General features: G+C 72.7%; 88 protein-coding genes (1 of these 88 running past the window's edge). 48 read left to right on the top strand and 40 right to left on the bottom strand.

The window, feature by feature from the left end:
- Positions 1–1,964, bottom strand: the 5' portion of a protein-coding gene (locus ACGFSC_RS09610; protein ID WP_359899713.1) for an HAD-IC family P-type ATPase. It extends 802 nt beyond the left edge of the window; 1,964 of the gene's 2,766 nt are visible here — the first part of the coding sequence; its start codon is at positions 1,962–1,964; the stop codon falls past the left edge of the window.
- A gap of 145 nt (positions 1,965–2,109) precedes the next feature.
- Positions 2,110–3,027 (bottom strand): polyphosphate kinase 2 family protein, encoded by a 918-nt coding sequence (locus tag ACGFSC_RS09605; protein WP_359899715.1) that lies wholly within the window; start codon positions 3,025–3,027, stop codon positions 2,110–2,112.
- Positions 3,028–3,345: 318 nt separating this feature from the next.
- On the opposite strand from ACGFSC_RS09605, the gene ACGFSC_RS09600 reads away from it, so the two are divergent.
- Positions 3,346–3,837, top strand: coding sequence for a DUF1269 domain-containing protein (locus ACGFSC_RS09600; protein WP_359899717.1), 492 nt, complete (start codon positions 3,346–3,348; stop codon positions 3,835–3,837).
- A gap of 81 nt (positions 3,838–3,918) precedes the next feature.
- Here the strand turns inward: ACGFSC_RS09600 and ACGFSC_RS09595 are convergent, their stop codons facing one another.
- The 6 genes from ACGFSC_RS09595 to ACGFSC_RS09570 all read right to left on the bottom strand — a co-directional run bounded on the left by ACGFSC_RS09595 (position 3,919) and on the right by ACGFSC_RS09570 (position 9,168).
- A complete protein-coding gene (locus ACGFSC_RS09595; RefSeq protein WP_359899719.1) occupies positions 3,919–4,545 on the bottom strand; it encodes a hypothetical protein in 627 nt (208 codons plus the stop codon).
- Positions 4,546–4,803: 258 nt separating this feature from the next.
- Positions 4,804–5,541, bottom strand: coding sequence for a nicotinamide mononucleotide transporter family protein (locus ACGFSC_RS09590; protein WP_359898441.1), 738 nt, complete (start codon positions 5,539–5,541; stop codon positions 4,804–4,806).
- A 214-nt stretch (positions 5,542–5,755) separates the two neighbouring features.
- A complete protein-coding gene (locus ACGFSC_RS09585; protein ID WP_359898440.1) occupies positions 5,756–6,181 on the bottom strand; it encodes a riboflavin kinase in 426 nt (141 codons plus the stop codon).
- A complete protein-coding gene (locus ACGFSC_RS09580; protein ID WP_359898439.1) occupies positions 6,174–6,749 on the bottom strand; it encodes a flavin reductase family protein in 576 nt (191 codons plus the stop codon). The genes ACGFSC_RS09585 and ACGFSC_RS09580 overlap by 8 nt, the downstream gene beginning before the upstream one ends.
- 32 nt (positions 6,750–6,781) lie before the next feature.
- A complete protein-coding gene (locus tag ACGFSC_RS09575; RefSeq protein WP_359898438.1) occupies positions 6,782–8,128 on the bottom strand; it encodes an NtaA/DmoA family FMN-dependent monooxygenase in 1,347 nt (448 codons plus the stop codon).
- Positions 8,129–8,229: 101 nt separating this feature from the next.
- A complete protein-coding gene (locus tag ACGFSC_RS09570; RefSeq protein WP_359898437.1) occupies positions 8,230–9,168 on the bottom strand; it encodes a ribokinase in 939 nt (312 codons plus the stop codon).
- A gap of 124 nt (positions 9,169–9,292) precedes the next feature.
- On the opposite strand from ACGFSC_RS09570, the gene ACGFSC_RS09565 reads away from it, so the two are divergent.
- On the top strand, positions 9,293–10,285 hold the full coding sequence (locus ACGFSC_RS09565) for a LacI family DNA-binding transcriptional regulator (RefSeq protein ID WP_359898436.1): 993 nt from the start codon (positions 9,293–9,295) through the stop codon (positions 10,283–10,285).
- A gap of 140 nt (positions 10,286–10,425) precedes the next feature.
- Here ACGFSC_RS09565 and ACGFSC_RS09560 read toward each other — a convergent pair whose 3' ends face one another.
- The 7 genes from ACGFSC_RS09560 to ACGFSC_RS09530 form a co-directional block, all read right to left on the bottom strand.
- Positions 10,426–11,457 (bottom strand): NAD-dependent epimerase/dehydratase family protein, encoded by a 1,032-nt coding sequence (locus ACGFSC_RS09560; RefSeq protein ID WP_359912749.1) that lies wholly within the window; start codon positions 11,455–11,457, stop codon positions 10,426–10,428.
- Between the two features lie 16 nt (positions 11,458–11,473).
- Positions 11,474–12,052, bottom strand: a complete 579-nt coding sequence (locus ACGFSC_RS09555; protein WP_359912752.1) for a flavin reductase family protein — start codon at positions 12,050–12,052, stop codon at positions 11,474–11,476.
- Positions 12,049–12,546, bottom strand: coding sequence for an acyl-CoA thioesterase (locus ACGFSC_RS09550; protein ID WP_359912754.1), 498 nt, complete (start codon positions 12,544–12,546; stop codon positions 12,049–12,051). Before ACGFSC_RS09550 ends, ACGFSC_RS09555 begins: the two co-directional genes overlap by 4 nt.
- Positions 12,546–18,422 (bottom strand): type I polyketide synthase, encoded by a 5,877-nt coding sequence (locus ACGFSC_RS09545; protein ID WP_359912757.1) that lies wholly within the window; start codon positions 18,420–18,422, stop codon positions 12,546–12,548. The genes ACGFSC_RS09550 and ACGFSC_RS09545 overlap by 1 nt, the downstream gene beginning before the upstream one ends.
- A 364-nt stretch (positions 18,423–18,786) precedes the next feature.
- Positions 18,787–19,848, bottom strand: a complete 1,062-nt coding sequence (locus ACGFSC_RS09540; protein WP_359912760.1) for a carboxymuconolactone decarboxylase family protein — start codon at positions 19,846–19,848, stop codon at positions 18,787–18,789.
- Positions 19,849–19,888: 40 nt separating this feature from the next.
- Positions 19,889–21,544, bottom strand: a complete 1,656-nt coding sequence (locus ACGFSC_RS09535) for a GMC family oxidoreductase (RefSeq protein ID WP_359912763.1) — start codon at positions 21,542–21,544, stop codon at positions 19,889–19,891.
- Positions 21,541–22,071 (bottom strand): DUF5987 family protein, encoded by a 531-nt coding sequence (locus ACGFSC_RS09530; RefSeq protein ID WP_359912765.1) that lies wholly within the window; start codon positions 22,069–22,071, stop codon positions 21,541–21,543. Before ACGFSC_RS09530 ends, ACGFSC_RS09535 begins: the two co-directional genes overlap by 4 nt.
- A gap of 450 nt (positions 22,072–22,521) precedes the next feature.
- Here ACGFSC_RS09530 and ACGFSC_RS09525 point away from each other — a divergent pair, with 450 nt between their 5' ends.
- A complete protein-coding gene (locus ACGFSC_RS09525) occupies positions 22,522–23,298 on the top strand; it encodes a helix-turn-helix transcriptional regulator (RefSeq protein ID WP_359912768.1) in 777 nt (258 codons plus the stop codon).
- A gap of 125 nt (positions 23,299–23,423) precedes the next feature.
- On the opposite strand, the gene ACGFSC_RS09520 is transcribed toward ACGFSC_RS09525, so the two are convergent.
- The 3 genes from ACGFSC_RS09520 to ACGFSC_RS09510 all read right to left on the bottom strand — a co-directional run bounded on the left by ACGFSC_RS09520 (position 23,424) and on the right by ACGFSC_RS09510 (position 26,855).
- Entirely contained in the window at positions 23,424–24,782 is a 1,359-nt protein-coding gene (locus tag ACGFSC_RS09520) for a cytochrome P450 (protein ID WP_359912771.1), read from the bottom strand.
- 2 nt (positions 24,783–24,784) lie between these two features.
- Positions 24,785–25,759: a DUF1702 family protein gene (locus ACGFSC_RS09515; RefSeq protein ID WP_359912774.1), complete on the bottom strand. Its 975-nt coding sequence runs from the start codon at positions 25,757–25,759 to the stop codon at positions 24,785–24,787.
- A gap of 91 nt (positions 25,760–25,850) precedes the next feature.
- On the bottom strand, positions 25,851–26,855 hold the full coding sequence (locus ACGFSC_RS09510; RefSeq protein WP_359912777.1) for a DUF1702 family protein: 1,005 nt from the start codon (positions 26,853–26,855) through the stop codon (positions 25,851–25,853).
- Positions 26,856–27,107: 252 nt separating this feature from the next.
- Between ACGFSC_RS09510 and ACGFSC_RS09505 the strand changes: the two genes are divergently transcribed.
- A complete protein-coding gene (locus ACGFSC_RS09505) occupies positions 27,108–27,836 on the top strand; it encodes a maleylpyruvate isomerase family mycothiol-dependent enzyme (protein ID WP_359912780.1) in 729 nt (242 codons plus the stop codon).
- A 114-nt stretch (positions 27,837–27,950) separates the two neighbouring features.
- Here the strand turns inward: ACGFSC_RS09505 and ACGFSC_RS09500 are convergent, their stop codons facing one another.
- The 4 genes from ACGFSC_RS09500 to ACGFSC_RS09485 form a co-directional block, all read right to left on the bottom strand.
- Positions 27,951–28,967: an enediyne biosynthesis protein gene (locus ACGFSC_RS09500; protein ID WP_359912783.1), complete on the bottom strand. Its 1,017-nt coding sequence runs from the start codon at positions 28,965–28,967 to the stop codon at positions 27,951–27,953.
- Positions 28,964–30,892 carry a CRTAC1 family protein gene (locus tag ACGFSC_RS09495; protein ID WP_359912795.1) on the bottom strand — a complete coding sequence of 643 codons (1,929 nt, stop codon included), beginning with the start codon at positions 30,890–30,892 and terminating at the stop codon, positions 28,964–28,966. Before ACGFSC_RS09495 ends, ACGFSC_RS09500 begins: the two co-directional genes overlap by 4 nt.
- A gap of 487 nt (positions 30,893–31,379) precedes the next feature.
- Complete coding sequence (locus ACGFSC_RS09490) at positions 31,380–32,756, bottom strand: FAD-dependent oxidoreductase (protein ID WP_359912786.1); 1,377 nt, start codon at positions 32,754–32,756, stop codon at positions 31,380–31,382.
- Positions 32,757–32,784: 28 nt separating this feature from the next.
- Positions 32,785–34,026: an acyl-CoA dehydrogenase family protein gene (locus tag ACGFSC_RS09485; RefSeq protein ID WP_359912789.1), complete on the bottom strand. Its 1,242-nt coding sequence runs from the start codon at positions 34,024–34,026 to the stop codon at positions 32,785–32,787.
- 192 nt (positions 34,027–34,218) lie between these two features.
- Here ACGFSC_RS09485 and ACGFSC_RS09480 point away from each other — a divergent pair, with 192 nt between their 5' ends.
- Entirely contained in the window at positions 34,219–35,607 is a 1,389-nt protein-coding gene (locus ACGFSC_RS09480) for a condensation domain-containing protein (RefSeq protein WP_359912792.1), read from the top strand.
- A gap of 54 nt (positions 35,608–35,661) precedes the next feature.
- Here the strand turns inward: ACGFSC_RS09480 and ACGFSC_RS09475 are convergent, their stop codons facing one another.
- Entirely contained in the window at positions 35,662–36,999 is a 1,338-nt protein-coding gene (locus ACGFSC_RS09475) for an extracellular solute-binding protein (protein ID WP_359915354.1), read from the bottom strand.
- Between the two features lie 213 nt (positions 37,000–37,212).
- Here ACGFSC_RS09475 and ACGFSC_RS09470 point away from each other — a divergent pair, with 213 nt between their 5' ends.
- The 10 genes from ACGFSC_RS09470 to ACGFSC_RS09425 all read left to right on the top strand — a co-directional run bounded on the left by ACGFSC_RS09470 (position 37,213) and on the right by ACGFSC_RS09425 (position 47,697).
- Positions 37,213–38,787 (top strand): 4-hydroxyphenylacetate 3-hydroxylase N-terminal domain-containing protein, encoded by a 1,575-nt coding sequence (locus ACGFSC_RS09470; RefSeq protein WP_359915352.1) that lies wholly within the window; start codon positions 37,213–37,215, stop codon positions 38,785–38,787.
- Positions 38,788–38,825: 38 nt separating this feature from the next.
- A complete protein-coding gene (locus ACGFSC_RS09465) occupies positions 38,826–40,580 on the top strand; it encodes a non-ribosomal peptide synthetase (protein WP_359915351.1) in 1,755 nt (584 codons plus the stop codon).
- Positions 40,577–40,798 (top strand): MbtH family protein, encoded by a 222-nt coding sequence (locus ACGFSC_RS09460; RefSeq protein WP_359915349.1) that lies wholly within the window; start codon positions 40,577–40,579, stop codon positions 40,796–40,798. The genes ACGFSC_RS09465 and ACGFSC_RS09460 overlap by 4 nt, the downstream gene beginning before the upstream one ends.
- 15 nt (positions 40,799–40,813) lie before the next feature.
- Positions 40,814–41,896, top strand: coding sequence for a 4-hydroxyphenylpyruvate dioxygenase (gene hppD / locus ACGFSC_RS09455; RefSeq protein WP_359915347.1), 1,083 nt, complete (start codon positions 40,814–40,816; stop codon positions 41,894–41,896).
- Positions 41,886–42,728, top strand: a complete 843-nt coding sequence (locus ACGFSC_RS09450; RefSeq protein WP_359915346.1) for a hypothetical protein — start codon at positions 41,886–41,888, stop codon at positions 42,726–42,728. Before hppD ends, ACGFSC_RS09450 begins: the two co-directional genes overlap by 11 nt.
- Before the next feature lie 107 nt (positions 42,729–42,835).
- Positions 42,836–44,002: an LLM class flavin-dependent oxidoreductase gene (locus ACGFSC_RS09445; protein WP_359915345.1), complete on the top strand. Its 1,167-nt coding sequence runs from the start codon at positions 42,836–42,838 to the stop codon at positions 44,000–44,002.
- A 122-nt stretch (positions 44,003–44,124) separates the two neighbouring features.
- Positions 44,125–45,678 carry an FAD-binding oxidoreductase gene (locus tag ACGFSC_RS09440; RefSeq protein ID WP_359915588.1) on the top strand — a complete coding sequence of 518 codons (1,554 nt, stop codon included), beginning with the start codon at positions 44,125–44,127 and terminating at the stop codon, positions 45,676–45,678.
- Positions 45,671–46,444: an SDR family oxidoreductase gene (locus ACGFSC_RS09435; RefSeq protein ID WP_359915586.1), complete on the top strand. Its 774-nt coding sequence runs from the start codon at positions 45,671–45,673 to the stop codon at positions 46,442–46,444. The genes ACGFSC_RS09440 and ACGFSC_RS09435 overlap by 8 nt, the downstream gene beginning before the upstream one ends.
- Positions 46,445–46,478: 34 nt before the next feature.
- Entirely contained in the window at positions 46,479–47,195 is a 717-nt protein-coding gene (locus ACGFSC_RS09430; RefSeq protein ID WP_359915584.1) for a DUF2306 domain-containing protein, read from the top strand.
- Positions 47,196–47,334: 139 nt separating this feature from the next.
- Positions 47,335–47,697 carry a YciI family protein gene (locus ACGFSC_RS09425; protein WP_359915582.1) on the top strand — a complete coding sequence of 121 codons (363 nt, stop codon included), beginning with the start codon at positions 47,335–47,337 and terminating at the stop codon, positions 47,695–47,697.
- A gap of 109 nt (positions 47,698–47,806) precedes the next feature.
- Here the strand turns inward: ACGFSC_RS09425 and ACGFSC_RS09420 are convergent, their stop codons facing one another.
- From ACGFSC_RS09420 to ACGFSC_RS09405, 4 genes are all read right to left on the bottom strand, one after another.
- Entirely contained in the window at positions 47,807–49,261 is a 1,455-nt protein-coding gene (locus ACGFSC_RS09420; protein WP_359912900.1) for a multicopper oxidase family protein, read from the bottom strand.
- Between the two features lie 54 nt (positions 49,262–49,315).
- Positions 49,316–50,335, bottom strand: coding sequence for an alcohol dehydrogenase catalytic domain-containing protein (locus ACGFSC_RS09415; protein ID WP_359912897.1), 1,020 nt, complete (start codon positions 50,333–50,335; stop codon positions 49,316–49,318).
- A gap of 21 nt (positions 50,336–50,356) precedes the next feature.
- A complete protein-coding gene (locus tag ACGFSC_RS09410; RefSeq protein WP_359912894.1) occupies positions 50,357–51,589 on the bottom strand; it encodes a cytochrome P450 in 1,233 nt (410 codons plus the stop codon).
- An 87-nt stretch (positions 51,590–51,676) separates the two neighbouring features.
- Positions 51,677–52,855: an acyl-CoA dehydrogenase family protein gene (locus tag ACGFSC_RS09405; RefSeq protein ID WP_359912891.1), complete on the bottom strand. Its 1,179-nt coding sequence runs from the start codon at positions 52,853–52,855 to the stop codon at positions 51,677–51,679.
- Positions 52,856–53,118: 263 nt separating this feature from the next.
- Here ACGFSC_RS09405 and ACGFSC_RS09400 point away from each other — a divergent pair, with 263 nt between their 5' ends.
- From ACGFSC_RS09400 to ACGFSC_RS09350, 11 genes are all read left to right on the top strand, one after another.
- Entirely contained in the window at positions 53,119–53,532 is a 414-nt protein-coding gene (locus ACGFSC_RS09400) for an SgcJ/EcaC family oxidoreductase (RefSeq protein WP_359912889.1), read from the top strand.
- A gap of 70 nt (positions 53,533–53,602) precedes the next feature.
- Entirely contained in the window at positions 53,603–54,760 is a 1,158-nt protein-coding gene (locus tag ACGFSC_RS09395; protein WP_359912887.1) for an epoxide hydrolase family protein, read from the top strand.
- A gap of 95 nt (positions 54,761–54,855) precedes the next feature.
- Positions 54,856–56,445, top strand: a complete 1,590-nt coding sequence (locus ACGFSC_RS09390) for a PQQ-binding-like beta-propeller repeat protein (RefSeq protein WP_359912885.1) — start codon at positions 54,856–54,858, stop codon at positions 56,443–56,445.
- A gap of 697 nt (positions 56,446–57,142) precedes the next feature.
- The gene (locus tag ACGFSC_RS09385; RefSeq protein ID WP_359912882.1) at positions 57,143–58,426 is read left to right on the top strand and encodes a hypothetical protein; all 1,284 of its coding nucleotides are present in this window, start codon (positions 57,143–57,145) and stop codon (positions 58,424–58,426) included.
- A gap of 35 nt (positions 58,427–58,461) precedes the next feature.
- The gene (locus ACGFSC_RS09380) at positions 58,462–59,628 is read left to right on the top strand and encodes an inositol-3-phosphate synthase (protein ID WP_359912879.1); all 1,167 of its coding nucleotides are present in this window, start codon (positions 58,462–58,464) and stop codon (positions 59,626–59,628) included.
- On the top strand, positions 59,625–60,551 hold the full coding sequence (locus tag ACGFSC_RS09375; RefSeq protein ID WP_359912876.1) for an SCO3242 family prenyltransferase: 927 nt from the start codon (positions 59,625–59,627) through the stop codon (positions 60,549–60,551). Before ACGFSC_RS09380 ends, ACGFSC_RS09375 begins: the two co-directional genes overlap by 4 nt.
- Complete coding sequence (locus ACGFSC_RS09370; protein WP_359912873.1) at positions 60,548–61,447, top strand: sugar phosphate isomerase/epimerase family protein; 900 nt, start codon at positions 60,548–60,550, stop codon at positions 61,445–61,447. Before ACGFSC_RS09375 ends, ACGFSC_RS09370 begins: the two co-directional genes overlap by 4 nt.
- Positions 61,444–62,157: an EboA domain-containing protein gene (locus tag ACGFSC_RS09365; protein ID WP_359912870.1), complete on the top strand. Its 714-nt coding sequence runs from the start codon at positions 61,444–61,446 to the stop codon at positions 62,155–62,157. Before ACGFSC_RS09370 ends, ACGFSC_RS09365 begins: the two co-directional genes overlap by 4 nt.
- Positions 62,154–63,014 (top strand): TatD family hydrolase, encoded by an 861-nt coding sequence (locus ACGFSC_RS09360; protein WP_359912867.1) that lies wholly within the window; start codon positions 62,154–62,156, stop codon positions 63,012–63,014. Before ACGFSC_RS09365 ends, ACGFSC_RS09360 begins: the two co-directional genes overlap by 4 nt.
- Complete coding sequence (gene eboE / locus ACGFSC_RS09355; RefSeq protein ID WP_359912864.1) at positions 63,011–64,141, top strand: metabolite traffic protein EboE; 1,131 nt, start codon at positions 63,011–63,013, stop codon at positions 64,139–64,141. The genes ACGFSC_RS09360 and eboE overlap by 4 nt, the downstream gene beginning before the upstream one ends.
- The gene (locus ACGFSC_RS09350) at positions 64,138–65,526 is read left to right on the top strand and encodes an alkaline phosphatase family protein (RefSeq protein WP_380634466.1); all 1,389 of its coding nucleotides are present in this window, start codon (positions 64,138–64,140) and stop codon (positions 65,524–65,526) included. Before eboE ends, ACGFSC_RS09350 begins: the two co-directional genes overlap by 4 nt.
- Positions 65,527–65,536: 10 nt before the next feature.
- Here the strand turns inward: ACGFSC_RS09350 and ACGFSC_RS09345 are convergent, their stop codons facing one another.
- Together ACGFSC_RS09345 and ACGFSC_RS09340 are read right to left on the bottom strand one after the other, a co-directional pair.
- Positions 65,537–66,787 carry a sigma-70 family RNA polymerase sigma factor gene (locus ACGFSC_RS09345; protein WP_359912861.1) on the bottom strand — a complete coding sequence of 417 codons (1,251 nt, stop codon included), beginning with the start codon at positions 66,785–66,787 and terminating at the stop codon, positions 65,537–65,539.
- Positions 66,788–66,791: 4 nt separating this feature from the next.
- A complete protein-coding gene (locus tag ACGFSC_RS09340) occupies positions 66,792–67,154 on the bottom strand; it encodes a YciI family protein (protein WP_359912859.1) in 363 nt (120 codons plus the stop codon).
- A gap of 210 nt (positions 67,155–67,364) precedes the next feature.
- On the opposite strand from ACGFSC_RS09340, the gene ACGFSC_RS09335 reads away from it, so the two are divergent.
- The 5 genes from ACGFSC_RS09335 to ACGFSC_RS09315 all read left to right on the top strand — a co-directional run bounded on the left by ACGFSC_RS09335 (position 67,365) and on the right by ACGFSC_RS09315 (position 72,677).
- Positions 67,365–68,957, top strand: a complete 1,593-nt coding sequence (locus ACGFSC_RS09335; protein ID WP_359912857.1) for an MFS transporter — start codon at positions 67,365–67,367, stop codon at positions 68,955–68,957.
- 142 nt (positions 68,958–69,099) lie between these two features.
- On the top strand, positions 69,100–69,744 hold the full coding sequence (locus ACGFSC_RS09330; protein ID WP_359912855.1) for a dihydrofolate reductase family protein: 645 nt from the start codon (positions 69,100–69,102) through the stop codon (positions 69,742–69,744).
- Between the two features lie 249 nt (positions 69,745–69,993).
- Positions 69,994–71,184 carry an acyltransferase gene (locus ACGFSC_RS09325; protein ID WP_359912853.1) on the top strand — a complete coding sequence of 397 codons (1,191 nt, stop codon included), beginning with the start codon at positions 69,994–69,996 and terminating at the stop codon, positions 71,182–71,184.
- Positions 71,185–71,214: 30 nt separating this feature from the next.
- Positions 71,215–72,456, top strand: coding sequence for a cytochrome P450 (locus ACGFSC_RS09320; protein WP_359912850.1), 1,242 nt, complete (start codon positions 71,215–71,217; stop codon positions 72,454–72,456).
- Between the two features lie 11 nt (positions 72,457–72,467).
- The gene (locus ACGFSC_RS09315; RefSeq protein WP_359912847.1) at positions 72,468–72,677 is read left to right on the top strand and encodes a ferredoxin; all 210 of its coding nucleotides are present in this window, start codon (positions 72,468–72,470) and stop codon (positions 72,675–72,677) included.
- A 66-nt stretch (positions 72,678–72,743) separates the two neighbouring features.
- On the opposite strand, the gene ACGFSC_RS09310 is transcribed toward ACGFSC_RS09315, so the two are convergent.
- The 6 genes from ACGFSC_RS09310 to ACGFSC_RS09285 all read right to left on the bottom strand — a co-directional run bounded on the left by ACGFSC_RS09310 (position 72,744) and on the right by ACGFSC_RS09285 (position 79,959).
- Positions 72,744–74,261 (bottom strand): MFS transporter, encoded by a 1,518-nt coding sequence (locus ACGFSC_RS09310; protein ID WP_359915482.1) that lies wholly within the window; start codon positions 74,259–74,261, stop codon positions 72,744–72,746.
- A 296-nt stretch (positions 74,262–74,557) separates the two neighbouring features.
- Complete coding sequence (locus ACGFSC_RS09305) at positions 74,558–75,331, bottom strand: SDR family oxidoreductase (RefSeq protein ID WP_359915484.1); 774 nt, start codon at positions 75,329–75,331, stop codon at positions 74,558–74,560.
- Positions 75,332–75,431: 100 nt separating this feature from the next.
- A complete protein-coding gene (locus ACGFSC_RS09300) occupies positions 75,432–75,800 on the bottom strand; it encodes a YciI family protein (RefSeq protein WP_359915486.1) in 369 nt (122 codons plus the stop codon).
- A gap of 136 nt (positions 75,801–75,936) precedes the next feature.
- Positions 75,937–77,307, bottom strand: a complete 1,371-nt coding sequence (locus tag ACGFSC_RS09295; protein ID WP_359915488.1) for an FAD-dependent oxidoreductase — start codon at positions 77,305–77,307, stop codon at positions 75,937–75,939.
- A gap of 41 nt (positions 77,308–77,348) precedes the next feature.
- Positions 77,349–78,158 (bottom strand): TIGR03084 family metal-binding protein, encoded by an 810-nt coding sequence (locus ACGFSC_RS09290; protein ID WP_359915490.1) that lies wholly within the window; start codon positions 78,156–78,158, stop codon positions 77,349–77,351.
- 310 nt (positions 78,159–78,468) lie between these two features.
- On the bottom strand, positions 78,469–79,959 hold the full coding sequence (locus ACGFSC_RS09285; protein WP_359915570.1) for an MFS transporter: 1,491 nt from the start codon (positions 79,957–79,959) through the stop codon (positions 78,469–78,471).
- 208 nt (positions 79,960–80,167) lie between these two features.
- Between ACGFSC_RS09285 and ACGFSC_RS09280 the strand changes: the two genes are divergently transcribed.
- Both ACGFSC_RS09280 and ACGFSC_RS09275 read left to right on the top strand, forming a co-directional pair.
- Complete coding sequence (locus tag ACGFSC_RS09280; RefSeq protein WP_359915568.1) at positions 80,168–80,842, top strand: TetR/AcrR family transcriptional regulator; 675 nt, start codon at positions 80,168–80,170, stop codon at positions 80,840–80,842.
- Between the two features lie 422 nt (positions 80,843–81,264).
- Positions 81,265–82,035, top strand: coding sequence for a helix-turn-helix domain-containing protein (locus tag ACGFSC_RS09275; protein ID WP_380359350.1), 771 nt, complete (start codon positions 81,265–81,267; stop codon positions 82,033–82,035).
- A gap of 190 nt (positions 82,036–82,225) precedes the next feature.
- Here the strand turns inward: ACGFSC_RS09275 and ACGFSC_RS09270 are convergent, their stop codons facing one another.
- A complete protein-coding gene (locus ACGFSC_RS09270) occupies positions 82,226–83,602 on the bottom strand; it encodes an MFS transporter (RefSeq protein WP_359906763.1) in 1,377 nt (458 codons plus the stop codon).
- A 664-nt stretch (positions 83,603–84,266) separates the two neighbouring features.
- On the opposite strand from ACGFSC_RS09270, the gene ACGFSC_RS09265 reads away from it, so the two are divergent.
- From ACGFSC_RS09265 to ACGFSC_RS09210, 12 genes are all read left to right on the top strand, one after another.
- Positions 84,267–90,305, top strand: a complete 6,039-nt coding sequence (locus ACGFSC_RS09265) for an acyltransferase domain-containing protein (protein WP_359906760.1) — start codon at positions 84,267–84,269, stop codon at positions 90,303–90,305.
- On the top strand, positions 90,302–92,128 hold the full coding sequence (locus ACGFSC_RS09260) for a non-ribosomal peptide synthetase (protein ID WP_359906757.1): 1,827 nt from the start codon (positions 90,302–90,304) through the stop codon (positions 92,126–92,128). The genes ACGFSC_RS09265 and ACGFSC_RS09260 overlap by 4 nt, the downstream gene beginning before the upstream one ends.
- 37 nt (positions 92,129–92,165) lie before the next feature.
- Positions 92,166–93,950 (top strand): type I polyketide synthase, encoded by a 1,785-nt coding sequence (locus ACGFSC_RS09255; RefSeq protein ID WP_359906755.1) that lies wholly within the window; start codon positions 92,166–92,168, stop codon positions 93,948–93,950.
- Entirely contained in the window at positions 93,947–95,188 is a 1,242-nt protein-coding gene (locus ACGFSC_RS09250) for a cytochrome P450 (protein ID WP_359906752.1), read from the top strand. Before ACGFSC_RS09255 ends, ACGFSC_RS09250 begins: the two co-directional genes overlap by 4 nt.
- Positions 95,185–95,382 (top strand): MbtH family protein, encoded by a 198-nt coding sequence (locus ACGFSC_RS09245; protein ID WP_359906749.1) that lies wholly within the window; start codon positions 95,185–95,187, stop codon positions 95,380–95,382. The genes ACGFSC_RS09250 and ACGFSC_RS09245 overlap by 4 nt, the downstream gene beginning before the upstream one ends.
- Positions 95,383–95,432: 50 nt before the next feature.
- Positions 95,433–96,128, top strand: a complete 696-nt coding sequence (locus ACGFSC_RS09240) for a formyltransferase family protein (protein ID WP_359906746.1) — start codon at positions 95,433–95,435, stop codon at positions 96,126–96,128.
- 284 nt (positions 96,129–96,412) lie between these two features.
- A complete protein-coding gene (locus tag ACGFSC_RS09235) occupies positions 96,413–96,835 on the top strand; it encodes an XRE family transcriptional regulator (protein WP_380356168.1) in 423 nt (140 codons plus the stop codon).
- Between the two features lie 114 nt (positions 96,836–96,949).
- Positions 96,950–97,465, top strand: coding sequence for a ParH-like protein (locus ACGFSC_RS09230; RefSeq protein ID WP_359906740.1), 516 nt, complete (start codon positions 96,950–96,952; stop codon positions 97,463–97,465).
- Complete coding sequence (locus ACGFSC_RS09225) at positions 97,458–98,747, top strand: MAB_1171c family putative transporter (protein WP_359906737.1); 1,290 nt, start codon at positions 97,458–97,460, stop codon at positions 98,745–98,747. Before ACGFSC_RS09230 ends, ACGFSC_RS09225 begins: the two co-directional genes overlap by 8 nt.
- Before the next feature lie 580 nt (positions 98,748–99,327).
- Complete coding sequence (locus tag ACGFSC_RS09220; RefSeq protein ID WP_359906734.1) at positions 99,328–103,764, top strand: LamG-like jellyroll fold domain-containing protein; 4,437 nt, start codon at positions 99,328–99,330, stop codon at positions 103,762–103,764.
- A gap of 91 nt (positions 103,765–103,855) precedes the next feature.
- Entirely contained in the window at positions 103,856–110,755 is a 6,900-nt protein-coding gene (locus tag ACGFSC_RS09215) for a polymorphic toxin-type HINT domain-containing protein (RefSeq protein ID WP_359906731.1), read from the top strand.
- Complete coding sequence (locus ACGFSC_RS09210) at positions 110,752–111,057, top strand: hypothetical protein (RefSeq protein WP_359906728.1); 306 nt, start codon at positions 110,752–110,754, stop codon at positions 111,055–111,057. Before ACGFSC_RS09215 ends, ACGFSC_RS09210 begins: the two co-directional genes overlap by 4 nt.
- Positions 111,058–111,335: 278 nt before the next feature.
- Here the strand turns inward: ACGFSC_RS09210 and tgmC are convergent, their stop codons facing one another.
- Positions 111,336–112,484: an ATP-grasp peptide maturase system methyltransferase gene (tgmC, locus tag ACGFSC_RS09205; RefSeq protein WP_359906725.1), complete on the bottom strand. Its 1,149-nt coding sequence runs from the start codon at positions 112,482–112,484 to the stop codon at positions 111,336–111,338.
- Between the two features lie 51 nt (positions 112,485–112,535).
- Between tgmC and ACGFSC_RS09200 the strand changes: the two genes are divergently transcribed.
- Positions 112,536–112,781, top strand: a complete 246-nt coding sequence (locus ACGFSC_RS09200) for a hypothetical protein (RefSeq protein ID WP_359906723.1) — start codon at positions 112,536–112,538, stop codon at positions 112,779–112,781.
- Positions 112,782–112,881: 100 nt separating this feature from the next.
- Positions 112,882–113,475 (top strand): DUF4291 domain-containing protein, encoded by a 594-nt coding sequence (locus ACGFSC_RS09195; protein WP_359906720.1) that lies wholly within the window; start codon positions 112,882–112,884, stop codon positions 113,473–113,475.
- A 37-nt stretch (positions 113,476–113,512) separates the two neighbouring features.
- Here the strand turns inward: ACGFSC_RS09195 and ACGFSC_RS09190 are convergent, their stop codons facing one another.
- The 3 genes from ACGFSC_RS09190 to ACGFSC_RS09180 are packed head-to-tail and all read right to left on the bottom strand — an operon-like array spanning position 113,513 to position 114,736.
- Positions 113,513–113,710 (bottom strand): DUF397 domain-containing protein, encoded by a 198-nt coding sequence (locus ACGFSC_RS09190; RefSeq protein WP_392862813.1) that lies wholly within the window; start codon positions 113,708–113,710, stop codon positions 113,513–113,515.
- Positions 113,707–113,838: a DUF397 domain-containing protein gene (locus ACGFSC_RS09185; RefSeq protein ID WP_359906717.1), complete on the bottom strand. Its 132-nt coding sequence runs from the start codon at positions 113,836–113,838 to the stop codon at positions 113,707–113,709. Before ACGFSC_RS09185 ends, ACGFSC_RS09190 begins: the two co-directional genes overlap by 4 nt.
- Complete coding sequence (locus tag ACGFSC_RS09180; RefSeq protein WP_359906714.1) at positions 113,801–114,736, bottom strand: helix-turn-helix transcriptional regulator; 936 nt, start codon at positions 114,734–114,736, stop codon at positions 113,801–113,803. Before ACGFSC_RS09180 ends, ACGFSC_RS09185 begins: the two co-directional genes overlap by 38 nt.
- Before the next feature lie 176 nt (positions 114,737–114,912).
- Between ACGFSC_RS09180 and ACGFSC_RS09175 the strand changes: the two genes are divergently transcribed.
- Positions 114,913–115,343: ATP-binding protein (locus ACGFSC_RS09175; protein WP_392862810.1), on the top strand; the 431-nt coding region annotated here is incomplete at its 3' end.

The following is a 115,343-nucleotide window of genomic DNA, read 5'->3' as shown; positions in this document are numbered from 1 at the left end:
ATGTCGGCGGCCTTGATCGCCGGCGCGTCGTTGACGCCGTCGCCGGTCATGGCGACCACGTCGCCCTTCCGCTTGAGCGTGGCGGCGAGCAGCACCTTGTGCTCGGGCGCGACCCGGCCGAGGACTCCGATGCCGTCGATCCGGGACAGCCGCTCCTGCTCCGGCAGGGCGGCGAAGTCGGCGCCGAGGACGGCCTCCCCGTCGATGCCGAGTTGACGGGCGATGGCCGCTCCGGTGGTGACGTCGTCGCCCGTCACCATGCGGACCCGGATGTGGGCGGCCTGCGCGCTGGCGATCGCGGCCCGTGACTCCTCGCGCGGCGGGTCGACCATGGCCACCAGGCTGGTCATCCGCAGGTCCTCGACGAACGCCAGCAGGTCGCCGTCCGGGTCGAAGTCCGCCGGGTCCAGGTCGCGGACGGCCCCGGCCATCACCCGCAGCCCTTCGCCGCCCATCCGCTCGGTCTGCGCCTGGGCGCGTCCGCCGAGCTCCGCGTCCCAGGGGACGACCACGCCGTTCGAGTCGGCCGAGGAGGCCCGGGCCATGACCGCGGGGGCCGCGCCCTTGACGAAGCACCGCACCACCGCCCGGCCGTCCGCGTCCTTCGCCTCGTTGAAGCTGGCCATCAGCTTGTAGGTGGGGTCGAACGGCAGGGTGGCGAGCCGGGGGAAGCGCTCCCGGGTGGCCTCGATGTCCAGCCCGGCCTTGTGGCAGAGGACGAGCAGCGCGCCCTCGGTCGGGTCGCCGACGACCTCGCCGTCGACCAGTTTCGCGTCGTTGGCGACCAGGTGGGGCAGGACGGCGTCCTCGATGCTCGGGGCGGAGCCCGCGGCGTGGTGGATCCGCCCGTCGAGGCGGTAGCCGGTGCCGGAGACGGTGTAGCGGTCGGCGGGGGTGAGCACCTCGACGACCGTCATCTGGTTCATCGTGAGGGTGCCGGTCTTGTCGGAGTTGATGGCCGAGGTGAAACCGAGGGTCTCGACGGACGGCAGTTCCTTGACGATCGCGTGCCGCTTGGCCAGGTTGAGGCTGCCGACGGAGAGGATGACCTGGCTGACCGTCGGCAGCGCCTCCGGGATCGCCGCGATGGCCAGCGAGACCGCGCTGACGAAGAGGGCGTCCCACGCCTGGTCGCGGCTGCGGCCGAGCGCGAACATCACGACCATGGTCAGGCCGGCCGCCGCCGCGATCCACAGCGTCAGCGTGTTCAGCTCCTTGGTGAGCGGCGACTGCTCCTTCTCGGTGGCCGACAGCATCCCGGAGATCTTGCCCAGTTCGGTGCCGGAGCCCGTCGCGGTGATGACGAGCAGTCCGCTGCCGTGGGTGACCGGGGTGTCCATGAAGGCCATGTTGGTCTGGTCGCCCGGGCCCAGCGCCCCGGCCGGCAGGGTGCCGGTGTCCTTGGCGGCGGGGACGCTCTCGCCGGTCAGCGCCGACTCGTCGATCTGCAGCGCGCTGGCCTCGACGATCCGTCCGTCCGCCGGGACCTCGTCGCCCGCCCTGACGAGCACCACGTCGCCCACGACCAGCTGTTCGGCCGGGATCTGCGCCTCCGTCCCGTCCCGCCGCACGCGCGCGGTGGCCTTCATCATCGACCTCAGCGCGTTCATCGCGCTCTCGGCCTTGCCCTCCTGCCGCAGGCCGACCACGGCGTTGAGCAGCGTCAGGACGATCAGCAGGATCCCGGTGGTCCACTCCTTGATCGCCAGGGAGACCACCGCCGCCGCCAGCAGGATGATCTGCATGTAGCTGCGGTACTGGTCGAGGAAGCGCAGCCAGTCGGGCCTCGACTTCTCCACGGGCAACGCGTTCGGCCCGTTCGCGGCGAGCAGTTCGGCCGCCCGGGCGGCGCTGAGCCCGGTCGCCGGGTCCACCCCGAGCGAGGACGCGACCTCGTGGGGAGGTCGCGCGTACCACGGGTCCGGGGACTCCTGCGGGCCGGACGGCCCAGCCTGCTCCGCCATTCTTCACTCCTCGGGATCCGGGAACGTCCCCCCTTGGACGTCGGTCGGTCCGACGCGTCGACACGGACGGGCCACGTCCGGACGGGCCACGTCCGGACGGGCCACGCGCGAACGGATCACGTCCGGACGGGCCGCGCCGGACGGATCACGTACGGCCGCCCCGGGGGGCCTCCGCCTCCAGCAGGCGCTTGGCCGCGCGCAGGTCCTTGCGGGTCCGCCCGTCGATCGTGGGGAACTGCGGATCGATCCCGATCAGCGTGTGCGCGAGCACCGCCGCCGCGCAGATGCGCGCGAACCACTTGCGGTCGGCCGGTACGACGTACCAGGGCGCCCACGGCGTGCTCGTGGCCGACAGCATGTCGGAGAACGCCTCCTGGTAGTCGTCCCAGTGCTCGCGCTCGCGGATGTCCGCCTCGGAGAACTTCCAGTTCTTCTCGGGCAGGTCGATCCGCGCCAGGAAGCGCTTGCGCTGCTCCTCCTTGGAGAGGTTCAGGAAGATCTTCACCACCTTGAACCCGTTGTCGGTGAGGTAGCGCTCCCAGTCGTTGATCTCCCGGTACCGGCGGTGCCAGACCCCGGGGCCCTTCGCCTCCTCCGGCAGCTTCTGCCGGTCGAGGTTCTCCGGGTGGACGCGCACCACGAGGACCTCCTCGTAGTGCGAACGGTTGAAGATCCCGATGTCCCCGCGCGCCGGGAGCCGCTGCGCGTACCGCCACAGGAAGTCGTGGTCGAGCTCCTCCGTGGAGGGCACCTTGAAGCTGCTCACGTGGACGCCCTGCGGGTTCACCCCGCTCATGACGTGACGGATCGTTCCGTCCTTGCCGCCGGCGTCGAGCGCCTGGAGGCAGAGCAGCACGCCGTAGGTGTCCTGGGCCGCCAGCCGGGCCTGGTACTCCGAGAGCAGCGACACGCCGGTGCGCAGCAGCTCGACGCCCTCGCGCTTCTTCATGCCCGCCTTGTACCGGGGGTCGAAGTCCTCCGCGAGGTCCACCCGCGACCCCGGTTTCACCCGCAGCGGCTTGATGAACTTCGCAATGCGCCTGGCCGTCCGTCCGTCCGACATCGCCTGTACCAGCTCCTCTCGGGTCCGGCGGGCATCAGGAGGCCTGCCGTGGGTCCCGTCCGCGCGGGCGTCCTCGACGCGGCGCGGACCGGGACCGACCAGCACGGAAGAGTGCTACCTGCCACGCTGTGGCCGCCGGTCGGCCGTGTCAATCCGACGGTGTCCTTCCGGGGCGGGCCCACCCGCGCCGGCCGGCCGGGGCGGCCGGCCGGGACGCTCGCGGCCGGTTCGCCCGTCCGGCGTCCGCGTGTGGCAGCGCCCGCGGCCCGTGCCGACGATGGGGCTGCCGGTGCAGTACCCCCGCGATCGGAGGCCGTGATGGCGACCCTGACGGTATGGCGCTTTCCCACCGCGAACGGAGCCGACGAGGCCCTCGCCACACTGAGGAGGCTGGGGCGCCAGGAGCTGATCAAGGTCCAGGACGGAGCGGTGGTCACCTGGCCGGAAGGGGCCAGGAAGCCGAAGACCCGCCATCTGAGCGACATGACCGGCATGGGTGCCGTGGGCGGCGCCTTCTGGGGCTTCTTCCTCGGCATGGTCTTCTTCGTGCCCGTGCTCGGCGCGGCCCTGGGCGCGGCCGGCGGCGCGCTGGGAGGCCACCTCGCCCACGTCGGCATCGACGAGGACTTCGTCAAACGGCTGCGGGAGAAGGTCACCCCCGGCACCTCGGCCCTGTTCGTGCTCAGCTCCGACGCCGTGCTCGACCCGGTCAGGTCGGCGTTCGAGGGCCTGCACGCAGAGCTCCTGGAGACGAACCTCTCCGCGGACGAGGAGGCCCGGCTGCGCGAGGCGTTCACCGAGGGCGAGTGAAACGGCTGACGCACCGTCGGGAACGGCCCTGACCACTCGGGGAATCGAGCAGACCTGTCCCCGCGGCCGTGACCGGCCCGGTCAGCCGTTCCAGGAGCCGGCCGTGGTCGTCGTCCCGGAGGTGCCGGTCGTCCGGCTCGCGCCTCCCGTGCCGGTGACCCGGCCGCCCGGGGCGGCGGCGGGCCGCAGGAACTCCGCCCCGGCGCCCGAGGTGGTCGTCCGCACGCCCGGCGACGAGTTGCCGGTGGTGCTCGTGGTGCCGCTCGCCGGTCCGGCCGAGGTGCGCGGCGCCGAGCCGGCCGGGACCGCCGGAGCGAGGTGCGCCGCGGTGGTCCGGCGCGCGGCCGGGGCGGCGGGGGCGACCGACGGGTCGTCACCGGCCGGCGCGACCCGCTCGATCCGCAGCACCAGGTTGCGGTCCTGCCGGTCGCCGGCCAGGTCGCGGTTGCGGCTGTGCACGACCTGCGTCAGCACGCCCCGGATCTCCTGCCACCGCCCTTGCACCGCACGGATGTTGGGGCACCACTCGCCCTGGTCCCGGTGCTCCAGGTCGAGCTGCCAGCGCTCCGCCTCGACGTGGTGGACGGCGCCGACCTCGCAGGGGATCTCCACCGGAGCGGCGCCCCGGACGGTCACCACCGCCCGCTGCGGAAACCTTCCCTCCACCGCCGTCACCGTGATCCGGCTCGACCCCTGGTACCAGGCCATCGCTGTCCTCCCTCGTCCGTGCTCCGGGCCGGCTGCCGACCGTCCTCACCGGTAGCACGGACGGCGCACCCTCCGGGGTTCGATCGGCCCGCGCCCGGTCTGAACCCGGCGGCCCGCGCCTTCCGTTCAGCGGGGCGATTCCCGGCCCGGCCCGGCCCGCTCCGCAGCTTCGGCCTCCGGAAGCCGGCGCGGGCCGGCCCCGGGGTGGGGCCGGCCCGCGGACGGGGCGGGGCGCGGTGCGGTGCGGTGGTCCGACGGTCAGTCGGCGGCCCCGACCCGCGGGGCGGAGCCGCCCGGGCGGGCGTCGTCCCGGCTCTCGTCCCGGCCCTCGACCAGAACGGCGGGCTCCAGCGGCGAGGCGATCTCCTGCGGCTTGCTGCGGGACGCCCAGTCGCGGATGCCGAGCAGCACCATCACGAAGAAGATCCCGTAGACGATGCCGGAGAAGTACAGCTCGGAGTGGACGGCGAGCGGCACGCCCACCAGGTCGACGGCCAGCCAGACGAACCAGAACTCCACGTAGCGGCGGGCCTGGCTGTACATGGCGAGGATCGAGCCGACGAAGATCCAGGCGTCCGCGAGGACCATCCACCACGGCGCTCCGGGGTAGAACGAGGCGTCCGTCCCCTTCAGCACCGCGCCGAACGCGGCCGTCCCCGCCACCATCGCGGCGACCAGCACGGCGCGCTCCCGCCCCGACGCCCAGCGGACGTTGATGGTGCCTTCCTGCTCGCGGCTGCGCTTCCAGGTCGCCCAGCCCCAGGACGCCGAGACGATGATCACGATCTGTCGGGCGGCGTTGCCGCCGAGGTGCACGTTCAGGCTGGCGATCAGCAGCAGCACCGAGCCGAGGATCTGCACCGGCCAGGCCACCAGGGACCGCCGCAGGGCCAGCCAGACGGTGGCGAGCGCCAGGATGTTGCCCAGGAAGTCGGACCAGTAGACGGGGAGACCGAAGAAGTCGAACTGCTCGTTCAACCAGTGGAACGCGCTCATGACTCACACCTTTGTTCGTGCGGAGCGAGGTGGGGGAAGGGGCGGTCGGCCCCGCCGAAGCGGGGGGTGCGGGGCCGACCGGGCTCGGGGCGCAGGGCGCGCGGCCGCGTGGGGAGCGGGTGTGCGCGCCGGCAGGTGAAGGCGGTGCCGGTGGATCAGGAGGGGGACGCGTGATGCCGGTGGATCGGGAAGGGGGAACGGCCGTACCGGTGGGTCAGGAGAGGGCGGCCAGGACGTGCCGTCCGTGCGCGGAGTCCAGCAGGGCCTCGGAGCGGCGGACGTCCTCCCGGGCGGCGAGCAGCAGCTCGTCGACGGAGGCGAACCTCTCGGTGTCCCGGATGCGGGCGACGAACCACAGGTCGACGCGCTCGCCGTACAGGTCGCCCGGGGCGTCGTGGCAGTACACCTCGGTGTGGATCTCGGAGGTGTCGCAGAAGGTGGGGTTGGTGCCGATGCTGATCGTCGCGCGGTGCACGGTGCCGGTCGCGCGGCGGGCCAGCCAGCCGCTGTAGATCGCGGGCGGAGGGACGGGGGTGCCGGGCTCGGCGGCGATGTTGGCGGTGGGGAAGCCCAGCCCCCGCCCCCGGCCGGCACCGTGCACCACGGTGCCGGACAGGGGGGTCGTCGGAGCGTCAGCCATGGGGGGTGAGCTCACGGAACTGGCTGGTGTGGAAAACCAGCGGCTCCACCCCGGGGAACAGCTCGACGGTGAGCAGCTCCATCAGGACGATCTCGTGGTCGCCGCCGTCGTACACCGCGCTCACCCGGGCGGTCAGCCACAGCGCCGCGTCGTGGATCAGCACCGCGCCCTCCGGCGTGGCCTGCCACCCGGTGCCGTCGAAGCGGTCGCCCTCGCGGGAGGCGAGCCGCCGGCAGAGCGCGCCCTGGCCGTGGCTGAGCACGCTCAGCCCGAGCTCCGGTGCCTGCGTCAGCCTGGGCCAGGTGGTCGAGGTGCGGGCCACGCTGACCGCGACCATCGGCGGCTCCAGCGAGATCGACACGAAGGAGCTCACCGCGAGCCCGACCGGTTCGCCGTCGCGCAGCGCGCCGAGCGCGACCACTCCGGTCGGGTAGGCCCCGAACGCCTGGCGCAGCGCCGCGGCGTTGGGCTCCGCCCCGGTCGGCTGCTCCGTGTGCGGCCGCCCCGCGGTCGGCGGCTGCGCGGACGCGGCGGCGGGCGGGTTGGGGTGGTGGGCGGGAGTGACCATGGTCGTCGCCGTCCTCTCGTCGCGAGTGTGGTTCAGTGCCGGTACTGCGCGGCCGGGTGGCTGGCCGGCAGGGCCCGGTCGGACGCGCCGGTGAGCCGCTCGCGCAGCGACTCGCCGTCCGCGTACGCGCCGCGGAAGACGCCGCGGGCGCGCAGGATCGGCAGCACCGACTCGACGAACTCCGTGGTGGAGGCCGGCTGGACGGTCGGCGAGAGCAGGAAGCCGTCCAGGTCGGCGCCCTGCGCCAGGGCGCAGATCTCGTCGGCGATCTCCTCGGCGGTGCCGACCACCGGGCGGGCGCCGACGCCGTGGGTGTGCCAGTCGGCGAGCACGTCGCCGACGGTCCGGCCGGCGAACCGGGCGACCTGGGTCTGGGACATCTCGGTGGACAGCTCCGACATCGGGGTGTCCGGCGCGTACGAGGACAGGTCGAGGCCGGTGAACATGGCGTAGCTGGCGACGGTGACCTCCGGGCGCTGGGCGTCCAGGACGCGCTGCCAGCGGCGCTCGGCGTCCGCGGTGGTGGCGCCGACCACGCAGGAGAACGCCGACATCACCTTGACCTCGTCGGCGCGGCGGCCCGCCCGTACGGCCTCCTCGCGGATCGCCGCGGTGTGCCCGGCGAGCTGCCGCACCGAGCCGCTGCCGACGAACATGCACTCGCCGTGCCGCCCGCCGACCCGCCGCCCGGCCGGGGAGGCGCCGGCCTGGAACAGCACCGGGGTGCCCTGCGGGGAGCGGGCGGTGTTGCCGTAGCCGTGCGAGCGGAAGTACGGGCCCTCGTGCTCGACCGGGTGCACCTTGGCCGGGTCGGCGAAGCGGCCGCCCTTGTCCTTCTCCAGGGCGTCCGGCTCCCAGGCGCCCTCCCAGTACTTGTAGACCAGGTCGAGGAAGTCCTCGGCCATCTTGTACCGGTCGTCGTGCGCCACCATGTCCATGCCGAAGGCCTTGACCGCGGTGTCGGCGGTGCCCGTGGTCACGATGTTCCAGCCGAGCCGGCCGCCGGACAGCTGGTCCAGGGTGGCCAGCCGGCGGGCGAAGGCGTACGGCGGCTCCACCAGCACCGAGCCGGTCACCACCAGGCCCAGGTCGGTGGTGCTCGCCAGCAGCGCCGAGGCGATCACGAACGGGTCCAGGCGCGGCAGGTCCAGGGTCTCCTCGGTGGCGATCGGCGGGCGCACCCCGTCGATCTCCGACCAGCCCCAGGCGTCGGCCAGGAACAGGAAGTCGAGCTTGGCGTCCTCGCAGACCTGCGCGATCTCGCGCCAGTACCCGAGGGTGTCGAACAGGTGCCGCCGGCTGTCGGGGTGGCGCCAGGTGGCGGTGCCGCTCGCGTTGGTCTGGGCGTTCTCGAACAGGCCGAGCTTGAGGTTGCGCATGGGGTGTTCTCCGTTGAACTGGTGATGCGGGGGGGTGGGGGGACCTGGGGTCCGTCACAGCACGGGGGAACGCGGGGGGAACAGGGGGACGGCGGGGTCCGTCAGGATGCCGCGGGGACGGTGGGGGCGTCGAGGACCGCGGCGTCCGCGTCGAGCTGCGCCGCGGACGGCATGGAGGACTGGGCGCCGAGTCCGGTCACGGCCAAGGAGGCCGCGCGGACGGCGCGTCGGGCGGCGGCGAGCAGGTCGGCGCCCCGGGCGAGGGAGTCGGCGAGGGCTCCGCAGAAGGTGTCGCCGGCGCCGACGGTGTCGACGGCGTCCACGACGGGGGCCGGCAGGTGCACGGCCGGGCGGCCGGGCTGTTTGACCAGCGCCCCGTCCGCGCCGAGCGTCACCACGACCGCCCGGCAGGGCAGCGCGGCCCGTTCCAGCAGCTCGCGCGCGCCGTCCGGGCCGGCCGGCGGCTCCGCGCCGAGCAGGGCGGCGAGTTCACCGAGGTTGGGCACCAGGACGTCGACGGCGGACAGCACCTCCGGGGCGACCGGCCGAGCCGGCGCCGGGTTGAGGACGACCGTGCCGCCCTGTTCCCGGGCCCGCAGCACGGCGGCGGCGACCACGTCGGCGGCGATCTCGTGCTGCACCAGGACCACCTCGCCGGCCGAGCGGGCCAGCCGCTGCGGCAGGTCCGCGACCGTCAGCGCGGCGTTGGCGCCCGGGTTGACCACGATGGTGTTCTCGCCGGCCCGGTCGACCACCACGGAGGCGATCCCGGTGGTGCTCTCCGGTGCCGGGCGCACCGCCCCGACGTCCACCCCTTCGGCGGCTAGCGCCCGCAGAATGGGGGCGGCGTCCGTACCGACCCGGGCGACCAGGCGCACCCGCGAGCCGAGCCGGGCGGCCGCGACGGCCTGGTTGGCGCCCTTGCCGCCGACGCCCTCCACGAAGCCCCGCGCGAGCACGGTCTCGCCGGGTCGCGGCAGGTCCCCGACGGTCAGGACGAGGTCGCGGTTGATCGAACCGACGACGGTGATGAGCGGCATCCGCACTCCTTGGGAGATCGATCTCCCACACTGTGGACCAGCCCCCGAAAACCGTCAAGTACCCTCGTGCTGCGTATTGCGCCAGCTCAGCCGAGCCCTCTCCGACCGCGAAGGACCGCCCCACGTGACTGCGCCCCGACTCCTCGACGTGGCCGCGGCCGCGGGCGTCTCCCGCGCGACCGCCTCACGCGTCCTGGCCGGCACCCCGCGCAACGTCGACCCCGAACTCGCCCGCCGCGTCGAGGAGGCCGCCCAGCGCCTCGGCTACCGCCTCAACCACTCCGCGCGGGCGCTGCGCACCGGCACCACGGGCACCATCGGCGTGGTCGTCCCCTCGCTCGCCAACCCCTACTTCGTCCAGCTCGCCGACGCGCTCGCCCAGCAAGTCCGCGCCGCCGGAGGGCAGTTGGTGGTATCCGACGCCGCCAACGACACCGCCGTCGAGGCCGAGCAGATCGAGACCCTGCTCGGCGGCCGGGTCGACGGACTGCTCGTCGTCCCCGTCTCCGCCGGCGCCTCCGGCCCCGCCGTCCGGGCCGCCGCCGAACGCACCCCCGTCGTCCTCTTCGACCGCTGGGCCACCGGCTCCGGCACGGTGGCCGTCACCCTCGACAACACCGCCGCGATGCGACTGCTCCTCGACCACCTCGAAGGCCTCGGCCGCCACCGGATCGCCCTGGTCGCCGCCGACCAGGCCTCCTCCTCCGGCGCGGAACGCCTCGCCGCCTTCACCGAGGCCCGCGGCGCCGACGCCACCACCGTCCTGCTGCCCAGCTTCACCACCGACGCGGGCCGCACCGCGGGCCGGCGCATCGCCGAGCGGCACACCGGGATCGACGCCGTCGTCTGCGGCGCGGACGTCCTCGCGGTCGGCCTCGTCAGCACGCTGCAGCGCTCGGCGGTCCCCGTCCCCGGGCGGATCGCCGTCACCGGCTTCGACGACACCGAGATGCTCGAACTCCTCGACCCGCCCATCACCTCCATCCGCCACCCGCTCACCGCCATGGCCGAGCGCGCCCTGACCCTCCTTCAGGCCCCCGCCCGCGAACGGACGGAGCGCGTGGAGCGCTTCGCCCCGCAGCTGGTGGTGCGCTCCTCCACCGACGCCGACGCCTGACACCGCTCGCCCTACCCCTGACACCCGATGCCGGGGAACCGGCGCCCGGCTCCTGATGCCCGGAGCCGGGGAGCCGGGAACGGCCGACGGCCGGCCCCGGGCGGACTCAGGTCCACCCGGGGCCGGCCGTCGGGTACGGCTCAGCGCTCCTTGTCCACGGCCGGCAGCCCGGCCTGACCGGCGGTCAGCCGGCCCTGGGCGTACAGCCAGCGCACCGTGTCCGCCATGGTCTCCGCGGTCGGCCTCGGCGTCAGCCCCCCGGTGCTCGCCGCGGGGTCGACCGGGGTCGCACAGGCGCAGGTGTAGACGGCGCCGTACTCCGCGGGGATGTGCCAGGGCCATCCGCGCTGGAGCAGGGTGGCCAGGGCGCCGACCGGCAGCATGGCCCGGGCGGGGAGGAAGGCCGCGGGCAGCCGCCGCCCGGTGACCTCCCGCAGGGTCCGCACGTACTGCCGGGTGGGCAGGTGGTGGCCGGGTCCGAAGTGCCGGTCGGATCCCGCCCTCGGCGTGGTCAGCAGCCGGGCGTGCAGCTGCGCGGTGTCCCGGACGTCGCCGACCGGGAAGCCGCCCAGCGGCCAGATCGGCATCAGTCCGCGCAGGGTGTTGCGCAGCCGGGCGTTCTGGTCGCCCAGCCCCGGGTCCTGCGGGCCGAGCAGCGCGGGCGGGTAGCTGATGACCACCGGCGCGCCGTCCCGCTGGTGGCCCCGCGCGATCCGCTCGGCCGCCGCCTTGGTCGCCATGTACGTGTCCCGGGGACGGCCGACCGGGGAGTGCTCCCCGAGCGGCCGTCCGGGGGACGGCAGCAGCGCGACGATGCTGGAGACGTGGACGACCGGGTCGGCGCCCGACCGTCGGGCGGCGGCCAGCACCAGTTCGGTTCCCCGCTCGTTGGTCCGGCGCATCTGCGCGTTGCGCCGGCTGTCGAAGGAGTACACCGCGGCCGCGTGCAGCACCGCGTCGGCGCCGCGCACCGTGCGGGCCGCGTCGCCCTCGTCGGTCACGTCCCCGACGACCAGGTCGACGGCGCCCGGGTCCACCTCCAGCAGGCCCAGGACCCGCTCCGCGGCGGCCGGGTCGCGGACCAGCATCCGCACCCGGTGGCCGCCGCGGACCAGCGCCGCGACCGAGTGGATGCCGACGAATCCGGTGCCGCCGGTCACGCTCACCAACATCGGACCATCCCCCCGCTCAGCCGATCTCTTCCGGTTTCCCGCCGATGCCCCGGTGGAAGGCGCCGCCGTAGAACAGCAGCGCCTCCCGGTGGTCCGCCCAGTCCGAGGCGAGCACCTCGCCGAGGAAGATGGAGTGGTCGCCGCCGTCGTACTGCTCGGCGAGCTTGCACTCCAGCCAGGCCAGCGAGTCCGACAGCAGCGGGGCCCCGGTGAACGGGCCGGGCTGCCAGTCGAGGCCGTCGAACTGGGCGGCTCCGCGCGGCCTGCTCTTGTTCGCGAAGTACCGTGCCAGGTGCTCCTGTTCGGCGCCGAGCACGGAGACCGCGAAGGACCTGGACGCCATGATCGCCTCGTGCATCGTCGCGGAGCGGGCCACGCAGCACAGCACCATCGGCGGTTCCAGGGAGACCGAGCTGAACGCGTTGGCGGTCATCCCGTGGACGTGCTCGCCGCCGGTGGTCAGGACCGTGATCCCGGTGGCGAAACGGGCCATCGTCTCGCGCAGGGCGCCCGGCAGGACCGCGCGGTTCGCCGCGGCCGCCGACGTCGCGCCCGGCGCCTGGGCGGGGGCCGGGGACCGGCCGTTGCCGATCACAGCGCCCGCCCCGTCCCGACCGGCCCGCCGGGCGGGACCTGCGCCGCGAGGGCCCGCGCGACGGCCGGCCCCTCGGCGTACGGCACCAGCGCCACGCGCAGTTCCTCGGGCACCCGGGCGGGGACGGTGGCCGTGTTCGGCCCGCGCATGCACGCGATCCGCTGCCGGCCGCGGGCCACCAGGTTCTCCTGCTCGCCGTCGATCCGCATGTAGTCGAAGCTGAACTGGATCTGGGTCTGGGTCAGCTCCTCCAGCCGCATCCGGACCGACAGCTCGTCGAACGAGGTGATCTCGGCGAAGAAGTCGCACTCCACCTTGAGGGTGAACAGCTTCAGGTCGTCCCGCAGCTCGGCGAGCACCCCCGGCGCCTTGTCCTTGAGGAACATCTCCCGGCAACGCCCCTGCCAGCGCAGGTAGTTCACGTAGTAGACGTTGCCGACGAGGTTGGTCTCCTCGAAGCCCACGGTGTGGCGGATCTCGTAGTAGGCCGACATCAGTTCTCCTTCCCGACGAGCACCGCGAAGAGCACCGGCTCCGTCCGGTCGTTGACGGTGGTGACCCAGGTGGCGACGGCCGCGTCGCCGGCGGACAGGACGACCCAACCGCCCGGGTGGACGCGGTCGAGCGTCAGCGCCTGGGTGGTCGCGCCGGACTTGCGCAGGCACTCCAGCGCGCTCCAGACCCTGGTGCCGGCCACCGCCGGGCTGCAGCCCGCCTCGGCCACCAGCAGGTCCCGCAGGGCGAGTTGACCGGTGCCCAGCAGGGCGTCCCAGTCCTCGGCGCTCCGCTCCAGGACGGTCTCGACGTCGCAGGCGAGCCGCCCGGGGCCGGCCACCGCCAGGGTCAGGCCGGGGCCGTGCGAGGCCGAGACCGTGATCCCGTCGAGTCCGGGCCCGCCGGCGAGTTCGGGCTTGCCGTCCGGCCGGTGGCGCAGGTCCACCGGCCGTCCCAGCGCCCGGCCGAGGGCGGTCGCGGTGCGGGCCCGGCGGTCGCCGTCGGCGGACTCCGCGGTGGATTCCGCGGCGGGCTTCGCCGCGGGCTCGACGACCACCGCGCGGCTGCCGCCCAGGACCCGTTCCAGGCCGCGTTCCAGGTACGAACCGAGCATCGCGGGCACCCACGGTCCGGCTCCGTCGCGCTTGCGGACGGCGACCAGGGTCAGCCCCTCCCAGCGCTCGACGACCTTCCCGGCCGGGGTGCGCACGTCGAGGTCGTAGACGTAGCTGTCCCCGTCCTGGGAGCGCTCCCTGGCGTCGAGCACCACGTACTCGGCGTCCTGGTCCGCCGGGTCGGCCAGCCAGAGCCGCTCGATGCTCTGCGGCAGCAGGGTGGCGTCCGGCACGCAGCACTGGATGGCGTGCATCATGGCGTCCCGGGTGCCGGGGTCGGCCAGTTGCTGGTCCTGCGGCAGGAAGGCCGCGAACCACGGCGCCGGGGCGGTGGTGGAGATCTCCGCCAGCGCGTGCCGGGCGCTCGCCCGCCGGTACTCCAGCAGGCGCTGGAACCGCTTGCCCTGGAAGAGCACGCTGCCGTACAGCTCGGTCACCGGGTCCACCGGCACCGCCGGCAGGCCGAATTCGACCGGCACCGGCGTCCCGGGCACCTCCGGCCGCGGGTAGCGCAGCCGGGCCCGGAAGTGGTCGGCCGCGAACTCGGTGCCCTCGCTGCGCAGCACCACGTCCACCGTCCCGGGCTCCCGGACCAGCGCCGCGATCCGGATGGTGGTCGAGCCGCCCGGCCGGACCACCACGGGCCGGCGGAACTCGACGTCCTCCAGCAGCGGCGGACCCTGGTGCCCGCTCACCGCGGCGGCCACCTGGGCCATCGCCTCCATGCCGAGCACGGCCGGGAAGAGCAGGTCGTCCTGGAGCCGGTGGTCGGTCAGATAGGGGTCGCCGCCCTCGGTCAGCTCGGTCTCGGTGATCAGCTCGATGTCCGGGTGGTGCACGACCACCCGCTCGACGAACCTGGTCAGCGGCAGCTCGCGCCGTTCGGTGGTGAGGGTGGGCAGGCCGCCGGCCCGCCCGCTGACCACCAGGACGGGGCCGGCCGAGGGGTCCGCGAGCACCTCGCGGAGCACCTGGATGCCGTTCTCGGTGGAGATCGGCGTGATGCCCTCCCGGATCAGCGCCTCGACGACGCCGAGCCGTTCGCCCATGCCCGCGCCCGACCAGACCGACCACTCCAGCGCGACGGCCCGGGCCCGCGGGTACCGGGCCTGGAAGCGGAGGGTCAGCTCGGTCATCCAGTCGTTGGCGGTGGCGTAGTGCGCCTCGCCGCGCAGTCCGGCCCGGCCGATGATCGAGCCGAAGGTGATCAGCAGCTTCAGGCGTTCCGGTTCGACGGCCGCCAGGACCGCCTCCAGACCGTCGGTCTTGGGTGCCAGGGTCCGGCGGAAGTCCTCGGCGCTCAGCGCCTCCAGGGCGGCCGGCTGGTTGCGGCCGGCGCCGTGCAGCACGGCGGTGACCGGGCCGAGCCCGTTCTCCAGCAGGGCCACCGCGGCGGCGGTCTCCTCGGCCGAGGTCACGTCGGCGCGGGCGTACCGGTGGCGCAGGCCCGCGGCCTCCATCCGGGCGAGGTTCCCGGCGAGTTCGGGGTCGGTGGCCGGATCGGCGCGGCCGATCAGGGCCAGGGCCGCCCCGGAGTCCTGGGCCATCGCGATGGCGCACTCGGCGGTGATGCCCTTGCCGCCGCCGGTGACCAGGAGGACGTCCCCGGCGTCGAGCGGGGACCCGCCCTCGGTCGCGGGGCGCAGCTGCAGCGGTCGGAGCACCGGGACGGTCCGGCGCCCGTCCGGCTGGTAGCGGACCTCCGCGAAGCCGGCCGTGGCGGCGGTCTCGGCGACCACGCGGGCCACCGCCTCGTCACGGGCCGCGCCCTCGGGGGCGGTGTCGGCCAGCTCGACCACCGTGACCGGGACCGACGGGTGCTCCAGGTGCAGGGTCTTCGCCAGGCCGGAGGCCCCCAGCCGGTGCTGGACCACGACCAGCCGGGTGCCCTCGGGGGCGGCCAGGACGGCCCGCCCGGCGGTCAGGAAGAGCTCCGCCTCCTGCGGTCCGCACGCGTCGGGGAGGCAGAGCAGCACGCCGTCCCCGACGCCGGCCGCGGCGAGCGCGGCGCCCAGCGGTTCGGCGAGCGGGTGGCCGGGGGTGCCGTGCACCGTCCACCGCCCGGCGGGGGCGGGGTCCTCGGCGGGCTGCGGCCGGGCCGGCAGGACGGCCTCCCGGTGCTCGACCGCGAAGGGCCGCACCCACGGGGCCACACCGGCGACCTCGCCCGCCGACTGGCCGCCGTCCTGCGCGGTGTCCGCCAGCTGGTCGATCAGTTCGGCGATCCCGCCCAGGTTGACGGTCGCGTAGTTGGGCGTCGCGGCGAGCACGGGCCGGCCGAGCGCCCGGGTGACGTCGTTGACGATCTGGCCGATGGTGATGGAGCTCAGGTGCAGGTCGTCCATCGGGTGGGTCTGCGCGGTGACGGAGTCCAGCGGCAGTTCGACCCGCTCGGCCGCGAGCCTGCGCAGCAGCTCCAGGGTGGAGTCCTGGCCGTCGCCGGTGTCCGCGGACACCGCCGCGCCGGCCCGCTCGTCCCGGCCCGGCCCGCCGTCCGCCGCCAGCTCCGCGTCGATGGCCGGGGCCGCCTCGCAGGGGTTGGCCAGGAAGGTCATCGCACCGTCCGCCGGCAGCTGCCGGATCAGGCGGTCGCCGAACAGGGCCGCGGTCCGCAGCGGTACGCCGAGCACGAACGCGGCGCCGGCGACCCTGAGCAGCGGGCCGAGCGAGGCGCTGTCGGTGTCCACCGCGAGGGTGGTGAGGTTCGGGGCGATCTCCGCCAGCAGGCCGGAGAGCACCCGGCCGGGGCCGACCTCCACGACCAGGTCGGCGTCGGCGACCGCCACGGCGGCGGCCTCCTGGAACCGGACCGGGAGCAGGACCTGTCCGCGCAGGACCTCGCGCAGGTCGGCGGACGGGTCCAGGAGCCGTCCGGTGACCGTGGAGGCGATCGGGCGGACGGGTTCCCGGAAGTCGAACCGCGCGAGCTCGGCGGCCATCGCGACCGCGGCCGGCTCGACCAGCGGCGAGTGGAAGGCGTGCGACACGTTCAGCCGGGTCGCCGTGACGCCCTCGCCCGCGGCCCGGCGGCAGACCTCGTCGACCGCCTCGGCGGGGCCGGAGAGCACGGTCTGCCGGGGCCCGTTGTAGCCCGCGATCACCACGTCCTGTCCGGCGGACAGCCGGGTGGCCTGCTCCGGGGTCGCCGCCAGTCCGGCCATCGCGCCGCCGCCGTGGCTGGCCTGGGCCATCACCCGGCCGCGGATCGTGGCGAGGCGCACCACCTGTTCCTCGGTCATCGCGCCCGCCCAGTGCAGGGCGGTGAGCTCCCCGAGGCTGTGGCCGACGGCGGTGTCGGCCCGGATGCCGACCGCGTCCAGCACCCGCAGGGCGGCCAGCGAGCCGGTGACGATGCGCGGCTGGGCGACCTGGGTGGCGACCTGGTCGTCGCCGGTGGGCAGGGCGGCGGTGCGGAACACCTCCTCCGCCGCGGCGAACCGGCGCCGGATCGCGCCGACGGCGCCGCGGCCGGAGCCCTGGCCCGGGAAGAGGTAGGCGATCCGGGGGGCGGTCCGGGCGTGGCCGAGGAAGATCCCCTCACCGGCCGAGGACACCTCCCGCGCTCCGGAGTCGAGCAGGGCGAGCAGCCGTTCGAGGCCGCGCACGGCGTCGTCCGGGCCGGTCGCCACCACGGCGGCCCGCACCGGGCCGTCGGCGAGCCGGTCGGCCAGGGTGCCGGCCAGGTCCGCGAGTTCGGCCTGCGCCAGCTTCGGCACCAGGTCGAGCAGCCGGGTCAGCTCCGCGCGCAGCGCGGCCGTGTCCGCCGCGTCCAGCAGCAGGAGTTCGGCGTCCTGGCGGCCGGCGACCAGCCGGGTGGTGCGTGCGTCGAGCGCCTCGCGCCGGGTGCTGCCGGGTGCCTCGGCGAGGGTGACGTGGGTGTTGATCCCGCCGAAGCCCATGGCCGACACCCCGGCCCGGACCGGGTGGCCGGCCGGCCAGAGTTCGGCCTGGCGCGGGACGTACATCGCCGCCTCGTCACCGAGCAGGCCGGGGTGCGGGTCGACGTGGCCGGTGGCCGGGGGGATCACCTGGTGGTGCACGGCGAGGGTCGCCTTGATCAGGCCGGCCACGCCCGCGGCGGCCTTGGTGTGCCCGAAGTTCCCCTTGACCGTCCCGAGCGCGGCCGGACGGGCCGTCGGGTCCGCGGTGCGGCGGGCGGAGGACAGCGCCTCGATCTCGGTCGCGTCGCCGAGGGCCGTGCCGGTGCCGTGGCCCTCGAAGTACGACACCGTCTCGACGCCGTAGCCGGCCCGCCGGTAGGCGCGGGTCAGTGCCAGCCGGTGGCCGCTCGCCTCCGGCCGGGTGATGCCGCCCTTGCCGTCCGAGGAGACGCCCCAGCCGCTGATGCTCGCGTAGATCCGCCGCCCCTGCGCCAGCGCGTCCCGCTCGCGCATCAGCACGAGCATGCCGGAGCCCTCGCCGGGCCAGAAGCCGTTGGAGTCCCGGTCGTAGACCTTCATCTCGCCGGTGGCCAGTGCGCCCGTCTTGGCGAAGCCGATCACCTCGAACGGGTCGATGGACAGGTCGACGCCTCCGGCGACGGCCACGTCCAGCTCGCCGTCGGCCAGTGCCTTCGCCGCCGTGACGACGGACAGCAGGGAGGAGGAGCAGGCCCCGTCGACCGTGTAGCCGCCGCCACGCAGGTCGAAGTGGTTGCAGATGCGGCCGGCGATGGTGTTGGCGAGGCCGCCGGCCAGCGAGTCCTCGTCGATGGCCGGGAAGGGCGCCTTGTACTGCGGCTCCAGCTCCTGGAGGAGCTTCGCGACGTCCTCCTCGGACCAGCCCTGGCCGGTGAGCGCGGCGGCCACCGTGCGGCGCACGTAGGGCCACCGCAGCCGCATGATGTTGGCCCGCGAGAATTCCCCGGTGAGGCTGTTTCCGACCACCACGCCGGTGCTCTGGTGGGGAAGTCCCGCGCCGTCCGGGAATCCGGCGTCGGCAAGCGCCTCGGCGGCCACGTCGAGGGCCAGCCAGTGCGTCAGGTCGGTCGCCCGGTACGTGCTCCCGGCGACGCTGTATTTGATGCGGTCGAACGCGTAGTCCCGCAGGACCGCGGCCTTTTTCGTGTAGTGCCGGTCCGGCGCACTCCGGTCCTCCGACCAGTAGTCCGCCTGGTTCATCCGCTCGTCCGGCAACCGCCGGAAGGCTCGCCGGCCGCCCAGTACGTTGTCCCACAGTTCGCTCGCCGAATTGGCGTCCGGATAACGGAGGCCAATTCCTACGATAGCGATCCGCTCACTGCTCACGTATTCACCACCCATGGAGATGAATTGACGGCGAATCTCCTCGCCGACTCGACTCGCCTGCACTGTCGTCAAGAATGCATCTGCGGCCGCCCCGATGTCTTCTCCGAGTTTGCTTTCCGCCTGGTGGGGGGCGCTGCTTTTCCATAACGGTGTGATTTCTCGGCGCCGCTATTCAATAACGCCGTCATTTCCTGGGCGGGCCGCGCCCGTCCGGACGACCGTGCCGGTGGACGTGCCGATGCCCGTGCGGACGGTCGTGCGGGCGGCTGGGCGGGCAACCGTGCCGACGCCCGTGCCGATGCCCGTGCGGGCGGGCGGGAACGCGCCGAGGCTCCCGCCGGTCGGCGGGAGCCTCGGTCGTGCGGGGCCGTGCGCGGGGTCAGCCGTCGGCGGCCTCGGGCAGGCGGGCACCGAGCCGGGCGCCCAGCTCCCGGGCCGCCGCCAGGGCGGCCCAGGAGGTGAGCTCGATCAGCGCGGTGTCACCGGGCCGGTCGCTCCGGAACTCGGCGACGAGGCCGTCGTCGACCTGGTAGGAGGCCTGGGCGGTCAGCAGGGCCAGCCGGCCCGCCGCACGCTGGTCCCCGGGCAGGGCCGACACCGCGTCCTCGACCCAGGCGCGGCTGATCCCCGGCGGCCGGCCGTCCCACCCGGCCAGCCGGTCCGCCACCAGGGCGCGGACGCCGTCCGGCACCGACCGGGCCCCCGCCGCGTCGATCGCGGCGGCCGCCCGGGCGAACGCGCCGGCGACGCTGGGGATGCCCGCCGCCCAGCTCAGGTCCCCGGGCAGCGGCGCGGAGGGCAGCAGGTCGAGGGAGGTCCCGGCCGGCGGGGCGAGGCGCGCGCTGCGGCGCATCAGCCGGCCGAGGACCGCCCTCGCCGCCGACCGCGCGGCCGGCGGGAGACCGGCCGGCAGCGGGCTCTGCGCGAGGAACAGGTTGGCCATGCGGTTCAGGTAGTGGAAGGTGACGGCCACCCCGACCAGCTCGGGCGCCGCCTGCGCGGGGAACGGCGGCCGGTCGTCCGGCGCCGGCCCCCGGTCGCCGTCCGCCCGGAACCAGTCGGCCCACCCCTCGGCCGTCGCGCGGGCCGTGCCCGGGGCGGCGGCCCCGGGCAGCAGCGCGGCCAGCGCCGTGCCGTGCACCTCCACGCAGTACGGGCAGGCGTTGGCGGCCGAGACCGCCGCGGCCACCGCCTCCTTGGTCGCGCGGTCGACCCGCCCGCCGGCCACCAGGGTCTCCCGCAGCATCACCCAGGAGGCGGCGAGCACCTCCGGCGCGGCGGCGTGCAGCCCGATCGGCGGTGCCAGCATGCCGAACTCCCGCTCGACCTCGGCGAAGACGCCGGCCACCTCCTCCCCCGCGGCTGCCGGCCGCACCGCGGCGACCCGGTGGATCTGCGCCATCGACCTCCGCAGGGCCGACCGCAGGAACGGTGTCGTCATGTGCCTCCTCCTCGACGGCTCGATCCGGTGCCGGGGCCGGCTACCGGCGCATCAGGCCGGGCAGCTGCACCTGCACGCCGCGCCGCCCGCTGGTCGCACCGTCCGGCGCGGGAGCGCCGTAGACGACGTTCACGCCGCGCTCCCGCGCGGCCCTCACGATGCCGGGGATCGCGCGTTCGGCGAGCGCGGAGATGGTCAGCGCGGGGTTGACCGTGAGCGCTCCCGGGACGGCGGAGCCGTCGGTGACGAAGATGCCCGGGTGGTTGCGGAGTTCCTGCCGGTCGTCGAGCGCCGAGGTCTGCGGGTCGTCGCCGATCCGGCAGGACGCCAGCGGGTGCACGGTGTACGCGCCCACCAGGTCGTTGGTCCACGGCATGACGCGGGCGAGTCCGTCGCGCTCCAGGATGTCCTTCACCACGGCGTCCGAATCGGCCCAGGCGCGCAGGGTGTTGGCGGTCGGCCGGTACGAGATCGACCCGCGCCCGAGCATCTGCTGGGAGATCCGGACGGCGTTGCCGGTGGGCGGCGGCGGCCCGAAGACGCCCTCGTTGTCGTCCTCGATCATGGTGAAGACGGTCAGCCAGGACTGCCACTGCCGGACCAGTTCCTTCTTCTCCACGCCGAACCAGCTGGGCCCGGTCGCGTCGGGCACCTGCGCCAGGATGGTGCCGAAGCCCGGCGGGAAGTAGAGCTGCTCCAGGGAGAACCGGGAGTGCTCCGGCAGCGACCCGTCGAGGTTGTCCCAGCTCGCCACGACCGGGCCCTTGCCGATCTGGTTGGCCTTGAACGCCCGGCCGTCGGAGCGCTTGAGCCCCAGCAGGTCGCGGGCCTTCTCCTCGTCCACGATGGCCGTGTTGAGGCGTTCGCCGTTGCCGGAGAAGTAGCGGCCCACGGCGTGCGGCATGGTGCCCAGGGTCGCCTCGGAGCGCTGGAGGATGACCGGGGTGGCGCCGGCGCCGGCGGCGAGCACGACGATCTTCGCGTCGATCGTGCCGCTGCCGACGTGCACCCGGTAGTCCACGTCGTCGACGACGTCGTAGTGCACCCGGTAGCCGCCGTCGTCCGTCCGGGACAGCTGCTGCACCTCGTGCAGCGGCCGGATCTCGGCGCCGTGCGCGAGGGCCGCCGGGAGGTAGTTCAGCAGCAGGGACCGCTTGGCGTCGAAGCGGCAACCGGACATCATCCAGTTGCAGTTGGTGCACTTCGCCCGGTCGATGGCGGCCGGGACGGGGTTGGCGGTGCGTCCCGCGTGCTCGCAGGCGGCGGCGAACAGCCCGCCCGAGTACGTGACGTCGTTCCAGTCCTGCTGGGTGATGGGCAGCGCCTCGGCCACCCGGTCGTACCAGGGGTCGAGGACGTCCCGGTCGATGGCGGCCGGCCACATCCGGCGGCCGATGCTGCCGCGGCGCTCGAAGACGAACCGCGGGGCGCGCGGCATCGCGGCGAAGTACACCACGCTGCCGCCGCCGACGCAGTTGCCGCCGAGCAGGCTCATGCCGTCGCCCACCACGAAGTCGAAGATCCGGGTGTACGAGGAGCCGAGCAGGAAGTCGTGGTCGAAGTCGTCGGCCTTCAGCCACGGGCCGCGCTCCAGGATGGTGACCTTCGCGCCGCCGGCCGCCAGGTGGTACGCCGCGATCGCGCCGCCGAAGCCGCTGCCCACGATCAGGACGTCGGTGCTCTCGGTACTCGTCATGCGGGACTCCCTGTAGGCGTGGTGTCCGGGTGGGGGTCTGCCAGCTGCTTGCCGTACGAGAAGTCGGGGAACCGCCACAGGCCGTCCTCGTCGGGCTTCATGAAGCCCATCGCCGTGAGGCCCGGGTGGCCCGCCGCGAGCGCGTCCGCGGTGTGCATGTGGGCGGCCGTGTCGAAGGCCATGTTGGCGAACAGCGCCAGCAGGACCCACAGTTCCCGTTCCTGGTGCTCCGTTCCGGTCAGCTCCTGCACCAGGCCGGTCCGGTCCGCGAACGGCAGGGCGACGAACGGCGGCACCGAGTCGTCGAGCCGCAGGCCGTGCTCGTCCGCGTACGTGCTCGCGTGGCGGTTGAGCGCCTGCACGTAGTCGTCCAGGGCGTCCGACAGTCCGGTCGCGGGGGTTTCGAGCAGTTCGACGGCTCCCGCCTGGACGGCACCGCCGCCGGTCGAGGCGCCGGCCACCGCCCGGTCGTCGGGCGAGCGTTTCTCGCCCGGGACGATCGTGTCCGCGAAGGCTTCGAGCGTCATGGTCCGGTCATGGTTTCGATCTGAGGTAGGCGATCCCACCGGCATCTCCTCAGCTGCTTGTCGAAAAGCGGGGACGGCACGCACCGGCCGATCCCGATTCGCATACGCGACTGTGGCATCGTGCGCGCAATGCGCTCCCGCCCGCATCTCTCGCGTTGCTGATGGCTCCCGGCGCCGTTCAAACCCGACTTCCGGGACGTCTCACCGCTCGGACTTGCCAACGGCACGTGCCGCCCGGCCCATTGCGGCTGTCATGTGCCTGCTGCTACGGTCGTCACTTGCTATGGCGGCGACACTTTTCAGCTTCGCCTTCCGAAGGGGGTCCTCCCTTCGCTTGCCCTGGCGCCTTCGACAGTCGGCCTGTCACCGCGGCCGTGACTTTCGTTCCCGATCATCGCAAGGGTGGAATTCTGTTCATCCGCAGGTGCGGCGGAGAAGCTGGAGTCAAAGATGACATCTGCCATCGAGCAAGCTGTTTCCCGGGCCATCGAAACCATGCACGACAACATCGGCGAGTTACTGACCATCGACGATATGGCGCAGGCGGCCATGTACAGCAAGTTCCACTTCTCCCGGGAATTCCAGCGGATGACCGGGGTGTCACCACGGCGGTTCCTCTCCGCCCTCCGGCTCGAAACGGCCAAGCGCCTCCTCATCGAAACCTCGTTCACGGTGACCGAGATCAGCCACCGCGTCGGGTACAACAGCGTCGGCACCTTCAGCTCGCGGTTCGCCAGCAGCGTCGGCGTGCCTCCCACCACCTACCGTCAGCTCGGCGGCTTCACCCCCCGGATCGAGATCGACGCGCGCGGCCTGGCCCGGAGCACGGAGCTCTCCACCTTCCGCGGCGAGATCCGGGCCCCGATCGCGGGGAACCTCGGCCTCGTCTACCTCGGGCTGTTCCCGACCCGGGTCCCCGAGGGCCGGCCCGCCGCGTGTACCGTCCTCCCCCATCCCGGCGTCTTCTTATTCGACCAGGTGCCGGCCGGCACCTGGTACCTGCTGGCACACTCCGTCCCGGCCGCCTTCGACGAGGTGCTGACGGGTGACCACCCCGTCTCGGTGGGATCGGTCGGACCGATCGAGGTGCGGCCGGACGTGCCGCTGCTGCCGATCGAACTGCGCCTGCGCCCGGCCCGCGTCCTCGACCCGCCGGTCCTGCTGGCGCTGCTGGACGCGCGGACCATCGCGCAGACCGTACGGACCCCGATCACGGACAGCGCCTGATCCGGCCCGGCCCGCGGCAGCGGGCCGGGCCCTCCGGGGCCCGCGCGACGGCGCGGGCCCTCCGCACGAAGCCCCCGCGACGTCGTCGCGGGGGCTCTGCCGTGCACGGCGGCGGGCGTCGCCGCTCAGCCGGCGGAGTGCACCGTCATCGGCAGGCCTCCGCGCACCCGCAGCGACAGCATCGGCTCGGCCACCACCCGGTACCCGGGCACCTTCCTCAGCCGCAGGTCCCGGGCGACCATGGCGATCGTGAACGTGGCCTCCAGCAGCCCGAGGTGGTTGCCGATGCAGAAGCGCGGACCCGCCCCGAACGGGATGTAGGCGTAGCGCGGCCGGTCCGTGGCCCGGTCCCGGTCGAAGCGCTCCGGGTCGAACTGCTCCGGGTCGTCCCAGAACCGGGAGTGGCGGTGCAGGGTGTACGGGCAGATCAGGACGTCGGAGCCGGCCGGGACGTGGTACCCGCCGACCTCGTCGTCCGCCTGGGCCTGCCGCGGCAGGATCCACACCGGCGGGTAGAGCCGCATGACCTCCTCGACCACCATCGAGGTGTACCGCAGGCGGTGCAGGTCCTCGAACTCGGGCAGGCGGTCGCCGAGCACCTCGACGGCCTCGGCGTGCAGCCGGTCCATCACCTCGGGGTGCCGGTCGGCCAGGTAGAAGGTCCAGCCCAGGGTGCTCGCCGTGGTCTCGTGGCCGGCCAGCAGCAGGGTCACCAGTTCGTCGCGCATCCGCTGGCGGGCGACCTTGTGGTCGGGCTCCTGCCGGGTGGCGACGATCAGGCGGGACAGCGCGTCCTCCCCCACGATCTCCCCGGCGTCGCGGGAGACCCGCTCCGCCACCAGCCGGTCGACCACCCGCTGCAGGTCCTGCCGGGCCTGCCGGAAGCGGAGCTGCTTGGACAGCGGCACCCAGCCGGGCACCATGCCCATGGTGACCATGTCGAACATCGCCTGGTCCTGCACGGCCTCGAAGTCGTGGCCGACCGCCTCGAAGGCGCTGAGGTCGACGTCGAGCAGGGTGCGGCCGAGCACCCCGAGGGTGAGGGCCGTGACCTCCTTGGTCACGTCGACCGGTGCGCCGCCCTCGTGCGCCCGCAGCCGGCCGACCAGCTTGGCCGCCTCCTCCGCGACGGCACCGGCCTGTTGGACGATCCGCTTGTGCTGGAAGGCGGGCTGGATCTGCCGGCGCTGCTTGCGCCAGAGCTCCCCCTCGCTGGTCAGCAGGCCGTTGCCGAGGGCCCGCCGGGCCTGGGCCAGGCCGATCCCCTTGTGGTAGTTGGCCGCGTTGTCCGCGAGCACGTGCTTGGCGTGGTCGGGGTGGTTGAAGAAGTAGAGCGTCTTGGGGCCCATGGAGATCCGGACCGCGTCGCCGTACTCCGCCGCGGCGGAGCGCATCATTTCGAGCCGGTCCCCCACCAGCCTGCGCAGCAGGACGGGGGCGGCCCGGCGCGGCGGGCCGGGCGGCACCCGACGGGTGGCGGCCACGGTCAGCACCCCCCGACGTTGGCGAAGCGGTCGGCGATGGCCTGGCGCCACACCTCGTACGCGGGCAGCGCGCCGGGCACCGGCCCGCTCGGCCGCGCCTCCTGGCTGACCGCGGCGGCCTGATCGGGCGTCATGCCGCAGAAGACCCGCGTGGCCAGCTCCGTGTGCGGCACCAGCAGTCCGGCCCGGATCCGGGCCTCGGCCGCGAACGCGCTGCCCTGGGCGACCATCGGCCCGTGGATGCCGGCCCGGTCGCGGAACGCGCACAGCTCCGCCTCGTCCACGCCGCCGGCGTAGGTGGCGGCCAGTCCGGCGCCGCCGTAGAGGTCGGACCGCCGGGACTCCGGGAACTTCTCGATCATGGTCGCGACGAGCTCGGCGTCGGTGCCGCCGACGAACCACAGGGCCCGGCCGATGCCCTGGTCGATCGCGCGGCCGGCGTACGACGGGGAGTCGTGCGCCGGCCAGGGGAAGGCCGGGTCCCGGTACTGCTGGTGGACGTACCGGTCGGTGCGGAAGTACGCCTGGTGGAAGCCGTATCCGTCGAGCACCAGCCAGCGCAGCAGCGGGTCGAGCTTGTCGATGTCGGGCCAGCAGAACCTCGGCAGCCGGGCCATCGCCCAGCCGATGCCGACGTAGACCATGTAGACGTGGTCGGCGCCCCGGCCCGCGAGGCAGCGGGCCACCGAGTTGCGGCCGGACAGCCGCAGCCCGTCGAGCATGGCGAAGCCCATTCCGGCGCCCTCGTAGGCGAAGCCGCGGAACCGGTCCGGGATTTCCTCCAGCGGGTATTCCGCCTCCGCCGGGTTCCGGGCCTCCACGGCGTGGGCGTAGCCCTCCAGGAACCGCGCGCCGACCGTCTCCAGGAGGTCCTGGGCGGCCGGCGACTTCCGGTGGAAACCACGCGTTTCCAATAGCGTTTCAGAGGTGCTCGGAGTGAGAACTCGACGTCGGAGCGTCCGCCATGCACTGGACACGCCATACTCCTCTCGGGTTTCCCGCGGGGCGGCCGGTCCGCCCCGCGGATGACTTCGCACCGGTCCGGCCCGGGGCTCGTCCGGAAAACGCTCAGGCCGCCGGCCGGGGCGAGGGCCCGGCCTCGCGGAAGTGCTCGCGCACGTTCGCCCGCCAGAGCTCGTACGGGGGCGGCCCGCCGGCGGCACCCGGGGTGCGGTCGTCCACCGCGCAGGTGTCGGCCACCTTCGCCGCCGCCTCCACCGACAGGCCGGTCAGGGCCGTCGAGGCGACCTCGGAGTGCGCGGGCACGAAACCCGCGTACGCACGGGCCTTGGAGGCGAACACCGACCCCTGGGCGAGCTCCGCCCGGTGCGGGCCCGCCGCGTCGCGCAGCCCGGCCAGGCCCTCGGCCGTGCCGCCCCCCGCGAAGGTCGAGGCCAGTCCCACGCCGCTCCACAGGTCGCCCTGCCGGTCCGCGCCGAACCTGCGCACCGCGGCCGCGACGTTCGCCGGCGATCCGCCGTGGATGAACCACAGCGCCCGTCCGACGCCCTGGTCGACGGCCCGCTGGAAGTACTCGGGCGCGCCCTGCCACGGGTACGGCTTGGGCCTGCGCTGCCCGTCCACCCAGCGCCGGGTGTGGAAGTAGGCGAGGTCGAAGCCGTAGCCGTCGACGGCCAGCCAGCTCATCGTCGGGTGGTAGGGCGTCCCGGTGAGGTCCGGCAGCACCTTGGGCCACAGCGACCTCGGCAGCCGCGCCATGGCGAAGCCGATGCCGATGTACGCCAGGAAGATGTGCGGCTGCCCGGACCCGGCCAGCAGGTCGCGGGTGCGGTGGCCCCGGCCCATCGCGTCCAGGACGGTGAAGGCCATGGTGGCGCCCTCGTACGCGAATCCGCGCTGTTCGGGTTCGACCAGGCCGAGTCGGCGCTCGACCTCCCACTGGCTCCGGGCGTCGATCCCCCACTCGAAGCCGCAGACCACCGCCTGGGGCACCGCCTCCAGCCGTTCGGTGCTCTCCGTCGGTGTCACCGGGAAGCCGCGTCCGGCGAAGGTCACCGAGGCCAGTGACGGTGTCAGTACCAGTCGGCGCAGCGATCCGAAGGTCGTCGGCACGATCCCTCCCAGGCTCACGTCCCGCAATTGACGGTCCTCCCCATGGTCCTGAGGCGGCGTCACGGCCCGCATCTCCACGGTTGCGTTTCTGAACCCGCCCGGCCGCCGGGCGTCTTCGGGCGTGCTCCGCCCGCCGTCCCGCCGGCCGTCGCCCGGAACCCGGGCGCCACAATGGAACCGGCCCGCGCGAGACCGGGGTTCCGGCACCGTCGGTCCGTCCCCGCAACGTCGTCCAACCGAAGGAGAGCCCGTATGAGCACGTATCAGCGGAACGCCGAGGCCACGACCGGGTCGCTCTGGGACCGCTCACCGGACCATCTCGCCTACCGCGGCTCCCGGGAGAACATCACCGGGCTGCTGGGCGGCCGGCCCGCGGTGGCCGACGTCCCCGTGCCGGCCTGTCCGGGCTGGACGGTCCTGGACCTGGTCGGCCATCTGCTGGAGGTCTGCCGCACGGTGGCCGCCGACGCGCCGGGCAACCTGTGGGAGGTGCCGCACGCCGACTCCGGCGACGGCCTCGCCGGTCTGCTCGCCGAGTGGTCACGGCTGGACGGCGGGGTGGAGCGGGTGCTCACCGAGTCCCCTCAACTGCGGCACACCATGCTGATGATGGACGCGTTCACCCATGAGATCGACCTCCGGGTCGCGCTGGGGGAACCGGTGCTCCCGGAGCACCCGTCCTACCCCTCGTCGCTGGACCTGGTCGTCCGGGGCTTCTCCGCCGCGGTGCGCACGCAGGGGCTTCCGGCGCTGCGCATCGAGACGCCGGGCGCCGAGTGGCGGGCCGGTGACGGCGAGCCGGCCGCCGTCGTCCGCGGGCACCGGCACGACCTCCTCCGCTCGCTCACCGGCCGGCGCTCGCCCGGGCAGATCGCCGGACTGGACTGGAGCGCCGCGCCCGAGACCTGGCTGCCCGCCTTCACCTGGGGCCCGTTCCGGCCGCCGGCGCAGCCCGTCGAGGCTGCGGCCGCCGGGCGGTAGGCCCCGGGCCCGACCGGTCCTCGGCGGGCCGGGAAACGGCGCTGTGGCGCTGCCCCGAGCGGGCAGCGCCACAGCGCCGTTGCGGTGTCGTGCGCGGTGTCGCACGCGGGTGCCTCAGGCCGCGACCGCCCCGACCTGCTGCGGCTGCGCGGCCGTCCCGTCCGGCGCGCCCGCCCCGGCGGAGTCCGCCTGCCGGGACCGCTTGATCAGGTGCGCGACCCACCAGCCGATCCCGCGCAGGGCGCAGACGATGGTGGTGGCGTAGAAGAGCGTGTAGACCACGTTGAACACCATCAGGACCGCGTAGACCATGGCGACCGAGGAGCCGAACATGAACTGGGCCTTGGCCTTCATCGGCGTCGTACCCGGGTCGCTGATCATGTAGTTGGTGAACAGCACGAAGGCGACGCCGGTCATCGCGCCGAGCGCGGAGTATAGCGAGACGTCCCAGATCCAGTGCCGGACGAACGCCTGGATGGCGAACGCGCCGAGCCAGCCGACGATCAGCGGCGTCCGCTTGGTGAGCAGCGCGTTGATCACCGTTCCCGCGGTGGCGATGATCAGCGGGATCATGACCCGGAAGAAGGTGTTCGCGTTCTCCGTGAACTGGTACGGCGGCGCGATGCTGAACCAGGACCCGAAGCACACCAGCGACATCGTGATCCCGAAGTTGGACGGGTTCATGTAGTGCCGCATCCGGCCGGCGATCGGCGCCTGCAGGGCGTGCTTGCCGCCGACGCCGATGACCACTCCGAAGAACATCGGCAGCAGCTGGTTGTTCCCGTAGGTCAGCATGTTGACCGCGAGCGCCGTGATGTGGGCGGGCAGCAGGAACTCGTAGACCCCGCGCACCCCGTTGCCCAGGAAGCGCGGCGGGCGCCGCTGGGCCCAGCCGCTGACCAGCTCGAAGCAGATCTCGCAGGTGTAGGCGGTGAACACCGCGATGAACGGCCACAGCCAGGGCTGTTCGAAGCCGAGCAGGGTGTAGCCGAAGGTGTTGAACACGCTGATGGAGATCGCGAAGTTGCGCAGGGCGAGGTAGCGCGGATCCTTGGGCTTCGCGGGGGCGGCGGGCGCGGGGGGCGCGGCGGCCGGGGCGCCGCCGGGGCGGGACTGCGCGGTGGCGCTCATCGGTTCGGGACCTCCTGGGCGTCGCTGGTCAGCATCAGGGTGTGCGTACCGGCGGTGAGCTGCTCGGTCTTCTTGTGCATCCCGCCGTTCGCGTCCCGCCACCGCAGCTCGACGGTGACCGGACCCTGGTGGGAGCCGAGGCCGAAGCGCGTGTCGAAGCTGCGGAAGCCGCCGTGGCCGCCGCCGCCGTCGAGCTGGGAGATCTGGGTGCCGTCCGGGGTCATCACGCACACGGTGGCGCCGTACGCCGGCGACCCGGAGTTCACCAGGCCCTCGCCCGCCCCGCCCTCGGCGGTCGGCCGGTAGAGCCGCAGGTTCAGCTGGTTGCCCAGGTTGGGCGAGGTGTTGGCGTAGAAGGCGGGCGGGCCCCACTGGCGGGCCACCGCGAAGTCCAGCCGGCCGGTCCCGGTGGTGTCGCCGGTGGCGAGGCCGCGGGTCGGGGTGGGCACGGCGATGCCCAGTTGCTCGCTGATGTTGACGTACGGGCCGTCGGGGGTCTTGGCGTAGAAGGCGATCGCCTCGTCCCCGGCGATGTCGTCACCGGGCTGGACGTTGGGCCACATCGCGGGGTTGGACAGCAGGTCGTCGTTGGTCATGGCCATCTCCTGCAGCCACGGCCAGCGGTTGATCTTGCCCTTCACGAAGCCGGTGGCCTGGAGGACGTTGAGGTCGCCGCTGTTGAGGAAGTCGCCCATCTTGGCGTCCCAGCCCCAGCCGGTCCAGGCCATGCCGTGCTCCTGGGCCTCCTGGGTGAACGGCGCGATGCCGGCGTCGAGCTTGTTCCGCATGTCGGCTTCGTCCTTGGCCTTGTTGATCCAGACGAAGTTGCTCTCCTCCAGGCCCCAGGCGACGGTGATGTTGCTGACCATCATGTCGAACTTGCCGTCGTGGCCGAGGTCGCCGAAGTCGACGCCCATGCCCTTGAAGGAACCGTTGCCGAGCACGAACGACTTGGGCGTGGTCGGGGTGCGCTCGCCCTTGGCCTCGGTGAGCTCGATGTGCCCGGGCGTCGACCGGTTGTACAGCAGGTGCCCGTGACCGAAGTCGTTGGCGACGTACAGCTCGGGCAGTCCGTCACCGGTCAGGTCGGCGCCGGAGATCGCCAGGGTCCATCCGGTCGACGCGTCGAAGGGGATGGCGCCCTTCTCCTCCACGTACGACGCCGTGGGCTCGGGCCCGGAGGTGCTCTGCTGCCAGCGCAGGACGTGGTCGCCGCCGGCGTTCTTGGCACTGGACAGCGAGTCGTTCATCACGACGTTCTTCAGACCGTTGGGGTCGAGGACGTCGGAGTCGGGGAAGTAGTTGCCGATCACGATCGACGGGTGTCCGCTGCCGTCGAGGTCGCCGACGTAGTCCGCGTCGGTGTTCCAGCGCGGGCCGTGGTACTTCCCGTCCAGCGACTCCGAGGCCACCAGCTCGCGCGGCACGTAGGAGCTCGCGGCGGGGGTCGTCGCGTCCGACTTGGCCATGAACAGGATGGGCGTGCGGCCCCAGTACGTCACCAGGAGGTCCATCCGGCCGTCGCTGTTGAAGTCGCCGGGTGTGCAGCCGGTGGGCGCCATGGTGTCGTCCATCGGCAGCGGCTTGCCGTCCAGCACGAAGGGCGTGAACCGGTCGGCCTGCCGGGCGGTCGGCGTGTACGTCACGACGACGCTGTCGGTCCTGGTGTCGACGATGCACATGCTGTTGGCCACACCGTGCCCGGTGAGGTCGTTGATCGCGATGCTGGCCCCGACCGAGGAGATCCACGAACGGATCTTCTGGTAGGCCGGGTTCACCTTCCGGACCGTCTTCATCGGCTGCTGGTCGTAGCCGGGCGGCATCGCGATGGGCATTTCCTTGAAGCCGTACTGCTTCGCGACCCCTTCCGCCCCGGCCACCGCGACCGAGCTCCGCGCCGCGAAGAACAGCGAGGCGGCCACCATGATCACCACCAGGCCCGGTACCAGTCTGCGGAATCGTTCACGGTTTGTCACCGAAATTCCCCTCTCGGCAGATCGCGTACGACCCTGCTTTCGCATCGAGTGCACTCCCGCGGCCGACTCCTGCGGGCCGAAAAGGCCCGGGGTCCTGGTGCCGCGGTCCCGAAATGCGACGGTGAATCCCACTTCACTCGCAGGTCTACTGCACGAGCATGAACGCCGGACGCCCGCAAAGGCATCTCTCACATTGCTCACCGGCCGGGAACGGCTTTTGCCAATTGTTTTCCCGCCGAAATAATCTCCGGCGGCGTGATCGGAAAAGGGTGATCCGCCGTCCGCGATCGGCGAGTGGCGGACGGCGGTCGGCGGGCAGCGGGCGCCGGCCGGCCGGGAACACGCCGAAGCGCCCTCCGAACGGACGACGGAGGGCGCTTCGACAGCAGGTGGTTCGACGGCGGGCGGGCGCGCACGGCGGCGCGCCCGGCGGCGGTCAGTAGCGGGCGGAGGCCCCCGGCGGCACGTCGTGGCGCAGCCACCCGGCGGGGTCCACCCGGCGGCGCACCCGGTCCACCCGTTCGACGTCGGCCGCGGACAGGTGCCGCTGCGGCTGCTCCAGCCGCTCGACCAGGGTCGGCGCGGTCCGGCCGGTGTCCCAGGGCGTCAGGGCGGAGCGGACCTCGGCGCAGTGCGCCCGGGCCGCCGCCGTCGCGGCCGGGTCGAGCGCCAGGCCGCCGGCGGTGAAGGCGAAGGCGGCGTCGAGGTGGCTCAGTGCCCCGCCGTCCGGATCCGGCACCGCGAGCGCGCCGCCGAGCTGCCGGAGTTCGGCGTTGACCAGTGGCGATCCCGAGCCCTCGCCGAGCACCCGGAGGAACGCCTCCGCGCCGTCCGCGCCGAGTTCGGAGAGCAGCAGGTGGTCCCCCACCACCGGCACCGGATCGGTCGGGTCCATGTGGGTGCGGACCACGGCCGGCGGGGTGGTGGTCTCCCAGGTGTCCAGCACCGGCTCGGCCACCGAGCGGAACCGGCCGAGCAGGTCGGCGGCCTGGCGTTCGGCGGTCGCCAGGCCGTCCTCGGTCGGACTGAGCACCACCCCGGCCAGGCACAGCACCGGACCGCCGGTCAGGACCGGCGGGATCTCCGGCACGGCCGGCAGGTTCATCACCCGGAACGCGGTGGTGACGGCCTCCGGGGCGTCCCGGGTCCAGCTCAGCCAGCGGGACAGCAGCTCGGGGCCGTGCGCGGCGGGCCAGAAGGCGGCGCCGGTGACCACCCGGGCCGCCGGGAAGAGCGCGATCTCGATCGCGGTGACGACGCCGAGTCCGCCGCCGCCCCCGCGCAGGGCCCAGAACAGCTCGGGGTCGGCGGTCGCCGAGACGCGGCGGAACTCGCCGTCCGGGGTGACGAGTTCGATCACCCGGACGCTGTTCACGGCGAGCCCGGCCCGGCGGCCGTAGAAGCTGATCCCGCCGCGCAGCAGGTAGCCGACCACGCCGACCGTGGGCGAGGTGCCGTGCGGCGCCGCCAGCCCGTACCCGGCGGCGGCCTCGACCACCGCGCCCCAGCGCGTTCCCGCCGGGACGCGGGCGGTGCGGGCCACCGGGTCGATCACGACCGGGCCCGCGGGCTCGGTGCGGAGGAGCAGGGATTCGTCCATCGGGCGGGCCGAGCCGGAGGCGTGCCCGGTGGTGTGCACCCGGACCCACCGGCCCGCGCGCTGGGCGTGGCGCAGCGCCGACCGGACCTGTCCGACGGTGCGGACCGTCACCGCCGCCGCGGGCCGGACCGGCGCGGCCAGGTTGAACACGGCGGTCGCGGCGGCGAAGGCACGCTCCCCGGGCAGCGCGACGGCGTCCTCGGTCTCGGTCATGGCAGGAGCTCCTCGGCTCGTTGACGGGTCACTTGACGCCGAACCGGGCACGGGCCAGCTCCCGGGTGGTCACCGCGGACAGGAAGACCCCGATCCCGGAGTGGCTGTGCAGGGTGGACAGGTCGCGCCAGACCCGCTCGATCCGCTCCCCCTGCCGCACCGCGCTCGAACCCGCCGTCGGGAACAGCTGCCCCTCCACGGCGTGCCAGCACAGCCGGATCACCTCGCGGCAGATGGTGGCCAGGCGCAGGTCGTTCTCCCGGGTGAAGGCGCCCGGTCCCCGGGCGCACAGCTCCTGCCACTGGGCGATCGCCTGCAGCACGGCCGCCTCGGCCGTGGCGATCATGCCGGCCGCCTCGCCGTACCAGAACTGGTAGTCCGGGTCCTCGGCGCGGGTGACCACCGGCGGGAACAGCGTCGTGCGGGAGAGCATCAGCTCCTCGTAGGCGTCCAGCGCGCCCTGGGCCATGCCCACGGCGAGCGAGGCCACCTCCAGGAGCATGAAGCTGAGCGAGCCGCCGCCGTACTCCGGGTTGCCGTGCAGCCGGTAGCCGGGCGTGCCCCCGTCGACGACGACCTCGCTCATGTGCGTCCGCGGGAGCGTCAGGTGCTCCGGGACCCGGCCGTCCTCGATCACGATGCTGTGCGAGCCGCTGCCCTTGAGGCCCAGCTGGCCGCCCCAGTCGTCGAGCCGGCGGAACTCGGCGCGCGGAGCGACGAAGAGCATCGGCGCGGGCGGTTCGCCGGCCTCGCCGGGCACCGGGACGTGACCCATGAAGTGCGTCGCGTACGGCGAGCCCGAGCAGTAGTTCCAGGTGCCGTCGATCCGCCAGCCGCCGTCCTCGGCGCGCTCGGCCTTCCCGTTCGGCACGATGGTGGCCGGGCAGATGAAGTCGCCGCCGGCGAAGAGCTCGGCCTGCGCCCGCTCGTCGAACAGCGAGGCCGCGGGCAGGGCGTGGGTGGCGCCGAGGCAGTACATCCACCCGGTCGACGGGCAGCCGCGGGCCAGCGTCATCGCGACCCGCAGGAAGGTGTCGATGCCGAACTCGTAGCCCCCGTAGCGCTTGGGCACGAGGATCCGGTAGAAGCCGGCCCCGGCGAACGCCTCGTGGGTGTCCTGGGCGTAGTAGGTGCGCTGTTCGGTCTCGGCTTGCCGGGGCACCAGGAGCGGCGCGATGGCCTCGGCCCTGGCGATGATCTCCCCGGGTGTCAGACCGGGCTCGGGCGGCTGCGGCGAGCCGGACCCTGCGGCGTTCATGGCGACCGTCATTGCGGCGCAGCTCCTCTACGGTTCGGGCGGGCGTTCCACCGAAGCTGGATGGACTTTCCCGGCCAGCCTGGCCCGCGGCCCGGCCGGTGCGCATCTCCCGGATTGCCAGCACGATCGAAGAACCCACGGCCGGGGGGCCGTTGCTACGGTTCCGGGGCGAATTCGCCCCGGACTCCGTGAGAGGAATTCCCCATGAGCCCCAATGGAAAGCCGCAGTCGAACGCACCGGCGAGCAGGACGCCACTCTCCTTCAACCAGGAATTCCTCTGCGGCTTCGACCGCGGGGACGACGAGGGGCCGTTCGGCCCGCGGTTCCACATCGTGCACGGCTGGCGTCTGCGCGGGAAGGTCGACGCCGCGACGCTGCAGCTGGCCCTGGACGACGTGGTGGTGCGGCACGAGGCCCTGCGCACGGCCATCGTCCGGGGCGAGGGCGAGCGGTACCAGGAGATCCATCCGCCGACCCCGGTCCGGCTGGAGCTGCGGGAGCTGACCGGGGCGGATCCGGCGGCGCGCGAGCGGGCGGTGGAGGACCTGATCACCGAGGTGGAGTCGGGCACCATCAGCGCGCGGGAACTCCCGCTGCTGAAGGCCACCCTGCTCCGCTTCGACGAGGAGGACGCGGTCCTGGCCCTCGTCGTGCACCACACGGCGGCCGACGGCTGGTCGGTGCGGCTGATCATCCGCGATCTCGCCGTCCGCTACGCCGAGCGCCGCGGGCACACCCAGCCCGAGCTGCCGGTGGCCCTGCCGTACCGCGAGTTCTCGGCGTGGCAGCGGGAGTACGCGGCGGATCCGGCGCTGGAGGAGTCGCGCGCCTTCTGGCGGGAGCAGCTGGCCGGCGCCGAGATCTACTCGGTGGCCACCGACCGGCCGAAGTCGGCCGGCCTGCCGGAGTCCACCGCCATCCACCGCTTCACCGTCGACGCCGAACTGACCGCGCGGGCGGTGGAGATCGGCCGGGCGCTGCGCAGCACGCCGTTCATGGTGCTGATGGGCGCGTTCGCGGTGATGGTCGCGCGCTCCTCCGGAACGACCCGGGTGGTGGTGCCGACCTTCTCGCCGGGCCGCGGCGAGGACCGCTTCCACCACACGGTCGGGCCGTTCTTCAACTTCCTCCCGCTGTGCACCGAGCTCGCCGGGTCGCGCGACTTCGCCGAGGTGGTCGCCCGGATCCGCACCACCAGCCTGGAGGCGTACGCCCACGACATCCCGTTCGGGCAGATCCTCGGCCAGGCACCGGAGTTGATGCTGCCGACGCTGGAGGACGGCCGGGCGGCCTGTGTCTTCCAGGTCTTCCCGTTCCCGTTCCTGCTGGACGGGGAGCTGATCGGGGACCTGGAGTACACCGAGGTGCGGCGCCGGCTCACCTCGCAGCCGGTGGGCTCGGACGTGCCCAACGGCGCGCTGTGGACGCTCAACCTCGACCCGGCCGGGGACGTGGTGGCGGGCATCCAGTACAACAGCAACCTCTACGACGAGAGCTCGGTGGCGGAGCAGGTGGACCGCTTCCGCGAGGTGCTGCGGGAGCTGGTCGGCGCGCCGGACGCGCCCCTGGACCTCCGTACCGAGCGTTCCTGAACCACTGGGGCCGACGGTCCCCGCCGCGTGCGGCGGGGACCGTCGGCCCCGTCGTCAGCCGACCCTGATCGGGCCGCGGGGGCGCAGGCCCCGGCAGGCGTCGTTGTAGTGGTCCAGCAGCAGCTGGGCCTCGGCGTTCGCCTGTGCGAAGCGGACCCGCGGTTCCACGTCGGTGACCAGCACGTCGTGCATGGCGGTGGTCAGGATGTCCTGGATCCCGGCGAACTCCCCGAGCAGCGCGCCCCGGGCGGCCGGCGAACCGGAGTTGGCGGCGAGCTGGTCCAGCGCCGTGCGGAAGTGCGGGTTGCGCTCGAACCAGCCCTCCTGCTCCAGCAGGTCGATCGCACCGCCGGTGACCGGGATGAAGCCGGTCTCCCGGTGCCGCTCGGCGGCGGTGCGCGGAGTGTTCAGGTACTGCATGAAGGCCAGGGCGCCGTCCTCGGTCTCCCGGTCCAGGCCGGCGGCCAGCCAGAGCGCGTCGCCGCCGATCACGTTGCCCGCGTAGGGCACCCGGTCGTTGTACGGCATCCGGCAGGCCCGGACGACGAAGCCGCCGTCCAGGCCGGCCTGGGCCATCCGGGCCGCCTCGACCGAGGTGGTGAGCACGAAGGCGACCTCCTGTCCGGCGAAGGCGCGGAAGTTGCCGTCCCAGTCGACCTCGGTGTTCACCCGGCTCGGGTGGTAGCGGTACAGGCCCGCCCGGTGCAGCCCCCGCCACCACTCGACGTAGGCGAGCATCGCGTCCGAGTCGAGGTACAGCGTCTCCGCGCGACCGGAGCGGCCGTTGTCGTGGTCGGCCAGCAGCGCCCCCTGCTGGGCCACCGACTGCTGGAACCACCAGCCGTGGTTGGGCCAGGTGATCGCGTGGGCCGGCCCGTCGGGGAGCGCGGCGACGGCCCGGCAGGCGGCCTCGATCCCGGCCCAGGTCTGCGGGACCTCGGTGATCCCGGCCCGCTCCAGCAGGGTGGTGTTGGCGTAGAGCAGCGTGGTCGAGGTGAGCGGCGGCATGGCCGCCACGGCGCCGTCGTGGGTGTAGTAGTGCCGCGCGGCGGGCGCCACGTCGCCGAGCACGACCGGCTCGCCGAGGATCTCGGTGCGGCCCGCGATCGCCCGCTCGACCGAGGTGAACAGCGGCGACCCGTCGGGCCGTCGGGCGTCGAGGGCGTCCCGGGTCGACGTGTAGAAGTACTGCGCGATGGTCGGCGCGCCGCCCTGCTGGACGGCGTCGTGGACCGTCTGCGGCACCGACAGCCAGTCGGCGCCGCTGACCCTGATCCGGTACTCGGGGTGGTTGGCCGTGAACTTCTCCGCCAACTCCCTGGTCCGGTCGAGAAAGTACGGCATGAACGGGTAGAGCGGCACCACGATGTCGATGTCGATTCGCTTGCTCATTCCGGAGTCCCTCCTGCGCAGGCCTGGCAAATCCAGATGCTCATGCTCCGGGGGCGGCGGACCGCGGGCATCTCCGCTCGTGCTGAGTCCGGGCCGTGCGGGCGGCGCGGGCCGCCCGGGTCCGCAAGCGGCGCACGTCGGGAGAAGCCACCGCCGCTCCCGGGCTGTCAGTCTCGATCCGTCCGGTGAACTGGCAGCAAGGAGAGGCGTCTGATGGCCGAAGCCCGGGAAACCACCGCCGGAAGTGCGCGCGGAACTCGCCCGCTGACCGGGGCGGAGTACATCGAGAGCCTGCGCGACGACCGGGAGATCTACCTCTACGGCGATCGGGTCAAGGACGTCACCGCCCACCCGGCGTTCCACAATCCGGTCCGGATGACCGCACGGCTCTACGACGCCCTGCACGACCCCCGGCACCGGCCCGTGCTGACCGCGCCGGTCGACAGCGGCGGTGAGGGCTACACCCACCGCTTCTTCACCACCCCGCGCAGCGCGGAGGACCTGGTCGGCGACCAGCAGGCGATCGCCGCCTGGGCGCGGATGAGCTACGGCTGGATGGGCCGCAGCCCCGACTACAAGGCCTCCTTCCTCGGCACCCTGGGCGCCAACGCGGACTTCTACGAGCCGTTCGCGGACAACGCCCGGCGCTGGTACGCCGAGTCGCAGGAGAAGGTGCTGTACTGGAACCACGCGATCGTGCACCCGCCGGTCGACCGGTCCCTGCCGCCGGACCAGGTGAAGGACGTCTTCATCCACGCCGAGCGGGAGACCGACGCCGGCCTGGTGGTGTCCGGCGCGAAGGTGGTCGCCACCGGCTCCGCGCTGACGCACTACAACTTCATCGCGCACTACGGCCTGCCGATCAAGGACCGCACCTTCGCGCTGGTGGCCACCGTGCCGATGAACGCGCCGGGGATGAAGCTGATCTGCCGCCCGTCCTACACCGCGACGGCCGCGGCGATGGGCAGCCCGTTCGACTACCCGCTCTCCTCCCGGCTGGACGAGAACGACACCATCCTGGTGCTCGACAAGGTGCTCATCCCGTGGGAGAACGTCTTCGTCTACGGGCAGCCGGAGAAGATCCGGATGTTCACCGGCCAGTCCGGCTTCATCGAGCGGTTCACCTTCCACGGCTGCACCCGGCTCGCGGTGAAGCTGGAGTTCATCGCCGGCCTGCTGGCCAAGGCCCTGGACATCACCGGCACCGGGGACTTCCGCGGGGTGCAGAGCCGGCTCGGCGAGGTGCTGGCCTGGCGCAACCTGTTCTGGGGGCTGTCCGACGCGGCCGCCCGCAACCCGGTCGCCTGGCGCAACGGCGCGGTGCTGCCCAACTCCCAGTACGGCCTGGCCTACCGGTGGTTCATGCAGACGGGCTATCCGCGGATCAGGGAGATCGTCCTCCAGGACGTGGCCAGCGGGCTGATCTACGTCAACTCCAGTGCCAAGGACTTCGACAATCCGGAGATCCGGCCCTACCTGGACCGGTTCCTGCGCGGCTCCGGCGGCGTGGACGCGGTCGAGCGGGTCAAGGTGATGAAACTGCTCTGGGACGCCGTCGGCAGCGAGTTCGGCGGCCGCCACGAGCTCTACGAGCGCAACTACGCGGGCAGTCACGAGAACACCCGGATCGAACTGCTCTTCGCCCAGCTCGCCAACGGCCAGCTGGACTCCTACAAGGGCCTGGTCGACGAGTGCCTGGCGGAGTACGACCTGAACGGATGGACGGTGCCCGATCTGTCCTCCTTCGCCGACCTGAGTGACTCCGTCCACGGGCTGCTCGACAGCTGATCCGGGCACCGACAACCAATCGACGATGATCGGAGGGCATGGTGGCTTCCCCTTCCCTTCAGGGGCATTTCACGCAACAGGCGCTCAGGACACCGGACGCGATCGCCGTGTCGTCCGGCGAAGTACGGCTCAGCTACCGCGAGTTGGACGAGCGGGCGAACCGGCTGGCGCACCGGCTGGGCGAACTCGGCGTGCGCGCCGAGTCGCCGGTCGCGGTGCTGATGGAGCGGTCGGCGGACCTGGTGGTGGCGATCCTGGCCGTGCTCAAGGCCGGCGGGTGCTACCTCCCGCTGCACAGCTCCTACCCGCTGCCGCGCAAGCAGTGGATCGTGGACCACTGCGCGGCGCCGGTGCTGCTGACCGACGAGGCGATGAGCCGGCAGGGCCTGCCGGAAGGCGCCGAGGTGGTCGTCGTCGAGGGCGAGAAGGGCCTCGCGGGCTACCCCGCGACGGACCCGGCCGTCCCCACCGGCCCGGACGCCCTCGCCTACGTGATCCACACCTCGGGCTCCACCGGGGTGCCGAAGGGCGTCGCGATCGCCCACCGGGACGCGCTCGGCCTGGCCCTGGACTCGATCTGGGCGGACGGCCGGCACGAGCGGGTGCTGATGGTGGCGCCGTACGCCTTCAACGTCTCCACGTACGAGTTCTGGGTGCCGCTGCTGCACGGCGGGCGGATCGTGGTGGCCCCGCCGGGCGACCTCGACGTGCACGCCCTGCGCCGGCTGATCGCCGAGGAGCGGATCACCGGCATCCACCTGACCGCCGGACTGTTCCGGGTGCTGGCCGAGGAGGACCCGGGCTGCCTCGCCGGTGTGCGCGAGGTGCTCACCGGCGGCGACGTCATCGCCCCCTCGGCCGTCCAGCGGGTGCTGGAGCACAACCCCGCCCTGGTGGTGCGGGCGATGTACGGCGCCACCGAGGCGACGCTGTTCAGCACCAGCGCGCCGATGACCGCCCCCTACCTCGCCACGGGCCCGGTGGGCGTCGGCCGGCCGATGGACGGCGTCCGGCTGCACGTCCTGGACGCCGGGCTGCGGCCCGTGCCGGTCGGCGGGGTGGGCGAGCTCCACATCGCCGGACGCGGCCTGGCCCGCGGCTACTTCAACCGGCCCGATCTGACGGCCGAGCGCTTCGTGGCCAACCCCTTCGACGCGCCGGGCGAACGGATGTACCGCACCGGGGACCTGGTCCGGGTCGACCGGGACGGCCTGCTGGAGTACCTCGGCCGGGCCAACGACCAGCTCAAGGTGATGGGCTTCCGGGTGGAGCCCGCCGAGGTGGAGGCGGCACTGGCGCGCCATCCCGGCCTGGCCCATGTCGCCGTCGTGGCACGGGAGTCGGAGTCCGGGGAGAAGCGCCTGGTGGCGTACTACGTCCCGGAGTCCGACGGGATCGAGGCGGGTGCGCTGCGGGCGCACGCGGTGGAGCAGCTGCCGGCGTACATGGTGCCGACGGCCTTCGTGAGCGTGCCGGCCCTCCCGCTGACCCCCAACGGCAAGCTGGACCGGCGGGCGCTGCCCGAGCCGGTGACCGGCTCGACCCGCCGGGCGCCGGCGACCGAGCGGCAGCGGCAGCTGTGCGCCCTGTTCGCCGAGGTGCTGGAGGTGCCGGAGATCGGGGTCGACGACAGCTTCTTCGAGCTCGGCGGCCAGTCCCTGGCCGCGATGCGGCTGGTCAGCCGGATCCGGGCCGAGCTGAAGATCCCGCTCACCGTCACCCAGTTCTTCGACGTTCCCTCGGTGGCGGCCCTGGAGGGCCTGCTGGACCGGCCGGAAGGAGAGCGGGAATGAGCAGCCCCTTCGACGCCGACGACGGCGAGTTCACGGTCCTGGTCAACGCGCGCGGCCAGTTCTCGCTCTGGCCGGCCGACGCCTCGGTACCGGCGGGCTGGACGCCCGAGCACGGGCCGTCCGACCGGACCGCCGCCCTCGCCTACGTGAACGAGCACTGGACGGATCTGGGGCCGAACGGCCTCACCGGGCGCCCCCCTGGGCAGCCCGACGACTGACGAGGAGTCCGGAACATGAGCCTCGACGCGGGTCAGGAGACCTTCGGCGGCATGCTCGTCGACCACATCACCTGCTACGTCGCCGACTTGGCGGTCACCACCGAGTGGCTGGTCCGCGGGTACGGCCTGGAAGTGTACGCGAGCTCGCCCCCGCAGGCGCGGGAGCTGAGCTCGGTGGCGCTGGGCGCCAACGGGATCCGGCTGCTGCTCAGCCGGCCGGTGGTGGGCGACCACCCGGGAGCGGCCTACGTCGAGAAGCACGGCGACGGGGTGGCCGACATCGCGCTGCGCGTCCCGGACGCCCGGGCGGCCTTCGCCACGGCGGTGCGCCGCGGCGCCCGGCCGGTGTCGGCGCCGGTCGCGCACGGCGACGTGGTCACCGCCACGATCATGGGCGTCGGCGACATCGCCCACACCTTCGTCGAGCGTCCGGCGGGCGGCGACGAGCGGCTGCTGCCCGGGCTGACGCCGGCCGACGCCGGCCCGGCCGGGCCGGACTGCGGCCTGCGGGAGGTCGACCACTTCGCGATCTGCGTCGAGCCGGGGCAGATGGACACGACGGTGGCCTTCTACCGCGAGGTCCTCGACTTCGAACCGATCTTCACGGAGCGGATCGAGGTCAACGGCCAGGTGATGATCACCAACGTGGTGCAGGGCGGCACGGTCACCTTCACCCTGATCACCCCCGACCCGTCCGAGGTCTCCGGCCACCTGGACTCCTTCCTGAAGGACCACGGCGGTCCGGGCGTGCAGCACATCGCCTTCACCACGGACGACATCGTGCGCTCGGTCGACGCGATCGCCGCCCGGGGCGTGGAGTTCCTGGGCACCCCCCCGGCGTACTACCGGCTGCTGCCGGACCGGCTCACCCCGCTGCGGCACTCGGTGGCGGAGCTGGAGCGGCTGAACCTGCTGATCGACCAGGACCACGACGGGCAGCTGTTCCAGATCTTCGCCAAGTCCGTGCACCCCCGCAACACCCTCTTCCTGGAGGTCATCGAGCGGATGGGCGCCCGCTCCTTCGGCAGCGGCAACATCAAGGCGCTCTACCAGGCCATCGAGCACCAGCAGGGCAGGGGTACCGGCGATGACGCGTGACACGATCCCCGACGAGCGCTTCCGGACCGCGGTCGAGCGGCTGCGGGTGCCGGGCATGGGAACGGAGGTGGTGGCGCCGCTGCTCTCCCAGCTGATCCACCTGGTCCGGCCCCACCGGGTGCTGGAGGTCGGCATGGGCTACACCACCCCGTTCCTGGCGAAGGCCCTGGCCGAGGCCGAGGAACTCGCCGGGGCCGAGGCCGCCGCACTGGTCCGCAAGACCCTGCCGTACCTCGCGGACGACCGGGAGCTGGACGAGGCGTGGATCGACAGCGAGCCGGCGCTGCTGCTGCCGGGCGGCTACCGCGAGCCGTACCGGCCGCGGTTCGTGGCGGTCGACGACCTCTCGGACGCCGGCTCCTCGGCCCCGCTGGTGACGGAGGTGCTGGGCGAGCTCGGCCTCGCCGAGCGCGTCACCGTCGTCAACTCCGACATGCGCGGCGCCGTCGGACGCCTCCCCGAGGAGTTCCGGCCGATCGACTTCGCCTGGGTCGACGCCTGGGACTGCCTCTACTTCTTCGAGAACTTCTGGGAGTTGATCGATCCGGACGGCGGGATCGTGGTCATGCACTACCTGATGACCTACCCCGAGGGCGAGGCGATCCTGGAGTACATCGCCGACACCCAGCGGATGGCCCCCGGCGAGTTCGAGATGCTCAACCTGCTGGAGAGCCGCAAGCTGCGGCAGAACAGCATGACCGTGCTGCGCCGCACCGGCGGCAGCCGGCCCCGGCAGTACTCCGACACCGGTCAGCGCCCCCGCCTCGGCGGCCGGGTGCGTTCCGACGCCGCCGCGCTGGCCAGGTCGTTGGAGGCCCCGGGCACGGTCTGAAACCGGCCCGGACCGCGCGCGCAATCTGGAAGATGGCGGCCTCCGGCCGCCTGGCTAGATTGATTCACATCCACTGCGAGCCTTGCGAACAGAGGGGAACCACCGGCATGAGCACACTCTCCGAGGACCCGAACAGCGTCAAGTTCGTCTACTGGGACAACCTCACCTACGCGCCGTCGGGATCGCGTTCGCCGGAGGAGTGGGACCCGGTGCTCGGGGCCCGCCTCTACGAGACCTACCTCGACCACTGCGTCGAGGCCGAGCGCCTCGGCTACGCCGGCCTCAGCCTGCCGGAGCACTTCGGCCCGTCGTCGATCTCCCCGCACCCGAACGTCATGCTGGCCGCGATCGCCGCCCGGACGACCCGGGCCCGGCTGGTCTCCGGGGTGAACCTGGCCCTGCTGCACCACCCCCTGCACCTCGCCGAGCAGTTCAACATGATCGACGTGCTCTCCGGCGGCCGGCTGGAGATCGGCCTCGGCCGGCGCGGCGACCGGGCGGCCTTCGAGCACAACGCCGACCTCATCGACGGCGCCGTCAACCGGATCGACCACCCGGTGGCGAAGGACGACCTGACCCCCGCGTACACCGCCTTCCTCCAGGACGCCGAGGTCGCGAAGGTCACCGTCTGGCCGCGGCCGGTCCAGCCGAGCGTGCCGCTGTGGGTGGCGGCGGAGACGGACGAGTCCCTCGCCATGGCGGCCCGCCGCGGCTGGAACGTCTTCACCGGGCTGAACCTCGACCCGGCGGCCGGCGGCATGTCGAAGATCAGCGTGGAGGAGATGGTCGCCCGCCTGCACCGCTACCTGGAGGTCGGCAAGGAGCACGGGCACGAGCTCTCCATGGCGAACGTCGCGGCGAGCTGCTTCACCGTGGTCGCCGACACCGACCGCGAGGCCGCGGAGCTCGTCCGCGACGGCTTCGTCTCGCACATCGAGACCGCCGGCGGGGTGCTGGCGCGGATGGCCGGTGCCGACCCCGCCGACAGCCCGCTGTCCTCGCTGGCGAAGGAGGGCGACACCGGCGTGCAGGGCGTGTTCGAGGCCCCCGCGGAGTCCTACCTCCGCAACCCCTTCGCCCTGGTCGGATCGGTCGAGACGGTCCGGGCCAAGCTGGAGGCGCTGACGTCCGCCGGCTTCCGTCGCTTCGTGCTGCTCTGCGGCGGTGTCGGCACCACGCACGAGGTCGCCTGGCAGTCGGCCAGGGCCATGGCCGAGGACGTCGCCCCCGAACTGTTCGCGGCCACGTCCGGCTCCGGCGCGGTGGCCGGCTAGCCGGACCTCCCCGCCCGGGGGCCGCGCCGCCGGGGCGGGGCGCGGCCCCCGGGCCCGCCCAGGCCCCCCGGGACCCGACCGCCGGCGCCGCGCGCGCCCGGCCCGTGGAAGGACGAACAAGTATGACCGACAGGACCGTTGATCCGACCGGGCCGGTGGTGATCAGGCCCGGGGACCCGCGGTACGAGAACCTCGTCCAGGGATACAACCACCGCTTCGTCGGACAGCCCGACCAGGTGCACGTGGTGACCGGCACCGAGGAGGTGGTGGCGGCCGTCGACGAGGCGGTGGCGACCGGCCGGCGGATCGCGGTCCGCAGCGGCGGGCACTGCTTCGAGGACTTCACCGCCTCCCCCGACGTCCGGGTCCTGGTGGACGTGTCCCAGCTGAACGGCATCTCCTACGACCCCGACCGGCGCGCGATCGAGGTCGGCTCCGGCGCCCTGCTCGGCGACGTCTACCGGACCCTCTTCAAGCGCTGGGGCGTGACGGTCCCGGCCGGCACCTGCCTGGACGTCGGCGTCGGCGGCCACTTCACGGCCGGCGGCTACGGCCACCTCTCGCGCCGCGACGGCCTGGTCGTCGACCACCTCCACGCCGTCGAGGTGGTGGTCGTCGACGAGTCCGGCCGGGCCCGCGCCGTGGTGGCGAGCGCCGACCCCGAGGACCCGCACCACGACCTCTGGTGGGCCCACACCGGCGGCGGCGGCGGCAACTTCGGCGTGGTGACCAGGTTCTGGCTGCGCACCCCGGGGGCCGACTCGGCCGACCCGGCCCTGCTGCTCCCCCGGGCTCCGGCCCGGGTCTGGAAGCGGACGGTCATGTGGCCCTGGGAGGGCATGACCGAGGAGGCCCTCGCCACCCTGCTGCGCAACTACTGCACCTGGTACGAGGAGCACGACGACGCCGACGCGCCGGCGGCCGGCCTGTGGAGCAACCTGATCGTCACCCACCGGAACTCCGGGGCCTTCGGGATGGTCGTGGTGATCGACCACGAGGGGCCGGACGCCGAGAAGGTGCTGGCCGAGCACTTCGACGCGGTCAGCGCCGGGGTCGGGGTGGAACCGTCGGTGCACGTCACCGAGGTCGTGCCCTGGCTGAGCTCCTGGCTGCCCTCGTACAGCTTCCCGAACGACCCCAAGGGGCGCTACAAGGACAAGGCCGCCTACCTGCGCAAGGGTTTCACCGACCACCAGCTCGGGGTGGTCTGGCGCTACCTGAGCGATCCGGAGCACATCAACCCGATGTCGTGCCTGGTGGTCGCCGGCTTCGGCGGCAGGGTCAACACCGTCGCCCCCGACGCCACCGCCACGGCCCAGCGGGACTCGATCCTCAAGGTCCTCTACAGCGGCGGCTTCTGGCTGTCCGCGGACCAGGACGAGGCCTGCATCTCCTGGGTCCGGGAGTTCTACCGCGAGGTCCACGCCGGGACCGGCGGCGTCCCCGTCCCCGACGGGTTCACCGACGGCGCCTACATCGGCTACCCCGACCGCGACCTGGCCGACCCCGCCCTCAACACCTCGGGGGTGCCCTGGTCGGTGCTCTACTACGGCGGCAACTACCCGCGCCTGCAGCGGGTCAAGCGGGCGTACGACCCCCGGAACGTGTTCCGCCACGCACTGTCGATCGAACCAACCGACGCACAGCCGGACTTGCTGGAGGTTCAGGATGCTTGAGAACAAGGTCGTCGTGGTCTCGGGGGTCGGCCCCGGCCTGGGCCGGGCCATCGCCCTGCGCGCCGCGCAGTCGGGGGCGGACGTGGTGCTCGCCGCCCGGACCGCCTCCCGGCTCGCCGAGATCGCCGCGGAGGTCGAGCGCACCGGGCGCCGGGCACTGGCCGTACCGACCGACATCACCGACGACGAGTCGGCCGCCGCCCTGGTCAAGACCGCGACGGAGGCCTTCGGCCGGATCGACGCCCTGGTCAACAACGCCTTCGCGGTGCCCCCGCTGGTCGACCTCGGCGAGGTCGAATTCGCGGACGTGCGCGCCGGGTTCGAGACCAACGTCTACGCCGCGCTGCGGCTCACCCGGCTGTTCGCCCCCGCCCTGGCCGAGAACCGGGGCTCGGTCGTGATGATCAACTCCGCGGTGATCCGGCACTCCAAGCGGCTGTTCGGCGCCTACAAGATGAGCAAGGCCGCCCTGCTGTCGCTGGCCCAGAGCCTGGCCACCGAGCTCGGCCCGCAGGGCATCCGGGTGAACACCGTCGCCCCCGGCTACATCTGGGCGGACGCCCTGCGCGAGGGCTTCGGCCACTGGGCCGCGCAGCGCGGCGTCACCGTGCAGGACATCTACGACGAGATCGCGGCCACCCTCGACCTCGGCCGGCTCCCCGAGCCCGACGAGATCGCCGACGCCGTGCTGTTCCTGATGTCCCCGCTCTCCCGCGCCGTCACCGGCCACTGCCTGGACGCCAACGCCGGCGAGTACCACCACTGAACCACCCGGACCCAACGGAAGTCGAGGATCAGCGGTGACACGGAACACGAAGCCGTCCGGGGCCCTGGCCGCCGGACCGGAACGCACGAGACCCGGCACCGGAGCGGGCGCGACCGCACCGAGCTGGTGGCAGAGCCCATGGGTGACGGCCCTGGCCGTCCTCGTGGTCTTCAATCTGGTGTACGCCTTCCCCCGGTACCTGAGCGGCGGCCCGGGCCAGGCCAGGATCCCCCTGGACCCGTCCTTCCCGGCGCACTACGCCGTCCTGGTGGGGCACGTCGTCTTCGGCAACATCTCGATGGTGACGGTCTTCCTCCAGGTCCTGCCCTGGATACGCCGCAACCACCCGGCGGTGCACCGGATCAGCGGCCGGGTGTACATCTTCGCCGGGGCCCTGCCCGGCGGCCTGCTGGCCCTGGTGCTGCTGCCCTACTCCACCGCCCCGAGCGGAAAGATCGGCCTGGCCATGATGGGCGGGCTCTGGCTGCTCACCACCGTGCTCGGGCTGCGGGCCGCCCTGCAGCGCCGGTTCGTCGACCACCGGCGCTGGATGGTCTACAGCTTCGCGATGGCCCTCGGCACGAGTTGGGGCCGGGTCGTGGTGGAGCTGATGGGGTACATCCCCGGCTTCAAGCTCGACCTCCCGGTACTCCTGGAGGTGGCCAACTGGGCCGGCTGGGTGGTCAATCTGCTGGTCGCCCACTGGTGGCTGGAGCGGACCGGACCCCGGGCCGCCCAGCTGGTGCGCTGACGGTTCCTCCCCGCGCGGCCGGCCGTGGATCTCCACGGCCGGCCGCGCGCTTTCGTGTCGAAAACGGGCCGTCGGCTCCGACGTCCCCTGTGAGGACCCCTGGAGAAAGCCGGGGGCCGTGGCCCAAGGAGTGAGAATCATGAAGTACCTGCTCGTGATGCACATGGACCCGGTGCTCTGGGAGGGCCTGTCCGTCGCCGAGCAGCAGGCCGTCTACGCCGGCCACGGCGACTTCATGAAGCTCATCAAGGAGTCCGGCGAGCTGGTCACCACGCAGTCGCTGGCGCTGCCCGAGCGGAGCACCACCGTACGGGTCCGCGGCGGCGGCCCGGTGCACAGCGACGGCCCGTACCTGGACACCAAGGAGTTCGTCTGCGGCTTCTACCTGGTCGACGTCGAGACCAGGGAGCGCGCGATCGAGCTCGCCGGGCTGATCCCGGACGCCCGCCACACCGGCGTGGAGGTCCGCCAGGTGATGTTCGAACAGGGACTTGAGATGTGAGCCGGGGCCCGGCTCCGCCCGCGGGGGCCGGAGCCGGGCCCCGGCTCGCCGTGCGAACGCCGACGGCGGGCCGGGCCGTGTGCCCGGCCCGGCCCGCCGTCGGGGCGGATCAGTCGACGATCTCCATCTGGCCCATCATGCCCGCCGAGGAGTGCTCCAGCATGTGGCAGTGGTACATGTAGCGGCCGAGGTAGTCGGTGAAGGTCGCCTGGACCCGGACCGAAGTACCGGGCGGAAGCGGCACGGTGTCCTTCAGGCCGGCGTCACCGGGCAGCGGCGGCCGGCCGTCCCGGTCGAGCACCCGGAACTGCGCCAGGTGCAGGTGGAAGGAGTGCTGGATCGGACCGTACTTGGTGGCGCTGTCGCCGTTGGTGACCGTCCAGATCTCGGTGGCACCGCGGCGGACCCGCTGGTCGACCCGGTCCGGGTCGAAGGGCAGGCCGTTGACCAGGCCGGTCGGCGTGCCGTTCAGGTCGAAGGAGAGCGTCAGCTCGCGGTGGACCGTGGCCGGCGGCAGCTCGGGCAGCGGCCGCAGGACGGCCGGCACACCGCTGCGGTCGCGCGCCCGGCGGTCCACCGCGAACTGCAGCACCGGCTCGATCCGGTCGTCGCCGGTGTACTGGCCCTGGTTGGTGAGCGCCGCCCTGCTGCCGACCGCCAGCCCGGAGAAGTCCACCACCAGGTCCACCCGTTCACCGGCGGCGAGCGGGAAGTCCGTCCCCGTCCGGTCGACCGGCGCGGGCAGCAGACCGCCGTCCGAGCCGATCTGGAGGACCGGCAGGGAGCCGAAGTTCAGCTTCAGGAACCGCAGGGTCGAGCTGTTCAGCAGGCGCAGGCGGTACTTGCGGGCGGCCACCGGGAAGTACGGCTTGGAACGGCCGTTGACCAGGATCACGTTCCGCTTCGCCGGATCGCCGTGGACCAACTGCCCCGCGGCGTCGAACTCGGCGTCGCGGATCGCGATCGGCACGTCGTACTCGTCCCTCGGCAGGTCGTGCCGGCGCTCGTCCTCGCCCTCGATCAGGTAGAAGGCGTGCAGGCCGCGGTAGACGTGCTCGGCCTCCGCGTGGTGGCTGTGGTCGTGGTACCAGAGGGTGGCCCCGGGCTGCCGGTTCGGGTACTCGTAGCGGCGCTCGCCGCCCGGGTCGATCAGCTGCATCGGGTGGCCGTCGCTGTCGGCCGGGACGTGGCCGCCGTGCAGGTGCACGTTGACGGCCTCGGGCAGCCGGTTGCGGTAGGTGACCAGCACCCGGCGGCCCTCCCGGGCCCGGATCGTCGGGCCGACGAAGCTGCCGCCGTAGGTCAGGCAGCTGGTCCGGACACCGGGGATCAGCTCCAGGTCGGCGGTCAGGACGTCGAGCCGGTAGACGTCGGTGTCGCCGGTCCGCGCCACCGGCCGCAGGGTCGGCGGCACCGGCATCCGCACGGAGAAAGGCCCCTTGGGCGTCCCCCGGCCGATCGGTGCGGGGGGCAGCGGGTCCCCGCCGGCCACGGCGCCCACCGGCAGGCCCACCCCGGTCACCGCCGCGAGGCCCGCGAGGCCCAGGAATCTTCGTCTGTACACAGTGTCCTCCCCACGTCGGTCCCCATGCGGTCGCATGCGGTCGCTGCCGGTGCGTCAGGCGTAGCTCACGACCGCGCGGAAGCGGACCTCACCGCGTTCCACCCGTTCGAGCGCCTCGGCGACCCGCTCCTTGGGGAAGGTCTCGATCAGCGGCGTGACGGCCCCGGACGCGACCAGGTCGAGGGCCTCGGTGAGCTGGTCGAGGCCGTTGTGGGTGGCGCCGATCACCTGCTGGCGCTGCGCCCAGAACGGGCTGGTGGGCGGGATCGTGAAGGAGTCGACCGGGTCGATGGTGGCGAGCACGAGCCGGCCGTTCGGGCGCAGTCCCTGGAGGGTCTCGGTGGCGGCCCGGTAGGAGGTGCCGGTCACCAGGACCACGTCGGCGCCGCCGGCCGCCCGCAGCTGCTCGCCGTCGGCGACCACGTGGTCCGCGCCGAGCGTGCGGGCCAGCTCGTGCTTGTCCGGCGAGCGGGTGACGGCCACCGTCTCGAAGCCGGCGGCACGGGCGAACTGCACGGCGAGGTGGCCGAGTCCGCCGATCCCGAGGACGGCGACCCGCTCGCCCGGCTCGGGGTTGGCGGCGCGCAGCGCGCTCCACGCGGTGTACCCCGCGCACAGCACGGGCGCCGCGGCCTCGTACGACAGGGCGTCCGGCAGCAGCACCGTGCTGGCGGCCGACACCGCGACGTACTGCGCGTGACCGCCCTGCACGGTGAGGCCGCTCATCACCGACTCGGGGCAGTTCATCCCGGACTGCCCGGTGAGCGGGAGGTTGAGCCGGCAGTAGTCGCACCGGCCGCAGGTCGCCTGCACCCAGGTGGTGCCGACCCGGTCCCCGACCCGGCGGGTGGTCACGCCCGGGCCGACCTCGACGACCTCCCCGGCGGCCTCGTGACCGACCACCACCGGGTCGAGCGGCGGGAAGGGGAAGACACCCTGGCTGACCCAGAGGTCGTTGTGGCAGACCCCGCAGGCGTGGACCCGGATCAGTACCTGACCCGGACCTGCCGTGGGGGTGGGGATCTCGCGCAGTTCCCAGCGCGCCTTGGCCTCGGGTACGACGGCTGCCCACATCGGACGGACCTCCCTTTCGTGTCAGCGGTTTCGCGGCGTGAGGCGGACCGGGAGGGTCTCCACGCCGTTCATGATGAAGGTGACCTGCGGTGCCAAGTCCTTGTCGGGGACGGCGAGTTCGATGTCGGGGAAGCGCCGGAACAGCGCGGCGAGCGCGATCTCGGCCTCCATCCGGGCCAGCGGCATGCCGATGCAGCGGTAGACGCCGTGGCCGAAGGAGAGGTGCTCCTTGTCCGGCCGGGCGGCGTCGAAGGCGTCCGCGCTGTCGCCGTGCACGGTGCGGTCGCGGCCCACCGCCGCGAAGTTGATCAGGACCGGGTCGCCCTTGGCGATGACGACGCCGCCGATCTCGATGTCCTCCACCGCGAAGCGGAAGGGCAGGTGGGCGACCGGCGCCTCGACGCGCAGGGTCTCCTCGATCACGTCCGACCAGCTCACCGCGCCGCTGCGCAGCAGCGCCAGCTGGTCGGGGTGGGCGAGCAGGGCCCGGGTCGCGTTGGCGAGCAGGTTCATCACCGGCTCGGTCCCGGTGGCGAGCAACAGGTGCAGGGTGCCGACCAGTTCGGAGTCGTTCAGCCGGGAGCCGTCCTCCTCCTGGGCCTGGACCAGGTCGCTGGTCAGGTCGTCCCCGGGGCTGCGGCGCTTGGCCTCGACGAACTCCTGCATCTCCCGGTGCCACTGCTCGACGTTGGCCGCCGACTCCTCGGGGGTGAGGGTGGTGTCGATGTTCGCCTCGCCGCCGCGCAGCATCTGCGCGCGGTCCTCGGCCGGCACTCCGAACAGGTCGCAGATCACCCGGGCGGGCATCGGGCGGGCGAAGCGGGCCTTGAGGTCCAGCACCTCGCCGGGTTCGCAGCGGTCCAGCTCGTCCAGCAGCTCGTCGACGGCCTTCTCGACCTCGGCCCGCATGGCCTCGACCCGGCGCGGGGTGAAGGCCCCGGCGGTCAGCCGGCGCAGCCGGGTGTGGTCGGCGCCGTACCGGGTGGTGAGGTTGTCCATCAGCACCCAGCCGATGAGCGGGAAGTCCTCGCCGATCCTGCCCTCGGCGAAGGCCGTCCAGTGCTGGCGCGGGTCCTTGGACAGCCGGTGGTCGGTGAGGGCCTGGCGGGCGGTCTCGTGGTCGGTGATCGACCAGCCGAGCACGCCGCCGGGCAGTTCGATCCGGGCGACCGGGCCGTTCGCCCGGATCCGCGCGCCCTCGGCGTGGATGTCGTGTCCGGCGGGGTCGATGACGACGGGTTCGGGGATTGCCATGGGGATCCTCCGGGCGGTCGGTGGGAACGGCGGGCAGGGCATGCCGGACAGGGCCGCTCGGTGCGGCCCTGTCCGGTGGGGCGCCGGCTACAGGTAGAGGGTGTTGGGCCCGAGGCCGCAGGCGACCCGTCCGTACAGTTCGAGGTTGGTGTTGGGGTGCAGGATGCCGTGCAGGTTGAGGGTCTGGACGTCCCGCTCGATGCGCTGGATCGGGACGGTGGTGTAGATCGAGGAGCCGCCGCTGGCGGTGTTGAGGATGTCCACCGCCTCCTTGGTGCGCGAGCAGACGGCACCGAGGTCGAGCCTGATCCGGGCCCGCTCCTCCAGGGTCCACTCCTCGCCGGTGGGGCCCTTGGTGTCGATCAGGGCGGCGGCGCGGTGGGCGTGGAACTCCACCTCGTCGATCCTGGTGATGGCATCGGCCACCTGGAGGTGGGTCACCGGGGCCTCGGCCTGGTTGGCGTACTCGGTGTAGCTGATCTTCCGGCCGGGGAGCCGCTCGAAGAACGCCTCCTTGGCGGCCTTGGCCAGCCCGAGCGCCGGCGCGGCCACCGTGGCGCACGCGGTGGGCATGAACGGGGCCCGGTAGATGGGCGATTCGGCGTTCGCCAGGGAGCGGTGCCGGCCCTGGAGCACCGGGACCATCGGCAGCACCCGCGGCTCGGGGACGAACAGGTCGGTGGCGACGGTGGTGACGCTGCCGGAGCCGCGCAGGCCGGTGGTGTGCCAGTCGTCGACGATCTCCAGGTCCGCCAGCGGGACGGCCACCATGATCGGCTGCGGCCCGTCCGGGGTCATCAGCACGGCCGCGTTGGTGTTCCAGGAGCTGTGCAGCGCGCCCGAGTTGAACGTCCACTTGCCGTTCAGCAGCACGCCGCCGTCGACCGGAACGGCGACCGCGGTCGGGCTGAGGATGCCGCTCACCCGCACGCCCGGGTCGGCGAAGATCTCGTCCTGCACCTCGTCCGGGAACAGGCCGGCCATCCAGGAGCTGATGGCGTAGACCGCCATGACCCAGGCCGTGGAGCCGTCGCCGCGGGCCAGCTCGGCGATCACGTCCACCGCGGTGCGCATGTCGGATTCGTAGCCGCCGTAGCGGACCGGCACCCGGATCTGCAGCAGTCCGGAGTCGGTCAGCGCGGCCAGCGTCTCGTCGGACAGCCGGCGGTGCTCCTCGTGCCACAGCGCGTTCTTCTGCAGCAGCGGCACCAACTCGGCTGCACGGCTCACCAGTTCTTCCCGGGACGGGGATTCCTTGGCAGTCATCGGGGGCTCCTCCGAAGTGGGCGGCCCACGCGGAACGGGTTGGCCGTCCGGGCCGCGGTCGTTGATCGGCCCTGTCGAGGCTGGCAGCCGGGCGGGATGCCCGCATCTCCCGGATTGCGGCGCGTCCGGAGCGTGTCCAGGCCACCCTGGTGTCCAACGATCCATCGCAATCGGGAAGTTGTCACCCGTCGGGGGCCGGTGTGAGGCTGGCCGTCACCCGGCCGCCGTGATCGCGGCCGGGACCACCGGAGAAGGAGAGAGCCATGTCCGCCACTCCCCCGCCCAACTCCCCCGAGGCCTCCGCGCTGCGTGCCGTTCCGGAGCGGATCGTCGCGGCCTGGGCCGCCCAGGACGCCGACGGCTTCGCCGAGGTCTTCACCGAGGACGCGACGCTGATCCTGCCCGGCGACATCTACCTGACGAGCCGTCAGGCGATCCGCGCGTTCATGACCCAGGCCTTCGCCGGCCCGTTCAAGGGAACCCGGGTCACGGGCGAGCCGGTGTCGGTCCGCCCGCTGGCCGCGGACGTCGCCGTGCTGGTCACCCAGGGCGGCGTGCTGGCCCCCGGGGACACCGAGGTGACGGCCGAGCGGGCGATCCGCGCGACCTGGGTGCTGGCCCGCCAGGGCTCCGACTGGCGGATCGCCTCGTACCAGAACACGCCCATCGCCGCCTGAGACCCGGCGGGCCGGTCCCGGCCCGCGCTGCCCGCACCTCCGATCCGAGCGTCCACTGAGAGGACCCGGCATGCGCCCCTTCCGTATCGACATCCCGCAGGAAGCCCTCGACGACCTGGACCGCCGGCTCGCGGCGACCCGCTGGCCCGGTGAACTGCCGGGCGTGGGCTGGCAGCGCGGGGTTCCGCTCGGCTACCTGAAGGAGCTGGCCGAGTACTGGCGCACCGGCTTCGACTGGCGCAAGGCCGAGGAGCAGCTCAACGCGTTCCCGCAGTTCCTGACCGAGATCGACGGCGTGGACATCCACTTCCTGCACGTGCGCTCGCCGGAGCCGGCTGCCACGCCGTTGATCATCACCCACGGCTGGCCCGGCTCGGTGGTCGAGTTCCTGGACGTGATCGGGCCGTTGACCGACCCGCGGGCGCACGGCGGCGATCCGGCCGACGCGTTCCACGTGGTCATCCCCTCGCTGCCCGGCTACGGCTTCTCCGGCCGCCCCCGGGAGACCGGCTGGGACACCGCCCGGGTCGGCCGGGCCTGGGCCGAGCTGATGCACCGCCTCGACTACGACCGGTACCTCGTCCAGGGCGGCGACTGGGGCATGCCGGTCTCCCTCCAGCTCGGTCTGGCCGATCCGGCGCACGTCGCCGGCGTCCACCTCAACATGCTCGCCACCTTCCCGCCGCAGGACCCGGCCGAGTTCGCGAACCTGGACGGGGCGGACCTGGCCAGGCTGGAGTTCGCCGCGCACTTCGAGCAGGACGGGGCCGGCTGGCGGAAGATCCAGTCCACCCGGCCGCAGACCGTCGGCTACGGCCTGACCGACTCGCCGGTGGGCCAACTCGCCTGGATCGTGGAGAAGTTCAAGGAGTGGACGGCCGCGGAGACGGCCCCGGAGGACGCGGTGTCCCGCGACCGGCTGCTGACCAACGCGGCGATCTACTGGTTCACCGCCTCCGCCGCCTCCAGCGCCCAGCTCTACTACGAGTCCAACCGGCTGGACTCCGACTTCGTCCGCACCTGGGCCGGCCCGTGGCCGCTCGCCGCGCCGGTCGGGGTGGCCGTCTTCCCGCAGGACGCCGTCCGGCCGATCCGCCGCTGGGCCGAGCGGATCCTCCCGACCCTCGCCCACTGGTCCGAGTTCGAGCGCGGCGGGCACTTCGCCGCGCTGGAGGAGCCCGAGCTGTTCGTCGGCGACGTCCGGGCGTTCGCGCGCCGGGTGCGCTGACCGCCGTCCATCCCGCACGGCGGCCGGGCAGCCGGTCCGCCACCTTTCGTCCAGGCCCGGGTCGAGCAACGACACCGAGCGGAAACGGAGTTGCCTTGTCCGTCATTCTGAAGACCCGCGGCGCGGGGCGGCGCGGTCGCCGCACCCCGGGCTGGCTGGCGTTCACGGCGCTGGCCGCCGCGGCGCTGGCGATCGCACCCGGCATGGCCGCCCCCGACCCGGCCGCCGCGGGCACCGAGAACGCCCGGGGCGACTACGACCGCCGGGTCCACCCACAGGACTGGGCCCTGTCCAACGGCGGTCTGACCAACACCAGGAACGTCACCCGGACACCGATCGACTCGCACAACGTCAAGAACCTCAAGGTGAAGTGGCGGCTCCCGCTGGAGGGCGACCCGACCTTCGCCGGCATCATGGCGTCCAATCCGATCGTCGTGGGCGACACGGTCTATCTGATCAGTCTCAACTCCGACGTCACCGCGGTGGACAAGGAGACCGGGAAGGTCCGCTGGAAGCGCGTCTTCAACAGCCCCTCGGTCGGGCCGAACGGCGTGGCCTACGCGCGCGGCCTGCTCTTCGGCACGACGTTCACCGGCGTCTTCGCACTCGACCCGGCGACCGGCCGGACCGTCTGGTCACGGGAGCTGATCGCCTCCGGCGAGGGCGGCATCGACGTCGCTCCCCAGGTGTACGAGGACACCGTCGTGGTCAGCACCGTCCCGAACACCTTCGGCAAGTACGTGCCGGGGGCCATGGGAACGATCTTCGCGCTGGACACCGCCACCGGGAATCCGCGCTGGAGCTTCAACACGGTCAAGGACGGCGACCTCTGGGGCCACCCGGAGATCAACAGCGGCGGCGGGACCTGGTTCGCGCCGGCCCTCGACGAGCACGGACGGCTGTTCGTCGCCGTCGCCAACCCCGCCCCGCTCCCCGGCACGCCCGAGTACCCCAACGGCAGCAGCCGGCCGGGCCCCAACCTCTACACCAACTGCCTGCTGGCGATGGACAGCAGGACCGGGAAGCTGCTCTGGTTCCAGCAGACCGCGCCGCACGACCTGCGGGACTACGACCTCCAGGACCCCCCGATCGTGACCACCGCGACGGTCCGCGGCAAGCGCACGGAGATCGTGGTGGCGGCGGGCAAGATGGGCAAGGTCTACGCCTACCGGGCCGACGACGGAACCCCGCTGTGGACCCTGCCGGTCGGCACCCACCTGAACGACGAGGGCCCGCTGCCGGACACCCCGACCACCGTCCTGCCGGGCATCATCGGCGGGGTGGAGACGCCGATGGCGCTCTCCCGCGGGCGGCTCTTCGTGCCCTGGGTCGACAATCCCGCCAAGCTCGACTCCCGGGGCGGGCTGCAGCTGCCCGACTACACCGTGGGCCGGGGCGGCCTCACCGCCGCCGACGTGGCGACCGGCAAGGTGCTCTGGCAGCGGGACCTGCCGCAGATGGCGCTCGGTGCCGCCACGGTGGCCAACGACGTGGTCTTCACCTCCACCTTCGACGGCCAGGTCTACGGCTTCGACACCACCACCGGCGCGACCCTGTGGACGGCCAGGACACCGGCCGGCATCATCTCCTTCCCGGCCGTGAGCGGCAACCTGCTCCTGGTCGGTGCGGGCGCCCCCGCGTTCTCGACCAAGCCGTCGTTCGAGCTGATCGCCTACTCGCTCTGACCCTCCTCCGCGTACCGCCCCGCCCCTGACGACCCGACGGCCACCGGCCCGGCATCCACGCCGCGCCGGTGGCCGTCGTGCGTGCGGCCGCGGGGCGTGCCGTGCGCGCGGCCGCCGCGACGGGTCGCGCGACGTCCGGCGGGACGGCACGACGGAAGAACTCCGGCGGCACGACGGAAGAACTCCCGAAAATTCTCCCGCTCGATGTCGATCCGCGGCGCCCGGCTCCGTCTACCAAGTGCCGGGCCTGGACCCCGGCCGTCGGGGCTCCGAGCCTCGACACGGTCGCGGTCGCCGGGGACGGAGTGGACGCCCTCCCCGGCGACCGTCGGCTCCGACCGCAGCAGGGAAGGGGGCCCGCCGAAAACTACCGGGAGTGACTGCGAGGCCGGCTGTCCGGACTCCGCTCCCCGCCGGGACGGCAGCCGCGCGAGGCCCGTCACCGGTAGGCCGGAGCGCCCGGGACTTCTCGCGTCGTGCGGTGCCCAGCAGGCCCCACGACCCCGATCCGGACTTCCTTCCACGGCCTTCACATGCCGCCTGACCTGCGCATTTCCTGACCGTGCCGGTGAACCCACGGCCGTCGGCGAGCGCCCGGGCGGTTCTTGACCATGCTTCGTGGACGCTGCTACACATCGACCCGTCGCCGACCTCACCGGGGCGGCGGATCTTCTGTGGGCACGACCGTGGAGGAACCGTGGCGCAATCACCCACCGTACTGGCCGACAGGCTGGACTTCCCGACCAGCCTCACCTTCGACGACGCGGGCCGGATATACCTGGCCGAGTCCGGACTGCCCTTCGGGGGCGCCGCCCCCGGCGGCCGGATCTGGCGTCTGGACCCGGGAACCGACACCTCGTCACGCACCCTGCTCGCCGACGGCCTGGCCGCCCCGGTGACCGGACTGCTCTGGCACCAGGACCACCTGTACGTCTCCGAGGGCGGGGCCGGCCGGATCGTCCGGATCGGCCCGGACGGGCAGCGGGCCGTCATCGTCGACGGCATGCCGGGGCCCGGCAACTACCACATCGACATGGCCGTGGCCGGCCGGGACGGGAAGCTGTACTTCGCCCAGGGCGCGATGTCCAACCTGGGGATCATCGGGCTGGACGCCTACGAACTCGGCTGGCTGGGACGGCTTCCGCACTCGTACGACATCCCCGGCCTCGACATCGAGCTCACCGGCTTCAACGTGACCACGGACGACCCGCTGGCCGGCCGGCCCGGCGCCCGGACCACCACCGGCGCGTTCGTCCCGTTCGGCACCGCGACCCGGGCGGGGCAGCGGATACCGGCCGGACTGCCGTGCAGCGCGGCCGTGCTGCGCTGCGACCTCGACGGCGGCAACCTGGAGCTGGTGGCCTGGGGGATGCGCAACGCCTTCGGCCTGGGCTTCCTGCCGGACGGCCGGCTGCTGGCGGTCGACCAGGGCGCCGACGACCGCGGCAGCCGGCCGATCGGCAACGCCCCCGACCTGCTGTTCGAGGTGCGCGAGGGCGCCTGGTACGGCTGGCCGGACTTCATCGGCGGCATCCCGGTGACGGACCCCGCGTTCAAGCCCACCCGCGGCCCGCAGCCGACCTTCCTGCTGGCCAACCACGGCGAACTCCCGCCGCCCGAGCGCCCGGTGCTCGACTTCGAGTCGCACGTCGCGGCCACCAAGTTCGCCGTGGCGCCCCCGCGCTCCCCGCTGGCCGGGCAACTGGTGGTCACGCTGTTCGGGGACGAGGCACCGATGACCCTGCCGCCGGGCGGCCCCCAGCTCGGGCGCGACCTGCTGCTGGTCGACCCGACCGACTGGTCCACCCGGGGCCTGCCGTCCGGTCCCGAACTGCACCGGCCGATCGACGTCGGCTTCGCGCCGGGCGACGACGCGCTGCTGATCCTGGACTTCGGCGAGTTCGAGATGACCGACCACGGCGTGGAGTCCCGGCGGGGCACCGGCCGGCTCTGGCGCTGGGCGGGCTGGGACCGCTCGTAGGACGTCATCCCTCCTCACCGAAAGGCAGTCGCACCATGGCAGGCAGGACCGGACTTTGGCTGGTCGGCGGCAGGGGGTCGGTGGCCACCACGGCCGTCTGCGGCCTCGCCGCGTTGCGGGCCGGGCTCGTCCCCGCGACCGGCAGCGTCAGCGAGCGGCTCGACCTCGATCCGGGCGTCTTCCCCGGCTGGTCCGAGCTGGTCACCGGCGGCCACGACCTCGTTTCCACCCCGCTGGGCAAGCGGGCCGAGGAGCTCGCCGCCGCGGGTGTGCTGCCCGGCCGGCTCCCGTCGGCGGTCGCAGAGGAACTCGCGGCCGCCGACCGGGAGATCCGCCGCGGCCACGACCCGGACGACGACGCCCCGGCCACCCAGGCCGAGGCCGCGGACCGGCTCGCCGCCGACCTCGCGGACTTCCGGCGCTCCCACGGCCTGGAGCGGGTCGTGGTGGTCAACGTCTCCTCCACCGAGCCCCCGCTCCGGCCGCTGCCCGAGCACGCCGACCTGGCCGCCCTCGACCGCGCCCTCGCCCAGGAGGGGCGCCGGGTGCTCGGCCCGGCCGCCCTCTCCGCGTACGCCGCGTTCTCGGCCGGCTGCCCGTACGTCGACTTCACCCCGTCGCCCGGCCTGCGCATCCCGGCGGTCACCCAACTGGCCGACCGGCACGGCCTGCCGTACGCGGGCTGCGACGGCAAGACCGGCGAGACCCTGCTGCGCAGCGTGCTGGCACCGATGTTCCTCGCCCGCGGGCTGCGGGTGCGCTCCTGGTCGGGGACCAACCTGCTCGGCGGCGGGGACGGCGCCAACCTCGGGGTGGCGGGCCGCGCGCAGGGCAAGCTGGAGTCCAAGACCCGCGGGCTGGCCGCGCTGCTCGGCGGGGAGGTCACCGCCCCGCTGCACATCGACCACGTCCCCGACCTCGGCGAACGCAAGGTCGCCTGGGACCACGTCTCCTTCGAGGGCTTCCTCGGCACCTCGATGAGCCTGCAACTCAGCTGGGACGGCTACGACTCGGCGCTCGCCGCGCCGCTGGTCCTCGACCTCGCCCGGCTGGTCGCCGGTGCGCACGCGGCCGGGGAGGCCGGGCCGCTCGGCGCACTGGCCTTCTTCTTCAAGGACCCGCTCGGCAGCGACGAGCACCGGCTCGCCCAGCAGGAACAGGACCTGGTGTCCTGGGTGCGACGGATCGAGGTGGCCCGATGAGGGTCGCCCTGCGTCCGTGGCTCGACCTGGTCCGGGCACCGGCGGCGCTCACCGTCCTCGGGGACACCGTGGCCGGCGCGGTCGCGGCGGGCCGTCCGCTGCGCGGCCGACGGCTGGCCCTGCCGCTCGCCTCCGTCGCCCTGTACTGGTCGGGGATGGCGCTGAACGACTGGGCGGACCGGGCGGTCGACGCGCTGGAGCGCCCCGAGCGCCCCGTCCCGTCCGGTCGGATCGCGCCCGGGGCCGCGCTCGCCGCGGCGGCCGGACTCGGCGCCACCGGGCTGGCCCTGGCCGGTCTCGCGGGCGGGGCCGACGCGCTGCGCATCGCCGTTCCGCTCACCGCCGCGGTGTGGGCGTACGACACCGTGCTGAAGCCGACCCCCGCCGCCCCGCTGGGCATGGCGGCCTGCCGCGGCCTGGACGTCCTGCTCGGCGCCGGATCCGGGCACTGGCGGGCGGCCGGCGTCCCGGCGCTGGCGCTGGCCACCCACACCCTGGGCGTGACCGCGCTGTCCCGCGGCGAGGTCCACGGCGGCCGGTCCGCCGACGCCCGGCTGGCGGTGGCCGCCACCGCGGTCACCGCCCTGCTGACCGGCACGGGCCGGGCCGCCTCGGCCCGGCACCGCACGGCCGGGGCGCTGTGCGCGCTGGGGTACGCGGCCGCCACCGGCGCCGCCCAGCTCGCCGCCGGCCCGGCGCGGTCCACCGGACCGACCGCGGACGGCACCGCGGACGGCACCGCGGACGGCACGGCGGGCGGCACGGCGGCGGCGGTCCGGACCGCGACCGTGGCCGGGATCCACGGCATGGTGCCGCTGCAGGCCGGGCTGGCCGCACGGCTGGGCTCGCTGCCGGCCGCCGCGCTGGTGCTGGGCGCCCTTCCGCTGGCCCGCCGGCTGTCCGCCCGCAGGAGCCCGACATGAGCGCGATCGCCGTCGGGTACGGCACCAACGGCTTCGCCAACCACCGGCTCGCCGACGCGATCCGGGTCATCGCCGACCTGGGCTACACCTCGGTCGCCCTCACCCTCGACCACCACCACCTCGATCCCTTCGGCCCGGACCTGGCCCGGGAGACCGACCGGCTGGCGGCGCTGCTCTCCGCCGCGGGCCTGCGCTGCGTGGTCGAGACCGGCGCGCGCTTCCTGCTCGACCCGTACCGCAAGCACCACCCCACGCTGGTGTCCGGGGACGCCGCGCCGAGGATCGACTTCCTGCTCCGCGCCGTCCGGATCGCCGAGTCGCTCGGCGCCGACTGCGTGTCCTTCTGGTCCGGCGTGAGCGAGCCCGGGGTGGACGGACGGACCAACCGCGCACGGCTGGTCCAGCACCTCGGCCCGGTCCTGGCCGAGGCAGGGCGCCGGGCCGTGCGGCTCGGCCTGGAGCCCGAGCCCGGCATGGTCGTCCAGCACCTCGACCAGGCCCTCGACCTGCGCCGCGAGCTCGGCGATCCCGACGCCCTCGGCATCACCCTCGACGTCGGGCACTGCGTGGCCGTGGAGCCGGTGGACGCCGCGCAGTGCGTCCGGCGCGCGGCCGGGCTGCTGGTCAACGTCCAGCTGGACGACATGCTTCCGGGTGTCCACGAGCACCTGGAGTTCGGAGCGGGGCGACTCGACCTCGCCGCGACGCTGGCCGCCCTCGACGGGATCGGCTACACCGGCGTCGCGGCGGTCGAACTGCCCCGGCACAGCCATGCCGCACCGACCACCGCGCGAACGGCCCTGGCGGCGATACGCCGGGCCCAGGAGACCGTTTCCGTTCCGCCGGCGCACACGGGTGCACCGGCGTCGTCCACGATCGGAGACCGCCCATCATGACCGAGACCGAGAAACACCGCTGGATCGAAACCAGCGTCTACGGCGGGAGCCGGCCGGCCCCGCCGCCGTACCCGCACCCGCAGGACGACTGGCTGACCTGCGCCGAACGCCGGGTCCGCGAGTGGCCCGGCACGATCCACCAGGAGTTCCCGCTGGCCGGCCGGATGGTCGGGCGCGGGCCGGTGCAGCCGAACGCCGACCCGCAGGGGCTGGTGCACGGCACGGTCGACGACCGGGCCCGGGCCCGGCTGCTCGCGGTGCTGGCCGGGTCCCTGCCCGGGGCGGTCCTGGCGGCCGAGGTCGAGAAGCTCTACCGGCACGGCGACGCCGCCGAGCGGCGCGGGGTGCTGCGCGCGCTGCCGGACCTGCCGGACGGCGTGCGCCGGCTCGGCCTGGAGCTGGTCGCCGACGGCCTGCGCACCAACGACCCGCGGCTCGTCGCGGCGGCGATGGGCCCCTTCGCGGCCCGGCACCTGGAGCAGGACCAGTGGCGCCACGGCGTGCTGAAGTGCCTGTTCACCGAAGTGCCGCTGGGCGCCGTGGCGGACCTGGTCACCCGCACCGACGCCGAGCTGCTGCGGATGGCCCGCGACCTGGCCGAGGAACGGCGGGCGGCCGGCCGGGAGATCGGCTCCGACCTGCGCGTGCTGCTCGGCATGAGCGTCCTGCTGGCCCTCGTCCCCCCGCGACCGCAGGAGGCCCGGTCATGAGGATCTTCGACCCGCACATCCACATGACCTCGCGCACCACCGACGACTACCGGGCCATGCGGACGGCCGGTGTCCGGGCCGTCGTCGAGCCGGCCTTCTGGCTCGGCCAGCCCCGTACCAACCCGGGGTCCTTCACCGACTACTTCGACGGCCTGCTCGGCTGGGAGCGGTTCCGGGCCTCCCGGTTCGGGATCAGCCACAACTGCGCGCTCGCCCTGAACCCCAAGGAGGCCAACGACCCCCGCTGCGTCGAGGTGCTGGACGTCCTGCCGCGCTACCTCGGCAAGGACGGCGTGGTCGCGGTCGGCGAGATCGGCTACGACTCGATGACCAGGGCCGAGGACGAGGCGTTCGCCCGTCAGCTGGAGCTGGCCGTCGACCACGGACTGCCGGTCCTGGTCCACACCCCGCACCGGGACAAGCACGCCGGCACCCGCCGCACCCTGGACGTGGTCCGCGAGTCCGGCATCGCCCCGGGCGCCGTCCTGGTGGACCACCTCAACGAGGTCACGGTGGCGACGGTCGCCGACTCCGGCTGCTGGATGGGCTTCTCGATCTACCCGGACACCAAGATGGACGAGCACCGGATGGTCGCCGTCCTGAAGGAGTACGGAACCCGCCGGATCCTCGTCAACTCGGCCGCCGACTGGGGGAATTCGGACCCCCTCAAGACGCAGAAGGTGGGCCGGGCCATGCTGGCGGCCGGCTTCACCGCGGCGGACGTGGACACCGTGCTCTGGCACAACCCCGTCGAGTTCTACGGCCGCAGCGGGCGGCTGGTCCTCGACGAGGGGATCCGGGAGGACGCCGACGGCGCCTCCTTCGCGGGCAACTCGGTGCTCCGGGGCGGATCGTGAACCGGCTCTGCTACTCCACCAACGTCCACCCGGCCGAGGACCTGCCCGGCATCCTGCGGCAGCTCGACACCTGCGCCGGTCCGATCCGCGAACGCACCGGCTTCGACCGGCTCGGGCTGGGCCTGTGGCTGGCCGCCGACGCCGCCTCCGCACTGGCCGCCGACCCGTCCCTGCTCCACCGGCTGCGGACCGAACTGGACGCCCGGGACCTGTCCGTGCTCGCCCTGAACGCCTTCCCCTACGGCGGCTTCCACCAGCGGGTGGTCAAGCACGCGGTGTACCGGCCGGACTGGACCGAACCCGCCCGCGCCGCCTACACCGCCGACTGCGCCACCGTGCTGGCCGGCCTGCTGCCCGACGACGCCGAGGGCGGCAGCATCTCCACGCTGCCGCTGGCCTGGCGCAGCCCGTGGTCCCCCGCCGCGGACCGGGCCGCCGAGCAGGCGCTGCGCCGGACGGCGGCGGCGCTGCGCACCGTCTCGGCGCGGGCGGGCCGGCCGATCCGGCTCGCCGTCGAGCCGGAACCGGGCTGCGTGCTGGACACCGTCGAGGACGCCGTCGGCTGGCTCGCCACCCGCGCGGACCTCGAATTCGTCGGCCTCTGCCTCGACACCTGCCACCTGGCGGTCTCCTTCGCCGACCCGGAGCGGACGGTGGCCGCCGTCGAACGGGCCGGCCTGCGCGTGGTCAGGATCCAGGCCTCGGCCGCCCTGCACGTGGACGACCCGAACGACCCGGCGGCCCGCCGGCTGCTCGCCGACTACGCCGAACCCCGCTACCTCCACCAGGTGCGGGAGTCCGACGGCGCCGGCCGGGTGCTCGCGGCCGACGACCTGCCGGAGGCGCTGGAGCGGCTGCCCGGCCACGGCCCCTGGCGGGTGCACTTCCACGTGCCGCTGCACGCCGCGCCCCCCGCGCCGCTGCGCGCCACCACCGATGTGCTCCGCCGGGCGGTGGCGGCCGTGCGGGAGCGGACGGTGATCGAGGTCGAGACCTACACCTGGCCGGTGCTGCCCGGGCGACCGGCCGGTGCCCCGGACGGCGCCCCCGTGGACGTCCCGGCCGGGATAGCCGCCGAACTCGCCTGGGCCGAGCGCGAACTGATCGGCGAAAGGGCGGACCGTTGAAACCCGTGGTCCTGCTGGACGTGGTCGGCCTGACCCCGCGCCTGCTGCCGTACATGCCGAACCTCACCCGGCTCGCCGAGCGCGGCGGGTCCGCCCCGCTGCGCACGGTGCTGCCCGCCGTCACCTGCAGCGTGCAGTCCACGCTGCTCACCGGCCGGCTGCCCGCCGAGCACGGCGTCGTCGGCAACGGCTGGTACTTCCGGGAGCTCGGGGAGATCCACCTCTGGCGCCAGCACAACCGGCTGGTCCGGGCGCCGAAGGTGTGGGACACCGCGCGCTCCCGGCATCCCGGCTACCGGGTCGCCAACGTCTGCTGGTGGTACGCCATGGGCGCCACCACCGACCTGCTGGTCACGCCGCGCCCGGTCTACCACGCCGACGGCCGCAAGTCGCCCGACTGCTACACCCGGCCGGCGGCGCTGCGCGACGAACTCACCGCCGAGCTGGGGCCGTTCCCGCTCTTCCAGTACTGGGGCCCGACGGCCGGGATCGCCTCCAGCCGCTGGATCGTCTCGGCGGCCCGCCGGATCCTCGCCGCCGAGCGGCCCGACCTGCTGCTGGTCTACGTCCCGCACCTGGACTACGACCTCCAGCGCTTCGGGCCCGACGCGCCGCAGGCCGTGGCGGCGGCCCGGGCGGTCGACGCCGAGCTGGCGCCGCTGCTGGAGCAGGCGGAGCAGTCCGGCGCGACCGTGGTCGCGCTCGGCGAGTACGGCATCACGGCGGTGCGGCGCCCGGTGGACATCAACCGCGAGCTGCGCCGGGAGGGCCTGCTGGAGGTGTACACCCAGGCCGGGATGGAGTACCTGGACCCGTGGGCCTCGCGGGCCTTCGCCGTCGCCGACCACCAGATCGCCCACGTGTACGTACCCGACGGGGCGGACCTGCCCAAGGTGCGCGACCAGCTGCTCCGGCTGCCCGGTGTGGCCGAGGTGCTGGACCGCGCGGACCAGGCCCGCCACGGCCTCGACCACCCCCGGTCCGGCGAACTGGTGGCGGTGGCCGACCCCGACGCCTGGTTCACCTACTACTACTGGCTGGACGACGCGCGGGCCCCCGACTTCGCGCGGTCCGTCGAGATCCACCGCAAGCCCGGCTACGACCCGGCCGAGCTGTTCTTCGACCCGGCGGACCCGCTGGCCAGGGCCCGGGCCGCGCTCGGCCTGGCCCGCAAGAAGCTCGGCCTGCGCCACACCATGAACGTGGTGCCGCTGGACCCCTCCTGGGTCCGCGGTTCGCACGGCCGCCTGCCGGACTCGCCCGCCGACGGCCCGGTGCTGATCTGCTCCGACCCGGCGTGGCGGCCCGTCCTCGACGCGGCCGGCGCGATCGGCGCCACCGACGTCCCCGAGCTGCTGCTGGGACTCCAGGGCCTGGGCCGCTGACGAGCGGCCGTCACCGGTCGTTCAGTGCTTCGGCCCGGGACTCCAGGTAGCGGCGCTCGGGGATGCTGCCGGTGCGCCGGGCGGCCTCCCGGAAGCTGTTCCGGGCGGCCTCCCGGTCACCGCTCATCTCCAGCAGGTGGGCGCGGACCGCGGCGAGCCGGTGGTGGTCCGCGAGCCGGCCGTCGGACTCCAGGGCCGCGAGCAGTTCGAGCCCGGCCGCCGGGCCGAGGGCCATCGCGCGCGCGACCGCGTGGTTGAGCGTCACCATCGGGCCGGGGGCCATCTGCTCCAGCACCTCGTACAGGGCCATGATCTGCGGCCAGTCGGTGTCCTCGGCGTGCGCGGCCTCGCCGTGCACGGCCGCGATGGCCGCCTGCACCTGGTACGGCCCCGCCACCATCCGGGGGAGGGTCTCGGCTATCAGCGCCAGTCCCTCCTTGAGCGCGGACTGGTCCCAGGCCGAGCGGTCCTGCTCGGCGAGCGGGACGAGGCTGCCGTCGGGCCTGGTGCGGGCCGGCCGGCGGGCGTCGGTCAGCAGCATCAGGGCCAGCAGACCCGCGACCTCGCCCTCCTCGGGCAGCAGCCGGTGCAGCTCACGGGTGAGGCGGATGGCCTCGCGCGCGAGCTCGGGCTGCAGCAGGTCGGGACCGCTGGTGGTGGTGTAGCCCTCGTTGAAGATCAGGTAGAGCACCTGGAGCACGACCGCCAGCCGTTCCTCGCGCTCGCTCTGCGGAGGCATCCGGAACGACGACCCGGTGGACTTGATCCGCTGCTTGGCCCGGCTGATCCGCTGGGCCATGGTCGCCTCGGGGACCAGGAAGGCGTGCGCGATCTGCACGGTGGTGAGACCGCCGACGGCGCGGAGGGTGAGCGCGACCTGCGAGCCGGGGGTGAGCGAGGGGTGGCAGCACAGGAACAGGAGGGTGAGCATGTCGTCCTGCTCGGCCGCCTTCGGCTCCTCGCCGGGACCCGGCGTCACCGTCTCGTCGGCCGGGGTGAGCGCGGCGGCGGTGGCCTCGCGGCGCTGGCGGGCCTGCTCGCTGCGCAGCCCGTCGATCACCCGGCGGGCGGCCACGGTGATCAGCCAGGCGCGGGGGTTGCCGGGGACCCCCTGTTCGGGCCACTGGACGGCGGCTGCCAGCAGGGCGTCCTGGACGGCGTCCTCGCAGGCGTCGAAGTGCCCGTAGCGGCGGACGACCGCGCCGAGGACCTGCGGTGCGAGCGATCGGAGCAGGTCCTCGACCCGGACGTCACGGTTCATCGGCTCAGCTCTCCGTATCGGCTTCGAAGACGACCTGGCGCACCTCGACGCCGGTGTACCGGGCGTCGGGGATCAGGCCGGCCAATTCGATCGCGCGTTCCTTGGACGCGCACTCGACCAGGTAGTACCCGGCCAGGAACTCCTCGGCGGCCAGGTAGGGGCCGTCGGTGATCGCGGGCAGCCCGCCCCGGACCCGGACCGTGGAGCTGCCGGACGGATCGGCGAGGGCCTGGGTCACCACCATCTCACCGGAGTCGAGGATGTTCTGCTGGAACGTGGCGTGCCCGGAGAAGACCTCGTTGCGCTCTCTCTCGGACAAGCCGTCCCAGACTACCGGGTTCATGTGGATCAGCAGCATGTACTTCATCTCATCATTCCTTGGTCCCTTGCACGGCCGACTGGTGCTCTGCACTTGAGACGTCGCCGCCGAGGACCCTCCCTCGACATCCAAGCCCAGATCACGGCCCTTCGCGCGGGTTTCCGCCGCAGACGTCGAGACCGTGTCGCCGGGTCCGACGTTCCGGGTGTGACGGCACCCCCGGGTGCCACCTGCCCGAGAATCCGGAAGGACCCCGTGATGAGCGACACCACACCCCCCAGCGCGCCCGCGCCCCGGGCCGGACGGCGGGAGTGGATCGGGCTGGCCGTCCTCGCCCTGCCCGCCCTGCTGGTCTCGATCGACGTCTTCGTGATGCTGCTGGCCCTGCCCAGCCTCGCGGACTCCCTCCATGCCGGCAGCGTGCAGCAGTTGTGGATCACCGACATCTACTCGTTCATGCTCGCCGGCCTGCTCGTCACCATGGGATCGCTCGGCGACCGCATCGGCCGGCGCAGACTGCTGCTGATCGGCGCCGCCGCGTTCGGGCTCGCCTCCGTCGCCGCCGCCTACGCCGTCAACCCCGCCATGCTGATCGCGGCGCGCGCCCTGCTCGGCGTCGCCGGCGCCACCCTCGCGCCGAGCACCCTCTCGCTGATCACCGCCATGTTCCAGGACGCCCGGCAGCGCGGCGCCGCCTTCGGCATCTGGGGCGCGTGCTTCTCGGCCGGCGCCGTCGCCGGCCCGATCATCGGCGGCACCATGCTCGCCCACTTCTGGTGGGGCTCGGCCTTCCTGATCGGCGTCCCCGCGATGGTGCTGCTGCTCGTGCTCGGCCCGGTGCTCCTGCCCGAGTTCCGCGACCCCGACGCCGGGCGCCCGGACCTGATCAGCGTGCTGGAGTCGCTGGCCGCCGTCCTGCCCGCCATCTGGGGCCTGAAGGAGATCGCCAAGGACGGGTGGCAGCCCCTGTCGATCGCGGCCGTCCTGGCCGGCCTCGGCTTCGGGATCCTCTTCGTCCACCGCCAGCACCACCTGACGCATCCGCTGCTCGACCTGGGCCTGTTCCGGCACCGCGCCTTCACGGCCGCGCTGCTCAGCCTGTTCCTCGGCACCATGCTCACCGGCGCGGTGATGTTCTTCGTCACCCAGGCCCTGCAACTGCTGTACGGACGCGACCCGTTGCACGCGGGCCTGTGGATGCTGCCGGCGATCGCCGCCAACACGGTCGGCTTCACCCTGTCCCCCAGGCTCGGTCAGCGCTTCCGTCCGGCGTACCTCATCGGCGGCGGACTGGTCCTGGCCACGATCGGCATGGCGGTGATCACCGGGGCCGAACCGGGATCCGGCCCCGCCGTGCTGATCGCCGGATTCGCCGTGGTCTTCCTCGGCTCCGGCCCGATGGTCACCCTCGGCATGGGCCTGGTCATGGGCTCCGCCCCGGTCGAGAAGGCCGGCTCCGCGGCCGCGCTCAACGAGACCAGCGGCCAACTCGGCTTCGCCCTCGGCATCGCGGCCCTCGGCAGCGTCGGCGCCGCCGTCTACCGCGGCGCGCTGCGCCTTCCCGAGGGCCTGCCCGCCGAGGCGGTCCGGGCCGCGGGGGACTCCCTCACGGGCGCGCAGGAGGCCGCCCGTTCGCTGTCCGGCGAGGTCGCCGACGCCCTGCTGGCGCCCGCCCGGGCCGCCTTCGCCGTCGAGCTCCACACCGTGGTCACCGTCGCCGGCGTCCTGCTGCTGGCCACCGCCGCCCTGGTGACCGCGCTGCTCCGCCACCTGCCGCCCACCGGCCGGCCGTCGGACGAGGCCGCCGCCGGGCCCGCCGGAGGCTCCGGCACCGTCCCCGCGGCGGGCTGATCGCGTCCGTCCCACCCGCCCGACGGGGCGGTCACTCGTACGGCGTACCTCCCCGTGCCCTGCCGACGACGCGGTCGTTGTGGGCGCGGGCGCCCGGTCCTGCGGGCGGCCCGGATCGCCCACGAGGAAAGGTGTGGACCGCATGTCGCAGTTGGTGTCGGTGCAGTGCTTCAACCTGTCGCGCGACGGCTTCGGAGCCGGCGAGGGACAGTCCCTGGAACGGCCGTTCGGCCACGCGGACCCCTCCCCCTTCTTCTCCTGGGCGGGAGCCACCGCGAGCTGGGTGAACCGCGCCGACCCCGGCGGCACCCGCGGCCTGGACGACTACCTGACCCGCGACCACGCCCGCCCGCCGGGCGCGGTGATCATGGGGCGCAACAAGTTCGGCCCCCAGCGCGGCCCCTGGGAGAACCACGACTGGCAGGGGTGGTGGGGCGCCAACCCGCCGTTCCACGCGCCGGTCTTCGTGCTCACCCACTACGAGCGCCCGTCCTTCACGCTGTCCGACACCACCTTCCACTTCCTCAACGCGACGCCGGAGGAGGCCCTGAAGCACGCGAAGGCGGCCGCCGGGGACCGGAACGTGCGCATCAGCGGCGGGGTGAGCACCGTCCGCGAGTTCATCGACGCCGACCTGGTCGACACCATGCACTTCGCCGTCGCCCCGGTCGACCTCGGCCGGGGGGAACGGCTCTGGAAGAGCCACACCGAGCTGCTCGACCGCTTCCACCTCGACACGGTACCCAGCCCGAGCGGGGTGACCCACCTCCTGTTCTGGCGGCGGTGACCACCGGCGCGTACGACCGCGCCCTCCCGTCGTGACCACCGCTCCTCCGTGGCCGGGGCCTTCGCCCCGGCCACGGTCGTGCCGGCGCCCGGGCCGTCACCGGCCCGCGATCAAGGGCAGCACGTTGGAAGAAATCATGATGTCGAATCGCCTCCCCCGGTTACGACTATGACGCGAGTAGCGCCGCGCGCCCACCGAAGACCGGGTGGTGCCGCCCCGGCGTTCCGCCTCGGAGAAAAGGGGTTGCCCATGAATTCGCCACTACCGGCGAGAACGGTGACGCTGCCGTCACTGGAAGGCCTCCGGGCCGTCGCCGTCGTCTTCGTCTTCGCCAGCCACGCGCTCGTCCTCGGAGCCTTCAAGGACCCGAACGCCCTCTCCGTCTTCAGCACCCTGACGGGCGACGGGCGCATCGGGTTCCTCGCGGTGTCGTTCTTCTTCGTCCTCAGCGGCTTCGTCCTCACCTGGTCGTCCAAGCCCGGTCAGACCGCGACCGGCTTCTGGCGGCGCAGGGTGATGCGCATAGGCCCCTCCCACGTCCTGATCGCGGTCGTCGCCCTGACCCAGTTCGCCGCCGCGGGCGAGACGATCAGATGGGGACCGGCCCTCGCCAACCTCTTCCTGGTCCAGAACTGGTGGCCCTCCCAGGACCTGATCATGTACCAGTTCAACGGCGCGACCTGGACGCTCGCGGTGGAGATGCTCTGCTACGCGATGTTCCCGCTGCTGGTCCGGTTCGTCCGGCGGCTCGGCAACCGGGCGCTGTGGTCCTGGATCATCGGCCTCGGCGCGACCGCCGTCCTGCTCCCGGCGATCAGCTACCCGCTGCTCTCGGGATTCCCGCCGAGCCAGTTCTACCCCGCGGGGTCCTGGCCCCAGCTGTGGGCGCTGTACTTCTTCCCGCCCGTGCGGTGCATCGACTTCGTGATCGGCATGTTCCTCGCCCGGATCGTCGCCTCCGGAAGCTGGCCGAGGATCCGGATCCTGCCGGCCGCCCTGCTCAACCTCGCCGTCTTCCTGCTGCTGTTCCACCTGCCCATCCCCTTCGGGATAGCGGCGCTCTACCCCGTCCCGGCCGCGCTGCTGATCGGCGCGCTCGCCGTCCGGGACCTGTCCGGCCGGCGTACGGCCCTCAGCGCGCCCTTCATGGTGCGGCTCGGGGAACTGTCCTTCGCCTTCTACATCATCCACATCACCGTGATGTTCGCGGTGCACGCGGCGTTCGCGGGCGACCTGGTGGGCTACGCCCACTCGTACACCCCGACGGCGTTCAGCACGCCCGTCGCCATCGCGTTCGTCATCGCCCTGTACGCCCTCTGCGTCGCACTGGCCTGGGTCCTGCACAAGACCGTGGAGATGCCGGCCATGCGCCGCTGGAGCCGCCCGGCGGCGCAGCGTGCGCCCAAGCGTCCGAACCCGGAGCCCCAGCCACAGACCTGAGCACCCCTCGCACGACGATCGGAGACAGCCATGGCCGAAGCCACCGACCCGACCTCCCACTCCGACCACTCCGACCACTCCGACCACTCCGACCACCCGTCCTACCCGATGCCCCGGACGTGCCCGTACACGCTGCCGGAGGGCTACCAGGAGCTCCTCGACCGGCCGACCCTCGGCAAGGTCCGGCTGCCCAGCGGCAAGCTCGCCTGGGCCACGGCCCGCTACGAGGACGTCAAGGCGATGCTGGGCGACAACCGGTTCAGCTCCGACCTGCGCCGCCCGGGCTACCCGCTGATGATGGACCACCAGGTCCCCGCGCCCGAGTTCTCCACCTCGCTGGTCGGGATGGATCCCCCCGAACACACCCTGGCCCGGCGCGCGGTGGCCGCGGACTTCACCCCCCGCAGCATCAACCGCCTGCGGCCCCGGATCCAGGAGATCACCGACGAGTACGTCGACCGGCTGCTGGCCGGCCCCCGTACCGCCGACCTGATCGACGCGTTCGCCAACCCGGTGCCGCTGCTGGTGATCTGCGAGCTGCTCGGCGTCCCGTTCGCCGACCGGGAGTTCTTCCTGCGGACCTCCTTCACGGTGATGAACGCCACCACCCCCGAGGCCGGCGGGGTGGCGACCGCGGAACTCATGGGCTACATGGACGGGATGGTGACCGACAAGGAGCGGACCCCGACCGACGACCTGATCGGCCGGCTGGCGGCGCGGCGCGGCGAGCCGGGCGTCCCCGACCACCGCGACCTCGTGGGGATGGCCTTCATGCTGCTGATGGCCGGCCACGAGACCATCGCGAACGTCATCGGTCTGGGGGCCATGCTGCTCCTCGAACGGCCGGTGCTGCGCAAGTCGCTGGCCGCCGACCCGTCGCGTTGGCCGGCGACGATCGACGAGCTGGTGCGCTACTTCACCATCGCGGAGATCGCCAACTCCCGGGTGGCCCTGGAGGACGTCGAGATCGGCGGGGTCCGGATCGCGGCCGGCGAGGGCGTGCTCGGTCTGACGGTGGGAGCCAACCGGGACCCGCTGCGCTTCGCGGACCCGGACGTCTTCGACCCCGACCGCGTCGAACGCAGCCTGGCGTTCGGCTTCGGCGCGCACCAGTGCATCGGTCAGCACCTGGCCAGGACCGAGCTGGAGGTCGTCCTGACGACCCTGTTCGAGCGCATTCCCGAGCTGCGGCTCGCCGCGCCCGTGGAAGCGCTGCGGTTCAAGGAGGAGCACGTCAACTACGGCCTGCACGCGTTGCCGGTCACCTGGTGAGGGGGAACTCCATGCGGATCCGTACCAACCCCGACAGCTGCATCGGCGCGGGCCGGTGCTACCTGGCGGCACCCGACCTGTTCGACCAGGACGACCGTGACGGCACGGTCGTGGTGCTGGCCGAACGGGTCGCGGGGGCCCAACTCGCGGGCGCCCGGACGGCGGTCGAGGAGTGCCCGACGCGCACGCTGTCCCTGACCGAGGAATCGGACGTGCCCTGAGGAACGGACGGGGCCGGCGCGGGACCCGTGGGTCCCGCGCCGGCCCCGTCGGGTCGGCCGGTCAGGTCACTGACCGCTGTTGCGGCCCGCCCGCTGGAAGTAGACCCCGGCCAGCAGGGCCAGCAGGACGAAGACCCCGGTGGAGACGGCGGCGACGGCGTTCAGCCCGCTGACGAACGCCGCGTGCGCCGTCTTCAGCAGCGCCGCGGAGGCGTCGGCCCCGAGCTGCGCGGCCTCGGCGGCGGCGCCGGCGACGGTCTCCCGGGCGCGGTCGGAACCGACGCCGTTCATCTCGCTGCTGTAGACCGCGGAGCCGATCGTGCCGAGGACGGCCAGACCGAGCGCACCGCCGAGGTAGTTCGCGGTCTCCGCCATCGAGGCGGCCGAACCCGCGCGCTCCGGCGGCACCGAGCCGACCACCAGACCGATGCCGAGCGCGAACATCGGACCGGCGCCCAGACCGATGACCGCGGTGCCGAGCACGATCGGCCAGGGGCCGTGCTCACCGTTCACCAGGATCAGCACCGCCGCGCCGATCGCGGAGAGGAACATGCCGCCGACGATCGCGGTCCGCGGCGTGATCGAACGGATCAGGGCCGGCGTGGACATCGTCCCGACCGCCATGCACAGGCCCATCGGGACGAACCAGAGCGCCGAGGCCAGCGGGGAGTAGCCGAGCACCGTCTGCAGCAGCTGGGTGACGTTGAGGGCGGTGCCCGCGAGGATCATCCCGGCCAGCGCGAGCGCGGTCAGCATGACCGTGAACGAGCTGTTGGCGAAGAGCCGCAGGTCGAGCAGCGGGTCCTCGCCCTTCAGCTGACGGCGCACGAACACGGTGCCGAACAGCAGGCCCACGACCAGCGCCGCCACACCGGTGACGGTGCTCGCGGTGCCCAGCGTGAGGACCTTGATCGCGTACACCACCGGGAGGATCCCCAGCAGCGAGAGCACGACGCTGGTGAGGTCCAGGCGGCGGGACTGCTCGGGGCGGAACTCCGGGAGCAGGATCGGCCCGGCGATCAGCACCACGGCCGCGACCGGGACGGCCAGCAGGAACACCGCGCCCCACCAGAACGGCGCGAGCAGCACGCCGCCGAGCACGGGCCCGAGGGCGGCACCCGTGAAGGTGCAGGTGGCCCAGATCGAGATGGCCTTCCCGCGCTGCTTGTCGTCACGGAAGATGTTGGTGATCAGGGCGAGGGTGGAGGGCATCAGCGTGGCGCCCGCGATGCCCTGCACGCCGCGCGCCGCGATCAGCATGATCGGGCTGGTCGCCCAGGCGCAGGCCAGCGAGGCCAGGGCGAACACCGCCATGCCCGCCATGAGGAGTCGGCGGCGCCCGATCCGGTCGCCGATGGTCCCCATGGTGATCACCAGACCGGCGACCATGAATCCGTAGGCATCGGTGATCCACAACTGCTGGACACTGCTGGCACCCAGGTCGGCGGTGAGCTTGGGCAGCGCCAGGAACAGGACGTTCGCATCCAGCGCGACCAGCAGGGTCGGCAGGGCGAGAACCGCCAGTGCCAGCCAGGGCCGCGCGCTCGTGCGAGGGAGGTCGGTTTCCGCTGTAGTGACGGACATGGCCGTGATGCGTCCTTTCGATCATTTCGGAATGTCGCTCACTACGTTGTCGAAGCAGCGGGCCGATTCTTGCGCCGGTTCGCGGAACTTTTTTGAGAAGACTTCCGCGACGCCCGGCGGATCCACGGTCTTCGCTGGTCAGACGCGTGGAGCCGATGGTGATCGACACCATCGGCTCCACGTGAGGACACTTGTTCGAATGTTCTCGGACACCTGGGGTCCGTCGGGAGCGTCAGGGTGCTCCGGCCGGCGCTCCGGCCTACGGTCCACGGGTCGCCTGCGGGACGGACGCGGGATCAGTGGTGGTACTCACCGCAGTTGACGTCGAGGCAGTGGCCCGTGACGGCGCGCGCCAGGTCCGAGGCGAGGAAGAGCACCGCGTCGGCGGTCTCCTCCGGGGTCTGCAGGCGGCGCAGGTCCATGTCGGCGGCCACCTCCTGGTAGCCCTCCTCCAACGACAGGCCGCGCATGGCCGCGAGTTCGCCGATGAACCCCTTCACCTTGTCGGTCCACATCGGCCCGGGCGCCACGGTGTTCACCCGGATGCCCTCCGGGCCCAGCTCGGTGGCGAGCATCTGGGCCGCCGCGAGCAGGCCCGACTTGGCGATCTTGTAGGCCCCGCAGGCACGCTTGGAGTGCCGCAGGACGGACGAGTTGACCATGACGATCGATCCGCGGCTGTCCCTCAGCGCCGGGGTGAACAGCTTCGACAGCCGCAGCGCCGCGTAGACGGTCACCTCCATGCCGAGGCGCACGTCGTCCAGGTCGGTGTCGTGGAGTTCCGTGTGCGGCGGCTCCACGAGCGCGTTGTTGATCAGGGTGTCGACCCGGCCGAACGCGTCGAGCGCGGCGGCGACGAGTGCGCCGGCGGCATCCGGATCGGTGATGTCGGTGGGAACCGCCAGCGCGCGGCGACCGGTCTCCTCGACGGCCTTGGCCACCTCGTCGAGGTAGGACGCGGTGCGCGCCACGAGTACGACGTCGGCTCCCGCCTCGGCGCACCGCACGGCGAGCGTCCGGCCGAGACCGGATCCCACGCCCGACACGACGACGACCTTGTCTCGGAGCAACTCCGGAACCTTCATGTGTTCGTCCTCTCGATGCACAGCACACGGACTGGCGAGGGCGCGGGGCGGAGCCCGGGGGCCGTGAGGCCCCCGGGCGGCCGGGTCAGGCGGAAGCGCCCTCGCTGAAGACGATCGGACGGACCTCGATGCCGAGGCCCTCGACCGCGGCATCCGGGATCATCGCGGCGACCTCGTGGGCGCGCGCCAGGTCCGCGACCTCGATGATGTAGGTGCCGCCCACGTATTCCTTGGCCTCGGCGTACGGGCCGTCGGTCACCGCGGGAACGCCGCCGCGAACGCGAACCACGGAGCTCTGGTCCGGGCCGGCCAGAGCGAGGGTCCCGACGAACTCACCGGTGGCCTTGATCTTCTCCATGAACGCACCGTGGCCCTGGAAGACCGCGTTGCGCTCCTCCTCCGGCAGCGCGGCGAGGACATCGGCGTTCGGGTACATCATGATCAGGTACTTCATGGTTCCGCTCCTTGCGACGTGAGGCGCCCGGTGGGGCCTTCACTCCTAAGTCGGCGCTGATCCGCCGATCTCGACATCTGGCGACATCCTCGCGAAAAACTTTTTTCCGCACCAGCGGAACCCGGTACCGGCCGGCTCACGGAGCGGGCACGCCGAAGGCCGAGGGCGGTACCGGACGGCGGGCCGCGCGCAGCACGCGCAGCAGCGTCCGAGGGTGCATCAGGGACTGTGGGGAGGCCACGAGTCCGGCGATCCGCACCAGCGCGTCGGTCACCCGGGGGTCGTGCACCGCAGCCCGCTGGGCCAGCGCGGCGTACCGGTTGACCAGGGCGGTCTGGAGGTTCCGCTTGCCCTTGACGCCCCGGTAGCCCAGGTCGGTCACCGCCGCGAACGACCACGGGGAGCGGATCTCGCGGGCGATGTCCCGGAAGTACGCCTGGGGCGTGGGAAGCCGCCGCCCGGCGGCGTGCCGGCGCAGCACCAGCGCCTGCAGGGCGGCCGAGGTCATGCCCTGGGCGTAGGCGGGGTTGAAGCTGCAGATCGCGTCGCCCATCACCAGCAGTCCGGCCGGAAAGCGCTCCAGCCGGTGGAAGTCCCGGCGGACGCTGGCCGGAAAACGGAAGCGCAGCGGTTCGTCCAGGGGTTCGGCGTCGCGGATCGCCTCGTAGATCTCGGGGACGGGCAGCGACCGGACGAAGGCGTGGAACCCTTCCGGGTCGGTGGGCGGGTGGTCGCCCAGGAGCCCGGTCACCGACAGCTCCACCTGGTTGTCCTCGCCGGGCACCCGGTAGAAGAACGCTCCGCGCGGGTGCGAGGGCGTGGCGGCCGGGATGATGGCGATGTCACTGTCGAACGGGTCCTTCTCCAGGCGGTAGTGGCGGGTGGTGTACGCCAGGTCGATCTCGATCCGCTCCTCCGGCGGCGCCTGGTACCCGAGGTCGGCCAGCCACCGCGGGGTCCGCGAGCCGCGGCCGGTGGTGTCGACGACCAGGTGCGCGGAGAGCGTCCGCTCCTCGGCCCCGGGGGTGCGTGCCTGCACCCTGACCCCGGTGACCCGGTGTCCGGAGGCGTCCGTCACCGGGGCGACGATGTCGTGCTCCTCCAGGAACGACACCTCCGGCAGCGCCCGCACCCGCTCGCGCAGGTGGTGTTCGAGCACCGGCCGGGTGGCGGGCACGGACGGCAGGCCGGTGCGGGCGGGGCTCAGCCGCAGCCCGTTGAAGTACCACTGGATGTCGTTGCTGAAGTCCCCGGGCCGCACCCCCGCCGCGATCAACTCGTCGGTGAGGCCCGGGAACAGCGACTCCATGATCTGGTGGCCGCGGGCGACCAGCCCGTGGGCGTGGTTGCCGTGCGGGACGCCGCGGCGCGGGCCGCGGACCCCGAGGATCTTGTCGCGTTCGACGATGACGACCCTCGGGTAGGACTCGGAGAGCACCCTGGCCGCCAGCAGGCCCGCAATGCTTCCGCCGAGAACCACGGCACATTCGTCGGTACGGGTGGCCATGAAGGTCCCCTCTCTCGGATTTCCGGACGGGTGACGGAGGGTCAGTTCCCGGGCTGCGAACGGAACTGGCCGGGCGCGCGGCCCTCCCCGGCCGGGCCGCGGTAGGCCTGGGCGAGGTCGAGCCAGGCGTCGGCGTCCTTGCCCTCGGCCGTCAGGGCCAGGTCGTCGCGGTGCCGGCGCCGGGTCACCAGCAGGCAGAAGTCGACGGCGGGGCCGCTGACGCGCTGCTCCGCGTCGGCGGGGCCGAACTCCCACCGGGCTCCCGACGGGGCGGTGATCTCGAAGCGGAACTCGGCCTCGGGCGGCGTGAGCCCGCGCGCCTGGTACCCGAAGTCCCAGGTGCGGACCGCGAATTCGACCAGGTAGCGGAGCCGGTCGGTGTGCTCGCGGTGCACTCCGAGCGTGTCGGCGATGTCCTGGCCGTGGCCGAACAGCTCCATCATGCCGGCCGCGGCCAGCACGGGCGCCGGCAGCGGGCGGACCAGCCACGGCACCGGTTGGCCGGCCGGGACGGCCGCCAGGGCCTGCTCGGCGGTCCGGCGCTCGGCGTTCCACCGCTCCAGCAGGAGCTGCGGCGTACCGGACGCCAGGTAGGGCTTGAGGGACTGCTGCACCGCGCCGTCGAAGTCCTGCCCGATGCCGGCGGCCATCGCCTTGAACGCCTCGGGGTCGCCCGCGGCCATTCCCGCGATCTTGAAGGTGGCCGCGAGGTGGGCGATCTGGTGGGCGACGGTCCAGCCGGGCGCGGGCGTGGGCCGCTTCCAGTCGGCGTCCGCCAGGTTCGCCACCAGGGCTTCGACGGCGTCGCCGTCCGCCGCCAGTGCGGATATCACGTCCTGCGAGTCGGGCATGCCTGTTCCTTCCGTAGGGGGGATCCGGATGCCGACGCCGTCTCGACGCACGCTGCGGGGCGTCGGATCGGGGGCCAGCCCAGTATCGGCCGGGCGCGGATCGGCGGGCTTCTCTGCTCGTGCTGAGCGCTCGGCCCGCTCCGCGGCGCTCCCCTCCCCTTGCCTGTCCGTACCCCCGTGCGTCCGCTCCTGCGGCGGAACACGGCAGGCCGGCCGACCGACGGGTTCGTCGGTCGGCCGGCCTGCGTGCTCCCGGTCGGTGGGTGGGTCGGTCGGTCAGTCGGTCAGTCAGCCGGTTCGGTCGGTCGGTTCAGTCGGTCACCGGCTCCAGGCCGACCAGGGCGAGCCGGTGCCGGCGGCTGATGTACCAGGCGGCCGCGCCGCACAGCAGGGCGAGGACGGAGACCGCCACCAGGACGGCGGAGGGCGAGGACACCAGGCTCGCCAGCAGCAGCGGCCCCATCAGGCCGCCCAGCCGGTTGAACAGGGAGACCCACCCGGTGGTCCGGCCGCGCCGTTCCGGATCCGCCAGGTCGGCCGCGATCGGGAGGAAGATCGCGGCCATCGAGTTCACCGAGAACAGGGCCGCCACCAGCGCGCCCGCGGCGATCCAGCCCACCTCGGCCACCGCGCCGCTGGCCGTGAGCGCCAGCAGCAGCACCGCGGTGACGGTGGCCAGGCCCGCCGCCATGGAGGTCGGTCCGAAGCGGCGGTAGCCCAGCATCAGCAGCAGGGCGCACGGGATCATCACGATCGCCGCGATGGTGAGCATCAGGTTCGCGGTGTGCACCGGTACGCCGCCGATCCGGGCCAGGCTCGGCACCCAGGTGGTGAGGCCGAAGGTGAGCAGTCCGATCAGGGTGGCGAAGGCGCGCTGGAGGCCGTGGGTGAGGGCCCGTGAGGACCTGGGCAGGTGCTGGACGGCCGACGGCGCGCCCGCGGCCACCGGGGCGGGGGCCGAGGTGCGGTTGGGGACGAAGGGGGTGAGGAGGGCCAGCACGGCACCGGTGGGGGCGCCGATCAGCCACAGGATCCGCCAGCCGAACACCGGTTCCAGCCACAGCGCCGAGCCGGCGGCGACCAGGTAGCCGACCGCGGTGGCGACGACGGAGAGTGCCACCACCACCGATCCGCGGACCTTTCCGCCGACGGTCTCGGTGAGCAGGGTGATCAGCAGCGGGGCGAGGCCGCCGACCGCCACGCCCATCAGGGCGCACATCACCAGGTTGCCCTCGAAGGTGGGCATCGAGCCGCACATGCTGGTGGCGGTGAACCCGAGGGTGGCGATCAGGTAGGAACTGCGGCGGCCGATCCGGTCGGTGAGCACGCCGAACAGCAGCGCCCCGGTCGCCGTCCCGGTCAGTCCGCAGACCGCCAGCAGGGAGGCCGCGCGGGGATCGAGCCCGTACTCGGCCCGCATGCCGGGGATGACGAAGCCCAGGGTGGAGGTCTTGCTGATGTCGATGGTGAGGGCGGCCGTACCGATGAGAAGAATCAGCAGCCGGCCGCGCCGCCCCGTCCCGGAGTCGGCCTCGACGGATTTCGGCCGCCCGCGCAGGGCGGCGCCGACCACCACGATCAGCAGTCCGGCGAGGGCGGTGAACATCTCCGGCATCTCCGACAGGGCCATGCCGTGCAGCTTCCGGCCGTCGTCGGCCGACATGTGGTCCATCGGCATCGCGGGATCCATCGCGAAGGAGTGCCGGAAGGCCACTGCGGAGGAGACCAGCACGATCAGGCTGCCCAAGGAGAGGAGCAATGTGGCGCCGGTGATCCGGCCGGGGCGTGTGGTGGTGGACAAGAGCGACCTCCGTCGAGCGCTGGTGTGGTGGTCGCGCGACCGGGCGTCGACATTTCTCCTCCGGCCGTCGGCCGCCCCTGGAATGTCGCGCTGAGTGACTGGAAAGCTATGCCCGGCGCCGCGCGGGCCGCTTCTCGCATTGTGCGGGGATCGGAGGGTTGTGGGCGCGAACGTACCTGACATAAGGGCGTTTTGCTTGACTGAGGGAATGAGTCCGCGTCGCACGGATCCCGGTGCCCGTCCGGCACTGGTGGACATCGCCGCCCGGTTGCTGGCGGAGGAAGGGCCGCAAGCGCTGTCCGCCCGCCGCATCGCGAGCGAGAGCGGCACCTCCACCATGGCCCTGTACACCCACTTCAACGGAATGCGCGGGCTGGTGCGCGCCATGGTTCATGAAGGGTTCACCCGGCTCCAGCACTACTTCACCCTGGTGGAGTTCAGTGACGACCCGGTGAGCGACCTGGCGTTGCTGGGTCGTGCGTACCGGTGCAATGCGCTGGCCAACCCCCACCTGTACGCGGTGATGTTCGGGGGCTCCTCGCTGGCCGGGTTCTCGCTGGGCGAGGAGGACCGGCAATACGGCCGTTACACTCTGGCCGGCGTGGCCGAGTGCGCCGCCCGCTGCATCGAGGCGGGCCGGTTCCGCTCGGAGGACGCCGAGCTGGTGGCGCATCAGATGTGGTCCGCGGTGCACGGTTTGGTGGTCCTGGAGCTCGGCGAATACCTGACCGAGCCGTGCGACGCCGATCGGCTGCTGGAGGCGCAGCTGGTGGGGCTGATGGTCGCGGCCGGCGACATCCTGGAGGCCGCGGTCGCATCGGTGGCGGCCTCCGTGGAGCGACTGTGGGAGGAGGTGGACCCGGCGACGACCGATTCGGACTGACGGCGGGGCCGGCGCGATCCGCGGTGAATTCCCGAACGATTCCGCTCCGACGCCGGACCGGCGCAGCCGTCACACGAGTACTCCTGAGTCACATCCGTCCCGTCCGTGACATCCGTATGCCCCCCTCCGGCGCATCTCGTCAATTGCTTCAATAGTTCAAACACATACCGGCCGGTATTCCACCCCTCGGCTTTGCCAAATCAACGCGCGAGGAAGTCGTTGAACTTGTCATGTCCGCCTGCTACGGTCATCAGTCGTTATCACGGTGCCACGGTGTGTCACCGTCGCTTAACAGAAGGGAGCGGGTAAACCTCGCGCGCTCCGGTATTTCAGGCCGCCCGCCCCCCTCGGCCGCGTTCCAGGACGCAATACCGGAGCGGAGTTTCCGTCGTCCACCGGTACTGCGAGAACCTGGAGTCATTGTGAAGCCCGCAATCGAAGAGGCCGTGGCCCGAGCCATCGAGGTCATGCACGAGAACATCGGCGAAATACTGACCATAGACGACATGGCACAGGCGGCCGTCTACAGCAAATTCCACTTCTCCCGGGAATTCCAGCGGGTGACCGGGGTCTCACCGAGACGCTTCCTGTCCGCCATCCGCATCGAGGCCGCCAAACGTCTGCTCATCGAGACGGACCTCAGCGTGACCGAGATCAGCCACCGCGTCGGCTACAACAGCGTCGGCACCTTCAGCTCACGGTTCGCCAGCAGCGTCGGCACGTCGCCCACGATGTTCCGCCAGTTACGCGGCTTCACCACGAGCATCGAACTCGAACGGCGGCGCTGGGCCCGGCCCACGGATCTCGCCACCGTCCGCGGCGAGATCCGGGCTCCCGTCGCCGACGGCCTCGGCCGCGTCTTCGTCGGGCTCTTCCGCACCCGCATCCCGGAGGGCCGGCCGGCCGCCTGTACCGTCCTCCCCCGCCCCGGCGCCTTCCTCCTCGAACACGTGCCGCCCGGGACCTGGTACCTCCTCGCCCACTCCGTCCCCGCCTCCTTCGACGAAGTCCTCACCGGCGAGGTCTCCGTCGGCTCCGTCGGCCCCGTCGAGATCAGGGCGAACGTCCCGCCGAAGCCGCTCGAACTGCGCCTGCGGCCCGTGCACGCCCTCGACCCGCCCGTCCTGCTCGCACTGCTGGACGTCCGGGCGGCGGCCCTCGCCAGGAACGAAAGGCTCTCCGAGGCGGGTTGAGCCGGCGCCGGGGAGCCGGCCGCACGGCCCGGGGGCGGGGCTCCGGGCCCACGGGGGCGACGGCCGGCACGGGACGGGGGACGGCGGCGGGTGCGGCACGGGGGACGACGGCCGACGCGCCACGGGCTCCCCGGACATGACGAAGGGGCGGTGGCCGGCTCACGCCGGCCACCGCCCCCGGGAGGAGAAATCAGGCCCGTCGCCTCACGGCGATGACCGCCGCACCCACCACGCACGCGACGGCGGCGGTGACGTAGGCGAGGTGGTACCCGGCGAGCTGGTCGGCGCTGGTCCCCGCGACCAGGACCATCACCGCCACGCCCGCGCTGGCGCCGATCTGCTGCGTCACCACGTTCACCGCGCCGGCGACGGCCTGCTGCTGCTCCGGGACGCCGGAGAGGCCTGCGGACGTCATCGAGGGGAAGTTCAGCCCCTGGCCGATGCCGCTGACCACCAGACCGGGCAGTACGTGCAGCACGTAGTTGCCGTCCTGCGGCGTGCCCAGCCACAGGCCGGTGCCCACGCCGATCAGGACGAGGCCGACGGCCATCAGCGTCCGCGGGGAGTACGTGGCCAGCAGGCGCCCGGTGGCGAAGTTGGCGGTGAGGAACACGGCCAGGGACATCGGCACCAGGGCGATGCCGGACTCGAAGGGCGAGTAGTGCAGCATCCCCTGCAGGTACAGGGGCGCGAAGAACAGCATCCCGACCGAGCCCATGTACTGGAGGAACGCGGCCAGGCTCGCCTCCCGCACCGAGCCGATCCGGAGGAGGCCGAGCGGAAGCACCGGGTCGGCGGTGCGGTGCTCGCGCACCACGAACAGCACCAGGGAGAGCACCGCGCCGCCTAGCACGATCCACGCCGTGGCGCCGCTGCTGCTCACACCGACGACGAGCAGGGTGAGGCCGAGCGTGCCCGTGATCGCCCCGGGCAGGTCCAGCCGACCGCGGTGCCCGACGCCGCCGGGCAGTCCGATGCGCGTCGCGCCCAGCACGCCGAGACCCACCAGCACCGAGAACCACAGCACCGAGCGCCAGCCGAAGAACTCGGTCAGGACGCCGCCCAGCAGCACCCCGCCGCTGAAGCTCGCGGCGCCGACGGCCGCGTACACCCCGAAGGCCCGGTTGCGCGCCGGACCGGCCGGGAAGGTGTCGGTGAGCAGGGCCAGCGCGGCCGGCCCCGACAGGGCGGCGCCGATGCCCTGGACCGCTCTCGCGCCCAGCAGCGTCACGGTGTTGGGGGCCACCGCCCCGACCAGCGCGGAGACGGTGAACAGGGCGACGCCTGCCTCGAACACCCGCCGCCGCCCGATCACGTCGGCCAGTCGGCCGCCCACCAGCAGGAAGCCGGCGAACGTGACGGCGTAGGCGGTCATCACCCACTGGAGCGTGCTCTCGTCCAGGTGGAAGCGCTCCCCCACCGAGGGCAGCGCAGCGTTGAGCACTCCGAGGCCGCTCACGTCCAGGGCCAGCGCCCCGGCCAGGACGCCGAGTGCGAGTCCCGGCCGGCGGACCGGTGAGGCCGCGGCGCCGGTGGTGTCGCCGGTGGTGTCAGTGGTGTCGGTCATGCGGGCCTGCCGTGGAAGTCGCGGCCGGTGAGTGCCCGCCCGAGGTGGTCGCTGCGTCCGGGTAAGGAGCTGTTGGCATCGGCTGACGCCCTATCAAATTTGTCAACTGCCATGCGGACAGCTTGCATTGGTCGATCGTCCGCTGTCCACTCCGCCCCGCGCCCGCAGATGGAACTGAACGGTACCGTCCGAGGAGATCGAATCGGACACTTTGGCGATCAAATCTCGCCAGCGCTTCAACCGGCCCGCAAAGTGCGCAATCCTGGAGTCGCCGGACTCTCCGCACTCAAGGGCGGACGAAAGAAAGCGGCACTGCGAAATCCCGGCAGCGAGATTGCACGACAGATCCACCGGCAGGGCCGCACGGGGGCGGCGAGAATTCCACAGTGAGCCGCTGAATCGCGACCACCCGCGTCACCTCGAAGTTTGCCGTCGTCACCATGCACGACCACACCGCTCGGCCGGAGCTTCGGGCAGCCCTTCCCCCCTCCCCGCGCGAGGAGCAGTGGTGCCCGGTCGCACGTCCATGCATGTCATGTACAGGTCGGATCCAGCATTCGCAGTCGAACTGCCTTGATACGGAATACCTGACGAGCCCCCCTTGTGAACGATCGGTTGTGAAGCTCCACCCGCCCATTTCACCAGCCCTGCTGAGGGAGTCGCCATGCCCCAAGAGCGCGCAGCGCGAGACATATCCGCCGTCACGGACTTCCTGCTATCCCGTTTTGCCGAGCTGTTGGACCTGTCCGCGAACTCGGTGGACCGGTGGGCGCCGATGCACCGGTACGGATTGGACTCGCTGAAGTCGGTGAACCTCGCGGCCGCCCTGTCCGAGTTCCTCGGCTGGCAGGTTCCCGCCACCTGGATGTGGCAGTACCCGACCGTCGACGGCCTGGCCCGGGCACTCGTCGAGGGCCCGCGTGCCGCGGAGCCCGCCCCGACCACCCGGCGCCGCACGCCCTCGCACGAGCCCGTCGCGGTCGTGGGCATCGGCTGCCGGTTCCCCGGAGGCCCGGACCCGTCCGCGTTCTGGCGGCTGCTGGTCGAGGGCGGCGACGCCGTCGGACCGGTGCCGGGCGCCCGCCGCGAGCTGCTGAACGACCGGGTGCGCTGGGGCGGATTCATCGACGGCATCGACCGCTTCGACCCGCTGTTCTTCGGCATCTCGCCCCGCGAGGCCGTCCAGATGGACCCGCAGCAGCGCCTGATCCTGGAACTGTCCTGGGAGGCGCTGGAGGACGCGGGCATCGCGCCGCACAGCCTGGTCGGCAGTGACACCGGCGTGTTCATGGCCTCCTGTTGGGGCGACTACGCCGCCCTGGCGCACTACCGCGGCCCCGACAGCCAGATCACCCCGCACACCGCGACCGGCATGCACGACGGCATCATCGCCAACCGCGTCTCCTACATCCTCGGCCTGCAAGGCCCCAGCATGGCCATCGACTCCGCCTGCGCGGGCTCGCTGATCTCGGTGCACGTCGGCTGCCAGTCGATCCAGCTGGGCGAGAGCGACCTGGTGCTCGCCGGTGGCGTGAACCTGAGCTTCGTATCCGACTACTACACCGCCATGGACGCGATGGGCGCGCTCGCCCCGGACGGCCGCTGCAAGTCCTTCGACGCCCGCGCCAACGGCTACGTCCGCGGCGAGGGCGCCGGCGTCGTCGTGCTCGCCCCGCTGAGCGTGGCGCTGGAGCGCGACCTGCCGGTGTACTGCCTGATCAAGGGCAGCTCCTCCAACAACGACGGCCTGAGCAACGGCATGACGGCGCCCAACCCCCAGGCGCAGGAGAAGATGCTCCGCACCGCCTGGCAGCGGGCCGGCATCTCCCCCGACCTCGTGGACTACATCGAGTGCCACGGCTCCGCGACGCCGCTCGGCGACCCGATCGAGGCCAACGCCATCGGCGCCGTCCTGGGCGGCGACCGCCCGCAGCCGCTGCGGCTCGGCTCCGTCAAGTCCAACGTCGGCCACCTGGAGGCGGCCGCCGGGATCGTCGGCCTGGTCAAGCTCGCGATGTCGATGCGCAACGGCGTGCTGCCGCCGAGCCTGCACTACACCGCGCCGAACCCGCAGATCCTGTTCGACGAGTACAACCTCACCGTCCAGGACCGGCTGGAGCCGTGGCCGCGGCACTCCGACGCCCGCCGCGGCGGCGTCAGCTCGTTCGGGTTCGGCGGCTCGATCTGCCACGTCGCCGTCGAGGAACTGCCGCGCCCCGAGGCCTCGCTCCTGCTGCTGGCCGCGGACTCCCGCGAGGCGCTGGCCGAGCGGGCCCGGGCGCTGCGCGACGCGACCGACCTGCGCGCGCTCTGCCGCCGCACGCCCGGCGACGGCCCGTTCCGGCTCGCGGCCACCGCCCGCGACATGGCCGAACTCAGGAGCAGCCTCGACGCCTTCGGCAGCGGCGCGCAGGCCCCCGGACTGAGTGTCGGCGAGCAGACCGGCCGCCGGCCGCGGGTGGCGTTCCTGTTCTCGGGCAACGGCTCGCAGTGGCTCGGCATGGGCCGCCAACTGCTCGCCGGCCAGCCGGTGTTCCGCCGCTCCATGATGAAGTCCGACAAGCGGATGCGGGAGCTGCTCGGCTTCTCGCTCGTCGAACAGCTGCTGGCCCCCGACGGCCGCCTCGACGACATGGACGTCTTCCAGCCGCTGCTGTTCTCCCTGCAGGTCGCGCTGGCCGAGACCTGGCGCTCGCTGGGGGTGGAGCCGGACGTCGTCGTGGGGCAGAGCGTCGGCGAGTTCGCCGCCTCCCACATCGCCGGCGCCCTCGACTTCGACGACGCCTCCCGCCTGGCCGCCCACCACGGCCGGCTCCTCCAGCTGCTGGCCGTGGGCCGCGGCGAGGGCATCGTGGTGATGACCCCCGCGGACGAGGTCCGGCCGCACCTGACCGGCGGGCTCACCCTCTCCGGCTACAACGGCCTCAGCTCCACGCTCGTCACCGGCACTCCGCAGGAGATCGACGACCTCGTCGAGCGGCTGACCGCGGCCGGCGTCACCAACCACCGGGTGCGGATGGGCCACGCCCCGCACTCGGCACTGGTCGACCACGTCCTCGCCCCGCTGAAGGTCGAGCTCGACGGCATCAGGCCCCGGAGCACCCGCATCCCGATGATCTCGACGGTCACCGGCGAACTCGTCGACGGCGCGGAGCTCGGACCGGACTACTGGGCGGACAACCTGCGCCGGGAGATCCGGGTGGTCGACGCCCTGACGAAGCTGCGCGACCACGACGTCGACGCGGTGATCGAGATCAGCCCGCACCCCCTCCTGCTCAAGTCGGCCTCGGAGATCCTGCCGGCGACCACCCTGCCCTCGCTGCGGCGCGGCGCCGACGAGGCCTCGACCCTGCTCGGCTCGCTCGGCGCCCTGTACGCCGCCGGGCACCCCGTCGCGGCCCACCCCTTCCTGGCCGGCGACCGGGGACGGCACGTCGCGCCGAGCCCGGGCGACGCCGCGGCCGACGGGCAGCTGCACCTGGTGCCCGTCACCGCCCGGACCGCGGGCGCGCTGACCGACACCTGCCGCGAGCTGTCCAACCACGTCGAACGCGACCCCGGCCTGCGGGTCTCCGACCTCGCCTACACCCTCGCCGCCAGGCGCACCCACCACAGCCACCGGATCGCGCTGTTCGCCCGCGACCGGCAGGACGTCCTGGACGGACTCGCCCGGGTCGCCGCCGGGCAGCCGCACCCCGACGTGGTCACCGGCACGGTCTCCGGCAACGCCGACCGGCGGGTGGCACTGGTGTTCTCCGGCGGCGGCACCCAGTGGGTCGGCATGGGCCGCGAACTGCTGCGCTCCCACGCCGGCTTCCGGGCCTCGATGCACGCCTGCGACGCCGCCGTGCGCGCGGCCGGCGGCTTCTCGGTGCTCGACCACCTCGCCGCCCCCGCGGAGGAGGCCCGGTACGAGGAGATGGACTTCCAGCAGCCCGTGCTGTTCGCCCTGCAGGTCTCGCTGGCGAAGGTCTGGCTCGACCTGGGCATCGAGCCGACGGCCGTCGTCGGGCACAGCCTGGGCGAGGTCGCGGCCGCCTGCGTGGCCGGCGCGCTGTCGCTGGAGGACGCCGCCCGGGTCGTGGTCTCGCGCTCGCACCTGCTGGAGCGCAAGGCCGCCGAGGGCGCCATGATCTCGGTCGACCTGCCGGAGGAGGAGCTGCAGCCGCGGCTCGCCCCGTACGCCGAGCACGCCGCCGTCGCCGTGGTCAACAGCCCCACCAGCGCGGCGGTCTCCGGCTCGCCCGAGGCCGTCGACGCCCTGGAGGCCGACCTCCGGCGGGACGGCGTCTCGGTCCGGCGGATCCGGGTCGAACGGCCGGTGCACAGCCCCGGCATGGACCCGCTGATCGAGCCGCTGCGCGAGAGCATCGACGGCATCACCCCGCTGGCGCCCGCCATCCCCTTCCACTCCACGGCGCTGGCCGACACGGTGAACCCGGTCGCCGACGTCGACTACTGGGTGCACAACCTGCGCAACCAGGTCCGGTTCGCCGAGACGATCGGTGCGCTGGTCGACCGGGGCGTCTCCACCTTCATCGAGATCGGCCCGCACGAGACGCTGCGCGGCGCGGTCGAGGAGATCGGACTGTCCCGCGGCGTCCAGGTGCACGCGATCAACTCCCTGCGGCGCGAGGAGAGCGACGTCCGCTGCCTGCTGGGCGCCGCCGCCTCGCTGTACGTCAGGGGCCTGCCGCTGACCTTCGACCCGCTCTTCGCCGACGACGTCGAACTCGTGGAGACCCCGCTCGTCCAGTGGCAGAAGGAGCGCTACTGGATCGACACCGAGCCCCGCGCCGCGGCGGCGCCCGCCCCGGCCGTCGGGACCGCGGCCGTCGCCCCGGCCGCGACGGTGGCCGCCCCGGTCGAGGTGCGGCCGGCGGCGGCCCCGGCCACGGCGGACCGGCCGGTGCCGGAGGTCGTCCTCGCCGAACTGGCCGACGCGCTGGGCGTGCCGGTGAGCAGGTTCGACGAGAACGCCGGTCTGCGCGACTTCGGCCTCGACTCGATGCTGGCCATCCGCCTCGTCAACAGGATGCAGGCGGTGCTCGGGCACCGGGTGTCGCCGGTGGTGTTCCTGGACGGGCGCTCCATCGCCGAGGTCGTCGGCCACTTCGTCGGGCTCTCCGGCGGACCGGCCGCCCCCGCCCCCGCGGCACAGGCGCCCCAGGCGCCGGCGGCGGCCGCCCGGCCCGCACCGGTCCCCGAGGCCGCGCCGAAGCGGTCCTTCCTGGAGGACCTGTCCGAACTGGACGCCGAGGAGCTGGTGGAGGAGCTGGACGCGCGCGGGCTGCTGGAGGCCACCGACGCGCCGGCGCTGGAGCAGCTGCGCGCCGAAGGCCTCGGTCTCGAAGTGGCGCCGGCCTCGCACGGCCAGGCCTCGCTCTGGTTCATGCAGATGGTCGCGCCGGACGCCGTGCCGTACAACTTCATGGTGACCGCCCGGATCCGGACGGCGGTCGACGAGGAGGCCCTGGAGCACGCCGTCCGGACCGTGCTGGACCGGCACCCCGCGCTGCGCACCGTCTTCGTGGAGGCGGGCGGCAGCCCGTACCAGGTCGTCCTGGACGAGCCGGTGTACGAGTTCCTCGTGGTGGACACCTCCGACCTGGACGACGAGCAGGCCCGCGAGGAGCTGGCCCAGTACGGGCACGAGCCGCTCGACATGGACAACGGGCCGCTGGTGCGGATCGTCCTCATGCGGCGCGGACCCTCCGACCACTACCTGATGGTGCTCGTCCACCACATCGCGTCGGACGCGGCCTCGGCCGACGTCATGATCCGCGAACTCCAGGAGTACTACGAGGGCGCCGACCCCGCCCGCAGCGCGCCGGTCGCCCCGTACACCGAGTTCGTCGAGTGGGAGCGGCAGTGGCTGGCCGGTCCGGCGGCCGAGGCGGCCCTGGACTGGTGGTCGCGGAAGCTGGCCGACCCGCCCGCCCACCTCGACCTCTCCAGCAAGGAGCGGCCGCCGGGCGTCACCTACGAGGGCCGCGACATCGCGTTCCGCTGGAGCGCCGAGGAGACCCGCCTGCTGCGGGAGTTCGCGGTGCGCGAGGGCGTGTCGGTGAGCACCGTCGTGCTGGCCGGGTTCTTCGCCACGCTCAACCGCGCGGCCGGGACCGAGGACTCGGTGCTGGCCACCGCCATCGCCCAACGGGCCGAGCCCGGCTGGGAGTCCGCCATCGGCTACTACCTCAACACCGTGCTGGTGCGGGCGAACCCCTCCGGCGGGCGGAGCTTCCGCGAGCTGCTGAGCGAGGTCCACGCCTACTCGCTCGGCCTCCTGGAGCACATGAACTACCCGCTCGACCTGCTGGCCTCCCAGCTGAAGCCGCCGCGCGCCGAGGGCCGCTCCCCCTGGTTCGACGTGGTGGTCAACTGGCTGTCCTCGGACGCCTTCCCCCGCTCCGTCAAGCTCTTCCACGGCGTCGGCGAGACCATCGCCCCGGACGGCGCGCTGCCGCTCGAACCGCTCCAGGTGCGCCGGCACCTCGCCAAGTTCGACCTGGAGATCTCGATGGCCGACATCGACGGCAGGGTGGCCGGCCACGTCCAGTTCAAGCCGAGCTACCTGGAGCGGCGGACCGTGACGGCCCTGCTCGCGCTGTACCGCACCGTGCTCTTCGACTCGATCGCCCGACCCGACCAGGCCCTCGGCGACATCGCGCCGACCGGCCTCCCCAAGGAGACGGACAAGTGACGGAAACCCTGCACTCCGAGTTCATCGCCCAGGCGGTCAAGAACCCCGACGCGACCGCGGTCTACTCCGACGCCGGCGTCCTGACCTACGGCGAGCTGAACGAGCGGTCCCGGGTGCTGGCCGAGCGGCTGGTCGCCGACGGCGCGGGCCCCGGCGTCCCGGTCGGCATCTGCGTCGAGCGCACCCCCGACCTGCTCGTCGCCGTCCTGGCGGCCCTGCGCTCCGGATCCTGCTACCTGCCGCTGGACCCGAACTACCCCGCCGACCGGCTGACCTTCATGGTCCAGGACAGCGGGACCCGCCTGCTGCTCACCACGCCCGCGTCCCGGGCCAGTTGCCCGCCCGGGCCGACGGTCGTCGTGCTCGGGGACGGCGTGACCACCGAGGCCGGCGCGAAGCCCGTCGCGGTCGTGCCCGAGGACACCGCGTACGTCATCTACACCTCGGGCTCCACCGGCAGGCCCAAGGGCGTGGCCGTGCGGCACTCCGGCGCCGTGGCGATGCTCGCCGAGATGGACCGGGTCCTGGAGGGCTGCGACCTGAGCGGCGTCTCGGCCGCCAGCTCGATCTGCTTCGACCTGTCCGTGATGGAGATCTTCAACGCGCTGTGCCGCGGCGGCGCCGTGGTGCTCGTCGAGAGCGCCGTGCACCTGCCGGAGAGCCGGTACGTGGACCGGGTCACCCACCTGTCCGTCGTCCCGTCGGTGATGAACGGCCTGCTCGACGCCGGCGCCCTGCCCCCGAACGTGCGCTCGATCGTGTTCGGCGGCGAGGCCCTGCGCCGCAAGCTGGTCGACCGGGCCTACCAGGAGACCGGCGCCACCCGGGTGTTCAACGCCTACGGCCCCACCGAGGGCACCGTCTTCTGCTCGTTCGGGCTGGTGCCCGAGGAGGGGACCGACGAGCCGACCATCGGCCCGCCGACCACCACCGACCTGGTCTACGTGCTCGACGACGAGCTGAAGCCGCTGCCGGTCGGCGAGGCCGGCGAGCTCTACCTCGGCGGCGTCGGCCTCGCCCACGGCTACGTCAACCGGCCGCGCACCACCGCCGAGCGGTTCCTGCCGGACCCGTTCCGCAGCGGCGAGCGCATGTACCGCACCGGGGACGTCGTCAAGTTCACCGAGAGCGGCGAACTCCAGTTCCTCGGCCGCTCCGACCACCAGGTCAAGCTGCGCGGCTACCGGATCGAGCTGGAGGAGGTCGAGGCCCGGCTGACCGCCTGCCCCGAGGTCCGGGAGGCCGCCGCCACCGTCCGGGGCAACCGGCTCGTCGGCTACGTCGTGCCCGCGGGCGACGGCGCGCCGCAGGACGGCCCCCGGCTGGACGCCGCGCTCCAGAGCGCCGTCACCGGCAGGCTCGCCGTCGAACTGCCCGACTACATGGTGCCCGCGACGCTCGTGTTCCTGGACGCCCTCCCGCTGGGCCCGGGCGGGAAGCTCGACCGCAACGCGCTGCCCGAGCCGCCGGCCGCCGACACCGACGGGCCGCTGACCGCCGCCACCACGCCGACCGAGATCGCGCTGTCGGAGATCTGGGGCCAGCTGCTCGACCTCGAACCGTCGACCATCGACGTGCAGTCCGCCTTCTACGACCTCGGCGGCGACTCGCTGCTGCTCGTCCGCCTCGCCCGGCTGATGACCCGGCGCTTCGACCGCCGCGTCCGCGTGCCCGACCTCTTCAGCTTCCGCGACATCGCCTCCCTCGCCCGCTGGCTCGACGACGAGTTCGGCGCCACCCCCGAGGTGGTCCAGTCGGCCCGCCAGCGGGCCGGCGCCCGCCGTGCCGCCCTGCGCGGCCGCGGCGGCGCCACCGGCCGCTGAGTCACGCCCCCTACCCGACACGAAGCAGGAGCCTTCCATGACCGACAGCCCCGAGCAGGAGTACGACCCGGGTGACGTGGCCATCATCGGCATGTCCCTGCGGGCACCGGGTGCCCGCACCAAGGAGCAGTTCTGGGACATCCTCGTCAACGGCCGGGAGACCGTGTCCTTCCTGGCCAAGGACGACATCCACGTCGACGAGACCCTGATCCACAGCCCGTTCTACGTACGGGCCTGCGGCGTGCTCGACACGTACGACAAGTTCGACCCGTCGGTGTTCGGCATCAGCGACCGGATGGCGGCCGCGATGACCCCGGAGAACCGGCTGTTCCTGGAGAGCGCCTGGGAGTCGCTGGAGGACGGCGGCTACGACCCGGACCGGCTCAAGGCCGAGATCGGCATGTACGGCGCCAACAACCCGCAGACCGCCGCGCTCTACAGCTCCCCGCCGGACCGGGTGTCGGTCGGCCCCGAGGCGATCGAGGCCAGCCTGGCGTGGTCGCCGGACACCATGACCTCCAACGCGCTGTACTACATGGGCCTCACCGGCGAGGCCGTCACCGTCGCCGCCGTCTGTGCGGGCTTCCACTACTCGGTGCACCTGGCCTGCCAGTCGCTGCTGCTGGGCCAGAGCGACATGGCGATCGCCGGCGGCTCGATGGTCCGCCTGCCGCACCCCCGCGGTCACCTCTGGGAGGAGAACCGCATCCTGTCGAAGGACGGCCACTGCCGCCCGTTCGACGCCAACGGCACCGGCACCGCGCTGTCCAGCGGCGTGGTCACCGTGCTGCTGAAGCCGCTCGGCCAGGCCGTCGCCGACCGCGACCACGTCTACGCCGTGGTCCGGGGCTCGGCCGTCAACAACAACGGCGTCAGCGCGATGGCGTACGGCCTGGCCCAGCCCGAGCGGCTGAGCGCCTGCATCGCCGCCGCCATGGAGGTCGGCGGCGTCACCCCGGACACCGTGTCCATGTACGAGGCCAACGGCCTCGGCCTGCCGATGACCGACGAGCTCGAAGTGCACGCGGCGACCATGGCGTTCGGGAAGCAGACCGCGACCACCTCGATCGGCGGGGTCAAGGGCAACGTGGGCCACGGCGGCGTGGTGTCGGGCGGCTTCGGCGCGATCAAGGCCGCGCTGGCGCTGTACCACAAGACGCTCCCGGCGACGATCAACCTGACGGAGGTCAACCAGGACCTCGACTTCCCCAGCACCCCCTTCGTGCCGCAGATCGAGGGCGCGGCCTGGGAGCCGGAGGCCGGCATCCGCCGCGCGGGCATCACCTCGATCGGCGGCGGCGGCTACAACGCCCACCTGCTGCTGGAGGAGGCGCCGGCGCCCGCCGAGCGCGCCCCCGAGGAGGAGGGCCGGCCGCGGCTGGCCACCCTGTCCGCCCTGGACGACGACGCGCTGGGCCGCCAGCGCACCCGCCTCAAGGAGTGGCTGGAGGCGAACCCCGGCCTGCGCCTGGACGACGTCTGCTTCACCCTCAACCTCGGCCGCAAGGTGATGGCCCGCCGGTGGGCGGCCGTGGTCCGCAGCCGCGAGGAGCTGATCGCGGCGCTGTCCGACGACGCCGCCCGCGGCGCGGCCACCACGACCGCCGCCGCCCCGCGGACCGACCCGGGCGCCTTCTCGCGCAACGACAGCGGGATCGTCCCGGCCGGCCGGGACCACGAGGCGCTGTCCGACCTGGCCGCCGCCTGGGTGACCGGCCAGCAGGTGGACTTCGACGCCCTGCACCTCGGGGAGGCCGGCCGCCGCGTGCCGCTGCCCACCTACCCGTTCCAGCCCCGCCGGTTCTGGCGTACGGACTGGTGACCATGAGCACACCGGCACTGGACACCTTGGACCTGGGAGACCCGGCCACCTTCGCGGACCACGACCTCGTCGGGTTCTGGCGCACCCTGCGGGACACCGCACCGATGCACTGGAACCCGCCGGTCGGCGGCCGTCGGGGGTTCTGGGTGCTCTCCCGCTACGACGACATCATGGCCACCTACCGGGACAACGTGAACTTCACGTCCCAGCGCGGCAACGTGCTCGTCACCCTCCTGGAGGGCGGCGACGCCGGGGCCGGCCGGATGCTGGCCGTCACCGACGGACCCCGGCACCTGGAGCTGCGCAAGATCCTCCAGCGGGTGCTCTCGCCGAGGGTGCTCGACGAGGTCGCGCAGACCGTCCGGGTCAACACCCGGCAGTGGATCCGCGAGGCGGTCGAGTCCGGCGGCTGCGACTTCGCGGAGCAGATCGCCAGCCGGATCCCGATGACCACGATCTCGAACCTGCTCGGCGTGCCCGAGCGGGACCGGGACTACCTGCTCTCCCTGACCAAGACCGCGCTCTCGGCGGACGACGAGGACGTCGACGAGGTCGACTCCGAGATGGCCCGCAACGAGATCCTGATGTACTTCATGGACATCGTCGAGGAGCGGCGCGAGTCACCGGGCGAGGACGTCATCAGCATGCTGATCGGCAGCGCCATCGACGGGGTGCCGCTGACCGACGAGGACGTCGTGCTGAACTGCTACAGCCTGATCATCGGGGGCGACGAGACCAGCCGGCTGACGATGATCGACTGCGTCCGCACCCTCGCGGCCCAGCCCGAGCAGTGGCGGCGGCTCAAGCAGGGCGAGGTCGCCGTCGAGACCGCCGTGGACGAGGTGCTGCGCTGGGCCTCGCCCACCATGCACTTCGGGCGCAGCGTCGAGCGGGAGACCGAACTGCACGGCGTGCGGCTGCGGCAGGGCGACATCGTCACCCTGTGGCACGCCTCCGGCAACCGCGACGAGCGGGTCTTCGCGCGGCCCGAGGAGTTCGACCTCGGCCGCACCCCCAACAAGCACCTGGCCTTCGGCTACGGCCCGCACTTCTGCGTCGGCTCGTACCTGGCCAAGGTGGAGATCGCCGAACTGCTCAAGGCCCTGCGGGACTTCACCGTCGGCTTCGAGCAGACCGACGAGGCGCTGCCCATCCGGTCCAACTTCCTGACCGGGTTCTCCACCATGCCGGTGCGCTTCGATCCCGATCACTCCGGACTGAAAGAGGTCGACCGATGAGCGGCAACCCCTTCGACGGCGGGGAGGGCGACTGGCTGGTCGTCGTGAACGCCGACGAGCAGTACGCGCTGTGGCGGCCGCACCTGGCCGTCCCGGACGGCTGGCGGATCGTCCACTCCTGCCCGGACCGTGAGGGTGCCCTCGACTACGTCGAGCAGCACTTCACCACCGCGGTGGGAACGCCGGCGGCCTGACGGCGACCCGACGGCGACCACCACCCGAACCAGCGACCGCAGGAGTGCGGATGAACATCTACATGTCAGGACAAGGGGCGTTCGCGGTTCAGGTCGCGGAAGCCCTCCTGGACAACGGTCACAAGATCGTCGGCGCGGCCGCGCCCCGGCTGCGCAAGGGCAAGTCCGACGAGAGCGACGCGATGGCCTGGGACCGCCTGCGCGCCTGGGCGTTCCCCCGGGACATCCCCTGGACGGACTCGGCCGAACTGCGCGCGATGCACATCCCGGACGGGGTGGACATCATCGTCGCCGCGCACTCGCACGCCTTCCTCGGCCGCAACACGCGCGCCAGGGCCACCGTCGCCACCATCGGGTACCACCCCAGCCTGCTGCCGCTGCACCGCGGCCGGGACGCGATCCGATGGACCATCCGCGACGGCGACAAGGTGACGGGCGGGAGCGTCTACCACCTCACCGAGCGCACCGACGGCGGCCCGCTCGCCGCCCAGGAGCACCTGTTCGTGCCCCCGGGCTCGACCGCGCAGAGCCTGTGGCGCGACCACCTGGCTCCGCTGGGCGTGCGACTGCTGCTGAAGGTGGTCGCCGACCTCGCCGCGGACCGGCGGATCGAGGTCCCGCAGGACGAGAAGCTGGCGACCTGGGAACCCGCGATGGACACCCAGCCGCTGTTCAAGCCGGAACTGATCGCCCTGCCCGGCAACACCCGGGTCGACAGCAACAAGTGGGCGCTGCACGAGGGGTGACAACCGCGTACCGGCCCGACGACCGAACGGTGTCGATCCGGTCGACTCGGCAGGTGTCCCCGGGTGTTCGGCACTCCGGGGGCACCTGCCGCGGCGTCTTCCACCGCTGCCGCCGTCCCGCGCGCGACACCCCCTCCCGCCCGCGAGGGGGCCGGGAAACGGCACGGCCCGACACCGGCGCCGTGCCCGAAGCTACGATGGTTCCCCGGCGGCCGACCCCGTGCACCAGCGCCGCCCGAACCGGCAGTGGTGGCGCAGGAGGCCAGGTGGCGCAGGAGGCGGAGATGGCGGGAGCCGGGGCGAGTTCGCTCGCCGAGAAGATCGAGACGCTGTTCCGCACGGTCCGGCGCCCCAACCGGGAGCAGTACAGCAACGAGGACGTGGCGCGCGCCTGCCGCGAGGCCACCGGCGAGACCTTCTCGGCCACCTACCTGTGGCAGCTGCGCACCGGCAGGCGCGACAACCCGACCAAACGTCACCTGGAAGCCCTGGCACGGTTCTTCCAGGTCTCGCCCGCCTACTTCTTCGACGACCGGTCCGAGGAGATCCTCGCCGAACTCGCCCTCCTGGAGGCGCTGCGGGACGCCGGCGTCCGGAACATGGCACTGCGGGCGGTGGAACTCTCGCCCGAAGCCCTGGACACGGTCTCCGATGTGATCGAGACTATCGCTCGCCGGGAGGCTGCCAGGGGCAAACCCTCCCGGTGAGCACGACGCGGTGCCACCGGGAGGCACCCCGCGACGCGACGGCCGACCGGCCACGCCGGCCCCGGCGGACAGGTGAGGCGCGCATTGCGGTGGATCCGACGGCACGGCGGACTGATGCGGCGCTGCCGCGCGATCAGCGATTCGCTCGAACTCCCCGACCCGTTCGACGCCGCCGAGCTCGTCGCCCGACTCGCCCGCGACCGCGGCCGGCCCATCGACCTGATCGCCGTACCCGCACGGCCCGGGGCGCCGTGCGGACTGCTGGTGACGACCGGTCAGGCCGACTACATCGTCTACGCCGAGGACACCAGCGAGGTGCACCGCCAGCACATCCTGGTGCACGAGTACGCCCACCTCCTGCTGGGCCACACCGACGGCACCCCGGCCGACCCGGGACTCACCCGCGGCCTGCTGCCGCACCTGTCCCCGGCACTGATCGGGAAGGTCCTGGGACGCACCGTCTACCTCGAACCGCAGGAGCAGGAGGCGGAATTGCTCGCCTCGCTGATCCTCAAGCGCGCCCTGCTGCCCGGCGGCCGGCCGTCCGGCGCGGAGCCCCGCGACGCCGAGTGGGCGCACCGGCTCTCCCCCCTGCTGGGCACCCGCCGCCCGACCGGCCCGCATGACTGACCCCGTCCTCGCCCTCGCCGCGGCCTTCCTGCTCGGCCTTGGCACCTACCGCTTCCTCGCGGGCCGGCGCCGCGGCCGCTCGCCGGCCCTGCTCTTCACCTGCTGCTTCGCCTGGTGCTTCGGCGCCTTCCTGGCGCTGACGGCCGCCCGGGCCGGGGTGGACATCGACCACGGAACCGGCCTGGCGGGCCTGACCGGCATGCTCACCGACCACCTCCGGACGGGCTCCGCCGGATTCCTCGCACTGACCGCCGTCGCGCTGCGCCGCCCCGAGGCCGACGCCCGCGCGCTGCGCCGCCGCTGCGTCGGCACCGCCCTCGCGGTCCTCGCCGCGACCGTCCTGTTCCTGCTCGCCCGGCCCCGGGAGGAGGGCGGCCAACTGGTGGCCACCGGCGCCCTCGGCCCCGTGGCGCTGGCCGGCTACGACCTGGTCGTCACCGGCTACGTGGCCGGCTGCCTGGTCACCCTGCTGCGCCGGACGACCCACTGGACCCGCCGGGCCGACGACACGGCCCTGCGCACGGCCCTCGGCCTGGTCACCCTCACCACCGCCGCCGGCCTGCTCTGGGCCGCCTGGGGCCTCGACGACGTCCTCGGCGCCCTGCGCACGGGCCGTCAACTGACCACCGAGGACCCCGTCTCGCTGGCGCTCGGACGCGTCTGCGCGGTCCTGCTGCTGGCCGGCGCCACCACGCTGCTGTGGGCGCGCGCCGGGCGCGCCGCCCGGCGGTGGCGGGCCGCGTACCGCGGCTACCGGTCGCTCGGGCCGCTGTGGCGGGCCCTGCACGCGGCCTTCCCGCAGATCGCCCTCACCACGGGCCGGATCACCACGGGCCGGATCACCGCCGGCCGGATGCCTCCCGCCGACGCCGAACTCGCCCTCTACCGACGGGTCATCGAGATCCGGGACGGGCTGCTGATCCTGCGCCGCTACCGCACGGCCGAGGACTCCCCCTCCCCCGACGGCAGCCCCGGTGAGGCCCCTTCCACCGGTGTCCCCTCCACCGACGCCGCTGCCGTCGAAGCCGCCGACACCGACGCCGCCGCGCGGGCCGAGGCCGTCCGGATCGCCGCCGCCCTGCGCCGCGCCCGCACCCGGGCTCCCGACGGCCCCCTCCGCAGCGGCCCGCCGCCGGCCGAACCGCACCTGCCGCACGCCGGCGGCATGGAGGCCGAGACCCGCTGGCTGGGGCAGGTCGCCCGGGCGCTGCGGACCCTGCCGCCGCTGCCGGCCGGCCCGGCGGCGGACCGGAGCCCGGACGCGGCGCCTTCCGCTCCTTAATCGGCTTTTCCCGGAACCCGATTCGGCATTTCCGATTCACCGACCTGGCGACAACTTGACCACAACAAGGCCGAGTTATTCCGCCGAAGAAATCTGACGAACAGCCAGGCGGAAAGAGCGGAAATGTCCCGAGGGCGGTCCCCCTCGGTCGCGACGCGCCCGGGAACCGTCCGCCCCCGTACCGGCGTCCCGTTTCCGGGGCACGTCGGTGACCGTCCGTGGCCCCCACTGCCGCCCGGACCGCGCCGCCCCCATCCGCGACACCCCGGGTGACCAGCACCGACAACCAGGGGATGGGACGCCCGCCACTCGCCGCGGCGCCGCCTCGAAGCTGTCGGTCACCGTTCGCCGCCGCCACCCGGAGGCCGGATCACTCCGCGACAGCACTCCGGGCATGTGACTTCCGCCACAGCGCATCAAGTGGTTTGTCCGGTTTTACCTGCGCTGCTCCCCTTCTGACGGCGCATCGACACGGGCATGCGTCCGCGCGGTTTTCTCATGAACCTTTGACACCTGATTAAGCGTCCATAAAGATCCGCTCAAACTTCGCCCACATATCGGAAGTCGGAGCTTACGCACAGTGAGAACAGCAGCAAGACGGTCGGGCAGTCTGCTCGCCGCGGCACTCGCCGCGGTCGCCCTGACCGCGACCGCGGTGGGGCCGGCCGCCGCCGCGACCGGCGGAACGCCACCGCCCGGCCTGACGGGCTCCCAGGACACCGCCGAGAGCATGGCCGTCAAGGAGGCCGCCCGCAGCGGCAAGCCGGTCGAGGTACTCGCCAAGCGCAGCGAGACCAGTGACACCGTCGCCCAGCCCGACGGCAAGCTGAAGACCACCACCTACGTCCAGCCCAAGCGGGTGCGCAAGAACGGCGCCTGGGTGGAGCTCGACCCGACGCTGCAGGCGCTGCCCGGCGGCGCCGTCGCCCCCAAGGGGTCCACCGCCGACCTGCGGTTCTCCGGCGGCGGCAGCGAACCGCTGGTCACGATGGCCCGGGCCGGCAAGGAGCTGAAGCTCAGCTGGCCGAAGCCGCTGCCCAAGCCGAAGGTCAACGGCGCGACCGCCGAGTACGCGTCGATCCTGCCGGACGTGGACCTGCGGCTGTCCGCCACCAGGACCGGGTTCACCCAGGTCATCGTGGTGCACACCGCCGAGGCCGCCAAGAACCCCGAGCTGGACCAGCTCCGGCTCGGCCTGCAGGGCACCGGCCTGACGGTCAGCCAGGAGGCGGACGGCACCCTCAAGGCGAAGGACCCGTCCGGCGGCGGCACCGTCTTCGAGGCGCCCGTCCCGGTGATGTGGGACTCCTCCAAGCCGGCCGCCGTCACGCCGGACGCCCCGGCGACCGCCACGCCGAACGCCCCGGCCGCCGCCGCACCGAACGCCCCGGCGAACGCTCCGGCCGCCGCCCCGAAGACGTTCAAGGCCGCCCCGCAGGCGGCACCGCAGGCCGAGGCCCCCGCCCCGGGCGCCCCCGCGGCCGGTCCGGGCGACCTCGCCGCCGCCGGCTACGGCGACCTGCCCGGCGAGGGCGCCAAGATGACCCGGCTCAAGGTCGACCTGCCCAAGGACGGCCTGGTCCTGTCGCCCGACCAGGGCATGCTGGACGCCGCGGACACCGTCTACCCGGTGATGATCGACCCGGCGTGGAACACCCCGCACGCCGGTGACTGGGCGGGCGTCTCGCGCAGCTACCCGAACCAGGCGTACTGGCACTTCACGTACAACAGCAGCTACGTCCACGACTGGGGCGTCGGCTACTGCGGCGACACCTCGCGGTGCGCGCCGACCGACGTGAAGCGGGCCTTCTTCCAGGTCTCCAACCCGTTCGTGGGCAAGCAGATCCTCAGCGCCACCTTCGGCACCTACGAGAGCTGGTCGTACTCCTGCGACGCCCGGCCCGTCGAGCTGTGGAACACCGGCTACATCTCCCCCGGCCTGAACTGGAACAGCCAGAACGCCTCCGGGTTCTGGGGCCGCTACCTGCAGACCATCAACACCGCGAAGGGCTGGAGCGGCAGCTGCCCCGGCGGCTGGCTGGAGTACGGCCAGGACGGCGCGGTGCGCAACCTGGTCCAGGACGCCGCCAACTGGGGCTGGCCGACCATCAGTTTCGGCCTGAAGGCCCAGAACGAGGGCGACACCCTCGCCTGGAAGCGCTTCACCGACGACGCCTACCTGTCGGTGTACTACAACCTGCGGCCCAACCAGATCCCGATGTCCGACATGACGATGTCGCCGGGCTCGGTCTGCCAGTACCCGGGCATCAAGATCAACAAGATGCCGCAGGTCACCACCCGGGCGAGCGACCCGGACGGCGAGGCCATCGGCGTGCAGTTCGCGGTCGGCTGGGACGACGGCAGCGGCCTGCGCCGCCGCTGGTGGTCCACCGGCTCGGAGGACGCAGCACCGGGGTGGGACACCTTCAAGGCCTCCGGCTCGATGTTCTCCTGGCCGCTGCCCACCGGCCTGCCGCAGAACCTCCAGCTCGACTGGGAGGCCCGCGCCTGGGACGGCGCGCAGTGGGGGCCGTGGTCCTCCGACGGTGACCCGACCGGCTGCTACTTCATCGTCGACACCTCCGCACCGGACGGCCCGGCGATCACCTCGGAGGCCTACCCGGGCTCCAAGGACGCCACCGCCGCGCTCCCCTGGACCGACGGCGTCGGCAGGAACGGCTACTTCACCCTGAAGTCGGCCGCGACCGACGTGGTCAAGTACCAGTGGGGCCTGGACACCTCGCCGTCCGCGGCGAACGAGATCGCCACCGGCGGCGGCGCCGGACAGACCGTCCGCGTCCAGCCGCAGACCGCCGGCGTGCACTTCCTCTCCGCCCGGGCCGTCGACGGCGCGGGCAACGCCTCGCAGCCCGAGACGTACTACTTCAACGTGCTCTCCGGGCAGCCGCAGCGCACCGGCTGGTCGATGGACGACGCCGCCGGCGGCACCTCCGTCGCCGGAACCGGCGGCAGCTTCGAGGCCACCCTCGGCTCCGGCGCCACCCCCGGGACGCCCGGCCACCTCAAGGAGGCCCTCACCCTGGACGGCACCGCCAACGGCTACGCCGAGGCATCGTCGGCCGTGCTGGACACCTCCCGCAGCTTCACCGTGTCCTCCTGGGTCCGGTTCAACGGCGGCGACTGGAACCGCGCGGCGGTCAGCCAGAGCGGCCCGGACTACTACGCCTTCCAGCTCGGCATCGAGAACATCGCCGGTGTCTCCAAATGGGGCTTCAAGGTCCAGACCGCGGCCGGCAACCAGGACGCGACCACGGTCTCCGTGCAGTCCGCCGATCCCGCGACGACCGGGGTTTGGACCCACCTGACCGGCGTGTGGAACATGGACACGCGCACCATCCAGCTGTACGTCAACGGCACCCTCGCCAAGTCGGCCACCGCGAACGCGGTCTGGGACGGACACGGCCCGCTGGAGATCGGCCGCAACCGCTGGAAGGGCCAATGGGTCGGCAACTGGCCCGGCTCGATCGACGAGGTCAGGGTCTGGGACCGCTCCCTCAGCACGGCCGAGGTCTCCGACGTGGCCGCCGACAAGCAGCTCGCCACCGGTCGCCCCGCCAAGGCGGTCTGGCACCTGGACGGCAGCGACGCCAAGCCGGCCGGCACCGCCGAGACCGACAACCTGACCGCCTACAACGGCGTCGCACTCGGCCGCCCCGGCATCGCCGACAAGGCGATCCACCTGGACGGCGTCGACGACTACCTGCGCGGCACCCGCCCGCAGGTCGACGGCAGCCGGGACTTCTCGGTCTCCGCGTGGGTCAAGCTGCCCGCGCCGACCCCCGGTGACACCACCGCGAAGATCGCCGTCACCCAGATCGGCCAGCACAACAGCGAGTTCTCGCTGTACTACTCCACCTACTGGAAGCGCTGGATCTTCGGCCGCTACAAGGAGGACACCTCCGCCGACACCCTGGTCCGCACCTGGCAGCCCGACTGCACCCCGGGCACCCAGATCAACGGCGCGCCCTGCTTCGCCGGCACCACCGGCGAGTGGACCCACCTGCTGGGCGTCTCCGACACCGCCGCCAAGAAGCTGCGCTTCTACATCAACGGCTTCCTGGTCGGCGAGTCCGACTACACCCAGAACGCGCCGTGGGCCAACCCCGGCCCGCTGCAGATCGGTGCCGTCAACCGCGAGGGCGCCAACGGCGAGTTCTTCGGCGGCGACATCGACGACGTGCGCCTCTACGACCGCGTCGTCACCGGCCCCGAGGCCGGCGCGATGGTCCAGCAGCGCCCGCAGCTGGCCGGCCGCTGGAAGCTCTCCTCCGCCACCGGCACCCCGGCCGTCACCCCGGACGAGGGCCCGGCCAAGGCCGGCGCCCAGCTCGGCGGCGGCGCCTCGATCAAGGCCGACGGCGGCGTGCTGCCCGCCCCCGGCACCCTGCTGCTGGACGGCTCCACCGGCTACGCGGCCACCGGCTCCGTCCCGCTGCACACCGGCCAGAGCTTCACCCTGGCCGGCTGGGCGAACACCGCGGGCGTCCCGACCCGGGACATGACGGTGCTGTCCGTCGCCGGCGCCAACAACAGCGCGGTCACCCTGCGCTGGCACGCCCTGGGCAAGGACGCCAACGGCCAGCCCACCGGCCAGTGGCAGGCCGAGGTGCGCGACTCCGACGCCACTGGCGCGGTCCGCACCCTGACCGCCCACACCCCGGCCACCTCCGTCCTGGAGAACTGGACGCACCTGGCGGTCAGTTACGACGCCTTCGCGGACCGGCTCGCCCTGTACGTCGGCGGCCAGATCGAGAACCAGGGCTGCCCGGACGGTTCGACCGGCTGCACCCCGCACATCTCCTGGACCGGCGCCCCGCAGCCCTACGAGGCGACGGGCGGCGTGCAGTTCGGCCGCAACCGGGCGGCCGGCGCGTGGGGCGAGTACTTCTCCGGTGAGCTGGACGACGTCTGGCTGTACCAGGGCGTACTGAGCCCCGCGCAGATCACCAAGCTCGCCGACTACAACGTCGAGCTGAACACCTCCACCGGGGTCTGATTCCCCCCTCCGTTTCGCGGGCCGGGCGGCTTCCTGCCGCCCGGCCCGCGGTCCGTCACACCCGTTTTCTCCCAGAGGAGTTGTCCCACCCATGAGCAGGAAGAGGTCGGTGCCGCGGCCGACCCGCACCAGAATGTCCGCGATCATCGCGGGCACCCTGGTCGGGTCGCTGCTGCCGGCACTGCCGCTGGCCGCCGTCGCGGCGGCCGCGGAACCGTACACCAAGCCGTCCGCGGTCTCACCCGAGAAGCCCGTCAAGGGCTCCGACGCCAAGGCCAGGGGCCGCAAGGCCGACACCACCGTCAGCAGGACGGACGGCAAGCAGGGCGCCCTGCCCGGCGCGGGCAGCGCCACCGTCGACGTGCCCGGCGAGAAGGGCAAGGCCGTCAAGGCCGGCAAGCTGCCGGTCGCGCTCTCGTCCTCGGGCGCGGCGGGCAAGGCCAAGGTCGAGCTGCTCGGCCAGGACGCCGCCGCCAGGGCCGGCGTCAACGGCGTCCTGCTGACCGTCACGGGCGCCGACGAGAACAGCGGCCTGGCCGTCGACTACTCGTCCTTCGCCCAGGCCGCCGGCTCCGGCTTCGGCTCGCGCCTGAAGCTGGTCCGCCTGCCCGAGTGCGCGCTCACCACGCCCGACCTGCCCGAATGCCGGGTGCAGACCCCGCTGCCGGGCGGCAACGACGTGGCGAAGCAGACCGTCGCCGCCGACGCCCTGACCACGGCCCCGGCCGGGTCGATGCGCCTGCAGTCCGCGCCGGGGGCGATGGTGCTCGCGGCCACCACCGGCAGCGCCGGACCGAGCGGCGACTACAGGGCGACGCCGCTGTCGAGCGCGTCCTCCTGGTCCACGGCGCTGAACAGCGGCGCGTTCACCTGGTCCTACGACATGCCGCTCACGGCGATGCCGGGCGGGCTGACCCCGAAGGTCGGCCTGTCCTACAACTCCGGTGCGATCGACGGCCGCACGGCCAACAGCAACAACCAGGCCTCCTGGGCCGGTGACGGCTTCGACCTGTCGCCGGGCTTCGTCGAGCGCAGCTACAAGGCCTGCGCCGACGACGGGGCGCCCAAGACCGGGAAGTCCAGCCCCGGTGACCTGTGCTGGGGCACGGACAACGCCACCATCAGCTTCGCGGGGCACTCGGGTGAGCTGATCCCGGTCTCCGGCGACGAGTGGCGGATCAAGAACGACGACGCCACCAAGGTCGTGCGCGTCCGCGACACCGGCCGCGGCAACGGCGACAACGACGGCGAGTACTTCCGCGCCACCACCACCGACGGCACCAGCTACTACTTCGGCTACAACCGCCTGCCGAACTGGTCGGCGGGCAAGCCGGAGACCAAGTCCGTCTACACCGTGCCGGTCTACGGCAACAACGCGGGCGAGCCGTGCAACGGCGCCGACTTCGCGTCCTCGTGGTGCCAGCAGGGCTGGCGGTGGAACCTGGACCTGGTGGTCGACGCCCACGGCAACGACATCACCTACTGGTACACCCCCGAGACCAACAACTACGGCCGCAACCTCAAGGCCACCGACCGCACCTCGTACGTGCGCGGCGGGCGCCTGGACCACATCGAGTACGGCCAGCAGCAGGGCGACCTGTACTCGGCCGGCGTCAAGCCGATGGGCCGGGTCGACTTCGGCACCGCCGAACGCTGCCTGGAGACCGGCGCGGGCGTGTGCGACCCGGCGAAGATCGACGCCAACCGGCAGTACTGGTACGACACCCCGTGGGACCAGAACTGCAAGGACGGCACCGACTGCACCACGCAGTACTCGCCGACCTTCTTCACCCGCACCCGCCTCACCCAGATCGCGGCCAAGACCCTGCAGGCCGACGGCAGTTACGCCACCGTCGACACCTGGGACCTGACCCACAAGTGGGGCACCGCCGACTTCGACTACCAGCTGCTGCTGGACTCGATCAAGCACACCGGGTCCTCCGCCGCCCCGTCCGTCGCCCTGCCGAAGACCACCCTCGCCTACAAGCAGATGGCCAACCGGCTCGACAAGGTCGGCGACGGCCGGATGCCGTTCATCAAGCAGCGGCTCGGCACCGTCACCGACGAACTCGGCGGCCAGATCGACGTCAACTACTCGGCCGCGGCCTGCGACTGGAACAACCTGCCCACCCCGCAGTCCAACACCACCCGCTGCTTCCCGCAGATGTACCAGGCCTCCGACGAGACCCCGGTCACCACGGAGTGGTTCAACAAGTACGTCGTCGACGCGGTCATCGCCACCGACCGCACCGGCGGCGCACCCGACATGGTCACCCGCTACACCTACCTCGGCGACGCCGCCTGGCACTTCGACGACGAGGACGGCCTGACCAAGGACAAGCTCAAGACCTGGTCCCAGTGGCGCGGCTACGCCCGCACCCGGGTCGAGACCGGTGGCGTCACCGGCATGACGACGCAGGCGGACCACTGGTTCCTGCGCGGCATGGACCAGGACCGCAACAACCCCGCTGACAAGAACGGCAAGCGCAGCGTCACCGTCGACGACGGGCAGGGCACCGTCCTGACCGACGACCAGGCGTGGGCCGGCTACGAGTACCGCACCGAGCAGTACGACAAGCCCGGCGGCGTGATCCTCGGCAAGAACGTCAACACGCCGTGGAAGCAGGAGACCGCCAAGCGCGTCCGCGACTGGGGCACCACCACCGCCAACATCACCGGCACCACGGTCACCCGCACCTTCACCTCGCTCGACAAGGGCGCGGGCAGCAACTGGCGCGAGACCCGTACCAACAACACCCGCGACGGCTACGGCCGGGTCACCTCGGTCGAGAACCAGGGTGACGTCGCGGTCCCCGACGACGACACCTGCACCCGCACCACGTACGCCGACAACACCGGCACCTGGATCCTCAGGAGCGCCACCCGTGTCGAGGTGGTCGCCGCGAACTGCGCCACCGACGTCAACCGGGACACCCGGGCCGACGGCACCTCGGCGGTGCTCTCGGACATCCGCTACCGGTTCGACGGCCAGGGCTTCGGCGCCGCACCCGCCAAGGGCGACATCACCCTCATCCAGACGCTCAAGTCCCGCACCGGCAACAGCGCCACCTACCTGGACCACGCCGCCACCTACGACGGCTACGGCCGTCCGCTGAGCAGCACCGAGCTGGCCTCCAGCACGGTCTACGACCTCAGCGGCGCCACCAACCCGGTCACCACGGCCTCGCCGAACGCCCGTACCAGCACCACCGCCTACACCCCGGCCACCGGCCGGCCCAGCAAGTCGGTGGAGACCACCCCGCCCGCCAAGGCCGGCGACACCACCACCACGCAGACCACCACCACCGACTACGACCTGCTGCGCGGCCTGGCCGTCGACACGATCGACGCCAACAACCGCCGCACCGACACGCTCTACGACGCCCTCGGCCGCACCCTGAAGGTCTGGCTGCCCGACCGCTCCAAGGCCACCGGGCAGACCCCCGACCAGGAGTACGCCTACACGGTCGCCGACAACCAGATCGTCTCCGTCGCGGGCAAGACCCTCAACGAGGACGGCTCCCAGCAGACCGCCTACACCCTGTACGACGGCCTCGGCCGCTTCCGGCAGGGCCAGGCCCCGGGCGACAACGGCGGCCGCGTCATCGCGGACACCTTCTACGACGAGCGCGGTCAGACGGCGCTCGCCTACTCCCCGTACTACGCCACCGGCACGCCCTCCGGCACGCTGCGCAACATCGACGACACCGCAGGCCTGGAGACCCAGGCGGCAACGGAGTACGACGGCCTCGGGCGGGTCGTCAGGACCACCGCGCTCTCGGGCAACGGCGTCGGCACCCCGCTGGCCACCACGCTCACCGAGTACGGCGGCGACCGGGTCACCGTCACCCCGCCCACCGGCGGCACCCCCACCACGACCGTCTTCGACGCGGTCGGCCGGGCTGTCGAGCTGCGCCAGTACAAGTCCGCCGCGCCCACCGGCGCCTACGACTCCACCACCTACGGCTACGACCCGGCCGGCAACCTCTCCAGGCTCACCGGCCCGGCGGGCAGTGTCTGGACCTGGCAGTACGACCAGCTCGGCCGGCGGACCAAGGCGGTCGACCCGGACTCCGGTACCACCACCAGCACGTACAACGACCGCGGCGAGCTGACCGGCACCACCGACGGCGGCGGCAAGACCGTCGCCACCGCCTACGACAACCTCTCCCGGCCGATCGAGACGCGCGACGGCTCGGCGACCGGCCCGCTGCTGACCTCCCGGGCGTGGGACCCGGCCGGCAACAAGGGCCAACTGTCGTCCAGCACCCGCTACAGCACGGTCGGCGGCACCACCTACCAGTACAAGACCACCTACTCGCTGTTCGACACCCTCGCCCGGCCCACCCGCACCACGGTCACCATCCCGTCCGTCCCCGGCCAGGAAGCCCTGGCAGGCAGCTACATCAGCGGCACCATCTACCGCCTCGACGGGCAGGCCAAGTCGATCGCGTACCCGGCCGCCGGGAACCTGGCAGCCGAGTCGGTGGCGTTCACCTACGACGCGCTGCACCGGCCCACGGCCGCCGAGGGCCTGACGAAGTACCTCACCAACCAGACCTACAGCCTCACCGGCAAGCCGCTGCAGTCCACGCTCAGCAACGGCACCGCCGGCAAGGACGTGTACATCACCAACGGCTACGAGTGGGGCACCCAGCGCCTCGCGTCCAGCCGCACCGACCAGTACGGCGTCACCGGCGCGACCCGCGCCGCCGCCTACACCTACGACCAGGCCGGCAACGTCACCTCGGTCACCGACACCTCGCGCTCCGGCACCGACCGGCAGTGCTTCCGCTACGACTCCCTGGCCCGCCTCACCGAGGCCTACACCCCCGGCACCGGCGGCTGCACGGCCCCCGGCGGCACCCAGCTCGGCGGCCCCGCCCCGTACTGGACCAGCTGGACCTACAACACCAACGGCACCCGTGCCACCGAGACCCGGCACGACACCACCGGCAACACCGGCCAGGACGCCACCACCACCTACACCTACCCCGCCGCCACCGCGGCCCGACCGCACAGCCTGAGCTCCACCTCCACGGTCACCGGCACGGTCGGCGCTCCGGTCGTGGAGAGCTACGACTACGACACCGCGGGCAACACCACCGGTCGGCACCTCAAGTCGCCGTCCGGCAACCAGACCAGCGACCAGGCCCTGACCTGGGACTCCGAGGGTCGAGTCGGCCGACTCGCCGCGACCGTCCAGACCACCAACGGCAGTACCACCGCGACGACCAACCAGACCACCGACTACCTCTACGACGCTGTCGGCAACCGTCTGCTGGGCCACACCCTCGACACCGCCCAGCCGGCGGCCGAGAGCTGGACCCTCTACCTCGACCGCGTCGAGCTGAAGCTGGTCAAGGGCGCCGCCAAGGCCACCGCCACCCGCTACTACCCGCTCGGCTCGGCCACCGCGGTCCGTACCGACGACAACCGCCTGACCTTCCAGGTCGACGACCACCACGGCACTGCCGAGATCGGCGTCGACGCCGCCACCGGCGCCGTGGACCAGCGCCGCTCGCTGCCCTTCGGCGGCAGCCGCGGCACCACCCCCGCCACCTGGGCCGGCACCCGGGGCTTCCTCGGCGGCACGGCCGAGCCCACCGGCCTCACCCACCTCGGGGCCCGCGACTACGACCCGGCCACCGGCCGGTTCATCAGCGTGGACCCGGTCCTGGCCGGCACCGACCCGCAGTCGCTGGCGGGCTACACGTACAGCAACAACAACCCGCTCACCCTCAGCGACCCGTCCGGGCTGCGGCCCGACGGCACCTGCGGCGGTACGGCCCAGTGCCGCACCCCCGAGGGCCAGCTCGTCCAGGACTACTGGATGCCGGTCAACGGCGGCGACTGGGTCGTCGAGACCGTCAAGAGCGTGAAGTCGGTCCTTCCCGGCGGAGTGCAGATCACCACCGGCAAGACCGACTTCAACAAGCTGATCCAGCAGACCAACAAGAACCTGAAGATCCTCCAGAAGCAGCGTCACCGCTTCGGAGAGGACCCGGACTCCGACGCCCACGACTACGTGGCGGCAGCGCTGAACGCCTGCCACATGATCAAGGAATGCCAGAAGTCCCCGATCTACAACGAGCTCTGGGACCAGCTCAAGAACTGGCAGTTCGAGAACATCGCCATGTTCGGCCCGGGCGAGATAGGCGTCGGCGCCGGAGCCCTCGGCAAGGGCCTCGCCAAGTTCAACAACTCGGCCAAGCCCAAGCCGGCCGCCGCCGCCGAGAAGCCCGCACCGGGCAACCGGATCGCCATGTCCTGCGACAGCTTCCCGGCGGGCGTCGCGGTGCGGATGGCGGACGGGACGACCAAGCCCATCGAGCAGTTGAAGGTCGGGGACCTCGTCCTCGCCACCGACCCGGAGACCGGGAAGACGGCCGCTCGCGAGGTCGACGCCACCATGGTGACCCCGGACGACGCCGACTTCACCACGCTCCTCCTCGCCGACGGCCGGGGCGAGGTCACCGCGACCGACCACCACCCGTTCTGGAGCGTCAACCGGGACGCCTGGGTCAACGCCGGGGACCTGACCGCGGACGACACCGTCCGCAGCTCCGACGGCACGGTCGTCGCCCTGGCCCGGGTCCGACACTTCCACCTGGTCCAGCCCGCCCACAACCTGACGGTGCGGGACCTGCACACGTACTACGTGCTGGCAGGGAACACGCCGGTACTGGTTCACAATTCCGGACCGAACTGCTTCACCGCCAACTCCTCCCAGGTAGCGGCCACCCCGCGTGGACGTGCTCCGGAGTATCACGGCGGAACGATCAATCAGGACCAGGCCATGGACCTTGCCGAGCGTTGGCTCGGGGCCGGGTACCGGGAAGAGGGAGTCGGCCGGTACGTGTCAAGTGATGGCAGTCGTATAGTTCGTTACGGAAAGCACGAGACCACGTCGAAGAGCCATCACATCCACTTCGAGGCGGTCGAGAACGGCCGAGTGGTCGAGAACACGAGTGTGGAGATCAGGCCATGAGTGCACCTGTGCCGGCCGTCCTTGACGGCGCTTCGGTCGAGCTGTACGCGCGGGTGGGAGACGCGCAGCGGCCCACCGGCCGGACCAGGCACTCGATCGACGGCCTCGACGAGAAGATCTCCCACCTGGCGATCGCACGGTACGACGGAGAGTCCGATTACTACCTGTTCTACTGCTCTGCGGACTGGGAAGTCCTGACGGACACGTGCCATCCCACGCGGCAGGAGGCGATCGAGCAGGCGGACTTCGAATTCGAGAACGTGGAGTTCGCTCCGCGCCCTACGGGTTCTGAGCGGGGTTAAGAAGGGGCCCTACTCCGCCCCGCCCCTACCGTTGCACTGAAGAAGCCCCACCGGATCGTTTTCCGGTGGGGCTTCTTCAGGTCTCGACGGCAGTAGCCGAAGAATCCGCTCGCGCAGGGCATGGCGGGCCTCGATCCCCGGTCACCGCGCCAGAGCCCAGGTGTCGCGCCTCCCCGCCGAACGCCCCCGCCCGTCGGGCGATACGCTCCTCGCCCGCCTGGGAGCCTGGGCGCCTGAGCTGCTGCCGCTGCTGCTGCTGCTGCTGCGCGATGGAGGGCTCAGATCGGCAGGTTCCAGCCCGGTCCGGCCTCGCTTCCGATCCAGACCCGCTGCCCGGTCGGCGAGACGGTGAGGCCGAAGCCCTCCTGGTGCGGCTCGCCGGCCCGCTGCCAGGCTTCGACGGCGCTCTCCACCTGGTCCCAGAGCCGGAGCGGGCCGCGCTGCACCACGGTCCACCCGCCGCCGGGAACGGGCGCGGTCCGGGCCTGCGATCCGGTGGCCACGTCCCAGAGGATCTGGTGCCCAACGGCCCCCATCCGTTCGGCCGAGGGCGCCGCGAGCTGGGCGACCCAGCTGCCGGTCCAGGTGCTGATGACCTCGGGGTCGATCCGGGACGGGCGTTCGTCCCCCGGGAGCAGGGAGATGCTCTGGCGCGGCGGTCGGTCGTGCGGGCGGGCGATCATGAAGCTGGTCCAGCCGGGCATGAACCGGCCCGTTCCCTCGCCGGGGGCCGTGACGACCAGGCGGACGAGCCCGAAGCCGAACCCCCACCCGGAGACGGTCGCCAGAATGACGCCGCCGGGCTTCACCTGGTGCAGCCAGCCGGGCGGCAGGTACCGGACGGCGCAGGTGGCGATCAGCCGGTCGTACGCGCCCTCGCCGCCGTCCGGGTCGCCGACCAGCCCGTCGCCGACGACCAGCCGGGGAGCGAACCCGGCCGCCCGGATCGCGGCGGCGGCACGCTCGGCCACCAGCGGGTCGTACTCGATGCTGGTCAGGTTGGCGTCCCCGAGGCGGTGGGCCCCGAGGGCGGTCGAGTAGCCGGTGCCGGTGCCGATCTCCAGCACCCGGTGCCCGGCTTCGGCATCGAGCTGCTGCCACATGCCCAGCACCAGCGACGGCAGGGTGGAGGACGACGACGGCGTCCCGGTCACGGTGCCCCCGGTCACGTCCTCGGGGCGGACGTGACCGTCGAGTTGGGTGATCAGCGTCTCGTTCGCGTAGACCTGCCTCAGCCATCCGGGGTCGGTCCGGTGCACGGGCCGGTACGCGGTCGGGCTGCTGCCCGGGACCGGCACGAAGAACGACCCGACGAACAACTCCCGCGGCACGGCGAGCGCGGCGGCCCGCCACGCCGGATCGCCGATCGCGTCGTCCCCGGTGAGGCCGTCCACCAGGGCGGCGCGAAGCCGGTCCGAGGTGCTCATGAGTCGGGGCCCTTCTCCAGGAGGTCGGCGATCGCGCGGACGATCGCCGAGGTGGTGTCGACACCCTGCCAGGCCCAGGGCCCGCTGACGTGGCATTCCGAGAAGGACCACTCACAAGGGGCGGTCACCACGAGGTCGACTTACGACGCCGTCTTATCGATCTTCGGGGCGGTCTGGTTCACCGCCCCGGAGAGGCTGCTGCTGACGGCCGGGTTCACGGACCCGGATGTCCGAGTTCTCGACGCTCCCGAGCCCGGCCACATCGGAACCCTGATCGCCCGCGCCGTGGTCGCGTGACCTTCGAGAGCGGAGCGGCTCCACGGCCCGCGCCGGGGAACCCCACGCCGCCCGGAAAATCCGCTGGCGCAATGCTCGCGGAGCATCGAGGCTGGTCAGCGTGCCAGAACCCAAGTATCAGATCCGCGCCCTCCACACCGCCTCCACGGTGACCGTCTACCAGGCGTACTCGCCGGAGATCGGGCTGCCCGCCGCCCGGGACGGCCGCTTTCCGGCGGTGTGGAAGAGGGACCGGATGACGTGGATCAAACCGTCGTTCCTCTGGATGATGTACCGCTGCGGATGGGCGACGAAGGAAGGACAGGAGACCGTCCTCGCGGTCGAGATCACCCGCGAGGGCTTCGAATGGGCCCTGGAGAACAGTTGCCTGTCCCACTACAAGCGCGGGCTGCACCCCGACCAGGCCACCTGGAAGCGGGAGTTGAGGCGGTCGCCGGCCCGCGTGCAGTGGGACCCCGAACGCAGCCTGCATCTGGAGCCGCTGCCCCATCGGTCGCTTCAGCTCGGCCTCACCGGCGAGGCCACCGAGCGTTATGCGGACGAGTGGATCGTCTCGGTGGAGGACGTCACCGCACTCGCGCACACGATCCACGACCACGTGCGGGCCGGGGAACTGGAGGAGGCCCGGAAGCTCCTGCCCGCCGAACTCCCGTACCCGTCGGGCGACACACTGCTGACCCATCTGGGCGCCTGAGCCCGGCCTGTGTTCTTCTCGTGTACCGAGTTCCCGGTCAGCCTTGGGCCGGGAACTCGCCGTCCTGAACGGCTGCCACGAATGCTGCCCAAGCAGCGGCCGGGAAGACGAGGGCCGGGCCGTGAGGGTCCTTCGAGTCACGCACGGGAACGAGGCCGGGGAGACCGGAGGCTACCTCGACGCAGTTGCCGCCGTTGCCGCCGCTGTAACTACTCTTGCGCCAGACCGACATCATGCAGGGAACTCGCCCTCCCGGATCGCGACGACGAAGGAGCCCCACGCAGCAGCCGCGAAGACCAGGGCCGGACCGCCGGGGTCCTTGGAGTCACGCACGGGGACGAGGCCGGGGAACCCGGGGGCCACCTCGATGCACTCGCCCGCGTTGTCCCCGCTGTAGCTGCTCTTGCACCACAACGCCCCGCTCAGCTCGACGTTCTGCATAGCGGTATTCCTCCGTTACCTCGGTGATCAGCGCATGGGAGTCGTCGACCGAGAGTACAGCCCCGCGTACAAGATCGAAGTCTCGGCGGGTCTGCTGTACGACTGAAGGGGCGTCACTGAAGTGTCCGCGATACAGACTCTCCGAGTAGACCCACTCCTTCCCGTCGGGCATCTCCAGCAGCACCACGGATGTGGTCGGCGACTTCCGAGCCCTGAAGGCGAACGGCGCTACCTGGATCTGCACGTTCGACCGCTCCCCCACGGAGAGCAGGTGCTCCATCTGCCTCCTCATGACGTCCGGTCCGCCGATGACGCTCCGGATCGCGCTCTCGTGAAGGATGACGATCATTGACGGGCCATCATCGGTCAAGTACCGCTTCTGTCGACCGAGCCGAGTAGCCACCCGCTCGGCCAACCATTGCGGGTGATCTCGGGCATCGCCAAGACGGAAGATCTCGTAGGCATACTCCTCGCACTGCAACAGGCCATTGATCCTCATGTACTGAAGCACCCGGGCCGCCGCCGCTTCCTCTTCCAGTTCGACGTACTTCTGGAACCAGTCCGGGTGCTCAATGTCCGCATGCCAGTCCACCCGTTCCCACAGCCGGACGAGCAGGCCCCTCATGCCAAGCACCTCGTCGGCTCTCACGACGATGTACCGGTCCATCGAACGCTTGCCGCTCTCGAAGCGGGTGATCACCGTTCGGTGACAGTGGAGGAGCTTGCCCAGTTCCTCCTGCGTGTAGCCCGCCTGCTCTCGCGCGAACCGGAGCGCTTCGCCGAACATCACCGCCGGGCTCGACGTGAGTCCGTTCTCCAAGCGCCGATGTGACATCCCGACTCCCCTCAGGTGCTGCGGATCCCCGCACTCCGATTTGGTCGCAACCGTAGTCCCCTCGCCGGATCATTGAGACCGGAACGCAATCATCTGCATGCGCAGCGTGAACGCGTGCGCTCTTGTCGCACTCCCCCCTCCGCCCCCTCCGAGGTACCCCCATGCTCAAAACCCACCGCCGGCCCCGCATGTTCGTCGCGCGCCTCGACTCCCGTATCGAGTCCACGCCCCTGGCCCGGTACTTGCTCCGGGCCTACCTCTCCGCCCTCCCCGCCGGCGACCGCTACTCGGACACCGCCGAACTGCTGCTCGGCGAGTTGTTCGCCAACGCCGTCCAGCACTCCGACGCCCCCGACGACTGCCACATCGAGGTCCGCTTCACCGTCACCGGCTCCCGCCTGCGGCTGGAAGTCCACGACGCCGGCACCGACCACCCCACCCTCCACACGCCAACCCCTGACGACGAACACGGGCGTGGCCTGCTCCTCGTCGACCGGCTCGCCGAACGCTGGGGCAGCGCCAACCGCCCCGGCGGCATCGGCAAGTACGTCTGGGCCCACATCGCCCCCGCCCCCGGCCCCGCCCTCGTCAC

The sequence above is a fragment of the Kitasatospora sp. NPDC048715 genome (genome assembly GCF_043198905.1).
GTDB classification, from domain to species: Bacteria; Actinomycetota; Actinomycetes; order Streptomycetales; family Streptomycetaceae; genus Kitasatospora; species Kitasatospora lactacystinica.
This window is presented reverse-complemented; position numbering and strand designations above follow the sequence as displayed.

Excerpts from the sequence above, each read along its gene's own strand:
- ACGFSC_RS09605 (WP_359899715.1), bottom strand. The coding sequence starts at position 3,027 with ATGTCGGACGGACGGACGGCCAGGCGCATTGCGAAGTTCATCAAGCCG.
- ACGFSC_RS09600 (WP_359899717.1), top strand. The coding sequence starts at position 3,346 with ATGGCGACCCTGACGGTATGGCGCTTTCCCACCGCGAACGGAGCCGAC.
- ACGFSC_RS09595 (WP_359899719.1), bottom strand. The coding sequence starts at position 4,545 with ATGGCCTGGTACCAGGGGTCGAGCCGGATCACGGTGACGGCGGTGGAG.
- ACGFSC_RS09590 (WP_359898441.1), bottom strand. The coding sequence starts at position 5,541 with ATGAGCGCGTTCCACTGGTTGAACGAGCAGTTCGACTTCTTCGGTCTC.
- ACGFSC_RS09585 (WP_359898440.1), bottom strand. The coding sequence starts at position 6,181 with ATGGCTGACGCTCCGACGACCCCCCTGTCCGGCACCGTGGTGCACGGT.
- ACGFSC_RS09580 (WP_359898439.1), bottom strand. The coding sequence starts at position 6,749 with ATGGTCACTCCCGCCCACCACCCCAACCCGCCCGCCGCCGCGTCCGCG.
- ACGFSC_RS09575 (WP_359898438.1), bottom strand. The coding sequence starts at position 8,128 with ATGCGCAACCTCAAGCTCGGCCTGTTCGAGAACGCCCAGACCAACGCG.
- ACGFSC_RS09570 (WP_359898437.1), bottom strand. The coding sequence starts at position 9,168 with ATGCCGCTCATCACCGTCGTCGGTTCGATCAACCGCGACCTCGTCCTG.
- ACGFSC_RS09560 (WP_359912749.1), bottom strand. The coding sequence starts at position 11,457 with ATGTTGGTGAGCGTGACCGGCGGCACCGGATTCGTCGGCATCCACTCG.
- ACGFSC_RS09550 (WP_359912754.1), bottom strand. The coding sequence starts at position 12,546 with ATGTCGGCCTACTACGAGATCCGCCACACCGTGGGCTTCGAGGAGACC.
- ACGFSC_RS09545 (WP_359912757.1), bottom strand. The coding sequence starts at position 18,422 with ATGGGTGGTGAATACGTGAGCAGTGAGCGGATCGCTATCGTAGGAATT.
- ACGFSC_RS09540 (WP_359912760.1), bottom strand. The coding sequence starts at position 19,848 with ATGACGACACCGTTCCTGCGGTCGGCCCTGCGGAGGTCGATGGCGCAG.
- ACGFSC_RS09535 (WP_359912763.1), bottom strand. The coding sequence starts at position 21,544 with ATGACGAGTACCGAGAGCACCGACGTCCTGATCGTGGGCAGCGGCTTC.
- ACGFSC_RS09530 (WP_359912765.1), bottom strand. The coding sequence starts at position 22,071 with ATGACGCTCGAAGCCTTCGCGGACACGATCGTCCCGGGCGAGAAACGC.
- ACGFSC_RS09525 (WP_359912768.1), top strand. The coding sequence starts at position 22,522 with ATGACATCTGCCATCGAGCAAGCTGTTTCCCGGGCCATCGAAACCATG.
- ACGFSC_RS09505 (WP_359912780.1), top strand. The coding sequence starts at position 27,108 with ATGAGCACGTATCAGCGGAACGCCGAGGCCACGACCGGGTCGCTCTGG.
- ACGFSC_RS09500 (WP_359912783.1), bottom strand. The coding sequence starts at position 28,967 with ATGAGCGCCACCGCGCAGTCCCGCCCCGGCGGCGCCCCGGCCGCCGCG.
- ACGFSC_RS09495 (WP_359912795.1), bottom strand. The coding sequence starts at position 30,892 with ATGGTGGCCGCCTCGCTGTTCTTCGCGGCGCGGAGCTCGGTCGCGGTG.
- ACGFSC_RS09490 (WP_359912786.1), bottom strand. The coding sequence starts at position 32,756 with ATGACCGAGACCGAGGACGCCGTCGCGCTGCCCGGGGAGCGTGCCTTC.
- ACGFSC_RS09485 (WP_359912789.1), bottom strand. The coding sequence starts at position 34,026 with ATGACGGTCGCCATGAACGCCGCAGGGTCCGGCTCGCCGCAGCCGCCC.
- ACGFSC_RS09480 (WP_359912792.1), top strand. The coding sequence starts at position 34,219 with ATGAGCCCCAATGGAAAGCCGCAGTCGAACGCACCGGCGAGCAGGACG.
- ACGFSC_RS09475 (WP_359915354.1), bottom strand. The coding sequence starts at position 36,999 with ATGAGCAAGCGAATCGACATCGACATCGTGGTGCCGCTCTACCCGTTC.
- ACGFSC_RS09470 (WP_359915352.1), top strand. The coding sequence starts at position 37,213 with ATGGCCGAAGCCCGGGAAACCACCGCCGGAAGTGCGCGCGGAACTCGC.
- ACGFSC_RS09465 (WP_359915351.1), top strand. The coding sequence starts at position 38,826 with ATGGTGGCTTCCCCTTCCCTTCAGGGGCATTTCACGCAACAGGCGCTC.
- ACGFSC_RS09460 (WP_359915349.1), top strand. The coding sequence starts at position 40,577 with ATGAGCAGCCCCTTCGACGCCGACGACGGCGAGTTCACGGTCCTGGTC.
- hppD (WP_359915347.1), top strand. The coding sequence starts at position 40,814 with ATGAGCCTCGACGCGGGTCAGGAGACCTTCGGCGGCATGCTCGTCGAC.
- ACGFSC_RS09450 (WP_359915346.1), top strand. The coding sequence starts at position 41,886 with ATGACGCGTGACACGATCCCCGACGAGCGCTTCCGGACCGCGGTCGAG.
- ACGFSC_RS09445 (WP_359915345.1), top strand. The coding sequence starts at position 42,836 with ATGAGCACACTCTCCGAGGACCCGAACAGCGTCAAGTTCGTCTACTGG.
- ACGFSC_RS09440 (WP_359915588.1), top strand. The coding sequence starts at position 44,125 with ATGACCGACAGGACCGTTGATCCGACCGGGCCGGTGGTGATCAGGCCC.
- ACGFSC_RS09435 (WP_359915586.1), top strand. The coding sequence starts at position 45,671 with ATGCTTGAGAACAAGGTCGTCGTGGTCTCGGGGGTCGGCCCCGGCCTG.
- ACGFSC_RS09425 (WP_359915582.1), top strand. The coding sequence starts at position 47,335 with ATGAAGTACCTGCTCGTGATGCACATGGACCCGGTGCTCTGGGAGGGC.
- ACGFSC_RS09415 (WP_359912897.1), bottom strand. The coding sequence starts at position 50,335 with ATGTGGGCAGCCGTCGTACCCGAGGCCAAGGCGCGCTGGGAACTGCGC.
- ACGFSC_RS09410 (WP_359912894.1), bottom strand. The coding sequence starts at position 51,589 with ATGGCAATCCCCGAACCCGTCGTCATCGACCCCGCCGGACACGACATC.
- ACGFSC_RS09405 (WP_359912891.1), bottom strand. The coding sequence starts at position 52,855 with ATGACTGCCAAGGAATCCCCGTCCCGGGAAGAACTGGTGAGCCGTGCA.
- ACGFSC_RS09400 (WP_359912889.1), top strand. The coding sequence starts at position 53,119 with ATGTCCGCCACTCCCCCGCCCAACTCCCCCGAGGCCTCCGCGCTGCGT.
- ACGFSC_RS09395 (WP_359912887.1), top strand. The coding sequence starts at position 53,603 with ATGCGCCCCTTCCGTATCGACATCCCGCAGGAAGCCCTCGACGACCTG.
- ACGFSC_RS09380 (WP_359912879.1), top strand. The coding sequence starts at position 58,462 with ATGGCAGGCAGGACCGGACTTTGGCTGGTCGGCGGCAGGGGGTCGGTG.
- ACGFSC_RS09375 (WP_359912876.1), top strand. The coding sequence starts at position 59,625 with ATGAGGGTCGCCCTGCGTCCGTGGCTCGACCTGGTCCGGGCACCGGCG.
- ACGFSC_RS09370 (WP_359912873.1), top strand. The coding sequence starts at position 60,548 with ATGAGCGCGATCGCCGTCGGGTACGGCACCAACGGCTTCGCCAACCAC.
- ACGFSC_RS09365 (WP_359912870.1), top strand. The coding sequence starts at position 61,444 with ATGACCGAGACCGAGAAACACCGCTGGATCGAAACCAGCGTCTACGGC.
- ACGFSC_RS09360 (WP_359912867.1), top strand. The coding sequence starts at position 62,154 with ATGAGGATCTTCGACCCGCACATCCACATGACCTCGCGCACCACCGAC.
- ACGFSC_RS09345 (WP_359912861.1), bottom strand. The coding sequence starts at position 66,787 with ATGAACCGTGACGTCCGGGTCGAGGACCTGCTCCGATCGCTCGCACCG.
- ACGFSC_RS09340 (WP_359912859.1), bottom strand. The coding sequence starts at position 67,154 with ATGAAGTACATGCTGCTGATCCACATGAACCCGGTAGTCTGGGACGGC.
- ACGFSC_RS09335 (WP_359912857.1), top strand. The coding sequence starts at position 67,365 with ATGAGCGACACCACACCCCCCAGCGCGCCCGCGCCCCGGGCCGGACGG.
- ACGFSC_RS09330 (WP_359912855.1), top strand. The coding sequence starts at position 69,100 with ATGTCGCAGTTGGTGTCGGTGCAGTGCTTCAACCTGTCGCGCGACGGC.
- ACGFSC_RS09325 (WP_359912853.1), top strand. The coding sequence starts at position 69,994 with ATGAATTCGCCACTACCGGCGAGAACGGTGACGCTGCCGTCACTGGAA.
- ACGFSC_RS09320 (WP_359912850.1), top strand. The coding sequence starts at position 71,215 with ATGGCCGAAGCCACCGACCCGACCTCCCACTCCGACCACTCCGACCAC.
- ACGFSC_RS09315 (WP_359912847.1), top strand. The coding sequence starts at position 72,468 with ATGCGGATCCGTACCAACCCCGACAGCTGCATCGGCGCGGGCCGGTGC.
- ACGFSC_RS09310 (WP_359915482.1), bottom strand. The coding sequence starts at position 74,261 with ATGTCCGTCACTACAGCGGAAACCGACCTCCCTCGCACGAGCGCGCGG.
- ACGFSC_RS09300 (WP_359915486.1), bottom strand. The coding sequence starts at position 75,800 with ATGAAGTACCTGATCATGATGTACCCGAACGCCGATGTCCTCGCCGCG.
- ACGFSC_RS09295 (WP_359915488.1), bottom strand. The coding sequence starts at position 77,307 with ATGGCCACCCGTACCGACGAATGTGCCGTGGTTCTCGGCGGAAGCATT.
- ACGFSC_RS09290 (WP_359915490.1), bottom strand. The coding sequence starts at position 78,158 with ATGCCCGACTCGCAGGACGTGATATCCGCACTGGCGGCGGACGGCGAC.
- ACGFSC_RS09280 (WP_359915568.1), top strand. The coding sequence starts at position 80,168 with ATGAGTCCGCGTCGCACGGATCCCGGTGCCCGTCCGGCACTGGTGGAC.
- ACGFSC_RS09270 (WP_359906763.1), bottom strand. The coding sequence starts at position 83,602 with ATGACCGACACCACTGACACCACCGGCGACACCACCGGCGCCGCGGCC.
- ACGFSC_RS09265 (WP_359906760.1), top strand. The coding sequence starts at position 84,267 with ATGCCCCAAGAGCGCGCAGCGCGAGACATATCCGCCGTCACGGACTTC.
- ACGFSC_RS09255 (WP_359906755.1), top strand. The coding sequence starts at position 92,166 with ATGACCGACAGCCCCGAGCAGGAGTACGACCCGGGTGACGTGGCCATC.
- ACGFSC_RS09245 (WP_359906749.1), top strand. The coding sequence starts at position 95,185 with ATGAGCGGCAACCCCTTCGACGGCGGGGAGGGCGACTGGCTGGTCGTC.
- ACGFSC_RS09240 (WP_359906746.1), top strand. The coding sequence starts at position 95,433 with ATGAACATCTACATGTCAGGACAAGGGGCGTTCGCGGTTCAGGTCGCG.
- ACGFSC_RS09235 (WP_380356168.1), top strand. The coding sequence starts at position 96,413 with ATGGCGGGAGCCGGGGCGAGTTCGCTCGCCGAGAAGATCGAGACGCTG.
- ACGFSC_RS09230 (WP_359906740.1), top strand. The coding sequence starts at position 96,950 with ATGCGGCGCTGCCGCGCGATCAGCGATTCGCTCGAACTCCCCGACCCG.
- ACGFSC_RS09225 (WP_359906737.1), top strand. The coding sequence starts at position 97,458 with ATGACTGACCCCGTCCTCGCCCTCGCCGCGGCCTTCCTGCTCGGCCTT.
- ACGFSC_RS09215 (WP_359906731.1), top strand. The coding sequence starts at position 103,856 with ATGAGCAGGAAGAGGTCGGTGCCGCGGCCGACCCGCACCAGAATGTCC.
- ACGFSC_RS09210 (WP_359906728.1), top strand. The coding sequence starts at position 110,752 with ATGAGTGCACCTGTGCCGGCCGTCCTTGACGGCGCTTCGGTCGAGCTG.
- tgmC (WP_359906725.1), bottom strand. The coding sequence starts at position 112,484 with ATGAGCACCTCGGACCGGCTTCGCGCCGCCCTGGTGGACGGCCTCACC.
- ACGFSC_RS09190 (WP_392862813.1), bottom strand. The coding sequence starts at position 113,710 with ATGATGTCGGTCTGGCGCAAGAGTAGTTACAGCGGCGGCAACGGCGGC.